Below are 110755 nucleotides of genomic sequence, written 5' to 3'. Positions count from 1 at the left end.
CAGGACGTCCTGCGGGGGCCGCGGCCGTGGGAGCCCGGGCCGCTCAGGCCCGGACGGTCGCGCTCCAGGCGGCCTCGGCGGCGGCCAGGGCGGGCGCCGGGTCGGCGCCCGTCGCCCCGGCCAGGGCCGACACGCACGCGCGGACGGTGTCCAGCGCGGCCGCCCGCCCGTAGTGGTTGACCCGCAGCATCGAGCCGGCCAGGGCGCCGCCGCCCGGCTGGACGGGCAGGGCCGGGTCGAGGCGGGCGGCGAGGGCGGTCGCGTCGACGCCGTCCGGGGTGCGCAGGGTGGTGGCGACCGGGGCCGCGTGGGCGTCCTCGACGACGTACGGGGCCAGGGTGCCGAGCGCGCGGACGCCGGCCCGGGTGGCGGCCGAGGCGGCGCGGTGGCGGGCGATCACGGCCGGCAGGCCGTCGGCGGCGATCCGGTCCAGGCAGGCGCCGAGCGCGAGCATCTCCAGCTGGGCCGGGGCGTGCGGCAGCACCGCGCGGCCGGCGTCGGTCCAGCGCTCCTTCCAGTCGAGCAGCGAGAGGTAGGAGCGGCGCGGGGCGGCCGGGTTGGCGGCGATCCGCTCCCAGGCGCGCGCGGAGACGGAGACGGCGGAGACGCCGGCCGGGCCGCCCATCGCCTTCTGGCCGCCGATGACGCACAGGTCGACGCCCCACTCGTCGGTGAGCAGCGGCTCGGCGGCGACGGAGGCGACCGCGTCGAGCATCAGCAGCGCGCCGTGCTCGCGGACCACGGCACCGATCCCGGCGACCGGGTTGGTGTTGCCGGTGGCGGCCTCGGCGTGCACCAGGGAGACGAAGTCGATCTCCGGGTCGGCGTCGAGGGCCTCGGCCACCTGCTCGGCGCTCACCGCGCTGTCGAAGGGCACGGCCAGGTCGACGACCTTCGCCCCGCAGGAGCGCAGCCAGTTGCCGAAGGTCTGCCCGTACGGGCCGGTGACGATGTTGAGGGCGGTCGAGCCGGGGTGCGCGGCGCCGCGGATCGCGGCCTCCAGGGGGAGGAGCGCCTCGCCCTGGGTGACGATCACATCGGCCTCGGTGTGCAGCAGCGCGGCCACCCGGTCCTCGATCGCCGCGAACTCGGCGGCGCTGAGCGGGGGCAGGTCGAGGAAGGGGCTCACGTCTTGATCGCCTTTCGCGGGGGTGGGGTGCGGAAACGAGTCTGCCGCATCATGACTGCTTACACGGAACCCGCCCGTCGGTAGAGTGCGGCCATGAGCGATGGCGCGGTGCTGCACGTGCGGGGTCGGGTGCTGGTCGGTCCGCAGGACGTCCGGGACGAACTCTGGGTGGTGGACGGCCGGGTGAGCTTCACCCGCCCGCCGACCGCCGGGGACGTGCGGACGGTGAACGGCTGGGTGCTGCCCGGCCTGGTGGACGCGCACTGCCACGTCGGCCTGGACGCGCACGGCGCGGTGGACGCCGCGACCAGCGAGAAGCAGGCGCTCACCGACCGGGACGCCGGCACCCTGCTGATCCGCGACGCCGGCTCGGCCGCCGACACCCGGTGGATCGACGAGCGCGAGGACCTGCCCCGGATCATCCGGGCCGGGCGGCACATCGCCCGCACCCGCCGCTACATCCGCAACTACGCGCACGAGATCGAACCCGGCGACCTGGCCGCCTACGTGCGGGCCGAGGCCCGGCGCGGGGACGGCTGGGTGAAGCTGGTCGGCGACTGGATCGACCGCGAGCGCGGTGACCTCGCCGCCTGCTGGCCCGGCGACGCGCTGGCCGAGGCGATCGCGGCGGCGCACGAGGAGGGTGCCCGGGTCACCGCGCACTGCTTCTCCGCCGAGTCGCTGCCGGACCTGCTGGCGGCCGGGATCGACTGCGTCGAGCACGCCACCGGGCTGACCGAGGAACTGATCCCGGCCTTCGCCGAGCGCGGGGTGGCGATCGTGCCGACGCTGGTCAACATCGCCACCTTCCCGGACCTCGCGGCCGGCGGCGAGGCCAAGTTCCCGGCCTGGTCGGCGCACATGCGGCGGCTGCACGAGCGCCGGTACGACACCGTGGGCGCCGCGCACGACGCCGGCATCCCGGTGTTCGTCGGGACGGACGCGGGCGGCTCGCTGGCGCACGGGCTGGTCGCGGACGAGGTGGCGGAGCTGGTGAAGGCGGGGCTGAGCCCGGCGCAGGCGCTGTCGGCGGCGAGCTGGGGAGCGCGCGAGTGGCTGGGACGGCCGGGGCTGGAGGAGGGCGCGCCGGCGGACTTCGTGGTGTACGCGCAGGATCCGCGGGCGGACGTCCGGGTGCTCGCGGACCCGCGGCTGGTGGTGCTGCGGGGGCGGCCGGTCGGGTAGCCGCGGACCCGGTCGACCTGCCTCGATCCCATGATCATCCGCTGAAAGCGCTGTCGGTGTAGGCCGATAGGGTGGCGACCATGGCACCGCGTCCACTGAACGAGATCGTCGAGCCCGGCTGGGCCACCGCCCTGGAGCCCGTCGCCGGACGGGTCGCCGCGATGGGCGACTTCCTGCGCGCCGAACTGGCCGCAGGCCGAACCTACCTGCCCTCCGGCCCGAACGTGCTGCGGGCCTTCCAACAGCCCTTCGCCGACGTACGGGTGCTGATCGTCGGGCAGGACCCGTACCCGACGCCCGGCCACGCCGTCGGGCTCAGTTTCTCGGTGGCGCCGGAGGTGCGGCCGATCCCGGCGAGCCTGATCAATATCTACCGGGAGTACGGCACCGACCTGGGCCTGCCGCAGCCGTCCAACGGGGACCTCACCCCGTGGACGCAGCAGGGCGTGCTGCTGCTCAACCGCGTGCTCACCGTGCAGCCGCGCAAGAGCGGCCAGCACCGCGGCAAGGGCTGGGAGGCGGTCACCGAGCAGGCGATCCGGGCGCTGGTGGCGCGCGGCGGCCCGCTGGTGGCGATCCTGTGGGGGAGCGACGCCCGCAACCTGCGCCCGCTGCTGGGCAACGTCCCGTCGGTGGAGTCGGTCCACCCCAGCCCGATGTCGGCCGACCGCGGCTTCTTCGGTTCGCGGCCGTTCAGCCGGGCGAACGAGCTGCTGGTGCGGCAGGGGGCGCAGCCGGTGGACTGGCGGCTGCCGTAGTCGCCGGTGCGGCGCGGCCGCGGTAGGCCGGTACGGCGCGGCTGCCGTAGCAGAACTGGGTCAGCGCAGAACGCCAATCTCACTCCAACGAGTGAAATGACTTTCTGTGTTACTCATGTGACGGATTGTTCGAGAAGACTGGCGGCTCATCGTTTCATCTGTGTGGGGGTATCGCCATGTCTTCTCGCCGAATCGTTTCCGCCGCCGCGGCCACCGCCGTGGTGGCGAGCACCCTGCTCACCGCCGCGCCCGTCCACGCGGCCGAGCCCGCCCCGTCACCCGGCAAGGCGCGCGCCGTCACCGCCGAACTCGACCTGGACGTCAGCCTGTTGAACAAGGCGGTGGACGTCCCGGTGAACATCGCGCTGAACAAGGTGGAGTCGCCGGCGCAGCGCGACGGATCGATCCTGACGGCCACGGTGGCCGGGGTCGACCAGACCGGCCCGGTCGAGCTCGTCAAGGCCGACATCGGCAAGTCGGTGACCAGGGTCGACGCCAAGGGCGCCACCGCCTCCGTCAAGCTGGTCAACGCCGACGTGCACGCCCCCGGCCTGCCCACCACCGCGCTGCTCGGCCTGGAGGCGATGAGCGCCGAGGCGACCTGTCCGGTCGACGGGCAGCCGACCGCCGACGTGGTCGCGCCGGTCAAGCTCAGCGTGCTCGGCAAGCCGGTCACCGTCGGCGTGTACGGCCCGACCAAGGTGGACGTGCCGCTGGTCGGCAGCGTCTCGGTGGAGTTCTCCAAGAAGACCGTCACCACGACCACCGCCGCCGCCTCCGCCCTGGAGGTGCAGGTGGAGGTGAACCCGCTCAACCTGAACGTCGCCAAGGTCACCGGGAAGGTCACCGTCGCCTCGGTGAGCTGCGAGAAGCCCTCCGCGCCGTCGACCGCCCCGACTGCCCCGACCACCACGGGTACCGCGGGCACCGCGCCCGCCGGTGCGCCCGCCGCTCAGCCGGTCGCCGACACCACCACCTCGCGGGCCGCCGGTCCGCAGGCCGCGGTGGAGAAGTCGGAGAAGGGGGAGAAGCTGGCCGCCACCGGCGGCAGCAGTGCCACCGGCCCGCTCGCCGCGGGGGCCGCCGCCCTGGTCGCGGGCGGGGCGGCCGCGCTGTGGGCCACCCGGCGCCGTCGCGCCGCGCACGCCCGTCGTCACTGACCATGCCCGTGCCGTCACCGACGGCACCCGGAACGGCGGGAGTGCCACCCCCGGCACTCCCGCACCGTGACCGTGCCAATGCGGACGGTTGGTTCACATGCGCGTTACACGAGAGGAACAACCGGGAAACGGCGGCTTGCAACGCTACGCGGGCACCCACCACCCAGCAATGCGAGGGACACGACGTGGCAATCAAGGCCGAGTACATCTGGATCGACGGCACCAAGCCGACCGCGAAGCTCCGTTCCAAGACTCGCGTCCTGCCCAACGCCGACAAGATCCCCACCTGGGGCTTCGACGGTTCCTCGACCAGCCAGGCCGAGGGCCACGCCTCGGACCGCGTGCTGGACCCGGTGCGTGTGGTGCCGGACCCGATCCGCGGCGGCGACAACATCCTGGTCCTCTGCGAGGTCCTGGAGACGGACGGCACCCCGCACGTCTCCAACACCCGCGCCCTGCTGCGTGAGGTCGCCGAGAAGTACACCGCGCAGGAGTCGATCTTCGGCATCGAGCAGGAGTACACCTTCTTCAAGGGCTCCCGCCCGCTGGGCTTCCCGGAGGGCGGCTTCCCGGCCCCGCAGGGCGGCTACTACTGCGGTGTCGGCGCCGAGGAGGTCTTCGGCCGCGAGATCGTCGAGCTGCACCTGGACCGCTGCATCGACGCCGGCCTGGCCATCTGCGGCATCAACGCCGAGGTCATGCCCGGCCAGTGGGAGTTCCAGATCGGCCCGGTCGACGCGCTGACCGTCTCCGACGACATGTGGATCGCCCGCTACCTGCTGTACCGCACCGCCGAGGAGTTCGGCATCGACGCCACCCTGGACGCCAAGCCGGCCAGGGGCGACTGGAACGGCGCGGGCGCCCACACCAACTTCTCCACCAAGGCGATGCGCGAGGGCTACGACGCCATCATCACCGCCTGCGAGTCGCTCGGCGCCTCCCAGGAGAAGGTGCTGGAGCACGTCAGCCAGTACGGCGACGACATCCAGTCCCGCCTCACCGGCAAGCACGAGACCGCCCCGTGGAACGCCTACAGCTACGGCGTCTCCGACCGCGGCGCCTCCGTGCGCATCCCGTGGCAGGTCGAGGTGGACAAGAAGGGCTACATCGAGGACCGCCGCCCGAACGCCAACGTCGACCCCTACGTCGTCACCCGCCTCCTGATCAACACCTGCTGCGCCGCCCTGGAGAAGGCCGGCCAGGTCTGATCCACCGCCGTACCCGGCACCCGCACCACGTCACGCCCGCAGGCCCCCTCCCGGTGCAGGAGGGGGCCTGCGGGCATTGCGGCGTCGGGGTGTCGAGGTGTCCGGGGGCGGGGCCGGGAGCCCGGGGGCTTGATCGGGGTGGGGGAGGCGCGGAGAATCGGGGCATGACTGCTCCGGGCCGCCCCCTTCTCGTGCGCAGGCTGCACGTGGACCTGGGGCGGGTGTGGGCGGACGGGTGTCGCCGCGAGTGGGTTCCGACAACCGACCGCAGGCAGCACCGGCCCCAGGAGTGTGTCCGTCCATGGCTCTCACCTTCCACTGGTTCCTCCCCACCAACGGCGACAGTCGGCTGATCGTCGGCGGCGGGCACGGCTCCACGCCCGGCGCCGCCGGGTCGGACCGGCCGCCGGGCATCGGCTACCTCGGCCAGATCGCCCGCAGCGCCGAGCAGTTGGGCTTCGAGGGCGTGCTCACGCCGACCGGGGCCTGGTGCGAGGACGCCTGGCTGACCACCGCGATGCTGAGCCAGGTGACCGAGCGGCTGAAGTACCTGGTGGCGTTCCGGCCCGGGCAGATCAGCCCGACGCTGGCCGCGCAGATGGCCGCGACCTACCAACGGCACTCCGGCGGGCGGCTGTTGCTCAACGTGGTGACCGGCGGGGAGTCCGCCGAGCAGCGCGCCTTCGGGGACTTCCTGGACAAGGACGCCCGGTACGCGCGGACCGGGGAGTTCCTGGACATCACCCGACGGCTCTGGGCGGGGGAGACGGTCGACCACCACGGGCCGCACCTGCGGGTCGAGGGCGCACGGCTGAACCGGCTGCCGGACCCGGTGCCGGCGGTGTACTTCGGCGGTTCCTCCCCGGCCGCCGGCGACGTCGCGGCCCGGTACGCGGACGTCTACCTGACCTGGGGCGAGCCGCCCGCCCAGGTCCGGGAGAAGATCCGCTGGATCCGTGAACTGGCCGCCGCCCGGGGCCGGACCGTCCGGTTCGGCATCCGCCTGCACGTGATCACCCGGGACACCGCCGCACAGGCCTGGGCGGAGACCGAACGGCTGCTCGCCGCGATGGACCCGGCCCGGGTGCGGCAGACCCAACGGGCGCTCGCCGAGAGCGAGTCGGAGGGGCAGCGCCGGATGCTCGCGCTGCACGGCGGCTCCGCGCAGCGGCTGGAGGTGTACCCCGGCCTGTGGGCCGGCGTCGGCCTGCTGCGCGGCGGCGCCGGGACGGCACTGGTGGGCAGCCACCGGGAGGTCGCGGACCTGATCTGCGAGTACCACGCGCTGGGCATCGACGAGTTCGTGCTGAGCGGAATGCCGCACCTGGAGGAGGCGTACTGGTTCGGGGAGGGCGTGCTCCCGCTGCTCGCCGCCCGCAACCTGTGGGACCGCCCGTGACGCCTGGGGCCGGGGCGGGCCGGGCGGCGCGGCCGGGACGCCCCGGGGCTCCGCCCGACCGATCGCGGCCGGCAAATCGCTGGTCAAGCGCCCTCACCGGACCGAGAATTCATGGCATGACCCAGCAGCCCCTGCTCCTGCTCGACGTGGACGGACCGCTCAATCCCTACGCCGCGCCGAAGCGGAGGCCCGAGGGCTACGCCACCCACCGGCTGCGCCCCTCCTGGTGGGTGGCGAAGCAGGAGCACCTGGCGGCGGTCCGGGCCCGGCAGGCGACCCGCGCCAAGCACGCCAGGCCGCCCGCCGTCCGGGTCAAGCCGCTGCGGGTCTGGCTCAACCCCTCCCACGGCGAGGCGCTGCTGGCGCTGCCGTACGAACTGGTGTGGGCCACCGGCTGGATGGGCGAGGCGAACACCCACATAGGCCCGCACATCGGCCTGCCCGAACTGCCGTACATCCGCTGGTCCGACCTGTTCGGTGTGGATGCGGACGGGCTGCACTGGAAGACCAGGGACGTGGTCGCCTGGGCCGCCGGACGCCCGTTCGTCTGGGTGGACGACGAACTCGGCCCGCAGGACGAGGAGTGGATCGCCGCCCACCATCCCGGGCGGGCGCTGGCCCTGCACGTCAACCCCCGGATCGGTCTGCTGGCCGAGGACTTCGCCACGCTACGGGATTGGGCGGAGGGGTGTGCCGTTCCGGGGGCGTGAACGCAGAAGGGTGGGGCGCGCGGAGTGCGAACGGTCGGGCGGAATGCGCCGTGCGCCCCGTTGTGCTCGGGGCGCCGCCCTTTCTACCGTCCCGTCATGACCATTCTCACGGAGCCCATCGGCAGCATCCCCCGGCCGAGCACCCTGCTGAACGCCCTGACCGAACACGCCGAAGGGCGGCTGTCCGACGCCGACCTGAAGAAGCTGCAGGACGAGGCCACCGCCGACACCCTGGCCAGGCTGGCGGAGCTCGGCTGCCCCGTCCTGGTGGACGGCGAGCAGGCCAAGCCGAGCTTCGTCACGTACCCCCTCGCCGGTCTGACCTCCCTCGCCGGGGACGGCGCCGTCATCCCCTTCGCCGACGGGCACACCCGGCAGCTGCCGCGGCTGACCGCCGGACCCTTCCGGTACCGCGTCCGTGCCGAGACCTATCTGCGCGAAGCCCTGCGCCACACCTCGCAGCCCGTCAAGCAGGCCGTCATCGCACCCTCCGCGCTCAGCCTGCTCTACCCGGCCGGCGGCATCGACGGGTACTCGCGCGAGAACTTCCTGAAGGACCTGGCCGACGAGGCCGAGGCCGACATCCGCGGCTGCCTGGACGCGGGCGCCCACGTCGTCCAACTCGACTTCACCGAGGCCAGGTTGTCGCTCAAGCTGGACCCGTCGGGCAGCCTGCTGGACGACTTCGTGGCCCTCAACAACCAGGTGCTCGACCGGTTCACCGAGGAGGAGCGGGCCCGCCTCGGCGTGCACACCTGCCCGGGCGGGGACCAGGACTCCACCCACAGCCTGGACGTCGACTACGCCGAGCTGCTGCCGAAGCTCTTCCGGCTCAAGGTCGGCAACTTCTACGTGCAGCTGGCGAGCGAGGCCGACCCCGACCGCGTGCTCGCCGTCATCGCGGATCAACTCCGCCCCGGAATCCGGGTGTTCGTCGGGGTGACCGACCCGATCGACCCCAGGGTGGAGAGCCCGGAGGAGGTGCGCGACCGAGTGCTGGCCGCGGCCCGGCACATCCCGGTCGACCAGCTCGGCACGACCGACGACTGCGGATTCTCGCCGTTCGCCGACGACGCCTCCACCTCGCGGGACACCGCCTTCGCCAAGATCGCGGCCCGGGTGAAGGGCACCGCCATGGCGGCGGAGGCGCTCGGGCTCCAGTAGCGCTCGCCGCGTCGGTGGGGGCTGAGCTGTTTGCGCGTCGGGCCGGCTGGTTGCCTGGCCGCCCGTCCGCCCGTCCGCCCGTCCGCCCGTCCGCCCGTCCGCCCGTCCGGCCTGATGGGCGGGCGGACGGGCGGCGGGAGGGCGATGGTGCCGCGCCGGTCAGGCCGAACCGAGCACGGCCTCAAGGGCATTGAGGAATCGGTCGGTGGTCTCCTCGTCCCGGACGGCGATCCGCAGCCACTCCTCACCCAGCCCCGGGAAGGTGTCCCCGCGCCGGACGGCGAAGCCGTGCTCGCGCAACCGCTGCCGGACGGTCGCCGCATCCGGCAGTCGGACCAGGACGAAGGAAGCGGCCGGCTCGCCGTACAGTCGCACCGACGGGAAGGCGGCCAAGCCCTTCACCAAGTGCTCGCGCCGGAGCGCCAGTTCGGCCGCGGCCAGCTCGGCCTCGGCGAGCGCCGCCGGGCCACTGCACACCTCGGCGGCGGCCAGCGCCGGGGTGGAGACCGGCCAGAGCGGCTGGGCGGCGCCGAGGTCGGCGATCAGCGGTGCGGGCCCGAGCACATAGCCGATCCGCAGTCCGGCCAGCCCCCAGGTCTTGGTGAGGCTGCGCAGCACGACGACCCGGCCGGGCAGATCCCGGACGGAGGCGAGGGACTCCCGCTCGCCCGGCACGGTGTCCATGAACGCCTCGTCCACCACCAGGGTGCGCCCGGGCCGGGCCAGCGCGGCGACGGCCTCGGCGGGGTGCAGCACGGAGGTCGGGTTGGTCGGGTTGCCGAGGACGACCAGGTCCGCCTCCTCGGGGACGGCGCCCAGCCGGAACCCGTCCTCGGGGGAGAGCAGCACCCGGTGCACCCGGTGCCCGGCGTCCCGCAGGGCCGCCTCGGGCTCGGTGAACTGCGGGTGCACCACGACGATGTGATGCGGAGTCAGAACCCTTGCCAGCAGGACGAAGGCCTCCGCGGCCCCCGAGGTGAGCAGCACCTCCTCGACCGGGCGGGCGTGCCGGGCGGCCACCGCGGCGCGAGCGGCGCTCCGGTCGGGGTAGGCGGCGAGGTCGCCGAGGGTGGCCGCGAGGTGCTCGCGCAGCCACGCCGGGGGAGTGCCGGTGCGGACGTTGACGGCGAGGTCGACCAGGCCGAGCCCGTCGGCGCGTACCTCGGCGTCGCCGTGGTGGCGCAGGTCGGGTTCGGGGGCGGTCACGCGGGGTCTCCTTGCGGGTGCTTCGGGTTTCGGGCGGCTCAGGTGGCTCAGGTGGTTCGGCTGGTGCCGGTCGGGGCTGATGGTGCCGGCTGTGCGGCCGGTGTCGGTGTCGGTGTCGGTGCCGGTGTCGGTGCCGGGGTCGGTGGTCAGGGGCGGTGGCGGCGGGTCCGCGTCCACGTCGAGCGGTGCGAGGCGTCCGAGCGCCGCCGTCCGGGCGATCGCGACCGTGGCCCGCGCCGACTTCCGCTTGGTGACCACGAGCCGGCCGCCCGGCGCGCTCGCCAGTGCCGCCGCCTCGGCCACGCTCGCGGTGCCGACAGCCGTACCGACGGTGGCGGAGGGGTTCGGCACCGGCATGCCCGCCAGTACCTCGGGCGGGTGCTCGTCCACGGGCACCCCGGCGAGGTGGTCGGCCGCCCAGCGCACCGCCGGGTGGTTTGCCCTGCCCGTCACGGTGGCCAGCCGGGCCACGGCGGATGGCGTCAGGCCGGCCTCCCGGAGGGTGTCCGTGAGCAGTCGCAGGACCTCGGTCCGTTCGGCGCCGCTGCTCGCGCCGATCCCCACCACCAGAGTGCGGGGGGCGTCGGCGACCGGTTCGCTCACGTGCCGCACCTTTCGTCCCGAACTCCGGTGATCCCACCACGCCCGGCCGGAACGGGTCAATCGCGGTGGGTGTGACGTCCGACGCCGGTCCGCCGTCCGCCCCGGGGCCGCCGCGGCGCGGCAGCTGTTCGCCTGTTCTTCATCTGCGTTGTGCGGTACACGACACCACGGCGCTCCTACTGTTCTCGGCGCTCCCGCCCAGGAATCCCCGACCTCCGGAGGACCCCATGGCCTTCGCACGACTGCGCGCCCCCGGAACCCTCGCCCCCGGCAGCCGTCCCCGGCCGCGCTCCGCCGGCGCCGTCGGCCGCACCGGAATCCGGAACTGACGGCCGTGTACGTCGCGGACTCGCGCAGCCCGAAGGCCCCTGCCGGGCCGTCCCCCGCCGGGCCGCCCCCCGACGGGCCGACCACCGCCGGGCCGACCACCGCCGCGCCGGCCGTGGGCCCGGTGCGGCGGGGCGCCGTGCCCGGGGCGGTGGTCGCCCTCGGTGCGGTCAGCCTGGTCACCGACATCTCCTCGGAGATGGTCACCGCCGTCCTCCCGCTCTACCTGCTCACCGGTCTCGGCCTCTCCCCGCTCGGCTTCGGTCTGCTCGACGGCATCCAGAACGGCTTCAGCGCACTGGTCCGGCTGGTCGGCGGCCACCTCTCCGACCGCCGCGGCCGCGACGGCGCGGCTCGCCACAAGACCGTCGCGGCCGTCGGGTACGGGCTGTCCGCGCTGTGCCGGCCGCTGCTGCTGTTCGTCCACACCGTGCCGCTGATCGGTGTCGTGATCGCCGTCGACCGCACCGGCAAGGGCCTGCGCACCGCCCCCCGGGACGCGATGATCTCGCTCGCCACCGAACCCGCCCACCGCGGCCGGGCGTTCGGGGTGCACCGGGCGATGGACACGGCCGGCGCCCTGCTCGGGCCGCTCACCGCGTTCCTGGTGCTGCGGCTGGCCGGCGGCCCGCTGCTCGCCGACGGCGGCGAGCGGCACGGCTACGACGCGGTGTTCGCGGTCAGCGCGTGCGTCGCGGCGCTCGGGGTGCTGATCCTGCTGCTGTTCGTGCCGAACCGGCAGCAGGCTGACGACTTGTCGACTTCCGCCCCCTCACTGCGCGACAGCCTCACCCTGCTGCGGCTGCCGGGGCTGCGCCGGCTGACGCTCTGCGCCGTCCTGCTCGGCCTCACCACCGTCAGCGACTCCTTCCTCTACCTGCTCGTCCAGCGCCGGCTGGACCTGCCCGTCGGCCTCTTCCCGCTGCTGCCGCTGGGCACCGCCGCCGCCTTCCTGCTGCTCGCCGTCCCGCTCGGCGCGCTCGCCGACCGGATCGGCCGCCACCGGCTCTTCCTCGCCGGGCACGGGGTGCTGCTGCTCGCGTACGGGCTGCTGCTGTCACCGCTGCGCGGGCTGCCGGCGGTGCTCTGCGTGCTGGTGCTGCACGGGACCTTCTACGCGGCCACCGACGGCGTGCTCGCCGCCGCGGCCGCCGACGCCGTACCCGCCGAGCAGCGCGGCGCCGGACTCGCCCTGGTCGGCACCGGACAGGCACTGGCCCGGTTCGCCTGCTCGCTGCTGTTCGGCGCGCTGTGGGGGGTGGTCGGCGGCCCGGCGGCGCTGGGCTGGTCGGCGGGGGCGCTGGCGCTGTGCGTGCTCGGCGCGGCGGCGGTGCTGCGCCCGTCCGGGCCCGCCGCGGGGCCGGCCGGGCCCGTCACAGGGCGGCCCGGGTCCGCTGCCGGTCAGCCCGTCCCCGTCGCGGAGCAGCCCGGACCCGTCGCCGCGAAGACCTCGGAGGAGACCCGATGAACCTGCGGAACCGCACCAGGATGATCATCCTGCTGGTCGCCGTCGTGCTGCTCGGCGCGGTCGGCACCGGGGCCGTCCTCAACGCCGCCGACCGCACCGCCCGCCGGGACCAGGCCCAGCCCGGCGGGCCGTCCGTCACGCCCGGCCCGGTGTCACTACAGGTGCAGTCCGGCGGACGACAGCTGTTGTTCCGCAACATGGCCTGGGGCCCGCACCGGGACGAGATCACCTCCGTCGCCGCCGACCGTCCCGACGGCCCGCGCACCGCCTCCGGCGTCCAGTGCCTGCGCTTCCACGCGGCCGCCGGCACCGGCATCTGCCTCCAGGCCCAGCACGGCGCGCTGGAGGACACCTACCGCGCCGTCGTCCTGGACGACCACCTGCGCGAGCTCCGCTCGTTCCCGGCGGCCGGCATCCCCACCCGCTCCCGGGTCTCCCCGTCCGGGCACCTCGCCGCCTGGACGGTCTTCGTCAGCGGCGACTCGTACGCGGGCAGCGACTTCTCCACCCGCACCTCGATCGTGGACGTCCGGGACTGGAACCTGCGGGAGAACCTGGAGGACTTCCCGGTCGTCCTGGACGGCCACCCGTACCAGGCGCACGACATCAACATCTGGGGCGTCACCTTCGCCGACGACACCACCTTCTACGCCACCCTCGCCAGCGCCGGGCGGACCCACCTCGTCCGCGGCGACCTCGGCGCCCGCACCCTCACCACCCTGCACGACAACGTCGAGTGCCCCTCGCTCTCCCCGGACGGCACCCGCGTCGCCTACAAGAAGCGCGTTCCCGGCCTGCCCGCCGACGCCCCGTGGCGGCTGTACGTGCTCGACCTCGCCACCATGACCGAGACCGCCACCGCCGAGCAGCGCAACATCGACGACCAGGCGCTCTGGTCCGGCGAGGGCACCCTGGTCTACGCCCTGCCCGGCGACTACGGCGCCGACCTGTGGACCGTCCCGGCGGACGGTTCGGGCAGTGCGCAGCCGGTCACCAGGGCTGCGGTCGCCCCCGCCTACCTGGGCTGAGGAACTCTCGGCTACGGTCCCACGTCGAGCAGAGTGTGACGTCCTGATCAGGCGTCCTGAACGAACGGGGGAGCGAGACGACCGTGGACGGCATTCCACCCGAGCGCACGGTGACCGACTCCTGGCCCGCCCTGCACGGCCGCCCGGTCCTGCGGCGCACCGTCGCCGTCGGGCTGGTGCTCTGCGTGTCCGTCGTCGCCGCCCTCGTGGTGCGCGGAGTCAACGCGCTCACCGCCGGCGGCACCGGCCGCGAGACCGACCGCGACCGCGCCGAACGCCTGGCCGGCCTGCACCCGTCCCAGCATCCCGGCGTCGGCCGCTTCTACGTCCCGGTCGGCGCCGTCTACACCCACACCTCCGGTGGCGCCCCGGTCGCCTACCTGCACTACCGCCTCGGCGGCGGCAGGGCCCCCGGCCTCGGTGACTTCCTCAGCGCCTACGACCTCCCCTCGCCCGGGCCGGCCGCCCCGCTCCCGGCCGACCTGCTCGCCGCCCTCGGCGGCGACGAGCCGGCCGAGGCCCCGGAGCTTCCCGAGTCCGCGCCGACGCCCGCGCCCGGCCCGTCCGCCACCGCCGACCCCGCCGCCGCGCCCACCGAGAGCCCGTCCCCGGACGCCGAGCCCATCGACCCGGCCGGGCCCTCCGACCCCACCGCCGCCGCCCCGGACCCCGGCGACCCCGATGCCGACCCCGAGGACCCCACCGTCGAACCGGCCCCCGCGGCCGCCCCGGACGAGCCCACCCCCGACGACCCCGCCCCCGCCCCCGCCCCGCTTCCCACCCAGACCTGGACCCCCACCCCCACCCCGACCCCCACCGACCTCCCCACCCACGCCCCCACCGCCCGCCGCATCTACGTCGCCACCATCCCCGGCGGCCTGCCGGGCGCCGCCGACATCTACATCCGCGCCACCGGCTGACCCGCCGCCCGGGCGGGTCAGGCCACGTTCCGGTCGATGGTGAAGGCCATGACGCTGCCGGGCTGGAGCGGGAACGGCAGTTGGATCAGCCCGGCCGTGCTGTTGAACGGTTCGGGGAAGGTGGCCCGGACGCTCGCACCGTGGGCGGCCCCGAGCGCGCTGATCTCCGACGCGTTCACGCTCAGGCGGGTCGGCCGGAGTGCCGGGTCGACGGTGAGCCGGTATTCGGCATCGGTGACATGGCGGAACACCTGGGCCTGGACGCGGATCCGTCGGTCGTTGCCCACGAACTTGCGTGCCGTGACGCTCAGCTCCACCAGATGGCCCGCGGTGGTCTGTGCCTCGCGCGGTACCGCGAAGTGTTCGACCCGGGCGCGCCCGCCGACGATTGCCTCGTGCGTCGCGGACGTGCGTTCCAGATCCCGGTTGTCGACCCTGACCGCGCCGACTCTGAAGACTCCCGGGTCGTCCGGGTCCAGGTTGTCGTCGATCATCCACCGGAGCAGGCACTCGGGCCCGGTGAAGCCGTCCAGGCCGGCGTCGTCGTTGGAGGCGAGGCAAGCGATCGTCACCGTTCCGGGCAAGGCCTGGACGCGGTAGGAGATCCGGAAGCTCTGGTAGAGGTAGTCGGGATGGGCGTCACCGTCCGGTGCGGGGGAGAGCAGGCAGTCGTAGCGGTAGGCGGACAGTGCTCCGGCGAACAACGGGTCGCGCACCGGGCCGAGCACGTCCTGCATGCCGCGAAGCACGGCGCTGTCCACCTGCTCCGTGGTCTCCCGTACGGTGAGGGAGCCGATCGCCAGCGTGACGGCCGCCGCCGACACGAAGGCGCCGCCGATGAGGCTGAGGACGGTGGCGAGGACCTGCTGGTGGGTCATCAGTGCCGCGGTCACCACGCACGCCAACCCCACCGTCAGCGCGAGGGTGTTGACCAGTGCGAGGATCTTGCGCAGTTGTCGTTCACGAGACACGGTCACACGCCACCCCCGGTGGGCCGCGTCAGAGCGCCGACCCCTCTGCGATGATCCGGACGATCCGTTCGGAGACCTCCCCGATCTCCTGTGCCGTACGAACGTTATCGGCCTGTCCCTCGGTCAGAAAGACCATGCCGATGCGGTTCGCGGGATGCAGCACGATGCCCGCGTCGTTCACGATGCCGCGAAGGCTCCCGGTCTTGTGCCGCACCGGGACCTCGTCGTCCAGACGGGACGGAATCCGGTCGTTGCGCAGGTAGTTGACCAGGTAGCGCCGGACCGGTTCGAGGTGTGGCGTCCGGTCGATGTACTCGACCAACCGCAGCATGTCCTCGGCGGTGGTGGTGTTGGCCCGGCCGAGCGGACCGAGTTCCTGCTCGGAGAACCCGGCGGGGAAGGCCGTGCTGTGCAGCCCGACGGCCTTGATCGTGGCGTCGATCCGCTCCTGGCCCAGGACGGCGCGTACGTGTTCGGCTGCCGGATTGTCGCTGGTCACCAGTGCGAAGCCGCACAACTCCCGTACGGTGACGGTCGAGTCGGGGTCGAGGGCCTGGAGCACGCTCGGGTACATCGTGCCCGGGAGGGCCCCGATCCGGACGCGTTCATCGAGGTCGAGCTCGCCGCGTTCGGCGGAGTCGAAGAGGGCGACCCCGAGGATCATCTTGGCCAGGCTCGCCGCGGGAAGTGCCAGGTCTGCCCGGTGGGCGACGGTGAGCCGGGGGCTGTCGAGCGTTTTGACCAGGACGCTGCGCACGCCCGTGCCGCCGGCCCTTGCGAACCCTTCGACCTGTGCGGTGATCGCGGAGCGCAGTTCGTCGGAATCGACCATCGGGCAACCCTCTTTCTCCCGCCCTGGTTGAGCCGGGCCAACGGCCCCCTACCCGCGTGGGAGCGCCGTACGCCCCGGTCCGGAGGCCGGGGCGAGGGAGGTCGGAAACGGCCGAACGCCTGCGGGTGGGCACCCGGCAGGCGTTCGAGGGCTGCGGTCAGCGGGCGGTGGCCGGTTCGGGCTGGGGGGTGGGCGCGGTGGCCGGTGCCGGTGCCGGTGTCGGGGCGGGGGTGCGGCGGGCGGGGGCCTGGCCGACGAGCATGGCGGCGAGGGCGAGGAGAAGGCCGAGGAGCTGCCAGGGGGTGAGGGTCTGGCCGAGGACGACGAGGCCGCCGAGGGTGGCGACGACCGGGTTGATCAGGCCGAGGAAGGAGGCCGGGCCGGCGCCGAGGTGCTCGATGCCGCGGAACCAGAGGAAGTAGCCGAGCGCGGTGCCGAACAGGCCGAGGTAGGCGAAGCCGGCCAGGTTGGCGGCGCTCAGGGCGGGCGGCGCGCCCTCGACCACGGCGGCGAGCGGCACGAGGAAGACCGAGCCGGCCAGGAGCTGCCAGGCGGTGAGGTCGAGCAGGGTGGCGCCCTCGGGGCGGCCCCAGCGGCGGGTGAGGACGGTGCCCATGGCCATCAGGGAGATCCCGGCGACCATCGAGGCGATCCCGACGCCGTCCAGCCGGGCGCCGCTCTTGAGCACCAGCAGGGCCACTCCGCCGACCCCGACCAGTCCCGCGATCACCGCCCGCCGTCCGGGCCGCACCCGCAGCACGCCGATCGAGAACCCGGCGACGAGCAGCGGCTGGATCGCCCCGATGGTGGCGGCGACGCCGCCGGGCAGGCGGTACGCGCCGACGAACATCAGCGGGAAGAACAGCCCGATGTTGAGCATCCCGAGTGCGGCCGCGCGTCCCCACCAGCGCCCCTTGGGAAGTCGGCGGCCGATCAGCAGCAGGAGCAGTCCGGCCGGCAGGGCGCGCAGGGCGGCGAGCAGCAGCGGGCGACCCTCGGGCAGCAGCTGGGTGGTGACGAGGTAGGTGGTGCCCCACGCGGCCGGGGCGAGTGCGGCGGTGACGGCGATCCCCGCGCGCTTGCGGTCCATGACGGCCATGACGTCCCCCTGAACGTTGATTATCTGAACGTTGAGATACTTTCTACGCCCAGGATCGGAGAACGTCAAGTATGTGAATGTTAAGATATCTGCGTTGGACGGAAGGCTTCGGATCGGACGGCCCCGGGAGGGCGGCGGACATGCAGCAGCGCGACACCGTGGACGACATCGTCGAGCAGTGGGCCCGGGCCCGACCCGACCTGGACGCCGGGCCCATGGCCCTGATCGGCCGGCTCCGACGGCTCAACGTCCGGGTCGACAACGCCCTGCGCGAGTACTTCACCGCCTGCGGCCTGGACTCCTCCGAGTTCGACGTGCTGGCCACCCTGCGCCGCTCCGGCGAGCCGTACGAGCTCAACGCCCGCGCGCTGCTCAAGTCCGCGATGGTCACCTCCGGCGCCATCACCAACCGGGTCGACCGGCTGTCCGCCAAGGGCCTGGTCGAGCGCAACCCGTGCCCGAGCGACCGCCGCGCCGTCCTGGTCCGCCTCACCCCGGCCGGCAAGGAGCTGATCGACGGCGCCCTGGCCGGCCACGTCGGCAACGAGGAACGCATCCTCTCGGCCCTCGACGCGGACGAGCGCACCCGGCTCGACGCCCTGCTGCGCAAGCTGCTCATCGCGCACGGGGACACCGAGCCGCTCCTCTGAACCGGGGCCGGGTGCGCCGCGCCGCGTGTCCGGCGGTGTCCCGGCCGCGTTGTCCTCTGCGGAAGCCCAGCGGAGGAGAGACCCCGATGAACGAGAAGACGCCCAGGGACATCGCCGTCGACGACCAGCTGCGGGCCGCCGGCGCGGAGGGCGCCCGGTGGCTCACCGCCTCCGGGTGGGGGCCGCCCGTCAGGGTGCCTTTGCAGCACGCGGCGAAGTGGCAGCAGGAGACCCGGGCCCGGATGCTGGCGGCCCAGCAGGACGAGTCCTGCACGTGGTGCGACCACCTGCTGTACGGCGGCCCCCAGCCCGTCGTCGTGCACGCGGAACACCCGACCCACCTGATCTGCCGCGCCTGCTCGGTCGCCGCCCGCCCCCGCCGCATCTGCCTGGACTGTGGGGAGCCGGCCTCCTCCGAGTCCCCGGCCGACGGGCGCGAGGACGTCTTCATGGGCGCGGTGGCGATCTACACCCGGCTGCGCTGTGTCGCCTGCCACCGGTCCGACCCGCTCGACGGCACCTTCGGCAAGCTCGCCTGACGGCCGCCCCGCCCCGCCCCGGCTCCGCCCCCGGCCCCGGCCCCGCCCCCGCCCCCGGCCGCGGCTCCGAGTGCCGCGGCGGACGTGCTCGGCGGAGGGCGGGTCCCCTTACGCCGCCCCGCCCGGGGTCGGCGGCCGCCAGTTGTACGTCCGGGCCGCGCGGCTCAGCAGGGCGCGGGCGGGGAGGAGGCCGGCGAGGGTGAGGGCGGTGGTGCGCAGGAGCGCGGCGGCGGGGGAGCGGAGGGCGACGAGGTCGCCGATGCGGCGGGAGCCGGCGACCACGGCGGAGGTGCGGGGCAGTCGGGCGGCGGTGTAGGCGGGCAGGGCGGCGGCGGGGTCGGCGCCGGGGGTGAGCGGGGAGGCCAGGACGAGGGCGTCCTCGATGGCCTGGCAGGCGCCCTGGCCCTGGAAGGGGCACATCGCGTGGGCGGCGTCGCCGAGGAGGGCGACCCGGCCGTAGTGGTGGGCGGGCAGCGGGTCGGCGAGGTCCCGGACGTCGTGGCGCAGGACCCGCTCGGGCTCGGCCAGGGCGAACAGTTGCGGTACGGGGGCGCACCAGTCGCCGTACCGGCGCAGGAGTTCGGCCCGCTCGTCCCCGTCGGCGGCCCGTTCGCCGGCCGGGGCGAGGGCGGCGCCGTACACGTAGACCCGGCCGTCGGCGAGCGGGACGATCCCGGCGAGCTTCCCGCGGCCCCACACCTCGCCGGCGGCGGCCGGGAGGCGGCCGGGGGTGACGATGGTGCGCCAGGTGGTGAATCCGCTGTAGCGGGGGCCGGGGTGCCGGGGGAAGAGCAGGCTCCGGGTCGCGGAGTGGATGCCGTCGGCGGCGACGACCAGGTCGGCCGTCTCCTCCCCGTCGGCGGTGCGGACGACGGCGGGCCCGGTCGTGCTGCCGGGGGTGACGAGGGTGGCGGGCGAGCCGGTGCGGACGGTGCCCTCCGGGAGCGCGTCGACCAGGGCGGTGATGACGTCGGCGCGGGCGACGGCGGCGATGGTGTCGCCGAAGCGGGCCTCGAAGGCGGACGTGCTGGTGCGGACGAGCCAGCGGCCGGAGGGGTGGCGCAGGCCGACGGCGGGGTGCGGGGTGGCGAGGGCGCGCAGGTGCCCGCCGATGCCGAGCCGGTCGAGGCAGCGCAGGGCGTTGGGGGCCAGGGCGAGTCCGGCGCCGACGGGTTCGAGGGAGTCGGCGCGCTCGTGGACGCGGACGGGGACGCCCTGTCGGTGGAGGGCGAGGGCGGCGGCGAGGCCACCGATGCCGCCGCCGATGACGATCGCCTGGTGCAGGCCCATGAGGGGACTCCTCTTCTCGCGCGCTCTGGCCACTACAGGTGTAGTGTCCGGCGCTCGAAACGGTACTACATATGTAGTGAGTCGTAAACTACGGCTGTAGTGAGTTGGGGGAGCCTCTCCGGAAAGGCCATGATCGGACCCATGACACCCCCGCGCCCGACCCTGATCGCCGACGCCGCCATCGACCTGATCGCCGACGCCGGCCTGCGCGGGCTCACCCACCGCGCCGTGGACGACGCGTCCGGCCTGCCCGCCGGCTCGACCTCCAACCTCGCCCGGACCAGGGCCGCCCTGCTGGAGCTCGTGCTCACCCGGATCGTCGAGCGGGAGACCGCCGACTACCCCGTCCTCGTCGAGGGCGAGCTGCCGGAGGCCGCCGTCCCGCCGCGCGAGCTGCTGGCCGAGGTCGGCGCCGAGGTGCTCTTCCAGGCACTCACAGGCGGCCGCCGGATCACCCTGGCCCGCCTGGAGCTCGCCCTGGAGGCCACCCGCAGGCCCGAACTGCGCTCCCTCTACGACCGTCTGGGCGCGCGCTTCGCCCGGCGCGCCGCCGAGCTGCTCGCCGCCGCCGGTTCGAGCGACCCGACGGGGGACTCCCGCCGGTTGATCCGCTGGTGCGACGGCGTGCTGTTCAACGCGACGGCCGGCAGCGGGCACTGGCACGTGCCGATGCCCGAGGAGCTGCGCGAGGAGATCGACCGCTACCTCGCCGTGCTGCTCGACCGGTAGGCCTGGGATCCGGCGGCGCCCGCCTGTACTCCCGCTGCTCGATCAGGCAGGGGGAAGCATGGTGAACACGCTCGACATCGCGGTGCTGATCGTGATCGGGACGGCGCTGCTGTCGCGGCCGGCGACGCCGGCGGTGCTGGTGCGGGCCCAGGCGGCAACGCGCCGCCGGGCGTTGGCGGCCACCGGCGCCACGCCGCCCAGGCGCTCCCGGCACCGCCGAACCCGTACGCGCCCACCGCGCCGCCGCAGCCCCCGTACGTCCAGTCCCAGGCGCCGTACGTCCCCACGCAGTTCGCGCAGCCCGGCCCGCTCGCCCGGCCCGTCCCGGCCGCCCCGCCGGTGCTGCCGAGTCCGCCCGTCGGCAACCCCCTCAGCCTCCACGAGCCCCGCACGATCGGCGGCTACCAGCTCCTCGGCCGGATCGGCTCCGGCGGCATGGGCACGGTCTACCTCGCCCAGCGCCAGGGCTCCGCCACCCAGGTCGCGCTCAAGACCATCAGCCTCGAACTCCTCGACGACGCCGACCTGTTGCGCCGCTTCCAGCGCGAGTCCGAAGTGCTGGCGATGGTGCCGGGCGCCTGCACCGCCCGGGTGCTCGACACCGGCGTGGACTCCGGACGCCCGTACCCGGCCATGGAGTTGCTGGACGGCCGACCGCTGGACGCCCACCTGCCCGAGCAGGGGCCGATCCGCTCCGCGGAGGCGCTGCACGCCCTCGCACTGGCGCCGGCCGTGGCGCTGTCGGGGGTGCACCGGCTGGGGCTCGTCCGCCGGGACCTCAAGCCCGCCGACATCATGCTGACCACGGCCGGCCCGCGCCTGCTGGACTTCGGCATCGCGGCGATCATGGACGGCACCCGGCTGACCGCCACCGGCGGCGGCCCGGGCACCCTGACGTACATGGCGCCGGAGCGGTTCGGCGAGGACCGGGTCGGTCCGGCGGCCGACGTGTGGGCCTGGGCGTGCTGCGTGGTGTGCGCGGGGCACGGCTCCAGCCCGTTCGCGGCGACCAGCACCGGAGCGGTGATCCGCCGGATCGTGGAGACCGGGCCCGAGCCCGCGGCGCCGGCGGCGGTCCGGGCCGTCGACCCGGCGCTCGCCGCCGTCGTCACCCGCGCGCTGGCCATCGGCCGGAGCAGCGCCCGGCGGACGGTACGGCCCCTGCTGGCGGCGCCGGCGGCCGCCCAGTCGCCGGCGCCGGACCCGGCGGCCGTCCACGACCAGATCACCCGGGGTCGGCAGGCCCTCGCGCTGTAGCGGAGGCGGCGAGCCCGGACCCGGCGCCCCGGGCGACGGGGTGCGGTCCCGGACCACGGGACGGGGTGCGGCCGGGCACGACGGGGTGCGGCCGCGTCCGACAGGGTCCGGCCGGGGGCGGCTCAACCGTCGGACGCCACCCGCCCGGCGACGAGCCGGGCGCAGTCGTCCACCGAGGCCCGCGAGGTGTCGACGACCAGGTCGTAGCCGACGCTCTGGTGCACCGCCGAGGCCTGCGCGGCGGCCATCCCGGCCACCCGGTCGCCGCGCGCGGCCTCTCGCGCCGCGGCCACCGCAGGATCGCAGCGCACCCCGACCCAGAGCACGTCCAGACCCTCCAGTGCCGCCCGCCACCGGGCCTGCGAAGCAGCGCCGCCGAGGAACACCTCGTCCACCACGATCCGCGCCCCGGCCCGGGCCATCGCCGCCACCCCGAGCGTCCAGGCGGCGTCCAGCGCGGCGAAGACCGGGCCGACCTCGACCGTCCCGTTCCCGCCCTCCAGCCCGCCGATCCCCTCGCCGCCGTCGCGCAACGACGCCGGCAGCGCCTCGACCATGGTGTCCGCGCCGAGGTGCAGCCACGGGTCCGGCAGCAGTTCCTGCAGGCGCCGGGCGATGCTCGACTTGCCGGAGCTGGACCCGCCGTTGAGAACGATCACATGCATGGGCGGAGCCTATGGCCGCACACCCCGCGGCGTCGCCGCGTTATCCGGGGGCGCCCCAGGGGACGGGACGAGCCGTGGACTGCACGGCTCCGGAGGCTCCCGCCGCGAAGCCCGCCCCGGCCGCGAAGCCCGCCGCCGCGGCCGTGAAGGAGGACGCCAGCGCCGGCGCGCCCGCCCAGTGCAGGTGCAGGTAGGAGGCGTGCACGTTGCCGCCCGCGAAGCCCTCGGTGCGAGGGCCGGCGGGAAGGCGCCAGCCCCAGGCCGGGAGTTCGCCCGCCCCGGGTTCGCAGACCGTGCGGTGGAACTCGTGGCCGCGCAGCCTGGTGCCGGCCGGGCCCAGCGGGGAGTCGTGCAGGGCGACCGCCTCCCGGTAGCCGAGGGTGAGCCGCTCGGTCATCCGGGCGTCGGTGGCCAGCACGCCGCACATCGGCAGGCCGTCCAACTCCCGCCCCAGGTAGAGCAGTCCGGCGCACTCGGCGGCGATCGGCCCGCCCGCGGCGGCGAACCCGGCGATGGCGGCGCGAAGTTCGGCGTTGCCGCTCAACTCGCGTACGTACAGCTCCGGGAAGCCGCCGCCGATCACCAGGCCGGCCGTCCCCTCGGGCAGCGACGAGGCGTGCAGCGGGTCGAACGGGACCACCTCCGCGCCCGCCGCGCCGAGCAGTTCGGCGTTCTCCGCGTACGAGAAGGAGAAGGCCGCGCCGCCCGCCACCGCGATCCGCGGCCGGCCGGCCACCGGGGTGACCTCGGCCGACGGGTCCCATGGTTCGGCGTCCAGGTCCGGCGCCGTCCGGGCGAGTTCGAGCAGGGCGTCCAGGTCGACCGAGGAGGCCACCAGTTCACCCATGTCGGCGACCGCCCGCAGGGCCTCCGCCGAGCGCTCCACCGCCGGAATCAGCCCGAGGTGGCGGGACGGCGTGGCGACCGCCGCGGAGCGGCGCAGCGCGCCCAGCACCGGCACGCCGGAGCCCTCCTCCAGGGCCTCGCGCAGGAGGTGCTCGTGCCGGTCGGAGGCGACCCGGTTGAGGATCACTCCGGCGAGCCGCACCTGTGGGTCCCAGGAGGCGAAGCCGTGCACCAGCGCGGCGACCGAGCGGGACTGCGAGGAGCCGTCCACCACCAGCACCACCGGCGCCCGCAGCAGCTTGGAGACGTGCGCGGTGGAGGCCAGCTCCCCGCGCCCGGAGGCCCCGTCGAACAGGCCCATGACCCCCTCGACCACCGCGACGTCCGCCCCCGCCGCGCCGTGCAGGAACAGCGGTGCGATCCGCTCCGGCCCGCACAGGAAGGCGTCCAGGTTGCGGCCCGGGCGCCCGGCGGCGAGCGCGTGGTAGCCCGGGTCGATGTAGTCGGGGCCGACCTTGTGCGGCGACACCGCCAGCCCGCGCGCGGCGAGCGCCGCGATCAGGCCGGTGGCGACGGTGGTCTTGCCGGCGCCCGAGGAGGGCGCGGCGACGACGAGGCGGGGGACGGTGCTCAACGGCCTACCACTCGATACCGCGCTGGCCCTTGCGGCCGGCGTCCATGGGGTGCTTGACCTTGGTCATCTCGGTGACCAGGTCGGCGAATCCGGTCAGCGCCTCGGGCGCGTACCGGCCGGTGATGACGACGTGCTGACTGCCCGGACGGTCCTTGAGTACGGCCACCACCTCGTCCGGGTCGACCCACCCCCAGTGCATCGGGTAGGTGAACTCGTCCAGCACGTAGAAGCGGTAGGTCTCGGCCGCGAGGTCCCGCTTGACCTGCTCCCAGCCCTCCTTGGCCGCCTCCTCGCTGGACATCTCCTGCTCGGCGGAGCGCTGGATCCAGGACCAGCCGGAGCCCATCTTGTGCCAGTCGACGGTGCCGCCCTCGCCGGAGGCGCCGAGCACGCGCAGCGCGTTCTCCTCGCCGACCTTCCACTTGGCGGACTTCACGAACTGGAACACCCCGACCGGCCAGCCCTGGTTCCAGGCCCGCAGCGCCATGCCGAACGCGGCCGTGGACTTGCCCTTGCCGGGGCCGGTGTGCACGGCGGTGATCGGCAGTGTGCGGCGCTGACGGGTCGTCAGGCCGTCGTCGGGGACGCTCTCGGGGACACCCTTGGGCATGTCGGCTCAGGCCGCCTTTCGCATCGCGGTGGTTGCACGGTTCGCAGAACGGTTGTCGGACCGGCTCTCGCGGACGAGCGAGGCCACGCCCTCGGCGCGCAGCTCGTCCAGGCCGACGGCGGTGCCGCCGAGCAGCCCGGCCAGGGTGCGGGCCAGGCCCAGGCGGACCGGGCCGGACTCGCAGTCCAGCACCACGCTCGCCGTGCCCTGCGCCGCGAACAGCGCGGCCGCGCGGTGCGAGCGGGCGAGCGCGTCCCGCCCGCCGGTGGCCCGGCCGTCGGTCACCACGACCAGCAGCGGGCGCCGGCTCGGGTCGCGCAGCCGCTCCACCCGCAGCACCTCGTGCGCGCGCAGCAGGCCGGCGGCCAGCGGGGTCCGCCCGCCGGTGGGCAGCGACTCCAGCCGGGCCGCCCCGACCTCCACCGAGGAGGTGGGCGGCAGTGCCAGCTCGGCACCCGCGCCCCGGAAGGTGATCATGCCGATCTTGTCGCGGCGCTGGTAGGCGTCCATCAGCAGCGACAGCACCGCGCCCTTGACGGTGGTCATCCGCTGCCGGGCGGCCATCGACCCGGAGGCGTCCACCACGAACAGCACCAGGTTGGACTCCCGCCCCTGGCGCACCTGTTCGCGGAAGTCGTCCTTGTGCACCACCAGCGCCCGCCCGCTGCGCCCGCGCGCAGCCTGGTGCGGCGCGGCGGCCTGGAGGGTCGCGGTCAGGTGCAGCCGGCCGAGCGCGCCCTGCGGGCGGCGGGCGCGGATGGTGTGTCCGCCGGTGGTCTCGGCGGGGGAGCGGCGGCCCTGGGCGCCGTGACCGGTGCCCTTGACGGTGAACAGCTGGGTCCGGTACGGGTCCCCGGCCGCGACCGGCGCCGACTCCCGCGCGGGGGAGGGGTGTTGGGCGGGCACGGGCTGCCGCGCCGACTCCTCGGGGCCCTCGGGGGAGGGCGCCTCGGGGGCCGACGGCTCGGGAGCGGACCCCTCGGGGCCGCCGTCGGACGGCTCGGGCGCGCCGCCGCCGTCGGGGCCGCCCCCGTCCGGGCCGCCCTCCGGCCCGTCGCCGTCCGGCCCGTCGCCGTCCGGGCCGGACCCGTCGCCCTCGGGCTCAGGCTCCTCCTGCTGCGCGTGCTCCTCCAGCGTCCGGTCCAGCTGTTCCTCGTCCAGCCCCGGCGCGTCGAAGGGGTTGCGGCGGCGCCGGTGCGGCAGCGCCAGCTGCGCCGCCTTGCGGACGTCCTCCTCCTGCACCTCGGTGCGCCCGTCCCAGGCCGCCAGCGCGACGGCGGTGCGGGCCATCACGATGTCAGCGCGCAGCCCGTCCACCTCGAACGCGGCGCACACGGCGGTGATCTGACGCAGCGCCACATCGGTCAGCTCGACCTTGGACAGCAACTCCCGCGCCGCGACGATGCGTTCGGCGAGAGCCCACTCCTCCGCGGCGAACCGCTCGGCGAAGCCGGTCGGATCCGCGTCGTAGGCGAGCCGGCGGCGGACCACCTCGGCGCGCTCGGCCGGATCCCGGGTGGCGGCGATCTCGACGGTCAGGCCGAACCGGTCGAGCAGCTGCGGCCGCAGCTCGCCCTCCTCCGGGTTCATCGTGCCCACCAGCAGGAACCGGGCCGCGTGGCGCACCGACACGCCCTCGCGCTCGACGTAGGAGCGGCCCATCGCGGCGGCGTCCAGCAGCAGGTCCACCACGTGGTCCTGGAGCAGGTTCACCTCGTCGATGTAGAGCACGCCGCGGTGCGCCCTGGCGAGCAGCCCGGGCTCGTACGCCTTGACGCCCTCGGCCAGCGCCCGCTCCAGGTCGAGCGAGCCGACGATCCGGTCCTCGGCCACGCCGACCGGCAACTCGACCAGCTGGGCCGGCCGTTCGGAAGCGGGCGGGGAGACGTGCGGCCCGTCCGGGCACTGCGGGTCGGGCGCGGCCGGGTCGCAGGCGAAGCGGCAGTCGTCCACGGTGGCGATGGACGGCAGCAGGCCGGCCAGCGCGCGCACCATGGTCGACTTCGCGGTGCCCTTCTCACCGCGCACCAGCACGCCGCCCACGGCCGGGGAGACCGCGTTCAGCAGCAGCCCGAGCCGCAGGTCGGCCATGCCGACGATCGCGGTGAACGGATAGCGGACGTCACTCATGCCGTACCCCACTCCTGTCGTGCCCGGTTCCGCGGCACCGTCCGGTCCTGTGATCCTGCCCGGCTCCGTGATCCTGCCCGGCTCTGCTGCCGTACTCGGCACTGCCGCCGTACCCGGCTCATGCGTCACTCCCAGGGGCCCCGGGCGGGACGAACGGCAGCGATCCGGCCGCCGGCACCCCGCCCTCGATCAGCTTCCACAGCGCGTCGGTGTCGGCGTGCTCCTCGATCAGGTCGCCCAGCCGGTCCAGACGGGCCTCGCGCGCCGCGGCGAAGGAGGTGTCCGGGGCCGGGACGAACGCCCGGCCCGACAACGCGGCGACCTCGCGCAGGAGTTCGCGGCGGAACCCGTCGTTCTCCAGCGCGCCGTGCCAGGTCGTGCCCCAGACCGGGCCCACCCGGCAGCCGTCCAGACTCCGCCCCCGGCCGTCGGAGACGAACGTGTCCCCGCCCTCGACGGTGACCACGCCGTGGTGGATCTCGTAGCCCTCCACCCGCTGCCCGTACGCCTCGCCGACCGGCCGCGCCAGCACCTTCTCGGCGCCGAACCGCACCTGCGTCGGCAGCAGGCCGAGGCCCTCGACGGCCCCCGCCCTCGACTCGACCTCGTCCACGATCGAGCGCGCCAGCATCTGGTAGCCGCCGCAGACCCCGAGGACCGGCAGCCCGGCCGCCGCCCGGGCCCGCAGCGCCGGCTCCAGACCGCGCTCGCGCAGCCAGGCGAGGTCGGCGACGGTGGCCCGGGTGCCGGGCAGCACCACCAGGTCGGCGTCGGCCAGCTCCTCCGGGCGGGTCGCCCAGCGCACCAGCACGCCCGGCTCCTGCGCGAGCGCGTCCATGTCGGTGAAGTTGGACAGCCGCGGGAAGCGCACCACGGCCACCCGCAGCACGTCCGCGCCGTACGGCCCGGGCCCGTCCGCCCGGTCCACCACCGTCGACAGGTCCAGCGAGTCCTCGGCGTCCAGCCAGAGCCCGGGCAGCATCGGCAGCGTGCCCAGCACCGGACGGCCGGTCAGCCCGTGCAGCATCTCCAGCCCGGGCGCGAGCAGCCGCGCGTCACCGCGGAACTTGTTGACGAACCAGCCGGCCACGTGCCGCTGGTCCTCCGCCGACAGCAGCGCCAGCGTCCCGTACATCGCCGCGAAGACCCCGCCGCGGTCGATGTCCCCGACCACCACCACCGGCAGGGCGGCGGCCGTCGCCAGGCCCATGTTGGCGATGTCGCGGTCGCGCAGGTTGATCTCGGCGGGCGAGCCCGCGCCCTCGCAGACCACCACGTCGTAGCGGCCACGCAGGTCCGCCAGGCACTCCAGGGCGCGCTCCAGCAGGACGGGCTTGCGCTCGCGGTAGTCCAGCGCGCCCACCTCCGCCACCGGCCTGCCGAGCAGCACCACCTGGCTGCGGCCGTCCGCGCCCGGCTTGAGCAGCACCGGGTTCATCGCCGCCTCCGGCTCCACCCGGGCGGCCTGCGCCTGCATCGCCTGGGCGCGGCCGATCTCGGCGCCGTCGGCGGTGACGAAGGAATTGAGCGACATGTTCTGCGCCTTGAACGGCGCGACCCGCACGCCCTGGCGGACGAGCCAACGGCAGATCCCGGCCGTCACCACGCTCTTGCCCGCGTCCGAGGTCGTCCCCGCGACCAGCAGCGCCTTGCTCATGCCCGTCCCCTCTTCCTCAGCAGCATCCGCAGCAGGACGTGCCCCGCGACCGTCGTACCCAGCGCCAGTGCGCCCACCCGCCGGGAGAGCGCACAGGCGCGCTCGATGTCGTCCACCGTCACCGGCCGCAGCTCCGCACCCAGTACGGGCCGGTGCTCCACCCTCTCGCCGTACCGCAGCGCCCCGCCCAGCCGTACGCCCACCGCGCCGGCGAACGCCGCCTCGGCCTGGCCCGCGTTCGGGCTCGGGTGCGCGGAGCCGTCGCGCCGCCAGACCCGCCAGGCCGTACGGGGCTCGGGCGCGGCGGCCACCGTCAGCAGCGCCGTCAGCCGGGCGCCCGGCCAGCCCGCCAGGTCGTCCAGCCGGGCCGAGGCCCAGCCGAACCGGGCGTAGCGCGGCGAGCGGTGGCCCACCATCGCGTCCAGGGTGTTCACGGCGCGGAAGGCCAGCAGGCCGGGCGTGCCGGCCAGGGCGCCCCAGGTCAGCGCGTTCACCACGGCGTCGGCGGTGTTCTCGGCCACCGACTCGACCACCGCCCGGGCGATCTGCTGCCCGTCCAGCGCGCTCGGGTCCCGCCCGCACAGGTGCGGCAGCCGCTCCCGGGCGGCCGCGAGGTCGCCCGCGGCCAGCGAGCGGCCGATGGTGCGCGCCTCCCGGGTCAGCGAGGTGCCGCCGAGCACCGTCCAGGTCGCGGCCGCCGCCAGCACCGCCCGGCTCAGCGGACGCCGGCCCACCGTACGGTCCAGGGCGAGCGTGCCCGCCGCGACCGCGCCCACGCACAGCGCCGTGTACCCGGCCCCCGCGCCGCGGTCGTCGCGCCACAGCCGACGCTCCAGCCGGGTCGCGGCGCTGCCGAAGACGGCCACCGGATGGCCCTGGCGGGGGTCGGCGAAGCGGGCGTCGGCGACATGGCCCGCGACGGCGCCGAGCGCGAACGCGGCGGCGCGGGCCAGCGGGCGCGGCGAGGAGGAGGGCCCGAGCGGGGTCATCGGGGGCACGGCGGAAGGCAGCTCGGAGTCCGGTGGGGCGGGGCAGCCTGCATCGCGTGCGTGTCCTCACTCAGGGTCCGCGCCCTGGATCGACGTGACGGGGGCGAGAGTCTCCTGGCTTCCGGGTCGAACGCACCCCCGGAGCCTTCCAGCGGCCGTCGACGGCCGCCGTGGCGATGTTCCGAGCGTGCTCCCCGGTGACAGTGGCGGGACCGCGCCGGAATTCCACCGGCTTCCTCTCCATGCCTCCGTTTGGCCCCAGGATCCCATCACGGGCCCGAACCGGGAGTCAACCGAGGTCACGGAGGGGTTGGTCACACGCGGACGCCGCCGACAGGCCGGGGATCGTCCGGCGCGGGGCCGCTGACACGCCGGGGGATCCCCGGCGCGGCACCGGTCCGCGGCCGGGCCGCTTCGTGCGTTCGGCGGCTGGGGCAGGACCGGGGCCACGCCTGCGGTTCGGTGGCAGGCACCGCGGAAAGCCCCCGCCGCCGCCCTCGCCGCCCTCGCCGCCCGCTTCCGGCACCTCCTCGGCGCCGCCGGGCCGCCGCCCGGGTGACCCGGACGGCCCAGCCCGGTGGCCGGGCGGACGGAGCGCCGGTGAACTGGTGCCCGAACACCGTCCGGTCCGTGAGTAACAGAGCGGGGAGCGAAATGCGTTGGGGAACCGCCGCCGTCGTGGCGGCCGCCGCGGTCGGGGCCGCCGTGCTGGTGATCGGCCGTCGGGCCTCCGAGCGGACGGTCCGTCCGGTGGCCGCCGTCCCGGAGTCCGGGCCGGTCGTGGTCCGCGGCCTCGCCCCCGGCCGCGTCACCTTCACCCGCGGCCCCGAGAGCCTGCGCCCCGGCCGCTGGGCGGTCGAGTGGGCGGACGGCGGGCACGCGGTCGTCGAGGAGGTCCTGCACAGCGACGAGCGGGGCGTCACCCGCCGGCTGCTCCGCGCCGACCGGGGCACGCTCACCCCCGGCACCGAGGTCCGCTTCACCCCCCGGGTCCACCTCGGCGACCCCACCGAGGCACTCGGCCTCCCCTTCACCGACACCACCGCCGACGGCGAGCTCGGCGCCCTTCCCGCCTGGTGGCTCGACGGCAAGCGCGGCACCTGGGTGATCCTGGTGCACGGCCCCGAGGCCGACCGCCAGCAGACCCTCCCGGTGCTCCCCGTCCTCGACCGGCTCGGCCTGCCCGCCCTCGCCGTCACCTACCGCGGCGACCAGGGTGCCCCCGCCTCCCCGGACGGGCTCAGCCACTTCGGCGAGACCGAGTGGCGCGACATCGAGGCGGCGGTACGGCTGGCGCTCGACAGCGGCGCGGGCAAGGTGATCCTCTACGGCTGGTCGGTCGGCGCGACCACGGCCCTCCAGACCGCGGCCCGCACCGCCTGGCCGCACGCCGTCAGCGGCCTCATCCTCGACTCGCCGGTGCTCGACCTCCCGGTCTCCGCCCGCCGGGACGCCGCCCGGGCCGGGTTCCAGGGCGTCGCCGCCGAGCTCGGGGCCCTGGCCGCGGAGGGCCGCACCGGCGTCGACCTCGCCGACTTCGCCCGCATCGCCGACGGCACCGACCTGCGGGTGCCCACCCTTCTCCTGCACAGCCCCGAGGACCGGATCGCGCCCTTCGGCACCGCCGAGAAGCTGGCCGCCGCCCGTCGCGACGTGGTCAGCCTCCAGGCCTTCCCCGGTGCCGACCACGCCACCCTCTGGAACACCGCTCCCGACCGGTACACCGAACTGCTCCGCCGCTGGCTCACGCCGCTGCTGTAGGGCGCCGCCGGCGGGTCCTCGCCGGCACGTCTCCCGGACGTGCCGCGGTCGGTGCTCCGCTTCCGCCCCTGCGGATCGGAACGCGGCCCCACCGCCGAGGTGGGAGCGGGCCCGTTGGGTCGACCCGTCGATCCGATCCGTCCGATCCATCCGATTCGTCCGACAGGATCCGCGAGGCCCGCAAGACCCACGGGCCGCGCCCTCGCCCCCCTCCTCGTGCGGGCGTTTCCGGCTGGGCCGCGCCGGCTTTTCCGGCGCGCTTCCCCCCTGCCCACGAATGAACGTTTCCCCCATTCCGCCGTAGGCGCGGGGGGAGTGGCGGGCGGCGCCTTAAGGCGCCGCCCCCTACCCCCGCCCCCCCCCCCCACGAATCGCCGCACCCCGCGCCCCGCGGTGCCCCCTCCAACCCCCGGCCGCCCAACCCCCCCCCGCGGCACGATCCCCCCGCCCCGCCCGTCATCCGTCCGGATTCGGACTGGACAGCTCCGCCGGAAGTCGGCGGAAGGGGATTCCCCGTGCGACCGGCGCGAAAACCACCCCGATGTCAGGGACAACAATTTGCCCGGCCACTGACCCCCCACCCGTACGCACGGTAACCGCCCGAGCATTCCCGGCGACCAGGATGATGCGAGTGGCATGGGCAGGTCACACGTTTCCGGCCAGGCGGTTTGCCGCTGTTGCCCGATCTTGCGGAGGTGCCGCCACCGGTCGCCCGGTCGTACGGACAACCGGATGTGACAGAAGGCCGGTACAAGGGGAAGACTGCTCGACGTGACGTCTCGGAACCCGCGCGACCGTGATGCCCCGCTCCCGCCGACGATCGGTACCGGTGCGACGGTGACCCGTCTCCCCGGAACGGCCCAACGGCCCGCCGGTGGCAGGCCGGGCGGGGCGGGTGTCCCCCGTAACGGAGTACCCCGGCGGCGAGGGCCCGCTCCGGCTCCCGGGCGGGGCAGGGTTCCCGTGCCCGAGGGCTTCCCGGCACCCGCCGAGCTGGCGCCGCTGGCCCGCCGGATGCTGGTGGACGCCGTCCGCGTCGCCCGCTGGGCCGGTGAGCTGGCCGAGGTCGACAAGCGCGGCGAACTGCTCCCCGAGGACGCCCGCGAGGCCGGCCGGGCGCTGGCCATGACGGTCGGCGCCGCCGCCAAGGCATGGGGGCAGGCGCTGCTGGTGGGCCTCGTGGAGCCCCGGGACGGCGGAGCCGGCCCCGGCTGGCGCCTGCACGCCTGGGAGTACGACGACGAGGCCGTGGTGCGCGGATGGTCGGCGATGTTCGACGCCTGGACCCTGCTCGCCCCGGTGCCGCCCGCCGCGCTGCGCGGCGTGTTCGCCGTGCTGGCCGGGCAGGCCGTGGACCAGGCCCCGCAGCTGCTCTCCTTCCTGCACCTGGTGGACGGCCCCGTCGCCGAGAGCGAACTGCTGGAACTGCTGCGCCGGGGCCTGGACGAGCGCCGGGTCGGCACCGGCCTCGGCGGACCGGGGCTGTCGCCGGTGCCGCACGCGGCCTCGGCCGTCTCCGCCGTCCGCGGCACCTGCCGCGCGCCGCAGATCGACACCCCGGCCGCGCCGGCCGATGTGGCCGCCGTCCTGGACTGGATGCTCGACGGCCTGGAGGCCGTCGGCGCCCTGGTGCGCAGGAACGATGCCGCGGAGCTGTCGCCGCTCGGCCACTGGGCGGTGCGGGCCAAGCTGGAGGAGATCTGCACGGTCGCGCAGACCGCGGCCGGGCACATCGAGCAGAGCGCCTTCGAGCTGCTGAACGCGTGTGCGGACTACTCGCCGGGCCCGGCTCGCGCCGAGTTCCGGGCGTGGGTCGCGGCCCGTCCGGCGGACCGGGCCGTGGGCGAGCTGCTGGAGGCCGCCCGGGGCGACGACGCGCTGGTGCGCGGACTGGCCTTCGAGGCGCTGCGGGTGGCCGGCGGCCCGGCCGAGCAGGCGGTGCGCGCGGCGGTGGACGCGCCGGTGCTGCGCCCCTACGCGCTGCTGTGGCTGGCGGAGCGCGCCGACGAGGGCGTCTCCCCGGCGGACGTGCTGGGTGCGGAGGACGCGGCCTGGCTCTGGGTGGACACCGCGGCCGCGGTGCTCGACCACGGCGAGACCGAGCTGCTGGTGGGCCATGTCGAGGGCGCCTCGGCGGGCGACCCGGTCCGGCTGTTCGCCCGGGCCCGGCAGTCCGGTCACCCGCGGGCGGCCTCGGTGCTGACGGCGGTCTCGGGCGTGCACCCGGACCCGGGCGTGGCCCGGGCGGCCCGCCGCTCGGCGTTCAGCGTGCACACCGGTGGCGCCTGAGTTTTATGACTTTTGCGGGGACGTTCGGGGTCCACGGCGACCGCGACGGCGGCTCCGGCGTCCGCCGTCGAGGTCCGCTCCGCTCTCCGCTCGGGTCTCCGCTCGGACGGCGCCTGAGCCCCGCACCCGCGCCGCTCGATTGTTATGACATACGAGAAGGGCCCGGAACCAACAGGTTCCGGGCCCTGACTCTTATGACTTTTGCGGGGACTCAGCCGAGCCGGGACTCCGCCCGCCGGGCGCGGACGTCGCCGACCTTCTGCCCCACCTTGCGGCGGATGACCAGCAGCGGTGCCATCGCCGCGAGCGTGATCTGGGCGAACGCGCCGACGTGCATCAGCTGGTTGCCACCGGGCAGGCCGGTGGCCCAGGCGGCCAGGCAGCCGATGGAGACCACGATCCAGCAGAGCGTCGCGGTGGCCAGCAGCCCCTGCGGCTTCGGGTACTCGATCCGGCTGACCATCAGGTACGCGGCGCCGAAGATGGCGAGCAGACCGGGCAGGAACGGCGGGTCGAGCAGCACGATGGCGATCACCGTCATCGCGCCCATCGGGCAGGGCATGCCCTGGAACACCCCGGGCCGCATCTTGACGGCCGAGAAGCGGGCCAGCCGCAGGACCACCGCGAGCAGCACCGTGATGGCGATGAGTGCCGACAGCTTGCTGTTGGAGCCCTGGGAGACCATGCCCCAGACCGCGACGAAGTAGGCCGGCGCGATGCCGAAGCTGATCAGGTCCGCCAGGTTGTCCAGTTCCGCTCCGAGGGCGGAGGAGCGCAGCTTGCGCGCCACCAGGCCGTCGAAGAGGTCGCACATCGAGCCGATCAGCAGCAGCGTGACCGCGGTGGCGGCGCTGTGCCGGTCCGGAGCGGCGTCCGGGTTGGTGATGTGCGGGACCAGGACCCCGGTGGTGATCGAGTAGATCGCCAGGAAGCCGCAGACGGCGTTCCCCAGGGTCAGGAAGTCGGCGGTGGACAGGTGCTGAGGAGAGCGCGGGGCGCGCAGCTCGCGGTCGCGCGCCCAGCGGCGGCGGCGCAGGGCCGTCTCCTCGTCGTCCAGGCCGACGATTGTCTCAGGATCAGTCACGGTCAAGGCGCGTCACCCCGGCTGTGGTCTTCTGGCCGACCTCGACGCCGACCTCGACGCCGGCCGGCAGGTAGGTGTCGACCCGGGACCCGAACCGGATCAGACCGATCCGGTCGCCCTGCTCGACCTTGGTTCCGGCGTCCACGTACGGCACGATGCGTCGGGCCACGGCCCCCGCGATCTGCACCATCTCGATGTCGCCGAGCTCGGTGTCGAAGTGCCAGACGACCCGCTCGTTCTGGTCGCTGTCCTTGTTGAACGCGGGGACGAAGCCGCCCGCGACGTGCTCGACCGACGTCACCGTGCCCGGCAGGGGCGCGCGGTTGACGTGGACGTTGAGCGGGCTCATGAAGATCGCGACCCGGGTGCGGCCGTCCGGCCAGGCGTCGATGCTCTGCACCACGCCGTCGGCGGGGGAGATCACTCTGCCCGTGCCGATCTCACGCTCGGGGTCGCGGAAGAACCACAGCATGCCCGCGCTGAGCGCGCAGGCGGGTACCGCAGCCAGGGCCCACTTGCCGCTGCGCCGGGTGAGGGCGGTGGTCACGGCGGCCGTGGCGAGAGTGGGGACGAACCAGGGGGTGGCTCCGCGCGCGATGGTCACGCGGGGTCGCCGACCGGCCGTCGGGGCTGCGAGGGCATCGCGGTCCGTGACGGAGGTGTGAGGGGACGGGCTGATGGGCATCGAAGACCTTTGTCGCGGGGGATCATGGCCGCTGGACGGGGGCCACCGCGGGATCGGTAATAGAGGGACGGCTTGCTGTCCCGGTGGATGCTATCGGGAGCACACGGTGGGTGGGCAACCCGCCTGCTCGTTCATGTGTCCGGTGGCGGCGCGTGTGCGCGTCCACTCCTACGACCGTAGCTCGACCCGGTCCGGTTCCCAAGGGACCCGACAGGGCTGGTGACTCTTGTCTCAACGGGTACGCCGACGGAACCCGGCGGGGCGAAACGGCCGTAGCGGCCGCAAGCGGGTGTGCGGAAGCGGCCGCCGGGCGTGTCGTTGCAGCTGTACGCCCTGCGGCCGCTTCCGGAGGGCCGTGCCGGACCCAGGCGGACCAGGCCGGGCCCGTGACGGGGCACGGCGCTCCGCCGGCGCGGGCCCGCACGCCCGTCGACCGGCGGTTCGAGGGGGCCGCCCGGCGACGTGGTCCGTCGGCGGGCGGCCCGGGGATCAGTCGGCGATCCGGTACTCCTCCAGGAGCCGGCGTCCGACGATCATCTTCTGGATCTCCGCAGTACCTTCACCGATGAGCAGCATCGGGGCCTCGCGGTAGAGGCGCTCGATCTCGTACTCCTTGGAGAAGCCGTAGCCGCCGTGGATGCGGAAGGCGTCCTCGACGACCTCCTTGCAGTACTCGGAGGCGAGGTACTTGGCCATGCCGGCCTCAAGGTCGTTGCGCTCGCCGCTGTCCTTCTTGCGGGCGGCCATGACCATCATCTGGTGGGCGGCCTCGACCTTGGTGGCCATCTCGGCGAGCTTGAACTGGATCGCCTGGTGCTCGGCGATCTTCTTGCCGAAGGTGGAGCGCTGCTGGGCGTAGGAGATGCCGAGCTCGAAGGCGCGGCGGGCGACGCCGCAGCCGCGGGCGGCGACGTTGACGCGGCCGACCTCGACGCCGTCCATCATCTGGTAGAAGCCGCGGCCCGGGACGCCGCCGAGGATGCGGTCGGCCGGGATGCGGACGTCCTGGAGGACCAGCTCGGTGGTGTCGACGCCCTTGTAGCCCATCTTCTCGATCTTGCCGGGCACGGTCAGGCCGGGAACCGTGGGGTTCGGGCCGAAACCGGCCTCCTTCTCGATCAGGAAGGTGGTCATGTTCTTGTACGGCGTGTTGCCGCCCTCGTCGGTCTTGCAGAGGACCGCGACCAGGGTGGAGGTGCCGCCGTTGGTGAGCCACATCTTCTGACCGTTGAGGACGTAGAACTCCCCGTCCTTGACGCCCTTGGTGGAGATGGCCGAAACGTCGGAGCCGAGGCCCGGCTCGGACATCGAGAAGGCGCCGCGGATCTCGCCGGCGGCCATCCTCGGCAGGAAGTGGTCCTTCTGCTCCTGGGTGCCGTGGGCGTTGATCATGTGCGCCACGATGAAGTGGGTGTTGACGATGCCGGAGACCGACATCCAGCCGCGGGCGATCTCCTCGACCACCAGGGCGTAGGTGAGCAGCGACTCGCCGAGGCCGCCGTACTCCTCGGGGATGGTGAGGCCGAACAGGCCGAGCTGCTTCATGCCCTCGACGATGGCGGTCGGGTACTCGTCCTTGTGCTCCAGCTCGGTCGCGACCGGAATGATCTCCTTGTCGACGAAATCCCGCACGGTGGCGAGGATGTCCCGCTGGATCTCGGTGAGGCCGTCGGTCTGTGCGAGGCGTCCCATCGTGCGGCTCCGGAAAGGTCTGAGGGGCTACGGAAAGTCGGGGATTCCCCCCGGGGGGGGGATTGCGGGGGCCCTGCCGGCGTGGCTGCGGCAGCAGGGCCCCCGGTACCGGGTGGGGCGCGGCCGATGACGGCGGCCTGCCCGTCCGGGGTCTCTCGAGGGGGCTCTCCGTCCGTGGAGGGAGAGCCCCCTATAGAGGGGAGAGGCCGAGAAGGTGGGGAGGGAGGGGCTCAGGAGAGCGGGGTCGGACGACCGGGCTGCTCGCCGCCGCGCTCCTTGATGTACGTCTCGGTCGGCACCATCACCTTGCGGCGGAAGACGCAGACGACCGTGCCGTCCTGCTTGTACCCCTTGGTCTCGACGTACACGATGCCGCGGTCGTCCTTGGACTTGGACGGCCACTTGTCGAGCACGGTGGTCTCGCCGTAGAGGGTGTCGCCGTGGAAGGTCGGTGCGACGTGCCGCAGCGACTCGATCTCCAGGTTGGCGATCGCCTTGCCGGAGACGTCCGGGACGGACATGCCGAGCAGCAGCGAGTAGATGTAGTTGCCCACCACGACGTTCCTGCCGAAGTCCGTCGTCATCTCCGCATAGTTGGTGTCCATGTGGAGCGGGTGGTGGTTCATGGTGAGCAGGCAGAAGAGGTGGTCGTCGTACTCGGTGACCGTCTTGCCGGGCCAGTGCTTGTAGACCGCGCCGACCTCGAACTCCTCGTAGGTGCGTCCGAACTGCATGCCGTGGGCCCTCAGCTTTCCGGGATCTCGAACTTGGTGGTGCGCTGCATGCCCGCGGCCCGGCCCTTGCCGGCGACGACCAGCGCCATCTTGCGGCTGGCCTCGTCGATCATCTCGTCGCCGAGCATGGCGGAGCCCTTGGCGCCGCCCGCCTCGGAGGTGCAGTAGTCGTACGCGTCGAGGATCAGCTCGGCGTGGTCGTAGTCCTCCTGCGAGGGCGAGTAGATCTCGTTCGCGGCGGCGACCTGGTCCGGGTGGAGCACCCACTTGCCGTCGAAGCCGAGGGCGGCCGAGCGGCGGGCGACCTCGCGGTAGCCCTCCTGGTTGCGGATCTGGAGGTACGGGCCGTCGATCGCCTGGAGGTCGTTGGCGCGGGCGGCCATCAGGATGCGCATCAGGATGTAGTGGTAGGCGTCGGCGTTGTAGCCGGGCGGCTGCTCGCCGACGACCAGCGACTTCATGTTGATGGAGGCCATGAAGTCGGCGGGGCCGAAGATGATGGTCTCCAGCCGGGGCGAGGCCTCGGCGATGGCGTCGACGTTGATCAGGCCCTTGGCGTTCTCGATCTGCGCCTCGATGCCGATCCGGCCGACCTCGAAGCCCATGGTCTTCTCGATCTGGGTGAGCAGCAGGTCGAGCGCCCTGACCTGCTCGGCGTCCTGCACCTTGGGCAGCATGATGCAGTCGAGGTTGGGGCCGGCGCCCTCGACCACGGTGATCACGTCGCGGTAGGTCCAGTGCGTGGTCCAGTCGTTGACGCGCACGACGCGGGTCTTGCCGCCCCAGTCGCCGTTGTTGAGCGCGTCGACGATGTTGTGGCGCGCGCTCTCCTTGACCAGCGGGGCGCAGGCGTCCTCCAGGTCGAGGAAGACCTGGTCGGCCGGCAGGCCCTGGGCCTTCTCTAGGAAGCGCGGGTTGCTGCCCGGCACGGCGAGACAGGAGCGGCGCGGGCGCAGACGGTTCACAGCAGTCATAAGAATCGAGGGTTCCTTCCCAGTGGTCAGCTGGTCAGCTGTTCAGTTCGTGGCAGCGGTCGGTGCGGGCGTCCACGGCTGGAGCTTGTTGGCCAGCCGGATCTCGTCCACGATCCGGCCGATGATGGTGGTGATGCCGAAGTCCTTCGGGGTGAACACGGCGGCGACGCCGGCGGCCTTGAGGGCCTCGCCGTCCGCTGCCGGGATGATGCCACCCACGATCACCGGGACATCCTCCACCCCGGCGCGGCGCAGCCGCTTCAGGACGTCGGGCACCAGCTCGCTGTGCGCGCCGGAGAGGATGGACAGGCCCACGCAGTGCACGTCCTCCGCGACGGCGGCGGAGACGATCTGCTCCGGGGTCAGCCGGATGCCCTGGTAGACCACCTCGAAGCCGGCGTCGCGGGCCCGGACGGCGATCTGCTCGGCACCGTTGGAGTGCCCGTCCAGGCCGGGCTTGCCGACCAGCAGGCGCAGCTTGCCGGCGCCCAGCTCCGCGGCGGTGGCGGCGACCGCGGCACGGACCTGCTCCAGCTCGCCGCCGGGCTCGGCGGCCACGGCGACGGGCGCGCCGCCGACGCCGGTGGGCGCGCGGTACTCGCCGAAGACCTCGCGCAGGGCGAAGGACCACTCGCCGGTGGTGACGCCGGCCCGGGCGCAGGCGAGCGTGGCCGGCATCAGATTGGTCCCGGTGGCGGCGACGGCCTTGAGCTCGGCCAGCGACGCCTGGGCGGCGGCCTCGTCGCGCTCGGCGCGCCAGGCCTCCAGGGCGGCGAGCACGGACCGCTCGGAGGCCGGGTCGACCACCATGATCGCGGTGTCGAGGTCGGCGGTGAGCGGGCTCGGCTCGGTGGTGTCGAAGCAGTTCACCCCGATGATCTTGTCCTCGCCGGACTCGATCCGGGCCCGGCGGGCGGCGTGCGAGGCGACCAGGTTGGACTTCAGGTAGCCGGACTCGACGGCCGGGATCACCCCGCCCATCTCCAGCACCTTGGCGATCTCCGCCTCGGCGCCGGCCAGCAGCTCGTCGGTCTTGGCCTCGATCACCTCGGAGCCGTTGAAGATGTCGCCGTACTCCAGCAGGTCCGACTCGTACGCCAGCACCTGCTGGATGCGCAGCGACCACTGCTGGTCCCAGGGCCGGGGCAGGCCGAGCGCCTCGTTCCAGGCGGGCAGCTGGACGGCACGCGCGCGGGCGTCCTTGGAGAGGGTGACGGCCAGCATCTCCAGGACGATCCGCTGGACGTTGTTCTCCGGCTGGGCCTCGGTCAGGCCGAGCGAGTTGACCTGGACGCCGTAGCGGAAGCGGCGCTGCTTGGGGTCGGTGACGCCGTAGCGCTCCAGGGTGACCTTCTCCCACAGCCGGGCGAAGGCGCGCATCTTGCACATCTCCTCGACGAAGCGCACGCCGGCGTTCACGAAGAAGGAGATCCGGGCGACCACCTCGCCCATCCGCTCGGCCGGCACCTGGCCGGAGTCGCGCACGGCGTCGAGCACCGAGATGGCGGTGCACATCGCGTAGGCGATCTCCTGGACGGGCGTGGCCCCGGCCTCCTGCAGGTGGTAGCTGCAGATGTTGATCGGGTTCCACTTGGGGATGTTGCCGACCGTGTAGGCGATCATGTCGGTGATCAGCCGCACCGACGGGCCGGGCGGGAAGACGTGCGTCCCGCGCGACAGGTACTCCTTGACGATGTCGTTCTGGGTGGTGCCGGTGAGCTTGGCGACGTCCGCGCCCTGCTCCTCGGCGACCACCTGGTAGAGCGCCAGCAGCCACATGGCGGTGGCGTTGATCGTCATGGAGGTGTTGGTCCGTTCGAGCGGGATGCCGTCGAACAGGGTGCGCATGTCGCCGACGTGGCCGACCGGGACGCCGACCCGGCCGACCTCGCCGCGGGCGAGGACGTGGTCGGAGTCGTAGCCGGTCTGGGTCGGCAGGTCGAAGGCGACGGACAGGCCGGTCTGGCCCTTCGCCAGGTTCCGCCGGTAGAGCGCGTTGGAGTCGCTCGCGGTGGAGTGGCCGGCGTAGGTGCGCATCAGCCAGGGCCGGTCGCGCTTCTGGGGCTCAGTCATCGGCGGGTCTCACACGTTCCTGAAGCGGTTGATGGCCGGCAGGTGCTTCTCGCGCAGCTCGGGGTCGGTGACGCCCAGGCCCGCCTCGGGGGCCAGGCAGAGCACGCCGACCTTGCCCTGGTGCTTGTTGTGGTGCACGTCCAGGGCGGCCTGGCCGGTCTCCTCCAGGGAGTAGACCTTGGACAGGGTCGGGTGGATCTTGCCCTTGGCGATCAGGCGGTTGGCCTCGAAGGCCTCGCGGTAGTTGGCGAAGTGCGAGCCGACGATCCGCTTGAGCGACATCCACAGGTACCGGTTGTCGTACTGGTGCATGTAGCCGGAGGTGGAGGCGCAGGTGACGATGGTGCCGCCCTTGCGGGTGACGTACACCGAGGCGCCGAAGGTCTCCCGGCCCGGGTGCTCGAAGACGATGTCCACGTCCTCGCCGCCGGTGAACTCGCGGATCTTCGCGCCCAGGCGCTTCCACTCGCGCGGGTCCTGGGTGTGCTCGTCCTTCCAGAACCGGTAGCCCTCGGTGGAGCGGTCGATGATCGCCTCGGCGCCCATGGCGCGGCAGATCTCGGCCTTCTGGTCGTTGGAGACCACGCAGATCGGGGTGGCGCCGCCGGCCAGCGCGTACTGGGTGGCGTACGAGCCGAGGCCGCCGCTGGCGCCCCAGATCAGCACGTTGTCGCCCTGCTTCATGCCGGCGCCGTTGCGCGAGACCAGCTGGCGGTAGGCGGTGGAGTTGACCAGACCGGGGGAGGCGGCCTCCTCCCAGGTGAGGTGCTTGGGCTTGGGCAGCAGCTGGTTGGTCTTCACCAGGGCCAGCTGGGCCAGGCCGCCGAAGTTGGTCTCGAAGCCCCAGATGCGCTGTTCCGGGTCCATCATCGTGTCGTTGTGGCCGTCCGCGGACTCCAGTTCGACCGAGAGGCAGTGCGCGACGACCTCGTCGCCCGGCTTCCAGGCGTTGACCCCGGCGCCGGTGCGCAGCACCACGCCGGCGAGGTCGGAGCCGACCACGTGGTACGGCAGGTCGTGGCGCTTGGTGAGCGGCGACAGCCGGCCGTAGCGCTCCAGGAAGCCGAAGGTGGAGACCGGCTCGAAGATCGAGCTCCAGACGGTGTTGTAGTTCACCGCGCTCGCCATGACGGCGACCAGGGCCTCGCCGGGGCCCAGCTCGGGCAGGGCGACCTCGTCGAGGTGAAGGGACTTGCGGGGGTCCTTGTCGCGGTTGTCGAGGCCCGCGAACATCTGCTCCTCGTCCTTGTGGAGCGTCACCGCGCGGTAGGACTCGGGGAGCTTGATCGCCGCGAAGTCCGCCGACGTGGTGTCGGTGCTGATGATCGCGTCGAGGATTTCCTGCATGGCTGCCTCCGAAGGCGTACCTGTGTGAGGGCACAGGGCGTCTGGGGGAGCCGGGAGCGGACACCGGCTTCGCTGAGGTGGGTGGTGGGCGGGTCAGACTGGGCACCCGGGGTGGACCGGGCCGTTCTGGCTCTGCTCCCGGGGTGTGGGAACGCCGGACGACGGCGCGCCGAGGTGGGGAGCCGCGGCGCCGCGACTGGTGAGTAACAAGGTAATGGCACCCTGTGCCACTCGTAAAGACACCGGGTGTCACGAATTCCGGCGGCCTCCGGGGCGGCGTGACGCGCGTTGCGCGGGCATGCGAAGGGCCCGCGCCGACTTCTCGGCGCGGGCCCTCGATACCGCTCTGACCTGCGTGAATACTGCGCTTATGACTCCCGGGCGCCACTCAGTGCGGCCCGGATGCTGTCCACCACGACCTCCAGTGGAGCGTCCGTCCGGGCGACTGTGATGAGCACCTCACCTCCGGGACTGGCACTCAGTGCGCTCTCCGCCCCGGTGTCCCCCGGGGTCCCATTGGCACCCGGTGCCACCACCGATCCCCGACGCCTGGCACCCGGCGCGCTGGCGGCCCAGAAGGTCCGCCGGATCACCTCGAAGGAGTGGTCCAGCTGCGCCTCCACGTCGCCCCGGCCGCCGGCCCGCAGCCAGCGCCGCAGCACGTGGTTGTGCGCCGCGACCACCGCCGCCGCCGAGACCTCGGCCAGCATCGAGTCGTCCTCGCCGCCGCGCTGCCAGCCGGACGGGATGGACTCGCCGGTGTCGAAGCGCCCCAGCAGGTAGCGGGTGAACAGCCGCTCGTAGCGGGCCACCACGGCGATCTCCCGCTCGCGCAGCGCCGGGACCTGACGGATCAGCTGGTACCGCGCGACCGACACCCCCGGGGTGGAGGCGTACATCCGCAGCACCTCCTTGATGCCGCGACAGACCACGTCCAGCGGGTGCTCCTCCGGCTCCGCACTGGCCAGCAGGTCGGCCACCCGCACCAGGGTGTCGTCGTGGTCCGGGAAGATCGCCTCCTCCTTGGACCGGAAGTACCGGAAGAAGGTGCGCCGGGCCACCCCGGCGGCGGCCGCGATCTGGTCGACCGTGGTCTCCTCGTAGCCCTGCGAGGCGAACAGCTCCATCGCGGCCGTGGCCAGGTCCTGGCGCATCTGCTGGCGCTGCGCCGCCGCCCGGCGGCTGCCCGGCCCGCCGTCCGGCCCGGTGCCCCCGGTCGAGGGGGCGGTCCGGCCGTCGCCGCCGTGCGGCCCGGCGGGGTGCTGCGGGGAGCTTGACTGAACCCGATCCATGTCCGGAACGCTACACGGCCCGGACGGCGCGGCCACGGCCCTTCCCCGCCGCACCGGTGCGACCGGACCGGTCACGGCCGGGCGGGGCCAGCGGGAGGACACCGTCCCGGGGCTCCAACCGGGGCGCGCGGAGGCCGCGGAGGGCGCGGATCCCTGCGGCGGAGCGCCGTTGCCGGAAGCCGCGCCGCCGTAGGGCTGCGTCCCGTGCGGTGGCGCCCCGTACGGCGGGGATCCCTGCGGCGGGGATCCGTACGGCTGTGCCGCGTGCGGTCCGGCCGGCGGCGCCCCGTACGGCGTCTCGTACGGGCCGCCCCCGTCCTGCGGCGTGGTCATCGGCGCGCGTGGTCGCGGAAGCCGCGGCCGGTCTTGCGGCCCAGGCAGCCCGCCGCGACCAGGTGCTCCAGCAGCGGCGCGGCGGCCAGGCCGGGCTCGCGGAACTCCTGGTGCAGCACCTGCTCGATCGTCAGCGAGACGTCCAGGCCGACCACGTCCAGCAGTTCGAACGGGCCCATCGGGTAGCCGCAGCCGAGCTTCATCGCGGTGTCGATGTCGTCCACCGTCGCGTAGTGCTCCTGGAGCATCCGCACCGCGTCGTTCAGGTAGGGGAAGAGCAGCGCGTTGACGATGAAGCCGGCCCGGTCGCCGCACTCCACCGGGTGCTTGCGGACCCCGGCGGTCAGCTCCAGCACGGTGGCGGTGACGTCCGGCGCGGTCAGCACGGTGGAGACCACCTCGACCAGCTTCATCGCCGGGGCCGGGTTGAAGAAGTGCATGCCGATCACGTCCTGCGGCCGCGAGGTGGCGGTCGCGCAGCTGATCACCGGCAGCGAGGAGGTGGTGGTGGCGAGCACCGCGCCAGGCCTGACGAACTTGTCCAGGGTGGCGAACAGCTCCCGCTTGACCGCCAGGTCCTCGGCGACCGCCTCGACCACCAGGTCCACCTCGGCCAGCTCGGCGTACTGGCCGACCGGGGTGACCAGCGCCAGTGCGGCGTCCCGCGCCCCGGCGGACAGCCGACCCTTGGCCACCGAGCGCTCCAGCGACTTCGCCAGCTGCGCCTTGGCCTTCTCGGCCTTCTCCTGGCTGCGCGCGGCCAGCAGCACCGGGTGCCCGGCCTTGGCGAACACCTCGGCGATGCCGGTGGCCATCGTCCCCGAGCCGCAGACGCCGACGGTGCGCACCGGCCGGCCCGGCACCTTCGGCCGGGCCGGCCCGGTGGCCGCGTCCACGGCCCGGGACGAGCCCGGCGCCTCGTAGGTGTAGAAGCCGCGGCCGGTCTTGCGGCCCAGCAGCCCGGCGGCGACCAGCTGGCCGAGGATCGGGGCGGGCGCGTGCAGGCGGTCCCGGGACTGCTCGTACATCGCCTCCAGCACGGTGCGGGCGGTGTCGATGCCGATCAGGTCGAGCAGCGCCAGCGGGCCCATCGGCAGGCCGCAGCCGAGCCGCATCGCGGCGTCGATGTCCTCCCGCGACGCGTACTTGGACTCGAACATCGCGGCGGCCTGGTTCAGGTAGGCGAACAGCAGGCCGTTCACCACGAAGCCGGCCCGGTCGCCGGCCGCCACCGGCTCCTTGCCGAGGTCGCGGGCGAAGGCGGCGGCGTCCTCGGCGGTCCGCGGGGAGGTCAGTACGGTGCGGACCACCTCGACCAGCTTCATGCCGTGCACCGGGTTGAAGAAGTGCAGGCCGAGCACCCGCTCCGGACGGGAGGTCGCGGCGGCGATCCGGGTCACCGACAGCGCGGTGGTGCCGGTGGCCAGCACGGTGGCCTCCGGGCAGATCCGGTCCAGCTCGGCGAAGACCTCCCGCTTCAGCTCCAGCTGCTCGGGCACCTCCTCGATCACCAGGTCCGCCCCGGCGGCGGCCGCCAGTTCGTGGCCGACGGAGATCCGGGCCAGCAGCCCGGTGCGCTCCTCGGCGGTCAGCCGCTCCCGGTCGACCGCGTGCGCGGTGGCCTCCTCGATCCGGGCCAGTGCCCGGGCGGCCGAGTCCTCGGTGGCCTCGATGCCGATCACCCGGCGGCCGCTCTTGGCGACCGCCACCGCGACGCCGGCACCCATCGTGCCGAGGCCGACGACGGCGACAGTGGGGAAGGGACGCTCCATCTGTCCTGACTCCTAGTCATGAAGGGCCCGCGCGTGCTCCGGCGGGCGCGCCGCCGCGCCCGGACGCGCGCCGGGGGCGGCCGCCGCCGGAGGAGGGTCCACGCGCGGGGGCTGGGGAGATGACGGGGTGCGGCGCATCCGGGCAGGGGCCGGTCCGCTCCGGCCGAACTGCGGATGTGCCGTGGTGCTCAGGCGCTCGAAGGTGAAGGAAGCGGCTCTGATACGAGGAGGAACCCGGCCCGCCGCGGTCCGCGGCACCTGCCGGTGAAAGCGCACCGCGCGGGCGCCGGAGAAGCGGCGACCGCGGCCTGCCGCCGGTGCGGCTCCCGAAGCCCGGCGGAGGTGCGTGTCCGGCCACTGTAGCGAAGCTACTGATGAGTAGGAAGGGGGCGTGGGCGGAAAACCGTTCGGGGCCGCGGGCGGGCGTTCGCTAGGGTGATCGACGCGGGGGCGGCTCCGCGGCGTGCTTCCTTCTCACTCATCTGCAAAATGAACCCGAGTGCGCCCACTCTCCGCCCCCGCTTCGTCGTATCCACCGGGGGAAGAGGCAGTGAAGAAGCAGAACGCCGTGGCGCCCGAGGCCGCACTGGACGCCTACCTGCTGCACCGCCACGGGATGGTCCGGGTCGAGCCCGGAGCCGGGCCCGACGAGCCCCTGCCGTGGTCCGCCCAGGGGCTGGTCGCCCTGGAGGCCGACCTCGTCCGGCGCGGCCACGTGCTCACCGCCCCGCTGCGCGCCGCGCTCGGCCGGCTGCGCCCGCTCGACCTCGCCGCGGCCGGCACCCGGCTGCTGCGCGGCATCGACGCGATGCTCGGCGCCGACCGCGGCCACACCCCGCTGTTCCGCCGCTTCCCCGAGGGCGTGCCCTCCCACGCCCACGCCGACTACTCCGCGCTCGTCCGCGGCCACCTCCTCTGCCAGGCGAGCCAGATCTGCCCGGTCTGCGAGCGCGACAGCCTGGAGGCCGGGATCGGCGCCCTCGCCCCCTGCGCCCACCTGCTGTGCGGCGACTGCTACCTGGAACTGGTCGAGAACGGCGGCGACCCCCACTGCCCGCTCTGCCGCACCCCGCTGGAGCGCAGGCGCCGCCTGTCCAACGACACCAGGGCCGCCCGCAACGCCGCCCGCGAACTGCGGGCCGGCCGGCAGCTCACGCCACTGCGCCAGGCCGGCCCCGAGGACGTGGGCCTCCTCGCCGCCACCGGGCTGGCCGCGCTGCTCGCCCGGCAGACCCCGCTGAGTCCGCAGGACCGCGAGGACCTCGCCCTGCTGCTCCACCACGCCCCGGACGACCCGGCCGGCTGGCTGCCCGCCGAGATCCCCGTCCGGGAGACCCGCGCCACCGTGCTGGCCGCCCTGCTGCACCGCGACCGGGAGGCCGCCCGGCCGCTGCTGGCCGCCCACCTCACCACCGCCACCGACGTCCTGCGGCTGATCTGGGCGTGGTCCGGCGCCGAGCCCGACCTGCTGCCCGAGACCGCCCGCACCCTGCGCCTGCGCAACCTGCCCCGCCCGCTGCGCCGCGACCTGCTCGCCGTCCTGGACGCGTTCCCGGTCGGCACCCTCGCCGAGGACCTGCGCCGCCACCGCGAGCCCTGGCTGCGGGCCGGCGAACTGCTGCACCCGTACGAGCACCGCGCCCGCTTCCCGTACGCGGCGGCCGCGTTCGCGGTGGTCCGGCAGAGCGATCTCGACCTCCACGGCCTCGGCCCGCTGCTGCGCGAGGCGCCCGCCCCGCTGCGGGTGAGCGAGACGCCCGGCGGCCACACCCGGCTGACCGTGGAGACCTTCGCCGCCCGGGTCGAGCGCGCCCTCGGGCAGGGCGACCTGCCCGCCGCCGTCCGGCTGCTGGCCGGCCGTCCGGGCGAACTGGTGCGCCGACTGCACCACCTGCTGCGGGTCCACGCCGCCTGGCTGCCCGGCGAACCGCTGCCCGCCGAACTCGCCGAGGCGCTGCCCGGCGCCCTGCGCGCCGTCGCCCCCGGCCCGCTGCTCGGCGCGTACGGACGGCTGCGCGCGCCGCGCGAGTACGGCGAGCGGCGGCTGTACTTCCCGCGCGGCCGGGTCGCCTCGGCGCACGCCCGGGCCGACCGGGGCACGCCCGTCCCGGCCGCTCTCAGCGCGCCCGTCTGCGCCCTGATCGAGGCCGAACTGCTGCGCCGGGCCGGGCGGTCGGCCCACGGGCCGGAGCGCTACCAGGTGGCCGTACTGGACGCCGCGCTGGCCGACCTGGTCGTCCCCTTCGCCGAGCGTGCCAGCGCCAAGACCCTGGTCGCCGTGCCGCGCGGCAGCGTGCAGCGGATCCCGGACGGGCAGCGGCTGCGGCTGTTCCTGCACTGGACGCAGCGCCCGCACCAGCGGGTGGACCTCGACCTGTCGGTCGCCTTCTACGACGAGGAGTGGCGGTTCGTCGGCCTGTGCGACTACACCCGGCTGGTCACCGGGCCGCGGGCCGCCGTCCACTCCGGGGACTACACCAGCGCCCCGCCGCCGCACGGCGCCACCGAGTTCGTCGACCTCGACCTGCCGGCGCTGGGCGAGGCCGGCGCCCGGTACGCCGTGGTGGTGGTGTTCAGCTACAACGACATCCCGTTCGAGGACCTCACCGACGCCTTCGCCGGATTCATGGCCCTGACCCCGTCCGAGGCGGCCCGGCAGCGCAAGAGCGGCTTCCACCCCAAGGGCGTCCGCCAGCGCCTCGACCTCGCCGGGGACGCCAGGATCTGCGTGCCGATGATCGTCGACCTGCGGCGCCGCGACTACACCTGGACCGACCTCAACGCGGGCGCCGGCAGCGGGTTCCACAACCTCGACCGGCACCACGCCAGGATCGGCTCGCTGGCCGCCGACGTCCTGACGCACTTCGCCCCCGGCTCCCGGGCCACCCTCTGGGACCTCGCCTGCGCCACCGCCGCGGCGGGCAGCGACGAGGTGCTGGTCCGCGACCGGACCGGCCGCGGGCTCGACGTCTACCGGCGGGGCGCGGACGAGCCGGTGAGCGCCTTCGCCGAACGGCTGCGCGCCCGCCACGAGAGCGACCGGCGCACCGAGCTGCCGCCGGACGACACCGCCCGGCTGATCGCCGAACGCCTCGACGGCGCCCGGGCGTTCGCCGCCCTGGTGCACGCCGACGTGCCCGCGCCGGCGGAGGCGCGCGGGACGCTCTACCGGCTCTACCCGGGCCCGACCGACGCCGCCCCGGACACCCTGGAGCGGATCACCGCGGGGGAGTGGACGGCCAGGTTCGCCCCGAACGGGTGAACGGGTGAACACGGCCGCCAAGAGGACCACCCGATAGGGGAGTTATCCGACCCCGACCGGCGGGGCAGCATGGGGACATGACCACCGGAACCGCCACCGCCGGCCCCACCGCGCCCGGTCCCGACGAGCCGCCCGTCACCGCCGAACGGCTCGCCGCCGCCGCCGCGGCGGCCGTCGCGCTGCCATCGCGCGCCGACCGGGCCGAGCGCGCTGAGAAGGCCGTCGACCGGCTGCGCACCGAGGCCGTCGAGGCGGTGGCCGTCACCTGGGTGGACAACGCCGGCATCACCCGGGTCAAGGCCGTGCCGCTCGGCGGTCTGGTGCACGCCGCGCAGTGGGGCGTCGGCACCGCGCCGTGCTTCGACGTGTTCCTCGCCGACGACGCGATCACCACCAGCGCGATCATCGGCGGTCCCACCGGGGACCTCAGGCTCTACCCGGACCTCGACCGGGTCGTCCCGCTGGCCGCCCAGCCCGGCTGGGCCTGGACCCCGGGGGACAGGTACACCCAGGCCGGCGCCCCGCACCCCGGCTGCCAGCGGCTGTTCGCCCGCCGGGCGGAGGCCACGGCGGCCGCGCGCGGCCTGGGCCTCAAGGCCGGCATCGAGGTCGAGTGGACGGTCGCCCTGGCCGGCGCCCCGAAGGAGGACCCGCAGTACCCGACGCACGGCCCGGCGTACGGGATGCACCGGGTCACCGACCTCTCCGACTACCTGCGCGACGTCCTGCGAGCCCTCGGCCGGCAGGGGCTGACCGTCCTGCAGATCCACCCCGAGTACTCCCCGGGCCAGTTCGAGGTCTCGGTCGCCCCCGAGGGCCCGGTCGCCGCCGCCGACACCTCCGTCCTGGTCCGGCACACCGTCCGGGCCGTCTCCGCCCGGCACGGCCTGCGGGTCTCCTTCGCCCCGGTGGTCGAGACCGGCGGCGTCGGCAACGGCGGGCACCTGCACCTCAGCCTCTGGCGCGACGGGCGCAACCTCGGCCACGGCGGCCCCGGTCCGCACGGCCTGACGGCCGAGGCCGAGGGCTTCCTCGCCGGGGTGCTGGACGCGCTGCCCGAACTGCTGGTGCTGGGCTGCTCCAGCCCGGCCGGGTACCTGCGGCTGGTGCCCTCGCACTGGGCCGGCGCCTACCAGTGCTGGGGTCTGGAGAACCGCGAGGCCGCGTTGCGCCTGGTGACCGGCTCCACCGGGGAGCGGGCCGCCGCGGCCAACGCCGAGGTCAAGTGCTTCGACGCCAGCGCCAACCCGTACCTGGCGGTCGGCGGGGTGATCGCCGTCGGTCTCGCCGGGCTGGACCAGCGCCGCGCGCTGCCACCGGAGTTCACCGGGGATCCGGCGGCCGCCGAGCCCGGCACGGTGCCCCGGCTGCCGGCGGGCCCGGCCGAGGCGATCGCCGCGTACGAGCGCTCCGCGGTGCTGCGCGAGGCGCTCGGCGAGCCGCTCTACCAGGCGGTGCTGGCGGTGCGACGGGCGGAGCAGGAGCAGTACGCGGCCGTCACTCCCGAGGAGTTGGTCATGGCCACCCGCTGGCGGTACTGAAGGGTGGCCCGGCCGGGGGCGCCCGCGCTGGTCGACCATCACTGCCACAGCGTGGTGGCGGCCGAGCTCACCGACGAGGCCCTGGCCGGGCTGCTCACCGAGTCCGACCGGCCGCCCGCTCCCGGCTGTTCGCCCTTCGACAGCGCGCTGGGCCTCGCGGTGCGGCGCTGGTGCCCGCCCGTGCTCGGCCTGCCGGTGCACGCCCCGGCCGCCGACTACCTGGCCCGGCGGCGGGAGTTGGGCGCGGCCGAGGCCACCGGGCGACTGCTGGCGGCGGCCGGCCTGGACACCTGCCTGGTGGACACCGGGCTGGCCACCGCCGCCGGCCACGAGCTGCTGCCGCTGGCCGAACTCGCCGAGGCCACCGGGGCGTCGGTGCGCGAGGTGGTCCGGCTGGAGTCGGTCGCCGAGACGGTGACGGCCGGCGCCGGGGACTGGCCGCGGGCCGTCGCACAGGCGCTCGCGTCGGCCGCGGCCGGGGCCGTCGCGGTCAAGTCGGTGCTCGCCTACCGGCACGGTCTGGCCGCGCCCGCCGAACGCCCCGCCGCCGCGGCCGTGGTGGCCGCGGCCGGCGCCCACCTGCGCGGCGGGCGGGGCCGGCTGACCGACCCGGTGCTGCTGCACCACCTGCTCTGGACGGCGGTGGACGTCTGCGCCGAGCTCGGCCTGCCGCTCCAACTCCACACCGGCTTCGGCGATCCGGACCTCACCCTGCACCGGGCCGACCCGTCGCTGCTGACGGACTTCGTGCGGGCCGCCGAGCCCAGCGGCGTCCCGCTGGTGCTGCTGCACGGGTACCCGTACCACCGGCAGGCCGCCTGGCTGGCCCAGGCCTTCCCGACGGTGTACACCGACCTCGGGCTCACCGCCTCCTACACCGGGCCGCGGGTGGCCGCGGTGCTGGGCGAGATGCTGGAGCTGGCCCCGTTCGGCAAATTGCTGTTCTCCACCGACGCCTACGGGCTGCCCGAACTTTATTTGGTGGGCACCTGTCAGTTCCGGTACGGACTGGGTGCGGTGCTCGCGGACTGGCGTGCCGACGGCGCCTGCTCCGCGGCCGATGCCGGGCGGGTGGCGCGGCTGCTCGCGGCCGACAACGCGCGTCGGCTGTACGCGTTGTAGGGGTGCGATCCGTCCTGGTGGTGGATGCCGTGACGGGTGTGGCGGCACGTCGGCGAACCATCACTTTTTAACACTCTTGACCTCTGTTTTCCTTGTTGACCGCCGGGCGGCGGTAACCCCTGTTCCTGGTCAAGATGTGACGATTAGATGACTACCCCTTGCGCTTATAACCAAATATTCATTAGCGTCCCGGTCATTCCCAAGCGCACCTGCCCACCGCAGCTGCCGCCTGACGCCTCGGGAGGCCAACCCTCATGCGTGTTCCTCGGATCAGCCGTACCCGGTACGCGGCCGTGGGCGTCGTGCTCGCCACCGCCGGTGCCCTCGCGCTGCCGGCCGGCACCGCCGTCGCGGCTCCCGCGGCCGACTCGACGACCGGTCCGCTGATGAGCTACGTCGTCAACACCAAGGCCAACCACGGCCAGGTGCAGAAGGTCGAGAAGGCCATCACCGGCCTCGGCGGCACCGTCGTCCAGTCCTACGAGCAGGTCGGCGTCGTCGTCGCCCGCTCGAACGACACCAAGTTCGCCGAGAAGCTGCGCCTGGCCAAGGGCGTCGACTCGGTCGGCGCCAGCCGCACCAAGGGCATCCAGGCCTCCGACCAGGGCAAGGCCGAGGTCGCCACCGAGTCGGCCGCCGTGGCGGCCGCCCCGGGTGAGGACCCCGACGAGGCCTACCAGTGGGACATGCGTCAGATCGGTGCCGACAAGGCCCACAAGATCTCGCTCGGCAGCCGCAACGTCACCGTCGGCGTGCTGGACTCCGGCATCGACGCCACCCACGAGGACCTGGCCGCCAACGTGGACGCCTCGCAGTCGGTCTCCTGCATCGACGGCAAGACGAACACCGACTGGAAGGCCTGGCAGCCGACCACCAGCGACCACGGCACCCACGTGGCCGGCACCATCGGCGCCGCCAAGAACGGCAAGGGCATCGTCGGCGTCGCGCCGAACGTGAAGCTGGCCGCCGTCAAGGTCGTCGACGACGGCGGGTTCATCTACCCGGAGAACGCGGTCTGCGGCTTCGTCTGGGCCGGCGAGCACGGCTTCAAGGTCACGAACAACAGCTACTTCGTCGACCCGTGGATGTTCAACTGCAAGACGGACAAGGACCAGGCGGCCATCTCGGACGCCGTCCGCAAGGCCGTCGCCTTCTCGCAGCGCAAGGGCGTGCTCAACATCGCCGCCGCCGGCAACGAGAACATCGACCTGGCGCACAAGACCGTCGACGTGGCCAGCCCGGACGACACCACCCCCGGCACCCGCCCGGTCACCAACGACTGCCTGTCGCTGCCGACCGAGCTGCCCGGCGTCGTGGCCGTCTCCGCGGTCGGCTCCGACGGCGTCAAGGCGTACTACTCCAGCTACGGCAAGGGCGTTGTGTCCGTCACCGCGCCGGGTGGCGACCGCCGCTTCCAGTTCCCGAACACCCCGGACAAGGACGGCCGCATCCGGTCGACCATCCCCGGTGGCAAGTACGGCTACATGCAGGGCACCTCGATGGCCACCCCGCACGTCGCCGGCGTGGCCGCGCTGCTCGCCAGCACCTTCCCGTGGGCCAGCCCGGACGAGCTGACCGAGCTGCTGACCACCCACGCCGAGTCCGTCCCGTGCCCGAAGGGCGAGTTCAACCCGGGCGGTGCCGGCACCTGGAAGGCCACCTGCGAGGGCGGCGCGGACGACAACGGCTTCTACGGCGCGGGCCTGGTCAACGCCGAGAAGGCGGTCCAGTGGTGGCGCTGACGCGCTGACCGCGGACAGCACTGAACAGTAGAGCCGGGGAGCGGGACCACTGGGTCCCGCTCCCCGGCCGCGTTCGCGCACCGGCCGGTCGCGGGTGATCGCCCTTCGGTCGCTGTTCGGTCGCATTCGAGCACCAGGGCACCGCGGCACCGCGGCGCCGGAGTGCCGGAGTGCCGGAGCACCGGCCGCGGTCGCCCCGCGCCCGACCCGACGAAGAACTACCGCTCCTCGTCGAAGTGGTGCTCCCAGACCGTCTCCACCGACGGCTTGCCGTGCAGGTCCGGCACCTCCTGGAGCCAGGCCGGCCGCCCCGCCCTGGTCCGGGCCGCCCGCCGCCGCTCCGCCTCGCGCAGCTGCTCGGGCGTGGCGAAGCCCTCCGGCAGCCACTCCTCGGAGAGCACCACCCGGGCGGCCAGGTGCGTGACGTAGGCGTGCCGCACGGCGTCCACCGAGTCGAAGCCGGGCTCGCCGGCCAGCCACTCGTCCGGGACCAGCGCCACGACCTCCTCCAGCAGCGGCACGGTGACCAGCGGCCCGAGCTCCTCGTCGGCCAGCCGGACGTCCGGGGCCGAGCCGCCGAGCGCGTGGGCGCTGAGGTCGTACCGCTTGCCGACCGCCGCCCCGGCCCCCGCCCAGCGGTGGTGGAAGATCAGCGCGGCGCCGTTGTCGATCAGCCAGAGCCGCCCGTGCCAGACCACCAGGTTGGGGTTGTGCACGGTGCGGTCGACGTTGCCGGTCAGGGCGTCCAGCCAGACCACCCGGCCCGCCTCGGCGGAGTCCACCGCGATCATCCCCGGCGTGAAGTCCCGCGCGCCGGGCAGCAGGTCCATCCCGAGGTTGAGGCCGGCGCTGGCCTTGAGCATGTCCTGGATCTCGGTGTCCGGCTCCTGGGCGGCGACGGCCGGGTCGAAGTCCACCAGCCGCAGCTCCGGCACCCGCAGGCCCAGCCGCCGGGCCAGCTCGCCCACGATCACTTCGGCGATCAGCGCCTTGCGGCCCTGCGCGGCCCCGGTGAACTTGACCACGTACGTTCCCAGGTCGTCGGTCTCCACCACGCCGGGGACGGAGCCGCCGGCCCGCAGCGGATCGACGTAGCGCACGGCAGTCACCAGATCGAGCACACCGGCCACCCTATCCCGCCGCGTCGCGGGCGTGAGCCTGTGATTGGCTTGCCGGACAGAGCGGTTCCCACCGGATGAGGAGAGCAAGGTCATGGGACAGGTGCAGGCCACCACGGAGCGGGTCTACGACGCGGCCCCCGAGCGGGTGTACGAGGCGCTGGCCGACTACCAGGTGACCCGCCCGAAGCTGCTGCCCGCGCAGTACAGCGAGTACGAGGTGCGGGTCGGCGGCACCGGTGCCGGCACCCAGGTGCACTGGCGGCTCCAGGCCACCGAGAAGCGGGTGCGCGACTGCCTCTTCACCGTCTCCGCGCCCGAGCCCGACCAGCTGGTGGAGAAGGACGCCAACTCCAGCATGGTGATCACCTGGACGGTCTCGGCCGTCGGCGAGGGCCGCTCCAAGGTCACCGTGATCGCCACCTGGCAGGGCGCGACCGGCATCGGCGGCTTCTTCGAGCGCACCTTCGCCCCGAAGGGCCTCAACCGGATCCACGACCAGGTGCTGGCCAACCTGGCCGCCGAGGTCCGCTGAGCCTGAGCCCGCTCAGGGACCACCGGGACCTCCCGAGAACCGCTGCGGCCGCCGAGGGCCGCCGCGGCCGTCCGGCCCCCGCCGGAATCGCCAACCGCGCGATTCGCGCGCGTGGATCCATCGAAGCGCTCGAATCGCCTGCCGATTCGAGCGCTTCGGTCTCCCGTACGAGCCGAAAGCCGTACGGGTGGCCGAACCGCCACCTGCGGGTGACGAGAGCCGCCCGGAACCGGCGAGCCACCCTAGGCTCGCCGCCGTGCATATGACGATCCTTCACATTTCACAGCCGGTGGACGGCGGGGTCGCCCGCGTCGTCGCCGATCTGGTCAGGGGCCAGCGGGAGGCCGGCCACCGGGTCATGGTCGCCTGCCCGCGCGGCGGGCGGCTGGCCGGGGAGGCCGCCGCGGTGGGCGCGCTGGTCCAGGACTGGCCCGCGCGGCGCTCGCCCGGCCCGGGCACCCCCGCCGAGGCCTGGCGGCTGCGCCGGATCGTCCGGGCGGCGGCGCCCGACGTGGTCCACCTGCACAGCGCCAAGGCCGGGCTGGCGGGCCGGCTCGCGGTGCGCGGCGCGGTGCCGACCGTCTTCCAGCCGCACGCCTGGTCGTTCGCCGCCGTCGACGGTGCGCTGGGCGCCGCCACCCTGCGCTGGGAGCGGTTCGCGACCCGCTGGGCGCACCGGGTGCTGTGCGTCAGCGTCCAGGAGCGGGCCGACGGCGTGGCGGCGGGGGTGCACGCCGACTGGGCGGTGGTGCCCAACGGCGTGGACGTGCGCCACTACGCGCCCGCCGACCGCCGCGCCGCCCGGATCGCGCTCGGTCTGGACCTGGACGCCCCGCTCGCGGTGTGCGTCGGGCGGCTGTGCCGGCAGAAGGGCCAGGACGTGCTGCTGGCCGCCTGGCCGGAGGTGCTGCGCCGGGTGCCGCGGGCCCGGCTGGCGCTGGTCGGCGGCGGGCCGGAGGAGCAGCGGGTGGCGGAGCTGGTCCGGCAGACCGCCGAGCCCGCCCGGATCCGGCTGGTCGGGGACGTGCCGGATCCGCGCCCGTGGCTGGCGGCGGCCGATCTGGTGGTGCTGCCCTCGCGCTGGGAGGGGATGGCGCTGGCCCCGCTGGAGGCGATGGCGGCCGCCCGTCCGGTGCTGCTGACCGATGTGCCCGGTGCCCGGGAGTGCCTGCCGCCGTCCGAGCTCGCGCGGGCGGTGGTCCCGCCCGAGGACGCGCGGGCCCTCGCCGCCCGAATGGGGGACGCGCTGTCCGATTCGATCGAATGCGAGCGCCGCGGTGCCCGGTTGCGCGACCACGTGATCGGTCGGCACGACGTGCGCACCGTGGTCGAACAGGTGGACGTTCTCTACCGTCACCTGCTGGGTGCGGGCCCGGCGTCGGGGCGCCGCCGGGCCCGTGTCCCAGAGCGGATCTGATCGTTTCACATGCCGTGAATGCCCGCCGTTTCCGGTGTTGTCGTATTCGCACCCTCAACTGGATGCGGAGGCGAGGCATTAAATCCGAAATACCTATTAATGGGCGGCTGGAATGAATCGGCAAGTCAACTTCCGCTCCGTACGGCCCGGTTCTGTATTGTCGGATTTTGCCTGCTTCGTTCTGATTTCATGCCGGGAATTCACGGCTGAGCTCCGTGCGACCGACTCCTTCGTGACCGGTTCCTTCGCAATCGGCCCCGCCACCGGACATCCGGAAGCCGCCAGCGGCAGCAGGCGCTGTCAGGACCGCGCCCACCGGGCCGGGACGGCAGCCCCGCGCCAGCCGGTGCCGGGGCACCGTCACCCCGGGCACACAGCAGGGGAGATCGTGCGCTGATGACCATTGACCACGACAGTGTGCCGCGCTCGGGAGGGCCCCTCTCCGGTCCCCGCCGGCCCGGTACCGGGCTGCTCGACCGGCCGGCGGGAGCGGCGCGCCCTGGGGTGGTCACGTCGCCGCGCCGGCCCCGCGGGGCGGTCCGCTCCCGGCTGGCCCTGTCGCTCGCCCTGGTCCAGGCCGACATCATCGCGCTGTGCTCCGCCGGCGGCATCGCCAACCACGCCGTCGACCCCGCCGCCCCGCTCGACCCCCTGCTCGGCGTCCCCGCCGTCCTGCCCCTGCTGCTCCTGCTCAACCTGGCCGGCGGCCTCTACCGCTCCCGGCTCACCCTCTCCGTCCTGGACGAACTGCCCGCCCTCACCGCCCGGGCCGTGGTCGCCACCGCCTTCGCCGTCACCCTGTCCGGCTGCCTCGACGGCCGCTGGCCCGACTGCGGCCCGGCCAGCCCCGCCCGGCTCACCGTCCTGCTCGGCGCCCAGCTGCTGATCGCCGCCGTCGGCCGCGCCGTCCTCTACCACCTGGTCCGGCGGATCCGCCGCAGCCGCCCCAGCCCCGTCCTGGTGCTCGGCGCCGGCCGGCTCGGCCGCCGGGTCGCCACCGCCCTGCGCGAGCACGGCGAGTACGGGATGCGCCCGGTCGGCTTCCTCGACGCCGACCCGCCGCTGCTGCCCGGCGGCACCGACCTGCCCGTCCTCGGCGGCCGCGAGGCACTGGAACGCGAAGTGCGCCGGCACGGTGTCCAGCAGGTGGTCGCCACCGCCGGCGCCGCCGACGAGGCCGAGACCGCCGCGACCCTGCGCGACGCCGCCCGGCTCGGCTGCCAGGTCTGGCTGGTGCCCGCGCTGCGCGAGTACGGCTCGCTGCCCGCCACCCCGGTCCCCGGCGGCGACCACCTGTGGGGCTTCCCCTGTCTGCGGGTCGGCCGCCCCGCGCGGCGCCGCCCCGGCTGGGCCGTCAAGCGCGCCCTGGACGTCACCGCCGCCACCGTCGGCCTGCTGCTGCTCGCCCCCGTCCTGGTGCTCTGCGCGCTCGCCGTCCGCTTCGACACCGGCCCCGGCGTGCTCTTCCGCCAGCAGCGCACCGGCCTGGACGGCAGGGTCTTCACCGTCCTCAAGTTCCGCACCCTGCGCCCGAGCAACGAGCACGAGTCGGCCACCCGCTGGAACATCTCCCAGGACCACCGGATGGGCACCGTCGGCCGGCTGCTGCGCAAGAGCTCGCTGGACGAGCTGCCCCAGCTGTGGAACGTCCTGCGCGGCGACATGAGCCTGGTCGGCCCGCGTCCCGAACGGCCGTACTTCGTCATGAGGTTCGGCCAGGCCTACCCCGAGTACGCCGACCGCCACCGGGTCCCGGTCGGCCTCACCGGCCTGGCCCAGGTCAACGGTCTGCGCGGGGACACCTCCATCGAGGACCGGGCCCGCTTCGACAACCGCTACATCGAGAGCTGGAGCCTCTGGCAGGACGTCAAGATCCTGTGCCGCACGGCGGCCCTGATGCTCCACCCGGACGGGAGCTGACCCCGCGTGGCCCTGACCCTCCCCGCCCTCCACCGCCCGGTCTTACGCGGGGCCCTGCCCGCGCTCGCGCAGCGCACCAGCCCGCTGGCCGCCGCCACCGTCCTGCTGGTCTGCGTGCCCACCGGCCAGAAGGACGTCGCCGCCGCCGTCCACATCACCGCCGCCGACCTCGCCTCGCTGGCCCTGGTCGCCCTCACCGCGCTCGACCTGCTGCGCGGACGCCTGCCCGCGATCAGCCGCACCGCCTGCGCCCTGTTCGGCGCGGTCGTGGTCGCCGCCGCCGTCGCCACCGTCGGCTCGATCGACCCCGCCGCGAGCGCCACCGGCTTCGTCCGCCTCACCCAGGTGTTCGTCCTGGTCCCCGCCGCCGTCCTCTGCTCCCTGCGCGACCGCACCGACCAGCGCCTGGTCCTCGGCTCCTTCGTGCTCGCCGCACTGATCCAGGGCGTGGTCGGCGCCAAGCAGTACCTCACCCACACCGGCGCCTCCTACACCGGCCAGCCGATCCGGGCCGTCGGCACCTTCGGCGCCCTCGACATCATGGCGATGTCCAGCGTGGTCAGCTACGGGCTGCTCGCCGCCCTCGCGCTCGGCCTCGCCGAGCGCGGCCCCGACGGCAACGCCCGGCTGCGCCGCGCCATGTTCGCCGCCGCCGCCTTCCTCGCCTTCCCGCTGGCCGTCTCCTTCAGCCGCGGCAGCTGGATCGCCACCGGCCTCGCCGCCACCGTGCTGCTGCTGCGCGTCGACGCCCGGCTGCTGGTGCGCGGCGCGGTCCTCGGCCTGGCCGCCGCGGTCGTCCTGGTCGGCGGCCTCGGCCTCGGCGGCTCCGGCGTCACCAAGCGGCTCAGCTCGATCGGCTCCGTCTCCGCCGCCCCCGACCAGTCCGTCTCCGACCGGTACGACCTGTGGTCCACCGCCGGACGGATCTGGCAGGACCACCCCGTGCACGGCGCCGGACCCAAGGCCTTCCAGCAACTGCGCGACAGCCACGCCCCGCTGCGGCTGTCCTCCGGCAGCGACGCCGCCGACGCCACCATCGGCTTCCAGCGCGAACCGCTGCTCTCCCCGCACAACATGTACCTCCTGGTGCTGAGCGAGCAGGGCCTGATCGGCATCACCGCCTACGCCGCGCTCTTCCTCGCCCTGCTGACCGGCTGCCTGCGCCACCGCCACCGCCACGGCCCCGGGCTCGCCGCACTCGCCCTGCTCACCTGGGTGCTGGTCGACTTCCTGTACGCGGACATCGGCGGCGCCACCACCGTACTGACCTCCGTCGTCCTCGGCCTCGCCGCCCGCGCGGCCGCCCACCGACCCGAGCGTCCCGCCACCGGCCCGGTGGCCACCGGAGCGGCCCGGTGACCACCGACCCGCCCGCCGTCGTCGTCCCCTCCCTCCCGGCCCCCCGCGGCGCCACCGGCGAGGACCCGCCCGCCGAGCCCCACCCGGCCCCCCGGCGCGGCTTCCTCGCCAAGGCCTTCGGCATCACCGCCGTCCTCAGCGCCGCCGGCTCCGGCCTCGGCCTGCTGCGCGACCTCCTGCTGGCCCGCTACTTCGGCGCCAACCAGGGCACCGACGCCTTCCTGGTCGCCTGGACCGTCCCCGAGACCGCCGCACCGCTGCTGATCGAGGACGCCATGTCCTTCCTCATGGTGCCCGCCTTCGCCCTCGCCCTGGTGCTGCGCGAGGAGGACCCGGACGCCCCCGACCCGGTCCGCCAGCTGGTCCGCGCCACCCTGCCCTGGCTGCTGATCGCGCTCGGCGGCCTCGCCCTGGCCGTCGTCCTGGGCGCCCCGGAACTGGTCGACCTGCTCGCCCCCGGCCTCACCGACCCCGCCCTGGCCGTCACCTGCACCCGGATCACCGCGATCACCGTGCTGCCCTTCGGCGTGGCCGGCTACCTGGCCGCCGCGCTGCGCGCCCACCACCGCTTCCCCGCCCCGGCCGGCATCTACGTCGCCTACAACCTCGGCATCCTCGCCGTCCTGCTCTGCCTCCACGCCTACCTCGGGGTGCGCTCCGCCGCCCTCGGCGTCGCGGCCGGCAGCCTGCTGATGGCCGGTCTGCTGGTCGGCCCCTTCCTGCGCCGGCTGCGCCAGGGCCCGCCCGACACCGGCCGCGGCCGCCGCTCGCGCCGGGCCCTGGTGCTGATGCCGCTGGCCCTGCTGCCGGTGGCCGCCTTCACCCTCACCCGCCAGTCGCAGGTCTTCGTCGAGCGCTACCTCGGCTCGGCGCTGCCGCCCGGCACCATCTCGCACCTCAACTACGCGGCCAAGGTCTCCCAGCTCGCCATGACGGCGGGTCTCCTGATCTGCACCGTCACCTTCCCGCTGGTCGCCCGGGCGCTCGCCGCCGGGGACCTCACCGCCGCCCGCGACCGGGTGGAGAAGGACCTCGGCCAGGCGACGGCCGTCGTCCTGCTCGGCACCGCCTTCCTGATGGCGTGCGCCCCCTCGGTGGTCTCGCTGCTGTTCGAACGCGGCGCCTTCGGCCCGCACGACACCGCCGCCACCGCCGACGTCATCCGGGTGTACAGCTTCGGCCTGCCCGCCCAGGCACTGACCGGCGTGATGATCCGCCCCTACTTCTCGCTGCGCCCGGTGGTCCGCCGGGCCGACGACCCGGGCAGCGAGGACGGCCGCCGCCGGCTGCTGGACTGGTACCCGGCCGCCGCGATGGTGCTCGGCCTCGGCGTCACCGTCGCCACCGGCCTGCTCGCCACGCCCCGCTACGGCGCCCTGGGGCTGGCCGCCGGCAACGCGGCCGGCATCACCGCCGCCGCCGCCCTGCTGCTGCACGGCCTGGTGCTGCGGGGCATCCCGCTGCGGCTGCGCCGGGTGCTCGGCGGCCACGGCCGGCTGGTGGCCGCCGCCGCCGGGGCCGCCGTGCTCGGCGCCGCCGTCGCCGGACCGACCGCCGACCCCCTGCTCTCGACCCTCCTCGGGGGCCTCACCGTCGTGCTGGCCTTCGCGGCCCTCGGCACCGGGCTCGGCGCCCGCGAGGTGCGCGGCCCGGTCCTCGCCGTCGCCCGGGCGCTGGGGCCCGTCCGGAACCCGCCAACCGCCGCCGAAGAAGGGAAGCGTCCCGATGGACAATGAACGGGGCACCGTCCGTTCGGCCCGGGCGAGCGTCAGCAGCGCACCGCCGCACCGGGCACGACTGCCCAGGAGCCGCCACCCGGTCGGTGAACCGCCGATCCCCGGCTCCGCCTCGCCGTGGATCCTGATGTACCACTCGGTGGCGGTCGAGACGGAGGACCCCTACCGGCTCACCGTCAGCCCCGAGCGGTTCGCCGAACAGATCGCCTGGCTGCACCGGCGCGGCCGGCGCGGCGTCTCCGTCCGCGAGCTGATGCGGGCCCGCGCCCTCGGCCGGGACGACAGGCTGGTCGGCCTCACCTTCGACGACGGCTACGCCGACTTCGCCCGGTACGCGGTGCCGATCCTCCGGGCGTACGGCTTCACCGCCACCGCGTACGTGGTCGCCGACCTGCTCGGCCGGGACAACGACTGGGACACCGAGGGCCCGCGCAAGAAGCTGCTCACCGTCCAGGAGGTCACCGAACTCGCCGCCGCGGGCTGGGAGATCGGCTCGCACGGCCTCGGCCACCGGGCGCTGCCCGGCCTGCCCGCCGAGGCCCTCGCCGTCCAGGCCCGGGAGAGCCGGCGCCTGCTGGAGGAGGCCGTCGGCGGCCCGGTCACCGGGTTCTGCTACCCGTACGGCGCCGTCGACCTGCCCGCCGCCCTGGCGGTGCGCGACGCCGGGTACGACCACGCCTGCGCCATCGCGCACTCCCCGCTCACCGGCCGCTTCGCCCTGCCCCGCTGCTACGTCGGCGACCGCGACGGCGCCTGGCGGCTGCGGGCCAAGCAGGGCCGGCACCGGCTGCGCGACGCCGTCACCGAGCTGCGCCACGCCCGCCGGGAGCCGCGGCCATGAGGGTGCTGCACATCGTCACCGGACTGGCCGCCGGCGGCGCCGAGCGCCAGCTCCACCTGCTGCTGCGACACCTGCCGGCGCACCAGCAGTGCGAGGTGCTCGCCCTGACCAACCCGGGCGCGGTCGCCGCCGCGCTGCGCTCCGACGGCGTCACCGTCCACCACCTCGACATGCGCGGCAACCGGGACCTCGGCGCGCTGCCCCGGCTGGTCCGGCTGGTCCGGGCCGGCCGCTACGACCTGGTGCACACCCACCTCTACCGGGCGCAGCTGTACGGTCGGCTGGCCGCCCGGCTGGCCGGGGTGCGCGCGGTGGTCTCCACCGAGCACTCGCTGCACGCCGGGGTGATCGAGGGCCGCCCCGTCACCCGGGGCGTCAAGGGCCTCTACCTGGCGGCCGAACGGCTCGGCAGCACCACTGTCGCGGTCTCCCGGCAGGTCGCCCAGACACTGCGTTCCTGGGGCGTCCCGCCCGCCCGGATCGAGCTGATCCCGAACGGCATCGACACCTCCCGCTACCGCCTCCCGCCCGCCGAACGGGCCGCCGCCCGCGGTCGGGTGCGGGCAGAAATCGGCCTGCCGCAGGGGAGTTGGGCGGTCGGCGGGGTGGGCCGGCTGGTGCCCGGCAAGCGCTTCGAGGTGCTGGTCGAGGCGCTCCCCGGGCTCGACCCGGCCACCCGGCTGGTGCTGGTCGGCGAGGGCCCGGAACGCGCCGCGCTGGAGCGCCGGGCCGAGGAACTCGGCGTGCGGGAGCGACTGGTGCTCACCGGCGAGCGCGACGACGTGCCCGAACTGCTGGCCGCCCTGGACGTGCTGGCCGCCCCCTCCACCGCGGAGACCTTCGGCCTCGGCGTCCTGGAAGGCCTCGCGGCCGGACTGCCGGTGCGCCACAGCGCCTGTCCGGCGCTCGACGAACTGCCGCCCAGCGCCGCCCCGCAGGCCCGCCGCATCCCCTCCGAGCCGGCCGCCTACACCGCCGCGCTGCGCGACCTGCGGCCGCTCAGCGGGCACATCGCCGACCCGCTGCCGCACCCCCCGGCCGTCGGCCACTACGACATCGCCCGGGTCGCCGCCGACCTGGGCGCCCTCTACGACCGGCTGGCCCGCGTCTGACCGCCCGCCACCGCCGGAACCGCCGTACCAGACCCAAGGAGCAAGACCCATGACCACACCGCGCCGAAGCGCCCGTCGCCTGGTCCGCCGCTGGTGGCCGGTGGTGCTGGCGGTACCGCTGGGCGCCGCGGCCGGCGCCGGGTACGCCGTCGTCTCGCCGCCGTCGTACGCCGCCAACGCCTACGTCCTCGTGGTCGCGCAGAACCCCGGGGAAGCCGCGATCGCGACCAACTTCGCCCAGGCGTACGGCCGGCTGGCCGGTCAGCCGCAGGTGCTCGCGGTCGCGGCCGCGGAGACCGGCCACACCCGGTCCGAGCTGGAGTCCCTGGTGCACGGGACGACCTCGCCGGACGCCCCGATGATCGAGCTCACCGGCACTGGTCGGCGCCCCCAGGAGGCCGCCCGGACCGCCGACGCGGTGGCCCGCTCGCTGGTCGCCTTCGCCAACACCAGCAGCAAGGACACCAACGTCCGGCTGGTGACGCTGTCCCCGGCCGCCGCGCCGGACAGGCCGACCACGCCCTCCGGGAAGCTGGACGTCGCGGTCGGCGGCGCGGCCGGGCTGCTGCTGGGCGCCCTCGTGATGATGAACCGCCGCCGGGGCGGCGCGGGGACGCCGGAGGCCGCCGGGAGTCCCGAGATGCCGCGGGTGCTGCGGGCCGCGCGGGCATCGCAGGCGGCGCAGGCCGCACAGGCCGCGCAGGCGGCGCAGCCCGCGCAGGAATCGGAGGCCCCCGCCGCCTCCGCGCCGGTGGCGGTCCCGACGACGCCGCGCCCGCGCCGAGAGGAGCCGGTCAAGGCCAGGACCGAGTCCGGTGGCGACTCCGCGCCCGGTGCCGAGGCCGGTGCCGAGGCCGAAGGGGCGAAGGCCGGGAACGTGAAGGCCGAGAGCGTGACGGTCGGGAACCTGAAGGCCGAGAGCGTGAAGAAGGGGAGTGCGAAGGCCGAGAAGAAGACCGTCGGGAAGCCCGGCAGGAAGCCCGGCGCCGGGGCCGCGGCGGCGGAGCAGCCCCCGGCCGAGGACCGGACCCCCGCGGTGGAGGAACAGCCCTCCGCCGTCGAGGAGCAGGCCCCCGCCGTCGAGGACCGGCCCGCCACCCAGGCCAAGGCGCCCGCCGGGAGCGCGCGATGAGCACCGAGACCCGCAGAAGCAGCCTGCCCGCCCAGGCGACGGCGCCGGCCTGGACCACCGAGCTCCACGGCGAGGACGACGCCCTGGACGTCCTCGCCGAGGAGTGGGACGACCTGGCCGGCCGCTGCCGGACCGCCACCTTCTTCCAGGCCGCCGACTGGCAGCGCTCCTGGTGGCGCCACTACGGCCGCCCGGGCAGCCTGCTCGTGGTGCTGGTCCGCCGGGACGGCCGGCTGGTCGGCGCGGGCGCCTTCGTGCGCCGCGGCGGACCGTTCGGCGGCCTGACCGGCCTCGGCGGCGGACTGGTCGACTACACCGACGTCCTGCTCGACGACGAGTGCGCCGACCGGGCCGCCGCCGAGTTCGCCGCCGCGCTCCCGCTCACCCGCCCCTGGCACTGGCTGGAACTGCGCGAGGTGCACCCCGAGGCGGCGGTGCAGCGGGTGTACGCGCACTGGAGCGGCAGCCGCCGCCGCTACCGGGACTCGCTCTGCCAGTACCTGCCGGCCGTCCCGATGGACCGGCTGCTCAAGCGGGCGCCCGGCAAGACCGCCCAGCGCAGCCGGGTGAAGCTCCGCAAGATCGCCGAGGCCGGGGTGACGGTCCGCTCCACCCCGGCGGCCGAGGTCCCGCAGGCGCTGGACGGGCTGCTGCGGCTGCACTTCCTGCAGTGGCAGGCGCGCGGCGTCACGCCCGAGCACCGCACCGAGCGGTTCGCGAGCCACCTGACCGAGTCCACCACCGGACTGGTCGGCTCCGGCAGGGCCACCGTCCACCAGTTCCACCTGGACGGCCAGCTGGTCGCGGTGAACCTGCTGCTGCTCTGCCCGTCCTTCGGCGGCCTGTACATGTACGGGGCGCACCCGGTGCTGCGCGAGCGGCTGGACATCGCCGGGCTGCTGTTCAGCGCGGCGTTGGACGAGACGGTCGGCGCGGGCGTCCCGGTGCTCGGCCTGCTGCGCGGCCAGGAGCCGTACAAGCAGCGCTGGCGGCCGGACCAGCTGTCCAACCACCGGCTGCTGCTCGGTCCGGCGGGGGCGGCGCCGGCGGCGGCCGTCCGCGCCGGGGCGGTGCGGGCCCGGCAGGCGGCGGCGCACCAGCTGCGCACCCGCTTCCCCCGGCTCAAGGAAGCGCTGCTGGCCCGCCGCCGCAGCTGAGCGCTCAGTGCCGGGCGTGCGGCGCGCCCGTCGGCCGGCCCGTCGACTTGCCCTTCGCCGGACGGGCCGACGGGCTCGCCGCCCTGCTCGGCGCGGTGCTGCCCCCGGGCACGGCGGGCGCGGCCGGCACGGCGGGCGGGCCCGGCGCCGCGGGCACGTCCGTCGCCGGGGTGGCCGTCGGCGCCGGTGCCTCCGTCGGCGCCCCCTTCGAACCGGACATCAGCTGCTTGAACATCGCCGCCGAGCGCGGATTGCGCTCGCACTGGAAGAAGCCGTGCGGACAGTAGTCGGTGACGGTCTGGTAGGCGGTGTCGTGGGTGCGGATCCAGTCGACCATCCGCTGCACGAACTCGGGGTTGTCGCCGTTGCGGAACAGCCCCCACTCCGGGTACGAGACCGGCTTGCCGCGCTTGGCGGCGAACTCCACCTGGTCCTGGAGGCCGTACGGCTCGCGCACGTAGTCGTCGAAGGTGCCGCCCGCCGGCTGGTCGTAGTTGTCCATGCCGATGATGTCGACCACGTCGTCACCGGGGTAGCACTTGGTCCACGGGACGGCGTCCAGGCCCCGGCTGGGGGCGAAGTCGAAGCGGAACCGCTGCCCGGGCACCGAGCGCATCACCCCGACGATCCGCCGCCAGTACGTCTTCCACGCGGCCGGGTCGGGCTTGCAGCGGTGGGTGTAGGTGGTGCCGTTCATCTCCCAGCCGAGCGTGAGCACGGTGTCCGCGCCGCCCAGCGCGACCAGCCGGCGCGCGAGCTTGAGGAAGTGCCCGTCGAAGTCCCCGCGCGCCCCCTGGGCCAGCAGGTCGGCGACCTCGCCGTCCGGCACCTTCGCCTCGCTGGGCACCAGCATGGGCACCCCGAGCACCAGCAGCCGGGACGGATCGGCCTGCCGCCACTGCGACCACAGGCCGAGCACCATCGGCTCGCCCTCGATGTCGCTCCAGCCGTTGCCCGCCAGATAGGTGTGGCCGACCTGCATGTTCGCGTCGCCCAGCCACTGCGCGTACCGGCCGATCTGCGGGATGTAGTCGTCCCAGGAACCGACGAAGGCACCGAACGGCGGCTCGTGGTTCGGCCGCTGGACCGGGGGGCGGGGGGCCGCGCCGCGGGGCTCGATGGCGTCGGAGGAGAGGGTGTGCCGTTCGGTCTGGCTGAACGGCGTCCCGGCCGGGACGCTGGCCGTGGCCATCAGCAGCAGGGTGGCGGCGGCCAGCGTCAGGCGGCCGATTCGCATGGTGCTCTCCTCCGGACGTCGCGTGGGCGGGGCGCACGGTCTCGGCGTGGACGGACCGTGGCGCCCCGCTCGCCGACAGTAGGCCCGAAGGGGGACGAAAAAGCCGAATGTCACCCTAAAGTGGGCGCCGATCGAACGCCGTCTGCCGCAAAGGCCGGCGACCCGCGGTCATGTATCAGCTTGGTAACGGTCCTGTCGGGCCCCCGTGGCCCGCTCCGCAACGCCCGGCGCGGCGGCCGGAACGCCGACGGCGCAGGTGGGCGGGTGGACGTGCGGGAAGGGCGCGCGGGGCTCGGCGGACGCCCGGCGGGACACGGCGACGGCGGAACCGGGCTGACTCGCGTGCCCGGTGAAAGGTACGCTCCGGCCGTGTCCTGGAAGCCGCTGCGTGTACTGACCCCCCGCTCGATCCTGCCTGCCTCGGCGGTGATGCTGGTCCTTGCGGCCGGAGCGGCGGCGCACGCGAACAAGCCGGTGCCGTTCGGCGACCGGGTCGCGGGACCGGGCGACGCCGGGGCGACACCGGTGAACTCCGAGTCGCTCAGCTCGGCCGACCTCGACCTGCGGGTCGGCCCCGGCCTGGAGGCCTTCCACAAGCGGACCGGCGAGCAGGCCTGGTCCTACCGCCGCGAGGGCGCCGAGGCGCTCTACCTCGCGATGGCCGGCGACAACGCGATCGTGGTCTGGGACGACGGCATGGTCACCTCGGTGCGCCCCGGCGACCACGAGGTGCGCTGGCACCGCGCGGTGCCGGGCCTGGCCGACTGGCTGCACGGCGACGGCGAGCCCGGCGCCGACAAGCGGACCGACGCCCAGCGCAAGGCGCTCGCCAAGCAGCGGGCCGCGGCCGCGCTGCACACCGTCCAGCGGGACGGCTCACCCTGGCTGGCCCTGGTCACCCCGAACCTGACCATGGGCCTGCGCGACGCCGACGGCGACCTGCGCTACAACGACAAGCCCTCCGGCAGCTGCGTCTACGACCCGCTGCGCGCCGTCCACACCGACTACGCCGTGCTCATCCCGCGCACCTGCGGCAACAGCAGCGGGCAGGCCGTCTCCGGCGGCATCACCGGCTACCGGCTGGACAGCAACGGCTGGGCGATGAACACCGGTCCGACCGCCACGGTCAAGGTGCTGGACCGCAGCCGGGTGGAGATCACGGACGGCCCGATCGTCCCGCCCAAGGTGTTCGACACCAAGGCGGCCGCGCCCGAGACGGCCTGCGGCAGCGTGGACGCGCCGTTCGCGGCGGTCCGCCCGCAGGGCGGCTGCGCGGCGGACCCGTCGGTGAACCCGGCCGTGGGCGACCCGGCGGCGAACCCGGCCGTGGGCGACCCGGCGGCCACCGGTACCGCGCCGGACGCCCCGGTGGGTACCGGCACCGTGCCGGACGCCCAGGCAGCCACCGGAGCGCCCGCGGGGGACCGGTCGGGCGCGCAGCCGCAGTAGCGGGGACGACCCGCGGACGACGGCCTTCGGCCCCGGAACCGGCGGGCGGCAGGCCGCCGGATACCCCGGGCCGGTACGCCTCCGAGGGTGACACGGGGCCCGGTAGACTTGCCGCCATGGCTATTTTCTCCGGGCAATAGCGGGCGGCGGCGCCAGGAGGGCCGCGCCGACCGCCGATGAAGTCCCCCTCACGCCAACCCGGCCCCGGGTCAGTCCTGCCCGGCCGCCCGCCCACGTCCCAGGAGCAGCTCCCAGCCATGATTTCCGCCAACGCCCTCGAACTGCGTGCCGGTGCCCGGATCCTGATCGAGTCCGCGAACTTCAAGGTCGCCGCCGGCGACCGGATCGGTCTGGTCGGCCGCAACGGCGCCGGCAAGACCACGCTCACCAAGGTGCTGGCGGGCGAGGGCCTGCCCGCCGCCGGTACCGTCACCCGTTCGGGCGAGGTCGGCTACCTCCCGCAGGACCCGCGCACCGGTGACCTGGAGGTCCTCGCCAAGGACCGCATCCTCTCCGCCCGCGGCCTCGACACCGTGCTGAAGAAGATGCGCGAGAACGAGGAGCGGATGGCCAACGGCAAGGGCGCCACCCGGGACAACGCGATGAAGAAGTACGCCCGGCTGGAGACCGAGTTCCTCACCAAGGGCGGGTACGCCGCCGAGGCCGAGGCCGCCACCATCGCCGCCGCGCTGGGCCTGCCGGACCGCATCCTCGGCCAGCCGCTGCACACCCTCTCCGGCGGTCAGCGCCGCCGGGTCGAGCTGGCCCGGATCCTCTTCTCGGACTCCGACGTGCTGCTCCTCGACGAGCCCACCAACCACCTGGACGCGGACTCGATCGTCTGGCTGCGGGACTTCCTGAAGACCTACAAGGGCGGCTTCATCGTCATCTCGCACGACGTCGACCTGGTCGAGACGGTCGTCAACAAGGTCTTCTACCTGGACGCCAACCGCTCCTGCATCGACGTCTACAACATGGGCTGGAAGCAGTACCAGCAGCAGCGCGAGGACGACGAGAAGCGCCGCAAGCGCGAGCGGGCCAACGCCGAGAAGAAGGCCGCGACCCTCAACGCCCAGGCCGACAAGATGCGGGCCAAGGCGACCAAGACGGTGGCCGCGCAGAACATGGCCCGCCGCGCCGACAAGCTGCTCTCCGGCCTGGAGCAGGTCCGGGTGAACGACAAGGTCGCCAAGCTGCGCTTCCCGGAGCCGGCCCCCTGCGGCAAGACCCCGCTGACCGCCAGCGGCCTGTCCAAGTCCTACGGCTCGCTGGAGATCTTCACCGACGTCGACCTGGCGATCGACCGCGGTTCCCGGGTCGTCGTGCTGGGCTTCAACGGCGCCGGCAAGACCACCCTGCTGCGGATGCTGGCCGGGGTGGAGCAGCCGGACACCGGCGAGGTGATCCCGGGCCACGGCCTGAAGATCGGCTACTACGCCCAGGAGCACGAGACGCTCGACCCGGACCGCAGCGTGCTGGAGAACATGCGCTCGGCCGCGCCCGACACCGACCTGGTGCAGATCCGCAAGATCCTCGGTTCCTTCCTGTTCTCCGGCGACGACGTCGACAAGCCGGCCGGGGTGCTCTCCGGCGGTGAGAAGACCCGTCTGGCGCTGGCCACCCTGGTGGTCTCCTCCGCCAACGTGCTGCTGCTCGACGAGCCCACCAACAACCTCGACCCGGCCAGCCGCGAGGAGATCCTGGGCGCGCTCCGCGAGTTCTCCGGCGCGGTCGTGCTGGTCACCCACGACGAGGGCGCGGTCGAGGCGCTCGACCCGGAGCGGATCATCCTTCTGCCGGACGGCGTGGAGGACCTCTGGAACCCGTCCTACGCCGATCTGGTCTCCTTGGCCTGACCGGAAGTAGACGCGAGATCCGCTTTTCGGATGAGAATATCTAGTCCTTTCGGCGTGTCCGGGAATGAAGTAGACCCGGATTCCGTTTAAGGACTTTCCGTCGGCCCGCCACTCGATCGTGGTCGGGCCGACGTTGCTGATCAGCCCTTTCTCGGCGAACGGCCGGATCCGCCAGGGGGCGTGCACTCTGCGTGAGCGCCCTGATGCGCTCGGATCACCACCGAAGGACCACGCATTTCCGACATCGACCTTGTCGAATGGGTGGCCAGGACGCGGTGGATGGGTGATCATGGGAATCTGACCGAGCAACGCTACGAGGAGGCACGGGTGGCCGAGACTCTGAAAAAGGGCAGCCGGGTGACCGGTGCCGCGCGTGAGAAGCTCGCGGCCGATCTCAAGAAGAAGTACGACTCCGGGGCGAGCATTCGCGCTCTCGCGGAGGAGACCGGTCGTTCGTACGGCTTTGTGCACCGGATGCTGAGCGAGTCCGGAGTGATTCTCCGGGGCCGCGGCGGTGCCACGCGGGGCAAGAACAAGGCGACTGCCGGGGCCGGTTCCTGACGGTTCGTCAGCCAGTGGCTGGATGACGCGGCGGCAGGGTGCCGGCCGAGGAGACGACAGCTGACCGTCAGCTGGGCGTCCGCCCTCGAGCCGTGCGGGCCGGCCGCCGATCGTCATGTCCGGGGTGAGGTCCTTCCCCCATTCTTCAATACCGTTCATTTCCCTTTCGCTCTTCGCCTCGCCGCGCATTCGCGCCTCGCGGGGCGTCGTGGAGTGCCGCAGGCCCCGTCGATCTCTCCGGGTCGGGAGCCCTGCCCAGGCGCGTCGAGTTTTGTTACTCTCCGGTAGCCAAGTCCCTCGCCACCGGAGGTCCCCGCATGACCGCTCCCGCCATCGACCCGCAGGCCCCGAGCTGGGAGCGGGACGGCGTCCGCCTGGAGATCGAGGGCGAACTCGCCGTCGTCACCCTGTGCCGACCCAAGCGGCGCAACGCCCAGTCGCCCGCGCTCTGGCGCACCCTCACCGACGCCGGCCGCGAGCTGCCCGGCAGCGTCCGGGTGGTGCTGCTGCGCGCGGAGGGGGTCTCCTTCTCCGCCGGGCTGGACCGGGCCATGTTCACCCCCGAGGGCATCCCGGGCGAGCCCACCTTCCTCCAGCTGGCCGCCTCCACCGACCGGGAGCTGGACGACGCCATCGCCTCGTACCAGGAGGCCTTCACCTGGTGGCGCCGTCCGGACCTGATCTCCATCGCGGCGGTCCAGGGCCACGCCGTCGGCGCGGGCTTCCAGCTGGCCCTCGGCTGCGACCTGCGGGTGGTCGCCGAGGACGTCCAGTTCGCGATGAAGGAGACCTCGCTGGGCCTCGTTCCGGACCTGGCCGGCACCAAGCCGCTCACCGAGCTCGTCGGCTACGCGCGGGCACTGGAGATCTGCGCGACCGGCCGCTGGGTGGGTGCCGAGGAGGCCGCCGCGATCGGGCTGGCCAACCTCGCCGTGTCGGGCGAGGACCTGGAGGCGGCCGCCCGCGACCTCGCGGCGGCCCTGCTGGCCGCTCCGCGCGGGGCGGTGATCGAGACCAAGGCCCTGCTGCAGGGGGCCGCCGGGCGTTCCTTCGACGAGCAGCGTTCGGCCGAACGGGTGGCGCAGGCCCGCCGGCTGCGGGAGCTCGCCGGGATCGGCGACTGACCGCACGGCGACGACGCAGGGCCCGGCCCCGGGGGGGACTTCCCCGGGGCCGGGCCCTTTTCTCCTGTGCGGGGTCTTTCGCGCGGGTCACCCGGGTGGGTCTCCCGGTGGGCCTCCCGCGTGGGGGACGGAATCTCTCGCGCAGGGGCGGGCGTCGGGGTGGGCTGCCGACGCTCGGGGGGCGGGGATCGTGGCGAAATGCCAGAGTTGGGGAGGTTTGCGATATAGCTGGTGCCGTACGACGGGAGAAGCGCCCATGCCTGACACTCCGACGCCCGCGACCATGCACAAGCACACCGGTGGTGGCAGCGCCCCGCCCTCCGGTCCGCCGGGTGCCGGCGGCGGTGCCAAGCCGGTGGGGGAGCGCGGCCGTACCGCGCTGGCCGTCGGCGTGGTGGAGAAGATCGCCGGCGTGGCGGCCCGCGAGGTCGCCGGAATCCACGCGCTCGGGTCCGGCCTCGCCCGTACCTTCGGCGCGATGCGGGACCGGGTGCCCGGCGGCAAGCCCAGCGTCGGGCGGGGCATCAAGGCCGAGGTCGGCGAGAAGCAGACCGCGATCGACATCGCCCTGGTGGTCGAGTACGGCGTGGTCATTCCCGAACTCGCCCGCCAGGTGCGGGAGAACATCGTCAACGCGGTCGAACGGATGACCGGCCTGGAGGTCGTCGAGGTCAACATCGCGGTCAACGACGTCCACCTCCCGGACGAACCGGAGTTCGAGGAGGAAGAGGAACCGGTGGCGCCGTCCGGGCAGCGGCCGAAGCTCAAGTAGCGCGTTCGGCGGCAGGTCGGGGGCGTCAGGCCCGACGGAGTAGCGGGAAACGAGGGAGTAGCGGATGAACCTGGCCATCGTCGGCCTGGTGGTGGGCATGGCCCTCGGCTTCGCCGGGTACTTCGGCGGGTTCGCGGCCTTCCTGCTGGTGGCCGTGCTCGGGCTGGTCGGCTTCGTGATCGGACGCCTGCTGGAGGGCGACATCGAGCTGGGCGACCTCGGGGACCTGCTCCGCGGCCGCGACCGGCGCCGCTGATGACGGGCCCCGTGTCGGTTCCGGTCGTGGTCTCCCGTTCCGGGTCGGGTTCGGGGCCCGGTCACGGTTCGGGTTCGGGTTCTGTTTCGGGGTCGGGGTCGGGGTCGGCTTCGGGGGCCGGGTCCGTGCCGGGGCGTCGGGGGCGGCTTCGGATCGCCGACCGGGTGTACGCCGGGATCGCGGCTCGGGCCGCCCGGGAGGTGCTGGCCGAGGCCTGGCCCGCCGGGCGGGCGAAGGGCGCGCCGCCGCACGTCTCGGTGACCGTACCGGGGAGCACGGTGCGGGTCCGGGTGGCTCTTGAGCTGCCGTTCCCCTCGGACGTCGCGACGCTGGCCGGGGCGGTGCGGGCGCGGATCGCCGAGCGGGTGGCGGGGCTGACCGGGGTCAGGGTCTCGGAAGTGGTCGTCGTGGTCGAGAAGTTAATGACGGGGGGCGCTTCGTGAGCGCGCAGGCCCCTGAGGCGGAGGGGGCGCAGGGGCCGGAGGGGGCGCAGGGGTCGGCATCGGCGCTTCGGGCGGACAAGGTGCGACGGCCGCGGGCGCCCCGTACGGCTGCGGCGGCGTTGGTGGCGACGGCGGTGCTGGTGGTGGCAGGGGCGCTGCTGTACGACGTGATCGCGGTGCGGGTCGGGCAGCCGGCCCGGCGGTGGCGGGCGCAGATCGCGGACGAGCTGGCGACGCGGCACCTCGACGACCTGGCGGTCCTGGTGGGGGCCGGAGCGGCGACGCTGCTCGGCGGGTGGCTGCTGTGGCTGGCCGTCGCGCCCGGATTGCGGCGCTGGCTCGTGCTGCGGCCGTACGGGGGGACGAGCGCGGCCATCGACCGGGCCGGGGTCGGGCACCTGCTGACGGACCGGGCGGCCGGACTGGACGGGATCGACCACCTGCGGATCCGGGTCGGGCGGCGGCGGATCCGGATCTCGTTGGCGGGGACGGCGGAGCCGGCGTTGGTGCAGCGGCAGCTGCGGGACGAGCTGGGACGGGTGGGGCTGGGACGGCCGATGCGGCTGGACGTGCGGGCGGCGCGGGGGACCGCGCGTGTGGTGGGGGAGGAACCGGCGGGAGGGTCGGACCCGGGTGCCGGTGACCCGGGTGCCGGTACGGGGGCCGGGACGGCCGGCGGTGCGGGGGTGGCGGGGTGAGGCGGACGGTCGTCAACCGGGTGCTGCTGGGGGTGGTGGGGGCGGTGCTGCTGGGGGTCGGGGTGCTGGTGCTGGCGGGCGGGCTCGACCTGTACCGGAGGCTGGGCGTGCATCCACCGGACCGGTGGCCGCTCACCTCGCCCGATCAGCCGGTGGTCAGCGCGCGTTCGCGGGGGCAGTGGGTGGCGTCGGCGTGGTGGTGGCCGACGGTGATCGGCGGACTGACCGTGCTGGTGGCGGGGATGGTGTGGTGGCTGGTGGCGCAGCTGAGGCGCACCGGGCTGTCGAGCATCGAGGTGCCGACGCCGGGGGCGGGCGGGCTTCGACTGCGGGTCGGTGCGCGGGCGCTGGAGGAGGCGTTGGAGAACCGGACGGTGGTGCTGCCGCAGGTCGAGCGGGCCGGGGTGCGGTTGGTGCGGGCGCCGAGGCATCCGCAGCTGCGCGGTGCGGTGCGGTTGCGGCCGGGCGGGGATCCGGCCGCGCTGGTGGAGCACTTCGAGGACGGGCCTCGGGCGGATGCCTGCGGGAGCCTGCGGCTGGTGGCGCTGCCGGCCGATCTGCGGATCAGGGTCCTGCAGGCGGCCCCCGCCGAGCCGCGGCACGGACGGGGGCGGCGGGGGCGGCGGGGGCGGCGCCAGTCGCGGGTGGAGTAGTCCAGGAACGGTCAGGGTCGAGCAATCGAGAGTGGAGGCGGGAGTCAGAGGGTGCGGAGGGCGCCGCCGTCGACGGGGACCATGACGCCGGTCAGGTAGGACGCGGCGGGGGAGAGCAGGAACGCGGCGACCTTGCCGAACTCCTCGGGGGTGCCGTAGCGGCCCAGCGGGATGGCGGCGCTGGCCCGGGCGCGGGCGGCGTCGGGGTCGGCGGCGAGGCCGTCGAGCTCACGGACCCGGTCGGTGTCGATCCGGGCCGGGAGCAGACCGAGCACGCGGATGCCGCGGGGGCCGAGCTCGTCGGCGAGGGCCTTGGCGGCCATGGCGAGACCCGGACGCAGGCCGTTGGAGATGCCCAGACCGGGAATCGGCTGGCGGACCGAGCTGGAGAGCACGAAGGCGATCACACCGCCGTCGGTGAGCGCGGCGGCGGTGGCGCGGGCGAGCCGGAGGGCACCGAGGAAGACGGACTCGAAGGCGTCGCGCCACGCGTCCTCGGGGGTGGTCTCGACGGGGCCGGCCTGGGGGCCGCCGACGCTGATCAGGATGCCGTCGAGACGACCGAAGTGGTGCCGGGCCTCGGCGATGAGGCGCTCGGGGGTGTCGGGGGAGGCGTTGTCGGCGACGAGGCCCCGGGCGGTTCCGAGAGTCTCGAGTTCGGCGACGGCGTTGTCGACGGCTTGCCGGGTGCGGCCGCTGATGAGCACGCGGGCGCCGTCGGCGGCGAGTTCGCGGGCGCCGGCGAGGCCGAGGCCTCGGGTTGCGCCGGTGACGATGTAGGCCTTGTCTTTCAGTCCGAGATCCATGGGGGACATCTTGCCCGGTCGGGGAGTGGGGGCGGGTTGGGGCTGGCGTTGACGCCCGGGGGAAGGTTTACGGTCGTTGCCGGAAGTGCGGGAGGAGTGGTTCGGCGTGCGGATCGGGGAGTTGGCGGAGCGGGCGGGGACGACCACGCGGGCGTTGCGGTACTACGAGCAGTTGGGGTTGTTGCCGGCCCGGCGGGCGGGCAACGGGTACCGGGCGTACGACGAGGGGGATCTGCGGTTGCTGCGGGAGATCCGGATGTTGCAGGACTTCGGGTTCGGGCTGGAGGAGACCAGGCCGTTCGTGGAGTGCCTGCGGGCGGGGCACCCGGAGGGGGACTCCTGCCCGGCCTCTCTGGAGGTGTACCGGCGGAAGTTGGGGGAGCTGGACGAGTGCATCGCCCGGCTCCAGGACGTGCGGGCCCAGGTGGCGGGGCAGTTCGATCGGGCCGTGAGGGCGCGGGACGAGCTGGCCGCCGTTCAGGAGCCGCCTGTTTGCGAACTGGTGAAGGAGTAGACGGTGGAGATCACGGGTGTGCCGGCGGTGACGGACGAGACGTTCGCCGCTGAGGTGCTGGCGGCCGAGGGGCCGGTGCTGGTGGACTTCACGGCGGACTGGTGCCCGCCGTGCCGGATGATGGCGCCGGTGCTGGCGGACATCGCGCGGGAGGAGGGGCACCGGCTGCGGGTGGTGAGCGTGGACGTGGACCACAATCCGCGGACGCAGGCGGCGTACGGGGTGCTGTCGATGCCGACGCTGATGGTGTTCCGGGGCGGGCAGCCGGTGCGGTCGGTGGTGGGGGCGCGGGCGAAGGCGCGGCTGCTGCGGGAGCTGGACGACGTGCTCTAGGCGACGTGCTCTAGGCGACGTGCTCTAGGCGGGGACGGCGTCGAGCGGGACCTCGGCTTCGGCGGCCTGCTTGGCGCGGTCCTTGGCCTCGCGGCGGGCGAGGACCCAGACGCCGACCGGGATCATCGCGGTGAACAGCCACCACTGGATGGCGTAGGCCATGTGCGGGCCGATGTCGGAGTGGTTGGGCTCGGGGATCAGCTGGGGCTGGTCGGCCGGGGCGGGGGTGGTACCGGTGAGTTCGAGGTAGCCGCCGAGGAGCGGGGCGCCGGTCCGCTTGGCCTGCTCGTCGGTGTTGATCAGGTTGAACTGGCGGTCGGGCAGGCCGGTGCGGTCCTTGATGCCGCTGGCGCCGTACGTCTCCTCGGCGCGCAGGCGGCCGGTGAGGGAGACCTCGCCGGCGGGGGCGGCCGGGACGGGCGGGTACTCGGTGGCGCCGTCGCCGGAGGCGACCCAGCCGCGGTTGACCAGGACGGTGCCCTTGCCGTCGGCGAGCCGGAACGGGGTCACCACGAAGTAGCCGATGCTGCCGTTGGAGTCGGTCCGCTTGCGGACCACGAACTCGTGTGCCGGGTCGTACTGTCCGGTGGCCGTCGCCGCGCGCCAGGTGAGGTCCTTGGGGACCGCGAAGCCGGGGGCCGGCGACAGGGTGTCGAAGGGGACCGGCGCGGCGGTGAGGGCCTGACCGATCAGCTCGTTCCGGGCCACCCGTGCCTCGTGGCGGTGCAGCTGCCAGAAGCCCAGCTTGATCGTCGCGGGGATCAGCAGCAGCGCGACCAGCATGGTGATCAGCCACTGTCGGGTCAGCAGAAAACGGTACACATGGGAACGGTACGCCGACCTCACAAACGGCTCACGCACCGGGGTGCGGGGCGACCTCGCGCAGCAGCTGGAGGAAGGCGTCCTCGCCGACGACGGGGGTGCCGAGCTCGCGGGCCCGGCGGGCCTTGCCGCTCCAGCTGTCCGGCTCGTTGGTGACCAGCAGGCTGGTGAGGCGGCTCACCGAGGTGGCGATGTGCAGGCCGGCCTCGACCGCGCGGTCCTCCAGGACCTCGCGGTCGGTGGCGGTGTCGCCGGTGACGGCCACCCGCATGCCCTGGACCAGGGGCTTGCCGTCCACCCAGCGCCCCGGGTTGGGGTACGGGCAGGGCGGGCGCTTCTTGGCCTGGCGGTACGTGGCGCCGGTCCAGGTGCTGCGGCCCGGGGCGGCCGGCTCCTCCTCGCCGAGGTCGGTGACCGCGACGCAGTTCTGGAGCGGCAGCGGCACGCCGCCGTCGCGGGCGAGGCGCAGGCTGGGGCGGAAGGCCTCGGCGAGCACCCGGGCGTCGTCCAGGGCGTTGTGGGCGTGGCGCTGCTGGACGCCGAAGTGGGCGGCGAGCGAGGACAGCTTGCCGTTGGGCAGCGGCAGGCGCAGGTCGCGGGAGAGGACCATGGTGCACAGCCGCTGCTCGACCGGGGCGCGCAGGCCGGCCCGGGAGAACTCGCGGGAGATCATGTTCCAGTCGAAGAGCGCGTTGTGCGCGACCAGGACGCGGTCCTGCAGACGGGTGGCGAACTCGTCGGCGATCTGCGGGAAGGTCGGGGCGGTGGCGAGCAGCTCGGCGGTGAGGCCGTGGATCCAGACCGGGCCCGGGTCCCGCTGGGGGTTGACCAGGGTGTACCAGTGGTCGACGACGTCGCCGTCCGCGTCCAGCTGGTAGACGCCCGCCGAGATGACGCGGTCCGAGCGGCCGAGACCGGTGGTCTCGACGTCGACGACCGCGAAGCCCCCGGTGGGGACGGCGGAGCGCTGCGCGGGGACCTGCGCGGTCCGCGGCACTCCGTAGGTCTCGGGCTGGATCGGTTGCATGGTCCAACAGGATAAGGGGCGGGGCGGGGGGCTCCGGCCGGAATGTTGCGACCGACCGGCCGGAATAGAGTGGTCGACGGGGGTGTCGTACACCTGGTCGAGATCTTTCAGCTAAGGAACAGCGCATGCGTGCCACCGTGATTCACGGCCCCAACGACATCCGGATCGAAGAGGTCCCGGACCCGGTGATCCAGCATCCGACGGACGTGGTGCTCCGGGTGGTGAACGCCTGCATCTGCGGCAGCGACCTGTGGGCCTACCGCGGCGTGGCGCAGCGGGTGGCCGGGCAGCGGATCGGGCACGAGTTCCTGGGCGTGGTCGAGGAGGTCGGCGCCGAGGTGCGCGGCTTCGCCAGGGGCGACTTGGTGGTGGCGCCGTTCGTCTGGTCGGACGGGACGTGTGACTTCTGTCTCGAAGGGCTGCAGACCTCCTGTCCGCACGGCGGGTTCTGGGGGCAGGTCGGTTCGGACGGCGGCCAGGGCGAGGCGGTGCGGGTGCCGTTCGCGGACGGGACGCTGGTGAAGCTGCCGAAGGAGGCGGCGGGTGACGAGAAGCTGCTGCCCGGGCTGCTGGCGCTGTCCGACGTGATGTCGACCGGGCACCACGCGGCGGTCTCCGCGCGGGTGCGGCCGGGTGCGACGGTCGCGGTGGTCGGCGACGGCGCGGTGGGCCTGTGCGGGGTGCTGGCGGCGCACCGGCTGGGCGCGGGCCGGATCATCGCGCTGGGCCGGCACGCGGCCCGTACCGAGCTGGCCCGTCGCTTCGGTGCGACGGACGTGGTGGCGGAGCGCGGTGAGGCCGCGGTCGAGGCGGTGAAGGAGCTGACCGGCGGCCAGGGCGCGCACGCGGTGCTGGAGGCGGTCGGTACCGAGGAGTCGATGCGGACGGCCATCTCGATCACCCGGGACGGCGGCGCGGTGGGCTACGTCGGAGTGCCGCACGGCGGCAGCGCGGGCGTCGACATCGGTCAGATGTTCGGCCGAAACGTCTCGTTGAACGGCGGCGTCGCCCCGGCCCGCGCGTACATCCCCGAGCTGTTGCCGGACGTGCTCTCGGGCGCCATCGAGCCGGGCCTGGTCTTCGACCGCACCGTCGGCCTGGACGGCGTTCCGGACGGCTACCGCGCGATGGACGACCGCTCGGCCCTGAAGGTGCGGATCGCGTTCTGAGACCTCGGCCTCCCGGCATCCGGCCCGTGCCACCCCCTTCGGGGTGCGGCACGGGCCGGTGTCGTTCCCGGTGCCGTTCCCGAGGGAGGGCGCGGGCGGCGGCCGGGGGCCGGGAGTCGGCCCGGAGCGGCGGAGTCGCTGAGATGGACTGCTTTTCGGCCAATCGGATGGTGCGAGGGGGTGAACGCTCGACTGATCGCGGTCAACCCCTTCCGGGGCGGGCAGGACGCTCCTAGCATTGCGCGGCGCCAGACATGTGACGCCCCTCACGTTCGATCGTTCCCCCCGTGTGACAAATACGCCGAAGGAGTGAGGAGACAGCGTGGATTCGCCGCCGCTCACCACCGCCGCCACGGAAGCCCAACTCATCGACGACAGCGAGGAGTTCCGAACCCTGCGGCGCTCCTTCCGGAGCTTCGCCTTCCCGGTCACCATCGGTTTCGTGCTCTGGTACCTGCTCTACGTCCTGCTCTCCTGCTACGCGCCGGGACTGATGCGCACCAAGGTCCTCGGGCACGTCAACGTGGCCCTGGTGCTCGGGCTGCTGCAGTTCGTGACCACCTTCGCGATCGCCGCCTGGTACGCCCGCTACGCGGACCGGCGGATCGACCCGTCCGCCGCGGCGATCCGCGAGGCGCACGGCGCCGTCGTCCACGCACCCCGGGAGCCCGCCGAATGACTTCGCTCGCCAGCTCCGCCACCGAGCACCGCGGTCTGACGATGGCCCTGTTCGGCGTCTTCGTCCTGGCCACCCTCGGCATCACCGTCTGGGCCGGGCGGCAGACCAGGAGCGCCTCCGACTTCTACGCCGGCGGCCGCGGCTTCACCGGCTTCCAGAACGGCCTGGCCATCTCCGGCGACTACATGTCCGCCGCGTCCTTCCTCGGCATCGCCGGGACCATCGCGCTCACCGGCTACGACGGCTTCCTCTATTCGATCGGCTTCCTGGTCGCCTGGCTGGTCGCGCTGCTGCTGATCGCCGAACCGCTGCGCAACTCCGGCCGCTTCACGATGGCGGACGTCCTCGCGTTCCGGATGCGCCAGCGCCCGGTGCGCACCGCGGCGGGCGTCTCCACCATCGTGGTGTCGATCTTCTACCTGCTCGCCCAGATGGTCGGCGCCGGCACCCTGGTCGCGCTGCTGCTGGGCGCGGAGGGGAATGCCGCCAAGCGCTGGACCATCGTCGGGGTCGGCGCGCTGATGATCATCTATGTGGTGATCGGAGGGATGAAGGGCACCACCTGGGTGCAGATCGTCAAGGCGGTGCTGCTGATCGCCGGCGCCGCGCTGATGACCGTCCTGGTACTGGCCAAGTACCACTTCAACCCCTCGGAGCTGCTCGGCGCGGCGGCGAGCGCGAGCGGCAAGGGCGAGGCCTTCCTCCAACCCGGACAGAAGTACGGCAGCGGCACCGCCAAGCTCGACTTCATCAGCCTGGGCATCGCGCTGGTCCTCGGCACCGCCGGCCTGCCGCACATCCTGGTCCGCTTCTACACCGTGCCCACCGCCAAGGCGGCCCGGAAGTCGGTGCTCTGGGCGATCGGCATCATCGGCGTCTTCTACCTGATGACCCTGGCGCTCGGCTTCGGCGCCGCCGCGCTGGTCGGCTCCAAGGCGATCAAGGCGGCGAACGCGGCGGGCAACACCGCGGCGCCCCAGCTGGCCGAGGCACTCGGCGGAGGCGCCGGGACCACCGGCGGCGCGATCCTGCTCGCGGTGATCTCGGCGGTCGCCTTCGCCACCATCCTGGCCGTGGTCGCCGGGCTCACGCTCGCCTCCTCGGCCTCCTTCGCGCACGACCTCTACGCCAACGTGATCCGGCGCGGGAAGGCGAGCGAGAAGGAGGAGGTGCGCTCGGCGAAGTGGGCCGCGGTCGCGATCGGGGCCGTCGCGATCGTGCTCAGCCTCTTCGCGGACAAGCTCAACACCGCCGCCCTGGTCGCCCTGGCCTTCGCGGTCGCCGCCTCGGCGAACCTGCCCACCCTGCTCTACTCGCTGTTCTGGAAGCGCTTCACCACCGTCGGCGCGGTCAGCTCGGTCTACGCCGGACTGATCACCTCGGTGACGCTGGTGGTCTTCTCCCCGGTGGTCTCCGGCGCGAAGACCTCGCTCTTCCCGCACTCCGACTTCCACTGGTTCCCGCTGGAGAACCCCGGCCTGGTCTCCATCCCGGTCGGCTTCCTGGCCGGCTGGCTCGGCACGCTGCTGTCCAGGGAACAGCCCGACCCGGCGAAGTACGCTGAACTGGAGGTGCGCTCGCTGACCGGGCTGGGCGCCCACTGATCGTCCCACGATGACTATGCTGGCCCGGCCCGCCGTGACGGTGGCCGGGCCGGCCGCATCTCGGGGAAGGACGCACGTGCTGCTCGACACCTTCGGACGACAGGCCGTCGACCTGCGGGTCTCCCTCACGGACCGGTGCAACCTGCGCTGCACCTACTGCATGCCGGAGGAGGGCCTGCAGTGGCTCGCCAAGCCGGACCTGCTCACCGACGAGGAGATCGTGCGGCTCGTCACCGTCGCCGTGCGCGACCTGGGCGTGCGCGAGGTCCGCTTCACCGGCGGCGAGCCGCTGCTGCGCCCCGGACTGGTCGCCGTCGTCGCCGCCTGCTCGGAGCTGGAACCGCGCCCGGAACTCTCACTGACCACCAACGGCATCGGGCTGGCCCGCACCGCGACGGCGCTGCGCGAGGCCGGCCTCGACCGGGTCAACGTCTCGCTGGACACCCTCGACCCCGAGGTCTTCCACACCCTCACCCGCCGCCACCGCCACCAGGACGTGCTGGACGGGCTGGCCGCCGCCGAGGCCGCCGGGCTCGCGCCGGTGAAGCTGAACGCGGTACTGATGCGCGGGGTCAACGACCACGAGGCGGCCGACCTGCTGGCCTGGTGCCTGGAGCGGGGCTACGAGCTGCGCTTCATCGAGCAGATGCCGCTGGACGCCCAGCACGGCTGGGACCGCGCGTCGATGGTCACCGCGACGGAGATCCTCGACCTGCTGCGGGCCCGCTTCGCGCTCACCCCGGAGCCGTCCGAGCGCCGGGGCGCGGCACCCGCCGAGCGCTGGCTGGTGGACGGCGGCCCCGGCCGGGTGGGCGTGATCGCCTCGGTCACCCGTCCGTTCTGCCGGGCCTGCGACCGTACCCGGCTGACCGCCGACGGCCAGGTGCGCAACTGCCTGTTCGCGACCGGCGAGACCGACCTGCGCACCGCGCTGCGCTCGGGCGCGGACGACGCCGAACTGGCCGCGCTGTGGCGGGCGGCGATGTGGGGCAAGAAGGCCGGGGCCGGGATCGACGACCCGGAGTTCCTCCAGCCCGAGCGGCCGATGTCCGCGATCGGCGGCTAGGCGGTCCCTCGGCGGCCGACCGGTTCCCGGACCGGTCCGCCCTTCCGGGCCGACTCGCCGGAACCCCGGACGGGTTGCTAGGCAGCCCCGCCGGAACTCTCGACGGCCTCGGGGGTCCAGTCGGCGAAGGCGACGACCTCCTTGAGGAAGCCGCGCACCCCGAGGAACTGGGAGAGGTGCTCGCGGTGCTCGTCGCAGGCGAGCCAGGTCTTGCGGCGGTCCGGGGTGTGCAGCTTGGGGTTGTTCCACACCAGCACCCAGCCGGCGCCCGTCCGGCAGCCCTTGGCGGAGCAGATCGGCGTCTGCGGGGTGTCCATCGGGCCGTCCTCAACGATTGGCGGGTGACGTCTGCACCGCCAGTCTGTCACGCCCCGCTCGGGCCGACCGGATCCGGGCATGGCGACGCCGGGCAGCCACGGGGGGAGCCGCCCGGCGTCGGTCCGTCGCTCCGACGGGGGATGCGGAGCGCGTACGCAGTATGTCACGCCACCACCCTCGGATGGGGAGGTCTTGCATGATTAATCTGAGCTTCTTTTGAGCTTTCGACGAGCTGAACGAGGGCGAAGCGGCGTGAAACGGACGGTCAGTCCACGTCCTGTGAAGGATCGGTGGGAACGGCCTTTGCCTCACCTGTACCGGCCTTCGCACCAGCCCCACCCGTCCCACCGGGGCCGAGCATCAGCGGGGTGTCGAGCGGGAAGTCGAAGGTGCTCGGCAGTCCCGGGGCCCGCTCCCGGCCCGCGTTGGCGATCAGCACCGCGAAGTACGGCAGCAGGACGGCCCCCGCCAGGGCGGCGAACGCCAGCACCCGCTGGACGTCCCACAGCACCACGGCGAGCAGCACGCAGGCCGTGCGGACCAGCATCGAGATGACGTAGCGGCGCTGGCGTCCCCGGACGTCCTCGGTGAGGCTGCTGCGCGCCCCCGTGATCCGGAAGACCCGCCCGTCGTCGGCGCTCTTGCCCATGTGTCCTACCGCCCTCGTCGCGCACCCGCGCGCCTGGCCGCGCGGCCTCCTCACGGTACGCCCGGGTACGGGTGGCGACGAGACCGGGTGGGCCGGACCCACCCGGTCGGGTACGCGAAGGGCCTGTCCGGCGGAGCGGACAGGCCCAACGGTGGCGGGCGCCGGCGCGGGGCGCGGCCCGGCGGGCTACGAGCGCCGGGAGAGGTACTGCGGGGGCACGGCGTCGGTGAGCCAGACGCCGTTCTCGCTGAGCCGGAACTCGTGGCCGGCCGCCGTCATCGCCGCCGCGTTCACGGTCAGCACCACCGGACGGCCGTGCCGGGCGCCGACCCCGGTCGCCGTCCCGGTGTCCGCCGAGAGGTGGACGTCCTGGCGGGCCATCGGGCGCAGGCCCTCGCGGAAGATCGCCGCCAGGTGCCGGTCGGCGGTGCCGTGGTAGAGCACCGGCGGTGGTACGGCGGCGGCCAGACCGAGGTCGACCGCCACCGTGTGGCCCTGATTGGCGCGGATCGAGAGACCGTCCGGCGAGTAGCCGAAGCGGCGCTTGTTGTTGGTCGCCACGACGTGGTCCAGCTCGGCCCGCGTGAGCGGCCTGCCCCGGGCGGCGAGCGCGTCGAGCAGCTCGTCGACCCGGACCCAGCCGGCCCCGTCCAGCGTGACCCCCACCAGCCCGGGCTCGTGCCGCAGGATGCGCGACAGCATCTTGCTCGATCTGACCATGCGCTTCTCGTCCATCATGTCTCTCGTATCCCCCGTTGGTCGGCGGCTAGGAGGCCCGGCTGACCGAGCTCATGTTGAAGTCCGTGACACGCACGGGTGGCATCGCGGTGCGGGTGACGTTGTCGCTCCATTCGCGGGGCAGGCAGCGTTCGGTGCGGCCCACCTCGGTGATCCGGTTCAGCAGGTCCACCGGGGACTCGTTGAACCGGAAGTTGTTGACCTCGCCGACGACCTCGCCGTTCTCCACCAGGTAGACGCCGTCCCGGGTGAGCCCGGTGAGCAGCAGCGTCGCCGGGTCCACCTCGCGGATGTACCAGAGGCAGGTGAGCAGCAGGCCGCGCTCGGTGCGGGCGATCATCTCGTCCAGGGTCGGCGCCGACTCCTGGTCGGCCGTCTCCAGGACGAGGTTGTCGATCGCCGGGCGCAGCGGCAGTCCGGTGAGGGCCGCCGCGTGACGGCTGGTGATCAGGTCGTTCAGCACGCCGTCGCGGATCCACTCGGTGGCGGCGACCGGCTGGCCGTTGTCGAAGACCGAGTAGTCCCCGCCGGTGGAGTGGGTGAGCACGAACGGCGCGGCCTCCAGGTGGGGCTCGTGCGGGTCGGAGCGCAGCGTCAGCGGCAGGCCGCTGAGCTTGTCGCCGATCCGGGTGCCCCCGCCGGGCTTGGAGAAGACCGTCCGGCCCTCCTGGGCGTCCCGGCCGCCGGAGGACCAGTTGAGGACGATCAGCAGGTCGGCCACGGCCGAGGGCGGCAGCAGCGCCTCGTACCGCCCGGCCGGCAGGTCCACCTTGCGGGCGCCCCAGCCGAGCCGCCTGGTCAGCTCGGTGTGCAGGGCGGCGACGTCGATGTCGGCGAAGTCCCGGGTGGACGCGCCCACCCAGGCGGAGCTGGACAGGTCGGCGGTCTTGGCGTTGATCTCGACCATGCCGGTGGGCTGGTCGTGGCGCAGCCGCAGGCCGGTGGAGCTGCCCAGGTAGCTGGAGGTCATCTCGTGCCGGGCGAAGCCGTACAGCAGTTCGCCCTGGGCGGCGGCGCGGGCGAAGGCCTCGCCGAGGGCCGGGCCGAAGGCGTCGAACACCTCGACGGAGGTCAGCGCGGGCGGCTCGGTGAAGTCCGGCGAGGACGGCCGGTCGGCGATCAGCGGCTGGGCGTCCTCGGCCGGTCCGGCCGCGCGGGCGGCCTCCTCGGCGGCCCGCACCAGCTCCTCCACCTCCTGCTCGGTGACGGCCTCGCGGGAGACCATGCCGGAGGCGGTGCCCTCGGCGCCGGCCACGGTGGCGATCACGGTGAGGCGGCGGCCGCGGGTGACGCCGTTGGTGGTCAGCGCGTTGCCCGCCCAGCGCAGATTGGCGGTGGACTCCTCGTCGGCGATCACCACGCAGCCGTCGGCGCGGGAGAAGCCGAGCGCCAGCTCGACGAGTTCGTGGGGCTGCTTCGCGGTCATCAGTGACCCGCCTCCTGCTGGGTGTTGAGCACGTTGACGTTGCGGAACAGCGCCGACGGGCAGCCGTGGCTGACCGCCGCGATCTGACCGGGCTGCGCCTTGCCGCAGTTGAAGGCGCCGCCGAGGAAGTAGGTCTGCGGGCCGCCGACCGCCGCCATCGAGCCCCAGAAGTCGGTGGTGGTGGCCTGGTAGGCGAAGTCCTTGACCTGGCCCGCGAGTTCTCCGTTCTTGATGGCGTAGGCGCGCTGCCCGGTGAACTGGAAGTTGTACCTCTGCTGGTCGATCGACCACGAGCGGTCGCCCACGATGTACAGGCCGTTCTCCACCCCGGCGAACAGGCCCTCGGTGTCCGGGCCGTCGGCGGCCGGCTGCAGCGAGACGTTGGCCATCCGCTGCACCGGGACGTGCGCCGGGGAATCGGCGAAGGCGCAGCCGTTGGAGCGCTCGAAGCCCTTCAGCTCGGCGATGCGGCGGTCGAGCTGGTAGCCGACCAGGATGCCGTCCTTGATGAGGTCCCAGGACTGGGTGGCCACGCCCTCGTCGTCGTAGCCGATGGTGGACAGCCCGTGCTCGGCGGTGCGGTCACCGGTGACGTGCATCAGCTCGGAGCCGTACTTGAGCGAGCCGAGCTGGTCGAAGGTGGCGAACGAGGTGCCGGCGTAGGCGGCCTCGTAGCCGAGCGCGCGGTCCAGCTCGGTGGCGTGGCCGATCGACTCGTGGATGGTCAGCCAGAGGTTCGTCGGGTCGATGACCAGGTCGTAGCGGCCCGCCTCGACGCTCGGGGCCCGCATCTTCTCGGCCAGCAGGACGGGCAGTTCGGCGAGCTCGGCGTCCCAGTCCCAGCCGGAGCCGGTGAGGCCGCGCCCGTCGGGGGACGACCCCCGGGCCCCCACGATGAACTCGTAGCCGCGGCCGACCGGCGGGGCCAGGGTCGTCATCGAGTCGAAGGCGCCGGTGCGCTCGTCGACCGAGGTGGCCTCCAGGTCGGAGTACACCCGGATCCGCTGCTGGGTGGTCACCGTGCCCGCGGTGTCCGCGTAGAACTTGTTCTCCTGGACGGTCCGCAGGGCCGCCCGGACGTGCGAGACGCCCTCGGCGGCCAGCAGCCGGGAGCTGCGCTCGGCGAGCAGGGCGGTCTTCTCGGCGTCCGGCACCTCGAAGGGGTTGACCTCGTACCCGGAGACCCAGGTGACGTCCCGGTGGACCGGCTCGTCGGCCAGCTCGACCCGCTCGGTGGAGCCGGCCGCCCGGCTGATCCCGCCGGAGAGCCGGGCCACCGCGACGGCCTGCTCGGCGACCCGGGCCGCCGCGTCGGGGGTGAGATCGACGCCGGCGGCGAAGCCCCAGGCGCCGTCCAGCACCACCCGGACGGCGAAACCGAGCTGCACGCTGTCGGAGGTGCCGGCCGGACGCGCGTCGCGCAGCCGCCAGGAGGCACTGCGGATCCGCTCCAGGCGGAAGTCGGCGTGGCTCGCGCCCAGTTCGCGGGCTCGGGCGAGGGCGGCGTCCGCGAGCGGCCGCAGCGGCAGGGCGAGGAACAGCGGGTCGACGGCGCGCCCGTGCGGGGCGCCGGAGCGATCGGCCGGAGGGATCGGAGGCAATCGTGCTCCCAGGTCGCGGAGGGTGGCGGTGCGGCGCCACAGGGGCGCCCGCACCGCATCATTTCCCGTCCACCGGGTTTCCGGCCAGCGCATTTCTACCGGTGCGCCGCGGTTTCGGCCGGGACGATCCGGCCGCCGGGGCCCGCCCTCCCGGCGCGCCCGTCCGCCCGCCCGGCGCGCCCGCGCGAGCCGTCAGCCGACGGTCTCCCACCAGCCGTCCAGCTCCGGCGGGTTGTCGACGTCGACCCGCTCGCCGGGGCGCGGCACGACCAGCGGGACGGCCTGCTCCTTGGCGGCCTTCACCAGTCGCTCGATCGGCTCCGCCCACGGGTGCAGGCCCAGGTTGAAGGTGCACCAGTGGACGGGCACCAGCAGGCCGGCGGCCAGGTCCCGGTGCGCGAGGACGGCGTCCTCGGGGGTCATGTGGATGTCCGCCCAGGCGGCGTCGTAGGCGCCGATCTGGACCAGCGCGGCGTCGAACGGGCCGTGCTGGCCGCCGATCCGGGCGTAGCCCTCGAAGTAGCCGGAGTCGCCGGTGTAGAAGACCTTGCGGTTCGGGCCGGCGACCACCCAGGACCCCCACAGGGTGGTGTTGCGGGTCAGCCCGCGGCCGGAGAAGTGGTGCGCCGCGGTGAGGGTGAGCACCAGGTCGCCCAGGGTGCAGGTCTCGTCCCAGTCCAGTTCGATGATCCGGTGCTCGGGGACGCCCCAGCGGCGCAGGTGGGCACCGATGCCGAGCGGCACCGCGAAGGGCGCGGACTGGCTGCGCACCAGGCGCTTGACCGTCGCCATGTCCAGGTGGTCGTAGTGGTCGTGCGAGATCAGCACCGCGTCGACCTGCGGCAGCTCCTCCAGCTCCACCGGCACCGGGTGCAGCCGCTTGGGGCCGACGTGCGCGGCGGGGGAGCAGCGGTCGCTCCAGATCGGGTCGAGCAGCACCCGGAAGCCCTCGATCTCCACCAGCGCGGAGGCGTGCCCGTACCAGGTGACCTCCACGCCCTCGGAGGCCGGCCCGGGCGGGGAGACGGGGCGGACGGTCGGCACCGGACGGGCGGGGACGCGGCCGGCCCGCTCGAACAGCATCCGGCGGGCGGCGGCGCCGTCGAAGCCGGGGGCGCCGGCCGTGCGGGTGAGGGTGGAGGGCGCGTTGTGGAAGACGCCGTCGCGGTACTGCGGGGAGTTGCGCACCCGTTCCTCGCGCTCGCCGTCCGGCCGTCGCCCGAACGCGGCCGGCAGGTCGCGCAGCGCCCAGGCGGCCGTGCCCAGGCCGGCCGCCAGGGCGGTGAGGGCCAGCAGTCGTCCGCGTCGGTGGGTGCTCCCGGGCCGTGCCATGGTCATCCGCTCTGCCTTCGTCGCTCGCCGGGATGGTCGGGGATCGGTACGGCCGCTCCCGGGCCGGACCGCACCACGGGGGCAACGGGTGCGCCCGTCCGTGTTGTTCCCGTACAGTCGCCCCGATCCGGGCAGCGCCGGGGCCTGGGAGATGTCCGCCGCCGGGACGGTACGAGCGGGCACGGATTGTCGGATTGCGACAGATCCGCCGGGGAGGCGCTGTGGGAGCCCGATGCGCCGCCGCCGCCGACCGCCCGATAGCGTCACACTGCGTACGCATTCCGACGTACGTGCTCACACACGGAGAGAGGTGGATCGTTGAGCCGCTCGGTTCTCGTCACCGGAGGAAACCGGGGCATCGGCCTCGCGATCGCCCAGGCCTTCGCCGAAGCGGGCGACAAGGTGGCCATCACCAGCCGCTCGGGCGAGGTGCCCGAAGCGCTGGCCAAGTACGACGTCCTCGCGGTCCGCTGCGACATCACGGACGCCGCGCAGGTCGACGCCGCCTTCACCGAGATCGAGCAGAAGCACGGCGCGGTCGAGGTGCTGGTCGCCAACGCGGGCATCACCAACGACACCCTGCTGCTGCGCATGTCCGAGGAGGACTTCACCTCCGTCGTCGACACCAACCTGACCGGCACCTTCCGGGTGGTCAAGCGCGCCTCCAAGCTGATGATGCGTGCCCGGAAGGGCCGTGTCGTGCTGATCTCGTCCGTGGTGGGCCTGTCCGGCTCCCCGGGCCAGGCCAACTACGCCGCCTCCAAGGCCGGCCTGGTCGGCTTCGCCCGGTCGCTGGCGCGCGAGCTCGGCCCGCGCAACATCACCGTCAACGTGGTCGCCCCCGGCTTCGTCGACACCGACATGACCGCCGTGCTCAGTGACGAGCGCCGCGCGGAGATCGTCTCGGGCGTGCCGCTGGGCCGCTACGCGGCGCCCGCCGAGGTCGCCTCCACCGTGCGGTTCCTCGGGTCGGACGAGGCCGCGTACATCACTGGAGCCGTCATTCCCGTCGACGGCGGATTGGGCATGGGTCACTGATCATGAGCGGAATCCTCGAAGGCAAGCGGATCCTGATCACCGGTGTGCTGATGGAGTCCTCCATCGCCTTCCACACCGCCAGGCTCGCGCAGGAGCAGGGCGCGGAGATCATCCTCACCGCCTTCCCGCGTCCGAGCCTGACCGAGCGGATCGCCAAGAAGCTGCCGCACCCGGTCAAGGTGCTGGAGCTGGACGTCTCCAACCCGGAGCAGCTGGCCGGCATCGCCGACCAGGTCCGCGAGCACCTGCCGACCCTGGACGGCATCGTCCACTCGATCGGCTTCGCGCCGCAGGACGCGCTGGGCGGCAGCTTCCTGGACACCCCGTGGGAGTCCGTGGCCACCGCGATGCACGTCTCCGCGTACTCGCTGAAGTCGCTGACCACGGCGCTGCTGCCGCTGATGCAGGACGGCGGCTCGGTGGTCGGCCTGACCTTCGACGCGCAGTTCGCCTGGCCGCAGTACGACTGGATGGGCCCGGCCAAGGCCGCCCTGGAGTCGACCAACCGCTACCTGGCGCGCTACCTGGGCGAGCGGGACATCCGCTGCAACCTGATCTCGGCCGGTCCGATCGGCTCGATGGCCGCCAAGTCCATCCCGGGCTTCGGCGACCTGGCCGACACCTGGAACCACCGCTCCCCGCTGAAGTGGGACCTGAGCGACCCGGAGCCGGCCGGCCGCGGCATCGTCGCACTGCTGTCGGACTGGTTCCCGAAGACCACCGGCGAGATCATCCACGTCGACGGCGGTCTGCACGCCATCGGCGCCTGACGCTCCGCCCGTACGCCGCTGCCCGGCCCTCCCTCGCGGGGGTGCCGGGCAGCGGCGTTTCGTGCTTCGTTCGACCGGGGTGCTTCGTTCGGCCGGGGTTCTTCGTCCGGCCGGGCTTCTCGGGAAGGGGGCTTTCGGACCTCTTGAGAGCGGCCTTCCGGGAGGGGCCTCCTGGGACGGGGCGGCCGGGGGTCGGGCCGGTGGGCGGTCAGGCCTCGGCGGGGGCGCAGCCACCGGGGGCGGCGCGGCCGGCCTCGACGGCGGCGCGCTCGGTGTCACCGGCCCGGATCGCCTCCAGGATGGCCTGGTGGCCGATGTAGCGCTCCGCGATCAGCTCGGGGCCGACGTCGTGCCGCAGGAGCTCGCGGGTGGCCTCGCCGAGGTCGGCGTAGACGGCGAGCAGGACGTCGTTGTGGGCGGCGGCCACCACGGCCTGGTGGAAGGCGGCGTCGGCCTGGACGAAGTCCTCGGCGCCGCCGGAGTGCCAGGCGGCCTCCCGGCGGGCCAGCGCGCCGTCCAGCAGCTCCAGGTCGTGCGCGGTGCGGCGGCGGGCGGCGAGGGCCGCCGCCGAGGTCTCCAGCGCCGAACGGAGCTCGGCGACCTGGCCCTGGTCGGCGTCGGCGAAGCGGCGGTGCATCACTCCGGCCAGCTCGCTGGTGGCCAGCACGTACGTGCCGGAGCCCTGCCTGATGTCGAGCAGTCCGTTGTGGGCGAGGGCGCGGACGGCCTCGCGGACGGTGTTGCGGGCGACGCCGAGCTGTTCGACCAGGGCGGCCTCGGTGGGGATGCGCGAGCCGACCGGCCACTCCCCGGACGTGATCTGGGCACGCAGCTGTGCGATCACCTGGTCGGACAGCGGGGTGCGCCTCGGCGAGGACAGCGCCACGGGGGACTCCTTGACGGCTACGGCTCGGATGGGGCCTGGGTGGGAAGTGGCCGGACGATGAACGGTCGGCACATCATGCCAATTCCAAGGTGCATCAATTCATCCCATCATTCTATGATGCTGTCCATGCCCGCAGCAGACACCACCGCTTCCGCCCGGACCGAGAGCCGGACACCGACCGCCGAGCGGCCCGCCGCCTCCGGCTCGGCCAAGTACCTGGGCTGGCTGTTCGCCGTCGCGATCGCCGCCGCCGCCTTCAACCTGCGCCCCGTGGTCACCAGCCTCGGGCCGCTGCTCAAGCAGGTCCGCGACGACCTCGGGATGAACCCGACGCTCGCCGGGCTGCTCACCGCCGTCCCGTCGCTGTGCTTCGGGCTGTTCGGCTTCGCCGCGCCCGCGGCGGCCCGTCGGATCGGTCCGATCGCGGTCGTCACGGCGGGCATGGGCGCCATCACGGCGGGCGTGCTGGCCCGCTCGTTCGCCGGGGGCACTGCCGTGTTCCTGCTGCTCACCGCCCTCGCCCTGGCCGGGGTGGCGGTCTCCAACGTGCTGCTGCCGGTGGTGATCAAGCGGTACTTCCCGGACAAGGTCGGGCCGATGATCGGCCTCTACTCGATGGCGCTGTCCGCCGGCACCGCGCTGGCCGCGGCCGTCACCGTGCCGCTGACCACGTCGCTCGGCGGCGACTGGCGCTACGGCCTGGGTGTCTGGGCCGTCCTGGGAGCGCTCGCCCTGGTGCTCTGGCTGCTGGTGCTGATCGCCAAGCGGGAGCGCGGCGAGCGGGCCGACGGCGCCGCCGCCCCCGTCCGGCTGCCGATCACCCGCAGCCGGACCGCCTGGGCGCTGGCCGGGTACTTCGGCCTCCAGGCCACCGGCGCGTACGTGGTCATGGGCTGGATGTCGCAGATCTTCCAGGACGCCGGCATCGGCGAGGGCACCACCGGGGTGCTGCTCGCGGTCACCATGGTGATCGGCGTGCCGGTCTCCTTCGTGCTGCCCAACCTGGCCGCACGGCGCGGCGACCAGCGGCTGTTCGTGGTCGTGCTGGCCTGCTGCGGCATCGCCGGGTACGCGGGGCTGGCACTCGCCCCGGCCGGGGGCGCCTGGCTCTGGGCGGTCCTGCTGGGCCTGTCCAACTGCGCCTTCCCGCTGGTGCTGACCATGATCGGACTGCGGGCCCGGTCGGCGGGCGGGGTCGCGCAACTCTCCGCCTTCGCCCAGGGCATCGGCTACCTGGTGTCCATCCCGGGCCCGATCCTGGTCGGCTGGCTCTACGGGGCCACCGGCGAGTGGTACTGGCCGCTGGGCTTCCTGTCGCTGCTGCTGGTGCCGCAGATGCTGTTCGGCCTGCGCGCCGCGCGGGCCCGGCACATCGAGGACGAGGCGGTGCGCCCGGCGGAGCGGGCCGAGGCCTGACAGCCTGACACCGAGCGGCCGGACGCGGGGGTGGGGCCCGGGGCCCGGGCCCCGGGCCCGACGGTGAAGGTCAAGGCCCGGCCAAGGGGGTGGGGCCAGCGGACGGCGGGCGTGTTCGGGATGGGAGAATTCCGGACATGCCCGTTCTCGATCCCAATCCCACCGACGGCCGCAAGCAGCTCGGCCGCATCGCCCTCGCCTTCTCCGCCATCGTGGTGCTGGTGGCGCTCATCGCCACCGTCGCGGCCTCGATCGGCTGACGGACGCCTCTGCGCCCCTGCGCCCGTACTCCACCCGACGCTCCGGTGAACGGGACACGGTGACACTCGTCGTCCCTCGGAGTGGCGGCGTCCGGGAGCATCGCGCCGCCGGGCCGCTTTTCTGCCAAGCTTGCTGGGTATGAGCGCCGACACGCCCCGCAGGATCATCGTTCTCCGCCATGCCAAGGCCGACTGGCCGAACGGCGTGGACGACCACGACCGGCCGCTGGCCGACCGGGGCCGTCACCAGGCCCCGGACGCCGGCCGCTGGCTGGTCGACTCCGGCATCAACCCCGACTACGTGGTCTGCTCCACCGCGCTGCGCACCCGAGAGACCTGGAAGCTGGCGGTGCACGAGCTGCCGCAGCGGCCCCTCAAGACCGTCTACGAGGAACGGGTCTACGAGGCGAGCCCCGGCGAGATCATCGCCGTGCTCCAGGAGACCCCGGAGGAGTACTCGGACGTGGTGCTGGTCGGTCACAACCCGGGTGTGCTGGGTCTGACCCAGGTGCTGGCCGGGGACGCGGGCGACCGGGACGCGCTGGAGCGGCTGCGACTCGGTGGCTTCCCGACGGCGGCGATCGCGGTGCTCAGCTTCAGCGGCTCCTGGAAGGGCGTCGAGCCGGGCGTGGCCGAGCTGGTCTCGTACCACACGCCGCAGGACTGACCCCGGGAACGCAGGTGAGGGGCGCGCGGATGCGATCCGCGCGCCCCTCGTCTGTGTCCGCAGGCCGTACGGTCCGTGTCCGCGGGCCGCGCGCCTTCCTCGGGCTGTTCCTCGGGCCTCACTCCACCGGCCGTTGCCGGGCCGGCTCCTACTCGGTCTCGGTCGGGGTGCCGTGCAGCGCGTCGGCCGCCTCGACCTCCTCACGGGTGATGCCCAGCAGGTACAGCACGGTGTCCAGGAACGGTACGTTCACCGCGGTGTCGGCGGCCTCGCGCACCACCGGCTTGGCGTTGAACGCCACCCCGAGGCCGGCCGCGTTCAGCATGTCCAGGTCGTTGGCGCCGTCGCCGATCGCCACCGTCTGCTCCAGCGGCACCTTCGCCTGCTCGGCGAAGCGGGCCAGCCAGCGGGCCTTGCCCGCCCGGTCCACGATCTCGCCGACCACCCGGCCGGTGAACCTGCCGTCCACCACCTCCAGGGTGTTCGCGGCCGCGAAGTCCAGGCCCAACTGCTCCACCAGGTGGTCGGTGACCTGGGTGAAGCCGCCGGACACCACCGCGACCTGGTAGCCGAGGCGCTGGAGCGTACGGATCAGGGTGCGCGCGCCCGGCGTGAAACGGACCTCGGCGCGGACCTTCTCGGTCACCGAGGCGTCCAGCCCGGCCAGCAGCGCCACCCGGGCCCGCAGCGACTCGGCGAAATCCAGCTCGCCGCGCATCGCCGCCGCCGTCACCTCGGCGACCTCCTCCTCGCAGCCCGCGTGGGCGGCGAACAGCTCGATCACCTCGTCCTGGATGAGCGTGGAGTCGACGTCCATGACCACCAGGCGCTTGGCCCGGCGCTCCAGTCCGGCGGCGACCACCGCGACGTCCACCCGCTGGGTGGCCGCCTCCTGGGCCAGCGCGGCCCGCAGCTCGTCGGTGGCCACACCGGAGACGGCCAGCTCGACCGCCGTCACCGGGTACTTGGCGAGCCGGAAGACACGGTCGATGTTGCCCCCCGAGGCGGTGATCCGGGAGGTGAGCGCGGAGACGGCGGCGGCGGTCAGCGGATTGCCGAGCACCGTGACGTGCGAACGGCCCTCACGGCGCGGCCGGTTGTCACCGATGCCGGAGAGGATCTCGGCCTGGAGCTTCTGCTCGTCGGCCCAGCGGTGGACGGTGGCCCGCAGCCCACCCTCGGCGGCGGGTACGGGGGGCGGGGTGACCAGCGCGCAGAGCGTGATGCGGCCACGGGTCACGACCTGCTCGATGTCGATGACGTCGACGCCGAAGCCGGCCAGCGTCGCGAAGAGGCCGGCAGTGATGCCGGGGCGGTCCTTGCCGAACACCTTGACGAGCAGGGTGCGCTCGTCCGCGGTCCGGTGCTGGGCGGCGGGGAGGGGCTCAGCGGCCAGGGGCGATGCGTTCATGGTGCCTCCCACGCTACCGGGCGCCCGACGGCCCGGGGGCACCCGTCCCACCTCGCGGGACGGCGCGGTCCGGGGTCGGTAGCAGCCTGGTCACAGTCGCCCGGGCCGACTTTCACCGGCGGTCGGCGGGCTGGAATGATTCCCCCCGTCAGTCAGAGAAACATCGCAGCCCCGGCCGGGGGCCACAATTCGGGGGAACCGAGAGAGCGGGGCAGGCGAGCAGTGCCGCAACTCGTCATTGAGATCAACGGACAGCAGCGGACTCTGGAGCCCGGGCGGTCCTACACCATCGGGCGCAACCCTCAGTCGGACTTCCCGTTCGAGGACGCCAGGGTCTCCTGGCAGCACGGGACCATGAGCTTCAACGGCAGCGGTTGGCAGCTGGACGACCACGGCAGCACCAACGGAACGTACGTGGCCGGGGCCCGCACCCTGCAGGCCCAGCTGTTCCCCGGTGCCGTGGTCAACCTGGGCAACCCGGAGAACGGCCCCCGGCTCGGCTTCTCCGCACCCGTGCACGCCGCCGCTCCGCAGGCCGCCGCTCCGCAGGCCGCCGCTCCGCAGGCCGCGGCTCCACAGGCCACCCCGATGCACGAGGCCGCCACCAGCCGCGGCCCGGTGCCCACGCCCCAGCAGCCCGCCCCGCAGCAGGGCTGGTCGCAGCACGACCCGTACCAGCAGCCGCAGCAGCAGGCCTGGCCCGGGCAGCCGCAGGCCCAGCCGCCGTTCCCGCAGCAGCAGTACGCGCCGCCGCAGGCCCAGCCGGCCCCGCAGCAGCCCCAGCCCCAGCACGGTGGCTTCCCGCAGCAGCAGGATTTCCAGGCCCCGCCGCAGCACGGTGGCGGCGGGCCGCAGCCGACCATCATCCGCAACCTGACGTCGTCGATGCGCACCGCCCGGATCGGTCGTGCGCTCGACAACGACATCGTGGTGTCCGACCTCCAGGTCTCCCGCCACCACGCCGAGCTGCGTCAGCTCCCGGACGGCCGCTACGAGATCGTCGACCTCGGCAGTCACAACGGCATCTTCCTCAACGGCCAGCGGGTGCAGCGTCAGCTGATGGGCCCGCAGGACCGGCTGACCGTCGGCCACTCCAGCTTCGTCCTGGTCGGCGACCAGCTGCAGGAGTTCGTCGACACCGGTGCGGTCTCCTTCTCCGCCCGCCACCTGACCGTCGAGGTCGACCACAAGGGCGGCAAGAAGGTCCTGCTCGACGACGTCAGCTTCGGCGTCCCGGAGAAGTCCCTGGTCGCGGTCATCGGCCCGTCCGGCTCCGGCAAGTCCACGCTGCTGCGCGCCCTCACCGGCTACCGCCCGGCCGACCGCGGCGAGGTCCTGTACGACGGCCGCAACCTCTACAAGCAGTTCGCCGAGCTCCGCTCGCGCATCGGCCTGGTGCCGCAGTCCGAGATCCTGCACCGCGAGCTCACCGTCCGGAAGGGCCTCAAGTACGCCGCCCAGCTGCGTTTCCCCGGCGACACCGAGGCGCGCGAGCGCGAGGCCCGGATCGACGAGGTGCTCTACGAGCTGCGCCTGGACAAGCGAGCCGACAACAAGATCACCGCGCTCTCCGGCGGCCAGCAGAAGCGTGTCTCGGTCGCCCTGGAGCTGCTCACCAAGCCCTCGCTGATCTTCCTGGACGAGCCCACCTCGGGCCTCGACCCGGGCATGGACCGCGAGGTCATGCAGATGCTGCGCGGCCTCGCCGACGACGGCCGCACCATTCTGGTCGTCACCCACTCGGTGGCCGAACTCGCACTCTGCGACCGGCTGCTCGTGATGGCGCCGGGCGGCTCGGTGGCCTACTTCGGCCCGCCGGACGAGGCGCTGCACTTCTTCGGGTACGAGACCTGGGCGGACGTCTTCCAGGCCTTCGAGAACTACCCGGACCACGACTGGGCCGGCCGCTACCGCGGCTCGGTGCACTACCAGCAGTACTCCGCGCCCACCGTGGAGGCGGGCGAGGTGCAGCACGTCCAGGTCGCCCAGGAGGCGGTCAAGCCGCCGAAGCCGCAGAGCTGGGGCTCGCAGCTGTGGACGCTGATGCGCCGCTACATGTCGGTGCTCGCCTCGGACCGCGGCTTCCTCGCGCTGTCCGTGCTGCTGCCCGCCGTCATCGGCGCGGTCAGCGTGCTGATCCCCAACGAACCGGGGCTCGCGCCCAACCCCAAGACGCAGCTCCACCTCAACAGCGGCGCCGCGACGATCATGCTGATCCTGGCGATCGGCGCCTGCTTCTCCGGGGCGGCCAACTCGGTCCGCGAGTTGATCAAGGAACGGGCGATCTACGAGCGGGAACGAGCCACCGGGCTCTCCCGCTCGGCGTACATGATGTCCAAGATCATCGTGCTGGGCTTCTTCAGCGTGATCCAGGGCGCCATCATCTCCGCCGTCGGCTTCCTGCCGCGCAAGCTCCCCGAGCACGGCCTGATCGTCAAGAACCTGCCGATCATCGAGATGACCATCGGCATGATCCTGCTGAGCTTCGCCGCGATGATGTTCGGCCTGATGATCTCCGCGCTGGTGAAGACCGCCGAGAAGACCATGCCGCTGCTGGTCATGTTCGCCATCGTCCAGGTCGTCTTCACCGGCTGCCTCTTCCAGATCTTCAGCAAGCCCGGACTGGAGCAGGTCGCCTGGCTGATGCCGGCCCGCTGGGGCACCGGCATCGTGTCCACCACGCTCGACCTGTCCGTGCTCATGGGCCCCTGGAACAAGGACTTCCAGAACCCCAACTACGACCCGCTCTGGAAGCACAGCGTCGCCCAGTGGGCGATCGACGCGGGTGTGCTGATCGCCATCTCCGTCGCCATCGGCGTCCTCGTGACCCGGCTCCAGCGCCGGCACGAGCCCGAGGTCATGCAGAAGGGCTGACCCCTTCTCCGACTCTCCGGCGGCAGGCCGAGGGGCGGCTCTCCCAACAGGGAGGGCCGCCCCTCGGCGTGCCGGGCGCTCTCACGAGGCTCCGGGCGGGCCCTGCGGCCTAGGTCCCCGGACCTGGGCCCGGGGCGGCCGCGGACGGACGCGGCGGTCGCCGGGGCGGCGGTAGTTTGGCGGTATGTCCAGCACCACCGGAGACCACCGGACCCACCGGGGCCCGCTGCCCGCCTGCGAACCCTGCCTGTCCGGGATCGAGGCCGTCAGCCAGGCACTGCTCGCCATGAGCCGGCACCTGGAGGTCCGTGAGGTGCTGCGCCGCATCACCGCTTCCGCCAGGGGACTGCTCGGCGCCGAGTACGCGGCCCTGGGCGTGCCCGACGACCACGGGGGCTTCGCCCAGTTCGTGGTCGACGGTGTCACCGACGAGCAGTGGCGGGCGATCGGCCCGCTGCCCCGACAGCACGGTGTACTCGCCGCGATGCTGCACGAGACCGGCCCCACCCGGCTGGTGGACGTCCGCAAGGCACCCACCTTCGAAGGATGGCCCGCAGCCCACCCCGACATGGACGCCTTTCTGGGCATGCCGATCCTGGACACCGACGCGGCCGAGGACGAGTCGCAGGTGATGGGCGTCATCTTCCTCGCCAACAAGCGTGGCGGTGGCCTCTTCACCGATCACGACGAGGAGCTCCTGCGGATCCTCGCCGCGCACGCGGCCCTCGCACTGTCCAACGCCCGACTGTACGAGCGAAGCCGCGAGCTCACGCTGGCCGGCGAGCGTGCCCGGATCGCCCACGACCTGCACGACGCCGTCTCGCAGAAGCTCTTCTCGCTCCGGCTCACGGCCAAGGCGGCCGCCAAGCTCGTCGACCGCGACCCCGTCCGGGCACGTGCCGAGCTCGCCGAGGTCGCCCGTCTCGCCGCCGAGGCTGCCGACGAGCTGCGCGCGGTCGTCGTGGAGCTGCGTCCCGCAGCCCTGGAGGAGGACGGGCTCAGCGCCACTCTCGCCTCCCAGGTGCAGGTCCTGGACCGGGCGCACACCGCTGACGTCGCCTTCGCCGCCGACGGGGTCCGGGCGCTGCCGCCTGCCCAGGAGGCCGCACTGCTGAGAGTCGCCCAGGAGGCGCTGCACAACGCGCTGCGCCACTCCGGCGCCCGCAGGGTCACCGTCACCCTGGCAGGGACGCCTGCGCGCGGTGCGGTGCTGCGCGTGCACGACGACGGGCGCGGCTTCGATCCGGAGTCCGTCCGGCGAGCAGGCCGTCACCTCGGCCTGGCCTCGATGCGCGACCGCGCGGCCGCCGTCGGCGGCACACTCACCCTGGAATCGGCCCCCGGTCAGGGGACGCTCGTCGAGATGGAGGTCCCCGGTGCCTGAGAGCACACCGTCGATCCGCGTCCTGTTGGTCGACGACCACCAGGTGGTTCGGCGCGGGCTGCGCACTTTCCTGGAGGTCCAGGACGACATCGAGGTGGTCGGGGAGGCCGCCGATGGGGCGGAGGGTATTGACCGGGCCCGTGAGCTCGACCCCGATGTCGTCCTGATGGACCTCAAGATGCCCGGCGTCGACGGCATCGAGGCGCTGCGCACGCTCAAGGGCGAGGGCAGCCGCGCCCGGATCCTGATCGTCACAAGCTTCACCGAGCACCGCACGATGGTTCCCGCGCTGCGGGCCGGTGCGGCCGGGTACGTCTACAAGGACGTGGACCCGGAGGCGCTGGCCGGGGCGATTCGTTCGGTGCACGCCGGTCATGTTCTGCTCCAGCCCGAACTGGCCGAGGCCCTGCTCGCCGACGACGGCCCGCGCGTTCCGCAGGGTCGAGGTGGCACGCTCACCGAGCGCGAGCGCGAAGTGCTCGGACACATCGCCGATGGCCGCTCCAACCGGGAGATCGCCCGCAGTCTGCACCTCTCGGAGAAGACGGTGAAGACCCATGTGTCCAACATCCTCATGAAGTTGGACCTGGCCGACCGCACCCAGGCGGCACTCTGGGCCGTTCGTCACGGCGAGGCCCGCGACGGGTAGCGCGCCAGGGGCGCGACGTACTGGTGCGGGCGCCGTGCCGATCGGCAGGTTTTCGGCCAGGCAGGGCGTCAAACGGTGGTCCAGCATGTGCTGTTCGGCAGGGTTGGCCCGAATTCAGGTGATCCATCGCCATTCGGGTGTGCCAGGCTGATCGCCGACACCGATCCCGAGGGAGGGCCGGATGAACGCGATGCGCAATCAGTGCGGGCCTGTCGTGCTGGCCCGTGAGCTTGAGGTGACATGCCGCCTGTTCGACGAGCCTCCGATGTCCGGGCCTGGGTCGCAACCGACTGCCGAGGACGGAGACCGAGGGCGGGCGCCAGGACGCCCCTTGTCCGGATGCCAGGTGGCGAGGGCAGAGAATCGTGCAACAGAGGCCGTCGAGCGCACAGCGAGGTTGGCCCGGGAGACAGCCCGAGACCGGGAGGCCTACGGGCCGGAGCTGCTGAGACGCCGACTGCGGATGCGGCGTTGGCAGTTCAACCTGGCACGGGAACGTGAACTGATCCCCGAGCCGGACCTCGACAACGGCACCTGGTCGGCGCTCGTCGAGGTACAGCTGAAGGCCCGCACCGAGGAGATCATCCTCGCGCTCGGCGCCGTGCCGCCCGTGGGGGCGGCCAAGGCGGCCACGGTGTTGGGCCACACCACAGGTCTGCTGGTGATCGCCGAGGACATCAGGCGGCTCGCCGCCGCAGGAGAGCTACGCCCCTGCGGCGGATACCGGGGCTGGCCGACCTACAGCCGGGAGGCCTTGGCCGCCGTCCCGTATGCCGTGGTGCAGCAGACTGTCACGGAGCGCATGCACAAGGCTGCGGCCACGGCACGGGCCGCGGCCGAGGGGCTGGAACGGAGACTCGCGGAGAGCTACTCGGCGGAGGAGGCAGCCGAAGTCCTGGGGTGGCCCCGGTGCCGGCTGGTGGCCACGACGGCACAGGGAAGCCTGACCGCCGGGCCCGACGGCAGATACGAGCGCGCCGAGGTGATCGCGCTCGCCACCGTCGACTCCGGGGCCCAGCACCTCTCAGCGATCGTCTCGCTCGTCCACGAGGGCGTTGTAGGCGGCGACCTGGGCGCGCCGGGCGGTGCGCCGCAGCGGGGCCAGGGCGGATTGGCGGGCCGCCATCTCGGAGGCGCTGACGGCAGCGCCGTGGCCGCCGGAGGCGATGGAGAGCAGGGCGGACACCTGGCGGGCCGACTCCAGGACACGGACGGCCCGGGGCGGGTACCCGGGAGCGAGCAACTCGCTGTGGCCACGACGGCGGTAGGCATCCAGGGCGCGCAAGGCCTCAGGTCCGGCGCCGGCCACGTCGAGGCGGGCGAGCATGACGGTCGCCTCCCGCAGCCCGTCGGCCAGTTCACGTTCGGCCTCGTGGAGCGACGGCACGTCCGCCGGAGATGTGTCGTTGACCTCGGAACAACGCCACAGCACGGTGGCCGAGCGGTCGCCGGCCGGGCCGTACACGTCCACCTCCGGCACCAGCCCGAGAGGTGCGCCCACGGCCAGGACGGCCTCGCCCGCACTCATGGCCTGCTCGTTGAAGGCCTTCGGACCGGTCAGCCCGAGCGGATGCCCGGCTGAGGGCAGCGCGAGACGTAGACCCTTCACGCCGAGCACCCGCAGCCGCCCCAGCGCCCAGGTCAGCCCGTGCTGCTCGCCGGGCTCGTCGCCGGGCAGTCCGGTGACCCGGTGGATCTCGTCCCGGCCCAGGACGGCCGTGGCGGCGTCGTCCGGCGGCACCAGGCCCGCCAGCAAGGCGTTGCCCCATGCGGTGAGCCGCCCCGAACGGGGCTCTTCGTACGGATTGTCGGCAGGAGTCACGAGCATCCGGCCAGCCTACGGAATCGGCGGTCATCCGCGTGGCGTAGGTTTGCCCATGCGTGTGCGGCGCACCCACCCCGTGCCCACCGGCTGCCGGAGTAGGCTCGCCGCCCGCACCGACGGCCGAGAATCTTGTTTTTTGGGGAAGGCGTAGGCATGAGCGACGTGCTGGAGCTGGTGGACGTATCCGTGGTCCGGGAGGGGCGCGCGCTGGTCGACCAGGTCTCGTGGTCCATCTCCGAGGGCGAGCGTTGGGTCATCCTGGGCCCGAACGGCGCCGGCAAGACCACGCTGTTGCAGATCGCCTCCTCGTACCTGTTCCCGACCTCGGGCAAGGTCACGGTGCTGGGTGAGAAGCTCGGCGAGATCGACGTCTTCGAGCTGCGTTCCCGGATCGGCCTGGCCGGCGCCGCCATGTTCGACAAGCTGCCGGCCGAGCAGACCGTGCTCCAGACCGTCCTCACCGCCGCGTACGGCATGACGGTCAGCTGGCAGGAGACCTACGAGCAGTCGGACGAGGTCCGCGCCCTCGCCCTGCTCGACCGCCTCGGCATGGCCAATCTCACCGACCGCAAGTTCGGCACCCTCTCCGAGGGCGAGCGCAAGCGCACCCTGATCGCCCGCGCCCTGATGACCGACCCCGAGCTGCTGCTGCTCGACGAGCCTGCCGCCGGCCTCGACCTCGGTGGCCGCGAGGACCTGGTCCGCCGGCTCGGCGCGCTCGCCCAGGATGAGTTCGCCCCGGCAATGGCGATGGTCACCCACCATGTCGAGGAGATCGCGCCGGGCTTCACCCACGTCCTGATGATCCGACAGGGGAAGGTGCTCACGGCCGGTCCGATCGACACCGAGCTGACCGCCCGTAATCTCTCCAAGTGCTTCGGCCTGCCGCTCACCCTGGAGCGGCACGGAGACCGCTGGTCGGCCCAGGGTCTGCCGCTGGGCTGAGGCCCCTTCGTCCGCTCATCCGGAAGGCCGTCGGAAACCGGTCGCACGCGCGACCGGTTTCCGCCCCTCGACCTGCGGGAACTGTCCGCTTCGAAGGCCTTCGCTCCCTAGGATGGACGTGTGGACAGCTGGATCTGGTGGCTCCTGGCCGCCGCAGGGCTCGGCATACCGTTGGTGCTCACCGCGATGCCGGAGTTCGCCATGTTCGCGGTCGGGGCGCTGGCCGCCGCCGTCGTGGCCGCGCTGGGCGGGGGAGTGGTCGCCGAGACCCTGACCTTCGTCGTCGTCTCGGTCGCACTGGTGGTCTTCGTCCGCCCGATCGCCTACCGGCAGCTTCAGAAGGGCCCGCAGGTCAAGATGGGCATCGAGGCGCTCCAGGGCGCCACCGCGGTCGTCGCGGAAACCGTCGACGGGGAGGGCGGGCGGATCAAGTTGAACGGTGAGATCTGGTCGGCCCGTGCGCTCCACCCGGGCCAGGTGTACCAGCCTGGACAGCAGGTCGACGTCGTCGAAATCCAGGGCGCGACCGCCCTGGTCGTCTAGGGGAGAGTCCGTGGAACCCGTCCTTATCGTTTTGGTCGTCCTGGTCGTGGTGGCCTTCATCGCGCTGATCAAGACGATCCAGGTCATCCCGCAGGCCAGCGCCGCGATCGTGGAGCGCTTCGGCCGCTACACCCGGACGCTCAACGCAGGGCTGAACATCGTCGTCCCGTTCATCGACCGCGTCCGCAACCGGATCGACCTGCGCGAACAGGTCGTGCCGTTCCCGCCGCAGCCGGTGATCACCCAGGACAACCTGGTCGTCAACATCGACACCGTCATCTACTACCAGGTGACCGACCCCCGCGCCGCGACGTACGAGGTCGCCAGCTACATCCAGGCGATCGAGCAGCTGACTGTCACCACGCTGCGCAACATCATCGGCTCGATGGACCTGGAGTCCACGCTGACCTCGCGAGAGGTCATCAACGCCGGCCTGCGCGGTGTCCTGGACGAGGCCACCGGCAAGTGGGGCATCCGGGTCAACCGTGTCGAGCTGAAGGCGATCGAGCCGCCGACCTCCATCCAGGACTCGATGGAGAAGCAGATGCGCGCCGACCGGGACAAGCGCGCCGCGATCCTCACCGCCGAGGGCCAGCGCCAGGCCCAAATCCTCAAGGCCGAGGGTGAGAAGCAGGCCGAGGTGCTCAAGGCGGAGGGTGAGGCGCAGGCCGCGGTCCTGCGCGCGGACGGTGAGGCGGCCGCGATCCGGACGGTCTTCGAGGCCATCCACGACGGCGACGCCGACCAGAAGCTGCTCGCCTACCAGTACCTCCAGACCCTGCCCGAGCTGGCCAAGGGCGACTCCAACAAGCTCTGGATCATCCCCAGCGAGGTCGGCGACGCGCTCAAGGGCCTCGGCGGTGCCTTCACCGGCCTGACCGGCAACGGCGGGGTGAACGGCGGCGCGGTCGCGGCGCCCAGTGTCCCGCAGACGGTCCCGGCCGCCACCCAGGTGCCGTTGGACCCGGCGTCCGGCCCGCGGCCGGTGGACACCGAGAAGGGCGCCGCCCGTCCCCGGGTGGACCCGGCCCGGGAGTACCCGAAGATCGACCCGGAGTGATCGGCCGAACCGTGCTTCGCCGAGGGCCCGCTGCCGAGAGGTGGCGGGCCCTCGGCCTTTCACGGTGCCGAAGCGCACGTACTGGGCACTGTGGCGTGCGTCCCGAATCGTGGGCGGGTCTGGTCGGCCCGCAGGGCCGTCCGGCATGATCCCCTCGGACAGGACCGAGAGGAGAGGTGACCCATGACGCTCTGGGAGTCGATCGCTGTCCTGGTGGCCGGCGTCGGCGCCGGGATGATCAACGTGATCGTCGGCTCCGGCACGCTGATCACCTTCCCGGTCCTGCTCGCCGTGGGCATCCCACCGGTCACCGCCAATGTCTCCAACTCCTTCGGCCTGGTCCCCGGCTCGCTCAGCGGGGTGATCGGGTACCGCCGCGAACTGGCCGACCAGGGGCGCCGCGTGCTGCGGATGGGCACCGCCTCCCTGTTCGGTGGGCTGCTCGGTGCGCTGCTGTTGATCAAGCTGCCGAGCGGGGCCTTCGACGCGATCGTCCCGGCGCTGATCCTGCTGGCGCTCGTCCTGGTGGTGATCCAGCCCCGGGTGGCCAAGGCCGTCGCCGCCCGCCGCCGTCCCGGCGGCGATCCGGACGGCAGCCCGGTACTGCTGGTCGGGGTGTTCCTGACCGGCATCTACGGCGGCTACTTCGGTGCCGCGCAGGGCGTGCTGCTGATGGCGCTGATGGGCATGCTGCTTCAGGAGGAGCTCCAGCGGATCAACGCGGTGAAGAACGCCCTGGCGCTGATCGTAAACGCGGTCGCCGCGCTCTTCTTCCTCTTCACCTCGACCGTGAACTGGGCCGCCGCCGGTCTGATCGCGGCGGGTTCGCTGGTCGGCGGCCTGCTCGGGGCCAAGGTCGGCCGTCGTCTCCCGCCGACCGCGCTGCGCGTTGTCATCGTGGTGGTCGGCCTCGTGGCCGTCACCAAGCTGTTGTTGAGTTGAACGACCGTCAGACCGTATGCAGGTCGGAGGAGTACGCCATGGCCCTGGAGATGCGTGAGAGCTGCGAGCGCTGCGCGGTGTCGCTGACCGCGGACGGCCGCGCCTCGATATGTTCCTACGAGTGCACCTTCTGCCCGGACTGCACCGACGCCATGGCCGCCACCTGCCCCAACTGCGGCGGCGAGCTGGTGGCCCGTCCGCGCCGGAAGGCCGCCTGACACCGGTTCCCGGGCACTCTGAACGGCCCGGAATCCCGGCCCCGGAGCCCCGGCCCCGGAGCGACGACCCACCGGACGACCCACCAGGAGTGCGGCGATGAGCAGCAGGGCGCGGCTGAACGAGGACGAGATCACGGCAGCCCTGGCGGCGCTGCCCCAATGGAAGCGGGAGGGCGACAGCATCGCCCGTACCGCCGACGCGCCGGACTTCCCGGCGGCGATCCGGGTGGTCGTCTCCGTCGCGGAGCAGGCCGAGGCGCTGGACCACCACCCCGACATCGACATCCGCTGGCGATCGCTGCGCTTCGTCCTGTCCACCCACAGCGCCGGCGGCCTCACCGGGCTGGACTTCACCCTCGCAGCCCGGATCGACGAGGCCCTGCGCGTCGAGTCGGCGGCCTGACGCGGCACGGCCGAGGAGCCCGGGCCCGTCCGACCGAGGGCCCGGGCCGCCTCTCCGGGCGGGCGTGAGATGCTGACTGCCGCATCGGCAGGCAGGTGGCTCGGGAGGGACGGAACGGATGGCGCAGGAGCCCTTCGGAGACGCCCACCCCCAACAGCCGTGGCCGTCCGAGGGCCACTCGGACTGGCAGAACGGCGGGCACAGCGGGCACGGCGGGTACTCCGAGCAGCAGCAGACGGCGGAGCAGCCGTCGCAGTGGCAGCCGCAGCAGCAGGCGGGTTACGGCTCGGCCGAGTACGGGCAGCAGCCGCAGCTCGGCCAAGGCGTCTACGGGCACACCGGCTACGAGACCAGCTACGACACCGGCTACGGCCAGGCCGGTCATGACCAGGCCGGCTATGACCAGAGCGGTTACGACCACAGTGGATACGGTCGGACCGGCTATGTCGAGGGCGGCTACGTCCACGGCCAGGATCAGGGCCACTACGGCGTTCAGGAGCAGTACCAGCCGTATCCGCAGTACCCGGACCACGCACAGCCGCATCAGGCCGCCACACCGTACGCCGCCCCGCGGCAGCCCGCCGGGGAGGGCTTGTACGTCCCGGCCGGGGCGGAGTACTCGGCGGACGGCTATGTGCACCTCGAAGAGGCCGGGCAGGTGCCCGTGACCGTCCCGGAGCAGTCCGCGGAGACTTCTACGGAGCAGGCCCCCGAGTCGCAGGCCGAACCCGCCTCGCCGTCGCGGGCCTCCGCGCGCCGAGGTGCCGGTCGTGGCTCCGGTGCCCGTGCCGGCGCGGGCGCTGACTCGGGCTCTTCGCTCTCCGCCAAGGCACGGAAGGCCGCCGACGCGGTGCTGGCAGGGGATCACGTGCCCAGCCGCAAGGCCCTGCTGGTGCGGACCGGTGCCGGGGTGGCCGCGCTGGGAGTACTGGTGGCGGCGGGGCTGATGGTCGGAACCGAGGGCGGTGGCAGCGCGGCGGCGAGCAGCGGCGGTGAGCCGGGCTTCGCGGTGGCGCACACCAGGGCCTGGGCCGCGCAGCCCGCCGTGGCCGGCCCGGCCGGGGGCGACGACACGCTGATCGGCAGCTGGCTGCTGGCCGACGCGGTGGTCCGGGCCGACGGCTCCGGTGTCCGCGCGTACGACCGGGCGGGCGGCAAGCCGACCTGGTCGGTGGAGCCGCCGGCCGCCGGGGCCGTCCCGTGCGGGCTGTCGGCGGGAGTGAACCAGGCGGGCCTGGGCGCGGCGCTGTTCCGTCCGCAGGCCGATCCGAAGAGTCCCTGCACGCTGGTGTCCGCCGTGGACACCAAGACCGGCAGGACCACGTGGACCAAGACCCTCTCGGACACGAAGGGTGCCTACTCGGCGCGGGTCGGTGTCACCGAGGACAAGGTGGTGGCAGTCGGCGACGACCGGGCGCTGGCCTGGGAGTCGGCCGACGGGAAGGACGTCTGGCAGTACACCGGCCAGGGCAAGTTCTGCACCCTGTCCGGCGGCGTCAGCGGAAAGACCGTGCTCGTCGCCTCCTCCTGCGCCGATTCGACCCCCGCCGACCAGGCCGTCGCGCTGAACATCGCGGACGGCAAGGTCGGCTGGTGGCGGGGTCTGAACAACCAGCCGAAGACGGTGACGGTGCTGTCCGCCGAGCCGTCCGTGGTCCTCACGACCGGCGGGAAGCCCGAGGACGACCGGGTATTCGCCTGGGGCGCGGGCGGCGACCCGGCCGCCGAGATCCCGGTGGCCGTCGACGGCGGCCGGCTGGACGTCGCCCACGGTACGTTTTCGGCCACTCCTGGCGTCTACTTCGAGGGCCGCACGATGGTCACCACCCTGGAACCGCCGAACGGCGGCGGGCCGGTGGCCGCGGTCGGCTACGACCTGGACACCGGCAAGCAGCGCTGGAAGGTGCCGAGCGCCGCGAAGGGCGCCGTCCGGGCGGTCGGCATCGACGGCGGATCGCTGGTGCTCGCGGCCGACGAACGCCGTGACCAGCCCGCCCGTCTCAGCAGGTTCCCGCTGGCGGGCGGTCAGGAGGCGACCGGCGGCAACTTCCCGGTCGGCACCGGTTCACTGCTGATCTCCGGACGAGTGCTGATCGGTGGTGGACAGGTGGTCGTGGTGCCCGAGCACTCGACCAACTACGGCACGGCGGCGGGGTACCAGGCGAAGGACTGAGGCCTTCCGCCCTGCACCACGCCGGCGCCGCCCCACCTGCCGCCGCCCCGGCGCTGAGAGTGTCCTCAGGTCGAGAACGTCGAGAGTGCTCCCGTTCCCCGGAACCGCCTCCCGCGAACCGTCTCCCGCGAACCGTCTCCCGGCAATCGCGTCACGCCGCGGAGACGGGCCGGCCCGGTACGGCCGGCAGCCAGTCGGCGAGGTCCCGGACCTCCGAGCTGCGCAGACCGAGCGCCAGCATCAGACTGGCCTGCGGCGTCGGCTCGAACGGCCGCCGCAGCAGCTTCATCCCGGCCTGCTCCGGTGTGCGGTCCGCCTTGTGCTGGTTGTCCTCCGCGCACGCGGCGACGGTGTTCATCCAGCTGTCGGCACCACCGCGCGACCTGGGCTGGAGGTGGTCCACCGTGGTGGCCCGCCGGCCGCAGTACGCGCACAGGTGCTGGTCCCGGGCCAGGACACCCCGCCGTGACCACGGAGCCTGTTGTCGGAACGGCACCCGTACGTACCGTTGCAGTCTGATCACCCGCGGCACCGGGACGGCCACGCCCGTCCCCCGGATCGAGCGCAGCGGATGCGCCTGCTCCACCACCGCCTTGTCCTGGAGCACCAGGACGACGGCGCGCTGGAGCGACACCGTCGTCAAGGGCTCGTAGCTCGCGTTCAGAACCAGCGTGTTGCGCACTCGGCACACCCTTCCCGCGGGCGTGCCACGGCGGCACGACCGTCTCCACACACGTCACTGCCGCCGCACGGCGGTGGAACCACTCTGAATGGGCCCACAGCCGTCGAACAACGGAATTTCCGGTATCGGGGGAGAGACCGGGAGAGCGGGCCGCCCAGCTTGATGGGGTGCCTCGGGGAAACTCGCTGGCCGGAACCGCGTAGGCTCTATCAGGCTGGAGTCGTACCGACCCGGGGCCCGACCGAACCGGGCCAGCACTGGGCGGACGCCCGATCGAAGGAGAAGCGTGACCGTGACGGACATCGTCGACGAGCTGCAGTGGCGTGGGCTGATCGCCCTGTCCACTGACGAGGACGCACTGCGCAAGGCGTTCGCGGACGGCCCGGTCACGTTCTATTGCGGCTTCGATCCGACGGCCCCCAGCCTGCACCTCGGCAACCTGGTGCAGATCCTCACCATGCGCCGCATCCAGCAGGCGGGGAACCTCCCGCTCGGCCTGGTCGGCGGTGCCACCGGCCTGATCGGCGACCCGAAGCCCACCGCCGAGCGCGTGCTCAACGACCCCGAGACGGTGGCCGGCTGGGTCGAGCGCCTGCGCGGCCAGATCTCGCGCTTCCTCGACTTCGAGGGCCCGTACGCGGCGCGCATGGTCAACAACCTGGACTGGACGTCCGGGATGTCGGCGATCAGCCTGCTGCGCGACGTGGGCAAGTACTTCCGGGTCAACAACATGATCGCCAAGGAGGCCGTCGCCCGGCGGCTCAACTCCGACGCAGGCATCAGCTACACCGAGTTCAGCTACCAGATCCTCCAGGGCATGGATTACCTGGAGCTGAACCGCCGCTACGGCTGCGCCCTGCAGACCGGCGGCAGCGACCAGTGGGGCAACCTGACCGCCGGCACGGATCTGATCCGCAAGGCCGACGGCAAGTCCGTCCACGCGCTGGCCACGCCGCTGATCGTCAAGGCCGACGGCACCAAGTTCGGCAAGACCGAGTCCGGTACGGTCTGGCTCGACCCCGAGCTGACCACCCCGTACGCCTTCTACCAGTTCTGGCTGAACGCGGACGACCGGGACGTCCCCAACTTCCTGCGGATCTTCAGCTTCCGCTCGAAGGAGGAGATCGAGGAACTGGAGCGCGAGACCACCGAGCGCCCCGCCGCCCGTCTCGCCCAGCGCGCCCTCGCGGAGGAGCTCACCACGCTGGTGCACGGCGCCGAGCAGTACGAGCGCGCGGTCGCCGCGTCCAAGGCGCTGTTCGGCCAGGGCGACCTCGCCGATCTGGAGGCCCCGACCCTGGCCGCCGCCCTGGCCGAGGTCCCGAAGGCCGAGGTGTCCGAGCTCCAGACGGTGGTCGACCTGCTGGTCGCCGTCGGTCTGTCGCCGAGTCGCTCGGCCGCCCGCCGGACGATCAAGGAAGGCGGTGCCTACCTCAACAACGTCAAGGTGACGGACGAGGAGGCCGTGCCGACCGAGGCCGACCTGCTGCACGGCCGCTGGCTCGTGCTGCGGCGCGGGAAGCGCAACCTGGCGGCGGCGGAGTTGGTCGCTGTCGGCTGACCGGCTGACCGGCTGACGGGCTGGTCGACGGACCGGCCGGTTGAAGCTTGACTGAAAGCACACCCGCTCTGAGCTGCGTCTTTGAGCCCCGAGGGCCGGATCTGGACAGATCCGGCCCTCGACGTTTGACGATGTCCTCCAGGTGGCCTAGTGTTGAACGAGTCGCTGGAGCGACCATCCCACTCAGCAAGACCCACTCTCACTCTGATCCCCATGAAAATGGGTTTCTTGGCATTCCCGCCGACCGAGTGAGCGTGAATTTCGGGTAGCACTCGGAATGAGCTAATGTGGGGGACGTTGCGAAAAGCGAACCCGGCCAGTTCGGGAAATTGGATGAATGAAACTCCGGAAAACGGAGCGGAAAACATCTGATAAGCTGGAAACACGAAAGAACGAAGCCCGGAGGGTCCGCTGGAAGGCGGTCCGAAGGAAGCGTCCGTTCCTTGAGAACTCAACAGCGTGCCAAAAGTCAACGCCAGATATGTTGACATCCCCGGCCTCGATCGTTCGATCGGGGTTGGAGATTCCTTTTGAAACAAACACTAGCGAGGACGCAGTGCGCGGGGCCGCCCTATTCCGGTGGTTGCCGTGCCGCTCAACGCGGGTGTCGACCCGATTACGGGTATACATTCACGGAGAGTTTGATCCTGGCTCAGGACGAACGCTGGCGGCGTGCTTAACACATGCAAGTCGAACGGTGAAGCCCTTCGGGGTGGATCAGT

Annotated in this window: 97 protein-coding genes, 1 rRNA gene and 1 riboswitch; of the genes, 61 read left to right on the top strand and 37 right to left on the bottom strand. The window is 73.6% G+C overall.

The genetic code is table 11. The features are described from left to right. Positions 1–43: 43 nt before the first annotated feature. The gene (locus tag ACWGKU_RS03730) at positions 44–1129 is read right to left on the bottom strand and encodes a pyridoxal-phosphate-dependent aminotransferase family protein (RefSeq protein ID WP_401052129.1); all 1086 of its coding nucleotides are present in this window, start codon (positions 1127–1129) and stop codon (positions 44–46) included. Between the two features lie 93 nt (positions 1130–1222). Between ACWGKU_RS03730 and ACWGKU_RS03725 the strand changes: the two genes are divergently transcribed. The 7 genes from ACWGKU_RS03725 (at position 1223) to ACWGKU_RS03695 (ending at position 8713) form a co-directional block, all read left to right on the top strand. Beyond that, positions 1223–2314: an amidohydrolase family protein gene (locus ACWGKU_RS03725; RefSeq protein ID WP_380553153.1), complete on the top strand. Its 1092-nt coding sequence runs from the start codon at positions 1223–1225 to the stop codon at positions 2312–2314. Positions 2315–2394: 80 nt separating this feature from the next. Beyond that, a complete protein-coding gene (locus ACWGKU_RS03720) occupies positions 2395–3072 on the top strand; it encodes a uracil-DNA glycosylase (RefSeq protein ID WP_359903447.1) in 678 nt (225 codons plus the stop codon). 176 nt (positions 3073–3248) lie between these two features. Next, positions 3249–4232: an SCO1860 family LAETG-anchored protein gene (locus ACWGKU_RS03715; protein WP_452179870.1), complete on the top strand. Its 984-nt coding sequence runs from the start codon at positions 3249–3251 to the stop codon at positions 4230–4232. A gap of 185 nt (positions 4233–4417) precedes the next feature. After that, positions 4418–5440, top strand: coding sequence for a glutamine synthetase (glnII, locus tag ACWGKU_RS03710; RefSeq protein WP_401052120.1), 1023 nt, complete (start codon positions 4418–4420; stop codon positions 5438–5440). A 301-nt stretch (positions 5441–5741) separates the two neighbouring features. Further along, the gene (locus ACWGKU_RS03705) at positions 5742–6839 is read left to right on the top strand and encodes an LLM class flavin-dependent oxidoreductase (RefSeq protein ID WP_452179869.1); all 1098 of its coding nucleotides are present in this window, start codon (positions 5742–5744) and stop codon (positions 6837–6839) included. Positions 6840–6955: 116 nt separating this feature from the next. Continuing rightward, positions 6956–7549, top strand: coding sequence for a hypothetical protein (locus ACWGKU_RS03700; RefSeq protein WP_452179868.1), 594 nt, complete (start codon positions 6956–6958; stop codon positions 7547–7549). Between the two features lie 96 nt (positions 7550–7645). Continuing rightward, complete coding sequence (locus ACWGKU_RS03695; protein WP_401050419.1) at positions 7646–8713, top strand: cobalamin-independent methionine synthase II family protein; 1068 nt, start codon at positions 7646–7648, stop codon at positions 8711–8713. Between the two features lie 159 nt (positions 8714–8872). Here the strand turns inward: ACWGKU_RS03695 and cobC are convergent, their stop codons facing one another. Continuing rightward, positions 8873–10522, bottom strand: coding sequence for an Rv2231c family pyridoxal phosphate-dependent protein CobC (cobC, locus tag ACWGKU_RS03690; protein WP_452179867.1), 1650 nt, complete (start codon positions 10520–10522; stop codon positions 8873–8875). A gap of 334 nt (positions 10523–10856) precedes the next feature. Here cobC and ACWGKU_RS03685 point away from each other — a divergent pair, with 334 nt between their 5' ends. From ACWGKU_RS03685 to ACWGKU_RS03675, 3 genes are all read left to right on the top strand, one after another. Further along, complete coding sequence (locus tag ACWGKU_RS03685; RefSeq protein WP_452179866.1) at positions 10857–12317, top strand: MFS transporter; 1461 nt, start codon at positions 10857–10859, stop codon at positions 12315–12317. Continuing rightward, positions 12314–13345, top strand: a complete 1032-nt coding sequence (locus ACWGKU_RS03680) for a TolB family protein (RefSeq protein WP_452179865.1) — start codon at positions 12314–12316, stop codon at positions 13343–13345. Before ACWGKU_RS03685 ends, ACWGKU_RS03680 begins: the two co-directional genes overlap by 4 nt. Positions 13346–13428: 83 nt before the next feature. Further along, positions 13429–14265, top strand: coding sequence for a hypothetical protein (locus ACWGKU_RS03675; RefSeq protein ID WP_452179864.1), 837 nt, complete (start codon positions 13429–13431; stop codon positions 14263–14265). A 17-nt stretch (positions 14266–14282) separates the two neighbouring features. Here the strand turns inward: ACWGKU_RS03675 and ACWGKU_RS03670 are convergent, their stop codons facing one another. The 3 genes from ACWGKU_RS03670 to ACWGKU_RS03660 all read right to left on the bottom strand — a co-directional run bounded on the left by ACWGKU_RS03670 (position 14283) and on the right by ACWGKU_RS03660 (position 17167). Beyond that, entirely contained in the window at positions 14283–15236 is a 954-nt protein-coding gene (locus ACWGKU_RS03670; protein WP_401055390.1) for a hypothetical protein, read from the bottom strand. A gap of 28 nt (positions 15237–15264) precedes the next feature. Beyond that, positions 15265–16068, bottom strand: coding sequence for a serine hydrolase (locus ACWGKU_RS03665; RefSeq protein WP_452191331.1), 804 nt, complete (start codon positions 16066–16068; stop codon positions 15265–15267). Positions 16069–16225: 157 nt separating this feature from the next. Continuing rightward, positions 16226–17167 carry an EamA family transporter gene (locus tag ACWGKU_RS03660; RefSeq protein ID WP_452191329.1) on the bottom strand — a complete coding sequence of 314 codons (942 nt, stop codon included), beginning with the start codon at positions 17165–17167 and terminating at the stop codon, positions 16226–16228. A 140-nt stretch (positions 17168–17307) separates the two neighbouring features. Here ACWGKU_RS03660 and ACWGKU_RS03655 point away from each other — a divergent pair, with 140 nt between their 5' ends. After that, on the top strand, positions 17308–17817 hold the full coding sequence (locus tag ACWGKU_RS03655; protein WP_359903417.1) for a MarR family winged helix-turn-helix transcriptional regulator: 510 nt from the start codon (positions 17308–17310) through the stop codon (positions 17815–17817). A gap of 86 nt (positions 17818–17903) precedes the next feature. Next, the gene (locus ACWGKU_RS03650; RefSeq protein ID WP_452179861.1) at positions 17904–18356 is read left to right on the top strand and encodes a hypothetical protein; all 453 of its coding nucleotides are present in this window, start codon (positions 17904–17906) and stop codon (positions 18354–18356) included. 108 nt (positions 18357–18464) lie between these two features. Here the strand turns inward: ACWGKU_RS03650 and ACWGKU_RS03645 are convergent, their stop codons facing one another. Beyond that, positions 18465–19646: an FAD-dependent monooxygenase gene (locus ACWGKU_RS03645; protein ID WP_452179860.1), complete on the bottom strand. Its 1182-nt coding sequence runs from the start codon at positions 19644–19646 to the stop codon at positions 18465–18467. A 141-nt stretch (positions 19647–19787) separates the two neighbouring features. On the opposite strand from ACWGKU_RS03645, the gene ACWGKU_RS03640 reads away from it, so the two are divergent. Next, positions 19788–20375, top strand: a complete 588-nt coding sequence (locus ACWGKU_RS03640; RefSeq protein ID WP_452179859.1) for a TetR/AcrR family transcriptional regulator — start codon at positions 19788–19790, stop codon at positions 20373–20375. A 42-nt stretch (positions 20376–20417) separates the two neighbouring features. Here ACWGKU_RS03640 and ACWGKU_RS03635 read toward each other — a convergent pair whose 3' ends face one another. Then, the gene (locus ACWGKU_RS03635; protein WP_452179858.1) at positions 20418–20567 is read right to left on the bottom strand and encodes a hypothetical protein; all 150 of its coding nucleotides are present in this window, start codon (positions 20565–20567) and stop codon (positions 20418–20420) included. Between the two features lie 147 nt (positions 20568–20714). Here ACWGKU_RS03635 and ACWGKU_RS03630 point away from each other — a divergent pair, with 147 nt between their 5' ends. Further along, the gene (locus ACWGKU_RS03630) at positions 20715–21632 is read left to right on the top strand and encodes a serine/threonine-protein kinase (RefSeq protein ID WP_452179857.1); all 918 of its coding nucleotides are present in this window, start codon (positions 20715–20717) and stop codon (positions 21630–21632) included. Positions 21633–21754: 122 nt separating this feature from the next. On the opposite strand, the gene cpt is transcribed toward ACWGKU_RS03630, so the two are convergent. From cpt to ACWGKU_RS03600, 6 genes are all read right to left on the bottom strand, one after another. Further along, positions 21755–22291: a chloramphenicol phosphotransferase CPT gene (gene cpt / locus ACWGKU_RS03625; protein WP_452179871.1), complete on the bottom strand. Its 537-nt coding sequence runs from the start codon at positions 22289–22291 to the stop codon at positions 21755–21757. A 46-nt stretch (positions 22292–22337) separates the two neighbouring features. Further along, positions 22338–23777, bottom strand: coding sequence for a cobyrinate a,c-diamide synthase (locus ACWGKU_RS03620; RefSeq protein ID WP_401050395.1), 1440 nt, complete (start codon positions 23775–23777; stop codon positions 22338–22340). 4 nt (positions 23778–23781) lie between these two features. After that, on the bottom strand, positions 23782–24387 hold the full coding sequence (gene cobO, locus ACWGKU_RS03615) for a cob(I)yrinic acid a,c-diamide adenosyltransferase (RefSeq protein ID WP_049655361.1): 606 nt from the start codon (positions 24385–24387) through the stop codon (positions 23782–23784). A gap of 6 nt (positions 24388–24393) precedes the next feature. Next, positions 24394–26517, bottom strand: a complete 2124-nt coding sequence (locus ACWGKU_RS03610) for a putative cobaltochelatase (RefSeq protein WP_452179856.1) — start codon at positions 26515–26517, stop codon at positions 24394–24396. A 118-nt stretch (positions 26518–26635) separates the two neighbouring features. Beyond that, entirely contained in the window at positions 26636–28174 is a 1539-nt protein-coding gene (locus ACWGKU_RS03605) for a cobyric acid synthase (protein ID WP_401053166.1), read from the bottom strand. After that, positions 28171–29163 carry a cobalamin biosynthesis protein gene (locus ACWGKU_RS03600; protein WP_452179855.1) on the bottom strand — a complete coding sequence of 331 codons (993 nt, stop codon included), beginning with the start codon at positions 29161–29163 and terminating at the stop codon, positions 28171–28173. The genes ACWGKU_RS03605 and ACWGKU_RS03600 overlap by 4 nt, the downstream gene beginning before the upstream one ends. 107 nt (positions 29164–29270) lie before the next feature. Further along, a riboswitch (cobalamin riboswitch) is annotated at positions 29271–29402 on the bottom strand. Between the two features lie 415 nt (positions 29403–29817). On the opposite strand from ACWGKU_RS03600, the gene ACWGKU_RS03595 reads away from it, so the two are divergent. Together ACWGKU_RS03595 and ACWGKU_RS03590 are read left to right on the top strand one after the other, a co-directional pair. Further along, positions 29818–30924: an alpha/beta fold hydrolase gene (locus tag ACWGKU_RS03595; RefSeq protein WP_452179854.1), complete on the top strand. Its 1107-nt coding sequence runs from the start codon at positions 29818–29820 to the stop codon at positions 30922–30924. A gap of 963 nt (positions 30925–31887) precedes the next feature. Further along, complete coding sequence (locus ACWGKU_RS03590; RefSeq protein ID WP_452178522.1) at positions 31888–33213, top strand: hypothetical protein; 1326 nt, start codon at positions 31888–31890, stop codon at positions 33211–33213. 211 nt (positions 33214–33424) lie between these two features. Here the strand turns inward: ACWGKU_RS03590 and ACWGKU_RS03585 are convergent, their stop codons facing one another. The 9 genes from ACWGKU_RS03585 to ACWGKU_RS03545 form a co-directional block, all read right to left on the bottom strand. Next, complete coding sequence (locus tag ACWGKU_RS03585) at positions 33425–34303, bottom strand: CDP-alcohol phosphatidyltransferase family protein (RefSeq protein ID WP_380354263.1); 879 nt, start codon at positions 34301–34303, stop codon at positions 33425–33427. Beyond that, positions 34290–34982: a phosphatidylserine decarboxylase gene (locus ACWGKU_RS03580; RefSeq protein WP_224280704.1), complete on the bottom strand. Its 693-nt coding sequence runs from the start codon at positions 34980–34982 to the stop codon at positions 34290–34292. Before ACWGKU_RS03580 ends, ACWGKU_RS03585 begins: the two co-directional genes overlap by 14 nt. A 489-nt stretch (positions 34983–35471) precedes the next feature. Further along, positions 35472–36674 (bottom strand): acyl-CoA dehydrogenase family protein, encoded by a 1203-nt coding sequence (locus ACWGKU_RS03575; RefSeq protein ID WP_380545354.1) that lies wholly within the window; start codon positions 36672–36674, stop codon positions 35472–35474. A 230-nt stretch (positions 36675–36904) separates the two neighbouring features. After that, the gene (locus ACWGKU_RS03570) at positions 36905–37408 is read right to left on the bottom strand and encodes a MaoC family dehydratase (RefSeq protein ID WP_452178521.1); all 504 of its coding nucleotides are present in this window, start codon (positions 37406–37408) and stop codon (positions 36905–36907) included. An 11-nt stretch (positions 37409–37419) separates the two neighbouring features. Then, positions 37420–38382 (bottom strand): HpcH/HpaI aldolase/citrate lyase family protein, encoded by a 963-nt coding sequence (locus ACWGKU_RS03565; protein WP_380354257.1) that lies wholly within the window; start codon positions 38380–38382, stop codon positions 37420–37422. A 42-nt stretch (positions 38383–38424) separates the two neighbouring features. Further along, positions 38425–40455 carry a protein meaA gene (locus tag ACWGKU_RS03560; RefSeq protein ID WP_401052876.1) on the bottom strand — a complete coding sequence of 677 codons (2031 nt, stop codon included), beginning with the start codon at positions 40453–40455 and terminating at the stop codon, positions 38425–38427. A 9-nt stretch (positions 40456–40464) separates the two neighbouring features. After that, positions 40465–41802: a crotonyl-CoA carboxylase/reductase gene (gene ccrA / locus ACWGKU_RS03555; RefSeq protein ID WP_452178520.1), complete on the bottom strand. Its 1338-nt coding sequence runs from the start codon at positions 41800–41802 to the stop codon at positions 40465–40467. A 368-nt stretch (positions 41803–42170) separates the two neighbouring features. After that, positions 42171–43094 carry a TetR family transcriptional regulator gene (locus ACWGKU_RS03550; RefSeq protein ID WP_387730765.1) on the bottom strand — a complete coding sequence of 308 codons (924 nt, stop codon included), beginning with the start codon at positions 43092–43094 and terminating at the stop codon, positions 42171–42173. A gap of 329 nt (positions 43095–43423) precedes the next feature. Further along, positions 43424–45199: a 3-hydroxyacyl-CoA dehydrogenase family protein gene (locus tag ACWGKU_RS03545; protein ID WP_452178519.1), complete on the bottom strand. Its 1776-nt coding sequence runs from the start codon at positions 45197–45199 to the stop codon at positions 43424–43426. 550 nt (positions 45200–45749) lie between these two features. Here ACWGKU_RS03545 and ACWGKU_RS03540 point away from each other — a divergent pair. The 4 genes from ACWGKU_RS03540 to ACWGKU_RS03525 all read left to right on the top strand — a co-directional run bounded on the left by ACWGKU_RS03540 (position 45750) and on the right by ACWGKU_RS03525 (position 52866). Further along, the gene (locus tag ACWGKU_RS03540) at positions 45750–48461 is read left to right on the top strand and encodes an MXAN_6230/SCO0854 family RING domain-containing protein (protein WP_452178518.1); all 2712 of its coding nucleotides are present in this window, start codon (positions 45750–45752) and stop codon (positions 48459–48461) included. Between the two features lie 77 nt (positions 48462–48538). Then, positions 48539–50002 carry a glutamine synthetase gene (locus ACWGKU_RS03535; RefSeq protein WP_452178517.1) on the top strand — a complete coding sequence of 488 codons (1464 nt, stop codon included), beginning with the start codon at positions 48539–48541 and terminating at the stop codon, positions 50000–50002. Between the two features lie 3 nt (positions 50003–50005). After that, positions 50006–51124 (top strand): amidohydrolase family protein, encoded by a 1119-nt coding sequence (locus tag ACWGKU_RS03530; RefSeq protein ID WP_452178516.1) that lies wholly within the window; start codon positions 50006–50008, stop codon positions 51122–51124. Positions 51125–51378: 254 nt separating this feature from the next. Beyond that, positions 51379–52866, top strand: a complete 1488-nt coding sequence (locus ACWGKU_RS03525; protein WP_401049560.1) for a S8 family peptidase — start codon at positions 51379–51381, stop codon at positions 52864–52866. A gap of 218 nt (positions 52867–53084) precedes the next feature. On the opposite strand, the gene ACWGKU_RS03520 is transcribed toward ACWGKU_RS03525, so the two are convergent. Next, positions 53085–53987: a HipA family kinase gene (locus ACWGKU_RS03520; RefSeq protein WP_452178515.1), complete on the bottom strand. Its 903-nt coding sequence runs from the start codon at positions 53985–53987 to the stop codon at positions 53085–53087. 91 nt (positions 53988–54078) lie between these two features. Between ACWGKU_RS03520 and ACWGKU_RS03515 the strand changes: the two genes are divergently transcribed. From ACWGKU_RS03515 to ACWGKU_RS03475, 9 genes are all read left to right on the top strand, one after another. Further along, positions 54079–54519, top strand: a complete 441-nt coding sequence (locus ACWGKU_RS03515; RefSeq protein WP_452178514.1) for an SRPBCC family protein — start codon at positions 54079–54081, stop codon at positions 54517–54519. Between the two features lie 262 nt (positions 54520–54781). After that, positions 54782–55936 (top strand): glycosyltransferase, encoded by a 1155-nt coding sequence (locus tag ACWGKU_RS03510; RefSeq protein ID WP_380353155.1) that lies wholly within the window; start codon positions 54782–54784, stop codon positions 55934–55936. Positions 55937–56332: 396 nt separating this feature from the next. Continuing rightward, entirely contained in the window at positions 56333–57856 is a 1524-nt protein-coding gene (locus tag ACWGKU_RS03505) for a sugar transferase (RefSeq protein WP_452178513.1), read from the top strand. Between the two features lie 6 nt (positions 57857–57862). Continuing rightward, positions 57863–59215: an O-antigen ligase family protein gene (locus tag ACWGKU_RS03500; RefSeq protein WP_452178512.1), complete on the top strand. Its 1353-nt coding sequence runs from the start codon at positions 57863–57865 to the stop codon at positions 59213–59215. Then, on the top strand, positions 59212–60951 hold the full coding sequence (locus tag ACWGKU_RS03495; protein WP_452178511.1) for a lipid II flippase MurJ: 1740 nt from the start codon (positions 59212–59214) through the stop codon (positions 60949–60951). Before ACWGKU_RS03500 ends, ACWGKU_RS03495 begins: the two co-directional genes overlap by 4 nt. Further along, entirely contained in the window at positions 60941–61792 is an 852-nt protein-coding gene (locus tag ACWGKU_RS03490) for a polysaccharide deacetylase family protein (protein WP_452178510.1), read from the top strand. The genes ACWGKU_RS03495 and ACWGKU_RS03490 overlap by 11 nt, the downstream gene beginning before the upstream one ends. Then, entirely contained in the window at positions 61789–62904 is a 1116-nt protein-coding gene (locus tag ACWGKU_RS03485) for a glycosyltransferase (RefSeq protein WP_452178509.1), read from the top strand. The genes ACWGKU_RS03490 and ACWGKU_RS03485 overlap by 4 nt, the downstream gene beginning before the upstream one ends. 49 nt (positions 62905–62953) lie before the next feature. Beyond that, positions 62954–64036: a Wzz/FepE/Etk N-terminal domain-containing protein gene (locus tag ACWGKU_RS03480; protein ID WP_452178508.1), complete on the top strand. Its 1083-nt coding sequence runs from the start codon at positions 62954–62956 to the stop codon at positions 64034–64036. Continuing rightward, positions 64033–65193 (top strand): GNAT family N-acetyltransferase, encoded by a 1161-nt coding sequence (locus ACWGKU_RS03475; RefSeq protein WP_452178507.1) that lies wholly within the window; start codon positions 64033–64035, stop codon positions 65191–65193. The genes ACWGKU_RS03480 and ACWGKU_RS03475 overlap by 4 nt, the downstream gene beginning before the upstream one ends. Positions 65194–65197: 4 nt before the next feature. Here ACWGKU_RS03475 and ACWGKU_RS03470 read toward each other — a convergent pair whose 3' ends face one another. After that, a complete protein-coding gene (locus tag ACWGKU_RS03470) occupies positions 65198–66430 on the bottom strand; it encodes a glycoside hydrolase family 26 protein (RefSeq protein ID WP_452178506.1) in 1233 nt (410 codons plus the stop codon). Positions 66431–66799: 369 nt separating this feature from the next. Between ACWGKU_RS03470 and ACWGKU_RS03465 the strand changes: the two genes are divergently transcribed. From ACWGKU_RS03465 to ACWGKU_RS03425, 9 genes are all read left to right on the top strand, one after another. Continuing rightward, positions 66800–67879 carry a hypothetical protein gene (locus ACWGKU_RS03465; protein WP_452178505.1) on the top strand — a complete coding sequence of 360 codons (1080 nt, stop codon included), beginning with the start codon at positions 66800–66802 and terminating at the stop codon, positions 67877–67879. Positions 67880–68136: 257 nt separating this feature from the next. After that, positions 68137–69735, top strand: coding sequence for an ABC-F family ATP-binding cassette domain-containing protein (locus ACWGKU_RS03460; RefSeq protein ID WP_359903323.1), 1599 nt, complete (start codon positions 68137–68139; stop codon positions 69733–69735). A 327-nt stretch (positions 69736–70062) separates the two neighbouring features. Next, the gene (locus tag ACWGKU_RS03455) at positions 70063–70296 is read left to right on the top strand and encodes a helix-turn-helix domain-containing protein (RefSeq protein ID WP_030059940.1); all 234 of its coding nucleotides are present in this window, start codon (positions 70063–70065) and stop codon (positions 70294–70296) included. A gap of 317 nt (positions 70297–70613) precedes the next feature. Further along, positions 70614–71420, top strand: coding sequence for an enoyl-CoA hydratase/isomerase family protein (locus ACWGKU_RS03450; RefSeq protein ID WP_452178504.1), 807 nt, complete (start codon positions 70614–70616; stop codon positions 71418–71420). A gap of 283 nt (positions 71421–71703) precedes the next feature. After that, positions 71704–72192 carry an Asp23/Gls24 family envelope stress response protein gene (locus ACWGKU_RS03445; RefSeq protein ID WP_401056407.1) on the top strand — a complete coding sequence of 163 codons (489 nt, stop codon included), beginning with the start codon at positions 71704–71706 and terminating at the stop codon, positions 72190–72192. 64 nt (positions 72193–72256) lie between these two features. Continuing rightward, positions 72257–72448: a hypothetical protein gene (locus ACWGKU_RS03440; protein WP_359903317.1), complete on the top strand. Its 192-nt coding sequence runs from the start codon at positions 72257–72259 to the stop codon at positions 72446–72448. Between the two features lie 164 nt (positions 72449–72612). Then, a complete protein-coding gene (locus ACWGKU_RS03435; protein WP_401056405.1) occupies positions 72613–72891 on the top strand; it encodes a hypothetical protein in 279 nt (92 codons plus the stop codon). 122 nt (positions 72892–73013) lie between these two features. Continuing rightward, entirely contained in the window at positions 73014–73589 is a 576-nt protein-coding gene (locus tag ACWGKU_RS03430) for a DUF6286 domain-containing protein (protein ID WP_452178503.1), read from the top strand. After that, on the top strand, positions 73586–74242 hold the full coding sequence (locus ACWGKU_RS03425; protein WP_452178502.1) for an alkaline shock response membrane anchor protein AmaP: 657 nt from the start codon (positions 73586–73588) through the stop codon (positions 74240–74242). Before ACWGKU_RS03430 ends, ACWGKU_RS03425 begins: the two co-directional genes overlap by 4 nt. 44 nt (positions 74243–74286) lie before the next feature. On the opposite strand, the gene ACWGKU_RS03420 is transcribed toward ACWGKU_RS03425, so the two are convergent. Next, on the bottom strand, positions 74287–75048 hold the full coding sequence (locus tag ACWGKU_RS03420) for an SDR family oxidoreductase (protein WP_401055587.1): 762 nt from the start codon (positions 75046–75048) through the stop codon (positions 74287–74289). A 106-nt stretch (positions 75049–75154) separates the two neighbouring features. Here ACWGKU_RS03420 and ACWGKU_RS03415 point away from each other — a divergent pair, with 106 nt between their 5' ends. Both ACWGKU_RS03415 and trxA read left to right on the top strand, forming a co-directional pair. After that, a complete protein-coding gene (locus tag ACWGKU_RS03415; RefSeq protein WP_359903456.1) occupies positions 75155–75562 on the top strand; it encodes a MerR family transcriptional regulator in 408 nt (135 codons plus the stop codon). Positions 75563–75565: 3 nt separating this feature from the next. Then, positions 75566–75895: a thioredoxin gene (trxA, locus tag ACWGKU_RS03410; protein WP_401054338.1), complete on the top strand. Its 330-nt coding sequence runs from the start codon at positions 75566–75568 to the stop codon at positions 75893–75895. Between the two features lie 24 nt (positions 75896–75919). Here the strand turns inward: trxA and ACWGKU_RS03405 are convergent, their stop codons facing one another. Both ACWGKU_RS03405 and ACWGKU_RS03400 read right to left on the bottom strand, forming a co-directional pair. Next, entirely contained in the window at positions 75920–76717 is a 798-nt protein-coding gene (locus tag ACWGKU_RS03405) for an SURF1 family cytochrome oxidase biogenesis protein (RefSeq protein WP_452178501.1), read from the bottom strand. Positions 76718–76748: 31 nt separating this feature from the next. Continuing rightward, a complete protein-coding gene (locus ACWGKU_RS03400; protein ID WP_452178500.1) occupies positions 76749–77744 on the bottom strand; it encodes a DEDDh family exonuclease in 996 nt (331 codons plus the stop codon). A gap of 125 nt (positions 77745–77869) precedes the next feature. Between ACWGKU_RS03400 and ACWGKU_RS03395 the strand changes: the two genes are divergently transcribed. The 4 genes from ACWGKU_RS03395 to moaA all read left to right on the top strand — a co-directional run bounded on the left by ACWGKU_RS03395 (position 77870) and on the right by moaA (position 82262). Beyond that, the gene (locus tag ACWGKU_RS03395; RefSeq protein ID WP_401054334.1) at positions 77870–78913 is read left to right on the top strand and encodes a zinc-dependent alcohol dehydrogenase family protein; all 1044 of its coding nucleotides are present in this window, start codon (positions 77870–77872) and stop codon (positions 78911–78913) included. A 322-nt stretch (positions 78914–79235) separates the two neighbouring features. Further along, entirely contained in the window at positions 79236–79592 is a 357-nt protein-coding gene (locus tag ACWGKU_RS03390; RefSeq protein ID WP_359911500.1) for a DUF485 domain-containing protein, read from the top strand. Then, entirely contained in the window at positions 79589–81196 is a 1608-nt protein-coding gene (locus ACWGKU_RS03385; protein ID WP_380546995.1) for a solute symporter family protein, read from the top strand. Before ACWGKU_RS03390 ends, ACWGKU_RS03385 begins: the two co-directional genes overlap by 4 nt. Before the next feature lie 76 nt (positions 81197–81272). Further along, positions 81273–82262 (top strand): GTP 3',8-cyclase MoaA, encoded by a 990-nt coding sequence (moaA, locus tag ACWGKU_RS03380; RefSeq protein WP_359911515.1) that lies wholly within the window; start codon positions 81273–81275, stop codon positions 82260–82262. Between the two features lie 77 nt (positions 82263–82339). Here the strand turns inward: moaA and ACWGKU_RS03375 are convergent, their stop codons facing one another. The 6 genes from ACWGKU_RS03375 to ACWGKU_RS03350 all read right to left on the bottom strand — a co-directional run bounded on the left by ACWGKU_RS03375 (position 82340) and on the right by ACWGKU_RS03350 (position 88332). Continuing rightward, positions 82340–82579 (bottom strand): hypothetical protein, encoded by a 240-nt coding sequence (locus ACWGKU_RS03375; protein WP_401053609.1) that lies wholly within the window; start codon positions 82577–82579, stop codon positions 82340–82342. 266 nt (positions 82580–82845) lie between these two features. Then, positions 82846–83229 carry a DUF3099 domain-containing protein gene (locus ACWGKU_RS03370; RefSeq protein WP_387685862.1) on the bottom strand — a complete coding sequence of 128 codons (384 nt, stop codon included), beginning with the start codon at positions 83227–83229 and terminating at the stop codon, positions 82846–82848. A gap of 186 nt (positions 83230–83415) precedes the next feature. After that, entirely contained in the window at positions 83416–83964 is a 549-nt protein-coding gene (locus tag ACWGKU_RS03365) for an RNA 2'-phosphotransferase (RefSeq protein WP_452178524.1), read from the bottom strand. A 31-nt stretch (positions 83965–83995) separates the two neighbouring features. Then, positions 83996–85393, bottom strand: coding sequence for a metallopeptidase TldD-related protein (locus tag ACWGKU_RS03360; RefSeq protein ID WP_452178499.1), 1398 nt, complete (start codon positions 85391–85393; stop codon positions 83996–83998). Beyond that, a complete protein-coding gene (locus ACWGKU_RS03355; protein ID WP_452178523.1) occupies positions 85393–86985 on the bottom strand; it encodes a TldD/PmbA family protein in 1593 nt (530 codons plus the stop codon). Before ACWGKU_RS03355 ends, ACWGKU_RS03360 begins: the two co-directional genes overlap by 1 nt. 201 nt (positions 86986–87186) lie before the next feature. Beyond that, positions 87187–88332: an MBL fold metallo-hydrolase gene (locus tag ACWGKU_RS03350; RefSeq protein WP_401046258.1), complete on the bottom strand. Its 1146-nt coding sequence runs from the start codon at positions 88330–88332 to the stop codon at positions 87187–87189. 312 nt (positions 88333–88644) lie between these two features. Here ACWGKU_RS03350 and fabG point away from each other — a divergent pair, with 312 nt between their 5' ends. Both fabG and fabI read left to right on the top strand, forming a co-directional pair. Next, positions 88645–89364, top strand: a complete 720-nt coding sequence (gene fabG, locus ACWGKU_RS03345; RefSeq protein ID WP_359911485.1) for a 3-oxoacyl-[acyl-carrier-protein] reductase — start codon at positions 88645–88647, stop codon at positions 89362–89364. A gap of 2 nt (positions 89365–89366) precedes the next feature. Further along, positions 89367–90134: an enoyl-ACP reductase FabI gene (gene fabI, locus ACWGKU_RS03340; RefSeq protein ID WP_359911482.1), complete on the top strand. Its 768-nt coding sequence runs from the start codon at positions 89367–89369 to the stop codon at positions 90132–90134. 208 nt (positions 90135–90342) lie between these two features. Here fabI and ACWGKU_RS03335 read toward each other — a convergent pair whose 3' ends face one another. Continuing rightward, on the bottom strand, positions 90343–91020 hold the full coding sequence (locus ACWGKU_RS03335) for a FadR/GntR family transcriptional regulator (protein WP_401046255.1): 678 nt from the start codon (positions 91018–91020) through the stop codon (positions 90343–90345). A gap of 126 nt (positions 91021–91146) precedes the next feature. Here ACWGKU_RS03335 and ACWGKU_RS03330 point away from each other — a divergent pair, with 126 nt between their 5' ends. The 3 genes from ACWGKU_RS03330 to ACWGKU_RS03320 all read left to right on the top strand — a co-directional run bounded on the left by ACWGKU_RS03330 (position 91147) and on the right by ACWGKU_RS03320 (position 93363). After that, entirely contained in the window at positions 91147–92436 is a 1290-nt protein-coding gene (locus tag ACWGKU_RS03330; RefSeq protein ID WP_401046252.1) for a CynX/NimT family MFS transporter, read from the top strand. Between the two features lie 137 nt (positions 92437–92573). After that, positions 92574–92696: an SGM_5486 family transporter-associated protein gene (locus tag ACWGKU_RS03325; RefSeq protein WP_359911473.1), complete on the top strand. Its 123-nt coding sequence runs from the start codon at positions 92574–92576 to the stop codon at positions 92694–92696. A gap of 139 nt (positions 92697–92835) precedes the next feature. Next, complete coding sequence (locus tag ACWGKU_RS03320; protein WP_359911470.1) at positions 92836–93363, top strand: SixA phosphatase family protein; 528 nt, start codon at positions 92836–92838, stop codon at positions 93361–93363. Positions 93364–93511: 148 nt separating this feature from the next. Here the strand turns inward: ACWGKU_RS03320 and serB are convergent, their stop codons facing one another. Then, on the bottom strand, positions 93512–94774 hold the full coding sequence (gene serB / locus ACWGKU_RS03315; protein WP_359911467.1) for a phosphoserine phosphatase SerB: 1263 nt from the start codon (positions 94772–94774) through the stop codon (positions 93512–93514). A gap of 222 nt (positions 94775–94996) precedes the next feature. On the opposite strand from serB, the gene ACWGKU_RS03310 reads away from it, so the two are divergent. From ACWGKU_RS03310 to ACWGKU_RS03300, 3 genes are all read left to right on the top strand, one after another. Further along, positions 94997–97648 (top strand): FHA domain-containing protein, encoded by a 2652-nt coding sequence (locus ACWGKU_RS03310; protein ID WP_452180397.1) that lies wholly within the window; start codon positions 94997–94999, stop codon positions 97646–97648. A gap of 286 nt (positions 97649–97934) precedes the next feature. Further along, the gene (locus ACWGKU_RS03305) at positions 97935–99032 is read left to right on the top strand and encodes a GAF domain-containing sensor histidine kinase (protein WP_452180402.1); all 1098 of its coding nucleotides are present in this window, start codon (positions 97935–97937) and stop codon (positions 99030–99032) included. Further along, the gene (locus ACWGKU_RS03300; RefSeq protein ID WP_401050968.1) at positions 99025–99681 is read left to right on the top strand and encodes a response regulator; all 657 of its coding nucleotides are present in this window, start codon (positions 99025–99027) and stop codon (positions 99679–99681) included. Before ACWGKU_RS03305 ends, ACWGKU_RS03300 begins: the two co-directional genes overlap by 8 nt. 1024 nt (positions 99682–100705) lie before the next feature. Here the strand turns inward: ACWGKU_RS03300 and ACWGKU_RS03295 are convergent. After that, positions 100706–101509 (bottom strand): hypothetical protein, encoded by an 804-nt coding sequence (locus tag ACWGKU_RS03295; protein ID WP_452180398.1) that lies wholly within the window; start codon positions 101507–101509, stop codon positions 100706–100708. A 150-nt stretch (positions 101510–101659) separates the two neighbouring features. On the opposite strand from ACWGKU_RS03295, the gene ACWGKU_RS03290 reads away from it, so the two are divergent. From ACWGKU_RS03290 to ACWGKU_RS03260, 7 genes are all read left to right on the top strand, one after another. Further along, positions 101660–102451: an ABC transporter ATP-binding protein gene (locus ACWGKU_RS03290; RefSeq protein WP_359911455.1), complete on the top strand. Its 792-nt coding sequence runs from the start codon at positions 101660–101662 to the stop codon at positions 102449–102451. 120 nt (positions 102452–102571) lie between these two features. Further along, positions 102572–102994, top strand: a complete 423-nt coding sequence (locus ACWGKU_RS03285) for an NfeD family protein (protein ID WP_359911452.1) — start codon at positions 102572–102574, stop codon at positions 102992–102994. A gap of 10 nt (positions 102995–103004) precedes the next feature. Next, positions 103005–104054, top strand: coding sequence for an SPFH domain-containing protein (locus tag ACWGKU_RS03280; RefSeq protein ID WP_452180399.1), 1050 nt, complete (start codon positions 103005–103007; stop codon positions 104052–104054). A gap of 183 nt (positions 104055–104237) precedes the next feature. Beyond that, a complete protein-coding gene (locus tag ACWGKU_RS03275; RefSeq protein ID WP_452180400.1) occupies positions 104238–104996 on the top strand; it encodes a sulfite exporter TauE/SafE family protein in 759 nt (252 codons plus the stop codon). A gap of 38 nt (positions 104997–105034) precedes the next feature. After that, a complete protein-coding gene (locus tag ACWGKU_RS03270; protein ID WP_401050751.1) occupies positions 105035–105214 on the top strand; it encodes a DUF1272 domain-containing protein in 180 nt (59 codons plus the stop codon). A 97-nt stretch (positions 105215–105311) separates the two neighbouring features. Further along, positions 105312–105617 (top strand): 4a-hydroxytetrahydrobiopterin dehydratase, encoded by a 306-nt coding sequence (locus tag ACWGKU_RS03265; protein ID WP_380546969.1) that lies wholly within the window; start codon positions 105312–105314, stop codon positions 105615–105617. A gap of 118 nt (positions 105618–105735) precedes the next feature. Further along, a complete protein-coding gene (locus ACWGKU_RS03260) occupies positions 105736–107790 on the top strand; it encodes an outer membrane protein assembly factor BamB family protein (protein WP_452180401.1) in 2055 nt (684 codons plus the stop codon). A gap of 151 nt (positions 107791–107941) precedes the next feature. On the opposite strand, the gene ACWGKU_RS03255 is transcribed toward ACWGKU_RS03260, so the two are convergent. Next, entirely contained in the window at positions 107942–108472 is a 531-nt protein-coding gene (locus tag ACWGKU_RS03255) for an HNH endonuclease (protein WP_359911434.1), read from the bottom strand. A 292-nt stretch (positions 108473–108764) separates the two neighbouring features. On the opposite strand from ACWGKU_RS03255, the gene tyrS reads away from it, so the two are divergent. Then, a complete protein-coding gene (gene tyrS, locus ACWGKU_RS03250; protein WP_452180403.1) occupies positions 108765–110033 on the top strand; it encodes a tyrosine--tRNA ligase in 1269 nt (422 codons plus the stop codon). A gap of 629 nt (positions 110034–110662) precedes the next feature. Continuing rightward, a 16S ribosomal RNA gene (locus ACWGKU_RS03245) occupies positions 110663–110755 on the top strand; the annotation flags it as partial.

The sequence above is a fragment of the Kitasatospora sp. NPDC054768 genome, assembly GCF_053612025.1.
Note: the sequence above shows the minus strand (reverse complement) of the source record. Positions and strands in the feature narration are given on the sequence as shown.

Excerpts from the sequence above, each read along its gene's own strand:
- ACWGKU_RS03725 (WP_380553153.1), top strand. The coding sequence starts at position 1,223 with ATGAGCGATGGCGCGGTGCTGCACGTGCGGGGTCGGGTGCTGGTCGGT.
- ACWGKU_RS03720 (WP_359903447.1), top strand. The coding sequence starts at position 2,395 with ATGGCACCGCGTCCACTGAACGAGATCGTCGAGCCCGGCTGGGCCACC.
- ACWGKU_RS03715 (WP_452179870.1), top strand. The coding sequence starts at position 3,249 with ATGTCTTCTCGCCGAATCGTTTCCGCCGCCGCGGCCACCGCCGTGGTG.
- ACWGKU_RS03705 (WP_452179869.1), top strand. The coding sequence starts at position 5,742 with ATGGCTCTCACCTTCCACTGGTTCCTCCCCACCAACGGCGACAGTCGG.
- ACWGKU_RS03700 (WP_452179868.1), top strand. The coding sequence starts at position 6,956 with ATGACCCAGCAGCCCCTGCTCCTGCTCGACGTGGACGGACCGCTCAAT.
- ACWGKU_RS03695 (WP_401050419.1), top strand. The coding sequence starts at position 7,646 with ATGACCATTCTCACGGAGCCCATCGGCAGCATCCCCCGGCCGAGCACC.
- ACWGKU_RS03680 (WP_452179865.1), top strand. The coding sequence starts at position 12,314 with ATGAACCTGCGGAACCGCACCAGGATGATCATCCTGCTGGTCGCCGTC.
- ACWGKU_RS03665 (WP_452191331.1), bottom strand. The coding sequence starts at position 16,068 with ATGGTCGATTCCGACGAACTGCGCTCCGCGATCACCGCACAGGTCGAA.
- ACWGKU_RS03660 (WP_452191329.1), bottom strand. The coding sequence starts at position 17,167 with ATGGCCGTCATGGACCGCAAGCGCGCGGGGATCGCCGTCACCGCCGCA.
- ACWGKU_RS03655 (WP_359903417.1), top strand. The coding sequence starts at position 17,308 with ATGCAGCAGCGCGACACCGTGGACGACATCGTCGAGCAGTGGGCCCGG.
- ACWGKU_RS03650 (WP_452179861.1), top strand. The coding sequence starts at position 17,904 with ATGAACGAGAAGACGCCCAGGGACATCGCCGTCGACGACCAGCTGCGG.
- ACWGKU_RS03645 (WP_452179860.1), bottom strand. The coding sequence starts at position 19,646 with ATGGGCCTGCACCAGGCGATCGTCATCGGCGGCGGCATCGGTGGCCTC.
- ACWGKU_RS03640 (WP_452179859.1), top strand. The coding sequence starts at position 19,788 with ATGACACCCCCGCGCCCGACCCTGATCGCCGACGCCGCCATCGACCTG.
- cobO (WP_049655361.1), bottom strand. The coding sequence starts at position 24,387 with ATGCCCAAGGGTGTCCCCGAGAGCGTCCCCGACGACGGCCTGACGACC.
- ACWGKU_RS03610 (WP_452179856.1), bottom strand. The coding sequence starts at position 26,517 with ATGAGTGACGTCCGCTATCCGTTCACCGCGATCGTCGGCATGGCCGAC.
- ACWGKU_RS03605 (WP_401053166.1), bottom strand. The coding sequence starts at position 28,174 with ATGAGCAAGGCGCTGCTGGTCGCGGGGACGACCTCGGACGCGGGCAAG.
- ACWGKU_RS03600 (WP_452179855.1), bottom strand. The coding sequence starts at position 29,163 with ATGACCCCGCTCGGGCCCTCCTCCTCGCCGCGCCCGCTGGCCCGCGCC.
- ACWGKU_RS03595 (WP_452179854.1), top strand. The coding sequence starts at position 29,818 with ATGCGTTGGGGAACCGCCGCCGTCGTGGCGGCCGCCGCGGTCGGGGCC.
- ACWGKU_RS03580 (WP_224280704.1), bottom strand. The coding sequence starts at position 34,982 with ATGCCCATCAGCCCGTCCCCTCACACCTCCGTCACGGACCGCGATGCC.
- ACWGKU_RS03575 (WP_380545354.1), bottom strand. The coding sequence starts at position 36,674 with ATGGGACGCCTCGCACAGACCGACGGCCTCACCGAGATCCAGCGGGAC.
- ACWGKU_RS03570 (WP_452178521.1), bottom strand. The coding sequence starts at position 37,408 with ATGCAGTTCGGACGCACCTACGAGGAGTTCGAGGTCGGCGCGGTCTAC.
- ACWGKU_RS03565 (WP_380354257.1), bottom strand. The coding sequence starts at position 38,382 with ATGACTGCTGTGAACCGTCTGCGCCCGCGCCGCTCCTGTCTCGCCGTG.
- ACWGKU_RS03560 (WP_401052876.1), bottom strand. The coding sequence starts at position 40,455 with ATGACTGAGCCCCAGAAGCGCGACCGGCCCTGGCTGATGCGCACCTAC.
- ccrA (WP_452178520.1), bottom strand. The coding sequence starts at position 41,802 with ATGCAGGAAATCCTCGACGCGATCATCAGCACCGACACCACGTCGGCG.
- ACWGKU_RS03550 (WP_387730765.1), bottom strand. The coding sequence starts at position 43,094 with ATGGATCGGGTTCAGTCAAGCTCCCCGCAGCACCCCGCCGGGCCGCAC.
- ACWGKU_RS03545 (WP_452178519.1), bottom strand. The coding sequence starts at position 45,199 with ATGGAGCGTCCCTTCCCCACTGTCGCCGTCGTCGGCCTCGGCACGATG.
- ACWGKU_RS03535 (WP_452178517.1), top strand. The coding sequence starts at position 48,539 with ATGACCACCGGAACCGCCACCGCCGGCCCCACCGCGCCCGGTCCCGAC.
- ACWGKU_RS03525 (WP_401049560.1), top strand. The coding sequence starts at position 51,379 with ATGCGTGTTCCTCGGATCAGCCGTACCCGGTACGCGGCCGTGGGCGTC.
- ACWGKU_RS03515 (WP_452178514.1), top strand. The coding sequence starts at position 54,079 with ATGGGACAGGTGCAGGCCACCACGGAGCGGGTCTACGACGCGGCCCCC.
- ACWGKU_RS03510 (WP_380353155.1), top strand. The coding sequence starts at position 54,782 with ATGACGATCCTTCACATTTCACAGCCGGTGGACGGCGGGGTCGCCCGC.
- ACWGKU_RS03505 (WP_452178513.1), top strand. The coding sequence starts at position 56,333 with ATGACCATTGACCACGACAGTGTGCCGCGCTCGGGAGGGCCCCTCTCC.
- ACWGKU_RS03490 (WP_452178510.1), top strand. The coding sequence starts at position 60,941 with ATGGACAATGAACGGGGCACCGTCCGTTCGGCCCGGGCGAGCGTCAGC.
- ACWGKU_RS03485 (WP_452178509.1), top strand. The coding sequence starts at position 61,789 with ATGAGGGTGCTGCACATCGTCACCGGACTGGCCGCCGGCGGCGCCGAG.
- ACWGKU_RS03480 (WP_452178508.1), top strand. The coding sequence starts at position 62,954 with ATGACCACACCGCGCCGAAGCGCCCGTCGCCTGGTCCGCCGCTGGTGG.
- ACWGKU_RS03475 (WP_452178507.1), top strand. The coding sequence starts at position 64,033 with ATGAGCACCGAGACCCGCAGAAGCAGCCTGCCCGCCCAGGCGACGGCG.
- ACWGKU_RS03470 (WP_452178506.1), bottom strand. The coding sequence starts at position 66,430 with ATGCGAATCGGCCGCCTGACGCTGGCCGCCGCCACCCTGCTGCTGATG.
- ACWGKU_RS03460 (WP_359903323.1), top strand. The coding sequence starts at position 68,137 with ATGATTTCCGCCAACGCCCTCGAACTGCGTGCCGGTGCCCGGATCCTG.
- ACWGKU_RS03450 (WP_452178504.1), top strand. The coding sequence starts at position 70,614 with ATGACCGCTCCCGCCATCGACCCGCAGGCCCCGAGCTGGGAGCGGGAC.
- ACWGKU_RS03445 (WP_401056407.1), top strand. The coding sequence starts at position 71,704 with ATGCACAAGCACACCGGTGGTGGCAGCGCCCCGCCCTCCGGTCCGCCG.
- ACWGKU_RS03440 (WP_359903317.1), top strand. The coding sequence starts at position 72,257 with ATGAACCTGGCCATCGTCGGCCTGGTGGTGGGCATGGCCCTCGGCTTC.
- ACWGKU_RS03420 (WP_401055587.1), bottom strand. The coding sequence starts at position 75,048 with ATGGATCTCGGACTGAAAGACAAGGCCTACATCGTCACCGGCGCAACC.
- ACWGKU_RS03400 (WP_452178500.1), bottom strand. The coding sequence starts at position 77,744 with ATGCAACCGATCCAGCCCGAGACCTACGGAGTGCCGCGGACCGCGCAG.
- ACWGKU_RS03395 (WP_401054334.1), top strand. The coding sequence starts at position 77,870 with ATGCGTGCCACCGTGATTCACGGCCCCAACGACATCCGGATCGAAGAG.
- ACWGKU_RS03385 (WP_380546995.1), top strand. The coding sequence starts at position 79,589 with ATGACTTCGCTCGCCAGCTCCGCCACCGAGCACCGCGGTCTGACGATG.
- ACWGKU_RS03375 (WP_401053609.1), bottom strand. The coding sequence starts at position 82,579 with ATGGACACCCCGCAGACGCCGATCTGCTCCGCCAAGGGCTGCCGGACG.
- ACWGKU_RS03370 (WP_387685862.1), bottom strand. The coding sequence starts at position 83,229 with ATGGGCAAGAGCGCCGACGACGGGCGGGTCTTCCGGATCACGGGGGCG.
- ACWGKU_RS03365 (WP_452178524.1), bottom strand. The coding sequence starts at position 83,964 with ATGGACGAGAAGCGCATGGTCAGATCGAGCAAGATGCTGTCGCGCATC.
- ACWGKU_RS03360 (WP_452178499.1), bottom strand. The coding sequence starts at position 85,393 with ATGACCGCGAAGCAGCCCCACGAACTCGTCGAGCTGGCGCTCGGCTTC.
- ACWGKU_RS03350 (WP_401046258.1), bottom strand. The coding sequence starts at position 88,332 with ATGACCATGGCACGGCCCGGGAGCACCCACCGACGCGGACGACTGCTG.
- fabI (WP_359911482.1), top strand. The coding sequence starts at position 89,367 with ATGAGCGGAATCCTCGAAGGCAAGCGGATCCTGATCACCGGTGTGCTG.
- ACWGKU_RS03330 (WP_401046252.1), top strand. The coding sequence starts at position 91,147 with ATGCCCGCAGCAGACACCACCGCTTCCGCCCGGACCGAGAGCCGGACA.
- ACWGKU_RS03325 (WP_359911473.1), top strand. The coding sequence starts at position 92,574 with ATGCCCGTTCTCGATCCCAATCCCACCGACGGCCGCAAGCAGCTCGGC.
- ACWGKU_RS03320 (WP_359911470.1), top strand. The coding sequence starts at position 92,836 with ATGAGCGCCGACACGCCCCGCAGGATCATCGTTCTCCGCCATGCCAAG.
- serB (WP_359911467.1), bottom strand. The coding sequence starts at position 94,774 with ATGAACGCATCGCCCCTGGCCGCTGAGCCCCTCCCCGCCGCCCAGCAC.
- ACWGKU_RS03305 (WP_452180402.1), top strand. The coding sequence starts at position 97,935 with ATGAGCCGGCACCTGGAGGTCCGTGAGGTGCTGCGCCGCATCACCGCT.
- ACWGKU_RS03295 (WP_452180398.1), bottom strand. The coding sequence starts at position 101,509 with ATGCTCGTGACTCCTGCCGACAATCCGTACGAAGAGCCCCGTTCGGGG.
- ACWGKU_RS03290 (WP_359911455.1), top strand. The coding sequence starts at position 101,660 with ATGAGCGACGTGCTGGAGCTGGTGGACGTATCCGTGGTCCGGGAGGGG.
- ACWGKU_RS03275 (WP_452180400.1), top strand. The coding sequence starts at position 104,238 with ATGACGCTCTGGGAGTCGATCGCTGTCCTGGTGGCCGGCGTCGGCGCC.
- ACWGKU_RS03270 (WP_401050751.1), top strand. The coding sequence starts at position 105,035 with ATGGCCCTGGAGATGCGTGAGAGCTGCGAGCGCTGCGCGGTGTCGCTG.
- ACWGKU_RS03265 (WP_380546969.1), top strand. The coding sequence starts at position 105,312 with ATGAGCAGCAGGGCGCGGCTGAACGAGGACGAGATCACGGCAGCCCTG.
- ACWGKU_RS03260 (WP_452180401.1), top strand. The coding sequence starts at position 105,736 with ATGGCGCAGGAGCCCTTCGGAGACGCCCACCCCCAACAGCCGTGGCCG.